Here is a 115,343-nt window from a genome sequence, read left to right as displayed (position 1 = left end):
CGTCGCGGCATCGGTGGCGTCGTCGTCTGCGGCATTGTCTTCATCCAGCAGCCCGTCGGTCATGTCGGACGGACTGCTCTTGAGCAGCTGCACCTCACCCACATAAGCGAAGGTGAAGCTGCGGTCGGCCTTGATATCGAGCGTCGCCGCGAATCGCGTCGGCACGAGCAGGCAGCTCGAAAGCAGCAGGGGCGCGATCAGCACCAGCAGCCAGCGCGTCATCATCGCCCGGTTCGTCAATCGCTCATCCCCCGCGAGGCACGGCGCCAGGCTTGCGCCTAGCGCGTCATGCAGGCGTATAGCGCGATTGCCGCGGCGTTGGAAACGTTGAGGCTCTCCATGCGCGGGCTGATAGGCAGGCGAGCGACCATGTCGCAGTGATTGACGCTGTTCAGGCGCAGACCTTCACCTTCGGCGCCCAGCACAAGCGCGACGCGGGTGGTATTGTCCAGCGCACCCGCGATCGTATCGCGTGCGTCGCCATCGAGCGCGATGCGCCAATAGCCGGCCTCGGCGATTTCATCGAGCGCGCGGGCGAGGTTCACCACCCGCACCCAGGGAACGATTTCCAGCGCGCCGGCTGCCGCGCGCGCGATCACACCCGATTCGGGCGGTGCATGACGGTCTTGCGTGACGATGCCCAGCGCATTGAAGGCCGCGGCCGAGCGCAAAATCGCGCCGACATTGTGTGGGTCGGTCACTTGATCGAGCACCAGGATCGGCCGGCGCGCCTGTTCATCCGGCACGCCCTGTTCCAGCAGATCGCCGAGCCAGATATCCTCCAGCGCTTCCACCTCGGCCACAAGGCCTTGATGTGGCGCGTCGCCCGGCACCATGCGGCCCAGATCCGCCACGTCCGAATAGACGATCGGCAACACCGGCGGCAGATCGAGCGCGGCCAATGCCTCGCGCGTGCCCCAGATCTTGCGAATCACCCGGTCCGGATTGGCGAGCGCAGCCGTGATGGCGTGGCGCCCATAGAGCCTCGGATACCCGCCTTTCGGCTTTCCTGTTCTGTGTCCCCGTTTCATGCGTGCGCTTTTCCACAGCATGGCATTGACAGGCAAGGCCCCATTCGCCATTGAGCCGCCTCCAATCCGTTTGACGGCCCTGCCGTCCGGGTCAGGCGCCTCTGGAAGGGTGGCCGAGTGGTTAAAGGCAGCAGACTGTAAATCTGCCCGCGTGAGCGTACGCTGGTTCGAATCCAGCCCCTTCCACCATCTCCCATGATGAGCAGTTGAAACCGCGTCCCCCGGGACGGAAGCCTGAATCAGCGCAATCGATCGATTGCATTGTCCGTAGGCCCGCTTATCCGGCGCGGACCATCCGAGCCCATAAATCGTCAGCGGGTGGCCGGTGGCAGTCCGTTATTTGCGAATCCCGGCAGCTTCCCGATCTGGTCGGCGGGCAGATCGAGCCCGGATTCGATGCGTTGGAGCAACATCGAGAAGAAGTCATAGCCTTCCCGCACCTTCTCCTCGGAGACGTCCTCAAGCAAATGCGCGCGCAGGCTGGCGGCGATTTCGAGCATATGGGCCAGCGTCTGATAGCCCTCTGCCGTCAGGCGCATCAGCTTGTTGCGCCGGTCGCTGGGATCGGGCAGCCGCTCCACCAGTCCCTCGGCTTCCAGCAGGTCCAGCGTGCGAGTGAGGGTAGGGCCTTCGATCCCGACGCGCTTGGCGATCTGGATCTGGGTCGTGCCGGGCGGTGCATAGGCGATGGAGGACATCGCCTCCATGCGCGATGCGCTTTGGCCGATATCCCGCAGCTTCTCATCGACCAGCGCGCGCCAGCGGCGGGCCAGCATCACGATGGTGATGGTCAGCGCCATGTCCGGGGAGGGATAGCCGGATTTCGGTGGCAGGACCTTGCCGAAGATTTCAGCTTCGCTGCCTGCCGTCTTGGGAGCGCTTTTCATGCGATGCTGTTCCTTCGTTACCTTGTCAGCAGGGCGCGATCGCCCAAAAGATCGCAAAAACCGCTGCGATCGGCAAAATTAGTTTGCGCGTGAGCAATGTGCAACCGCCCGCGCGACCTGTCTTGTCTGCAACCGTTCAGGGGCGCGTTGGGAGGCAAGTGGCGGACGCCCAATGCGCCCGCCACACCCTTGTCAAAAGCGCAACCGCGCGCCGAGGAAGAAGCGCCGGCCAAGCACATCGTAGGTACTCGGGTCCGTGACACCGGACTGCGAAGAGCCTCCCTGCGCGAGCGTGCCCGCCCGCACGCCGAGGCGCGGGGGCTGCTTGTCGAACAGATTGTCCACGCCGAACCGCAACTCCACAGTGGATGTCGCTGCGATCCGCCCTGAGAGATCGAAGATGTCATAGGCGGGGATTGGGAGTTCGGTCGCGGTCGTGCTGGTCGCGTAGGTGAAGTAGCGAACCTTGGGCAGATGACGCCATGTCAGGCTGATCGCCCCCGGCCCGAAATTATAGGCGACATTGGTCGACAGCTTCCATTTGAACTGCGCACTATACTGGTTGCTGCCGATGGTATCGCGGTAATCGGCCGTCGGCCCGCCCGGCAAGCTCTGAACGTCGAACTTGTCGAGATAGTTGAACGCGATATTGGTGGTGAACGATCCCTCATCCCCGAACAGCCCAGGCGCCGGGACGGTCCAGTTGAGATTGGCATCGATGCCTGCGGTGTGGATTTTACCCAGATTCTCGAAGAAGGCGCGGGTCGCCGACCAGAAGCCACTTTGCGGCTCACGGATGATCCGGGTGCAGAACTCGTTGCCGGGATCGTAAGTGGGATTGCTCGTCCCATCGAAGTTGAAGCACTGGCGGTAGACATAATCGGTCGACAGGGTCGAGACGGCGCCTGCGATCTTGATATTATAATAGTCGACCGAGAGGGTCAGCCGGCTGAGCCATGGGGAATCCCGCCATGGCGAGCGGATGACCATGCCGGCCGTGAAGGTGCGGGCTTCCTCGGATTTGAGATCTGGGTTGCCCAATGTGACATCCCGCCCGAGCGGGAACAGCTGCGGCTGATTGCCGACGAAATCCGGACCGATCGGAAAGCCGCCTGAGATCGCGGAGCAGAGTGCCAGAACCTGTGCGCGATCCGGGTTGTCGGCGCGATTGCCATAACCGGGATAGGCGGAATTGTTGGCGTGGGTCGCGCACGGATCGCCGCCGGGCCAGTTGACCACGGTGTAGATGCCCGGCTGGAAGATTTCCGCGATGTTCGGTGCGCGGTTGGCCACCTGATAGCCGCCGCGGAACTTCAGCCAGTCATTCACGTCCCAGTCGCCAGTGACTTTCCATGTGCCGACCGAGCCTGCCGTGTTGTAGCTCGAGTGACGATAGCCCGCATTAAGGTTCAGTGCCTGAATGAAGGGCAGATCGGACAGAAGCGGGATCAGGACCTCGCCGTAGAAATCCTTGACGAAGATCTTGCCTTCCGTTCGCGAGACGCCGGGCAGGCTGATGACGCCGCTGTTGATCGTCTGCGCGTTGAGCGGGCCGCTGGGCTCATAGAAGAAGTTGTTTTCGCGATAGGACGCGCCGGCCGCAAAGCGCACTTCTCCGGCCGGCAGGTCGAACAGTCCGCCCTGGAAGTTCACTTCAGCCTGCGTCTGCCCGACGACCGTCTCAGCCTTGATGTTCGCTTGGATCAGGTCTTGGCAGTCCTGCGAGACCGGGGCGGTGGTGAACGGGTTGAGGCCGCTCGTGCAGCTTGCGGACATGCCGAGGCTGGGGTGCAGAAAGGTTGTTCCGGCGCCGTAATTGGGTAGGCCGATGAGCGTCTGGTAGGCATCCAGATCGATGAAATTCTCATAGCGCGTAACTTGCGAACTCTTGCCGTGACCGCCGAAGACATCGAACGTCCAGTCGCGAATGCCGACATTGCCGCGGAAGCCGCCAATCACCTCATAATTATAGGTGTTCGTTTCGGTGCGCGAGGGGCCCATGAACGTCATCGATTGATTGAGCGACCATGGCGCATTTGGGCGGGAGCGGCTGCGCAGGATGTCGCAGAGGTCCTGCGGCACAGGATGCCCCACCGCCGCGCCACATGTCGCGGCGTCGAAAGTGATACCCGCGTTCAGTTGACTAAACGCCGTGGCATAGGTGGATTGGGTCTGGACGTTGTTCTGGTCGAACTTGGCCTGAACATAGGCCGTAATGTCATCCGTGATGTCGTAATGCGCGCTGCCGAAGAAGGAGATTCGCCGCAGCGGCAACTGGAGATAGCCTTCCTTGCTGACGAAGGAGGCATTGCCGTTCTCCAGGATTTTCACATTGGGGTCGGTGCCGTTGTAATTGGGTGCGGGCGCACCAGTCACGCGGCCGACGACGCCCGAGAAGATCGTGGCATCGAGCGGATTGGCGGTCTTGTTGAAGAAGAAGCTGGTCGACAGGCCCGGCCCGGCAATCGTGACTTCGCCCGGCGCGAAGCCGTAGCGCGCGAACACCTGATTGACGGCCGCCTGGGACGGGTTGCCGGCTGGTGTGCCAAAGTCGAAGCCGGCCACCACGCCCGGTACGCCGGTCGTATTGGTGCGCGGCGTAACGCCGAAGCTGCTGCCGAAGAAGACCGCGCCGCCGCTGCTGGCGGGATCGGTATAACCGGCCTGATAGAAGGGGCGATCCGCCTGATAGATGATGTCGCGGTCCTGATAGGTCACGCCCAGCATGGCGTTGCCGCGTCCATCGGCGAAGTTGCCACCAACAAGCGCGGATATCTCGAACTGCCGGCCATCGCCACGTTCGCTGATTCCCATGCTGGTATCGATCGTGACGCCGGAATAGTCGCGCTTGAGCTTGAAATTGACGACGCCGGCAACGGCATCCGCGCCATAGGTTGCGCCCGCGCCGCCGGTGATGACCTCGACGCTGTCGAGCGCTGCCTTCGGAATGGTGTTGATGTCGACCACCAGTGTCGCATTGGCCGGCTGGGTGCGCCGTCCATCCAGGAGGACCAGCGTTCGATTGGCGCCGATGCCGCGCAGGTCGAGCGTCGCGATACCGGGGCTGTTGGTCGGTGTGGCCTGCACGTCAGATCCGGCCAGACCGGTCAGGCCGGCGCCGCCGCGACCGGTTGCGCCGACGCCGCCTGTGAACTGCGGCATTTCCTTCAGGCCCTGATCGATGCTGAGATCCGAGGAAGACTGCAAGGTGTCGCTGGTCACGGTGGTCAGCGGCGTCGCTGAGGTATAATCGCGGCGCACGATCCGCGATCCGGTGATGACGATCGCCTGCGTCTCCTGCGCGTCCGCCTCGGTGGACTGGGCCTTTGCCGGGCTTGGCGCATTGAAGGCAAAGGCGAGCGCCGTGCAACTCATCAGGGCACGCGCCGTCCATCTGTCAGTTCGTGGGTTCATCAGTCTTCCTCCCCTGCGTCGCGCGAGCCATTCGCGCAGCGTGGTCGTCTCTCGAGGAAGAGTGAGCGGCGTGGATACGCGTCATCGTGCGCAGGAACATCGAATGAGCGAACGCCATCTGCCTGCGCGGACCTGTGCCGCGCAGCCATATCCTCCCCGTCTGCGTCGCCGACTCGAAAGGTCAGCTTCAAATGAATGCTATTCAAATAAATGCAGACGGCAACTACTAAGATTCAATCGAAATTTGGGCTCTTCACTGATCCGGAGGGTTGGGGAAAAGCATTGAAAGCAAGGCTGGCGCATGCGTGCGTCTGTGTTATCGATGGGTGATTCCGCGACGCGGCATGAATCGAAAAGGGGCAGGGGTAATGGCGAGTAGAGACAGCAGGTCGGACAAGGCGCTTCAGATGCGGATTGTTGACGCGCTGGTCCACCGGATTGGCAAGGATAGCCAAGCTGCGCTGCCACACGACTGGCTTGCCGCGACGATCTATACCCTGCGCGACGAGATCATCGAGCGGTGGATGGAATCGTCCAAGGCGGCTCATGCTGCAGGTGCGAAGAGAGTCTATTATCTCAGCCTGGAATTCCTGATCGGACGGTTACTGCGCGATGCGTTGAGCAATCTGGGCGTGGTGGAGGAAGTTCGCGCCGCGCTGGCCGAACATGGCGTGGACCTGGACGAGATCGTGGAGATCGAACCGGATGCTGCGCTGGGCAATGGCGGCCTCGGCCGTCTCGCTGCCTGCTTCATGGAGAGCCTCGCGACGCTCGACATCCCCGCTTATGGCTATGGCATCCGCTATGTGAACGGCATGTTCCGCCAGCGCATCGATGATGGCTGGCAGGTCGAGCTACCGGAAAACTGGCTGGCCCATGGCAATCCCTGGGAGTTCGAGCGGCGGGAGAGCGCCTATCGCGTCGGTTTTGGCGGCGAAGTGGTCGGCGATGTCGATGGGCGCGTCGAATGGCATCCGGCCGAGAAGGTCATCGCCATGGCGGTCGACACCCCCGTGGTTGGCTGGCGCGGACGTCGCGTGAACACGCTGCGCTTGTGGAATGCCTTCCCGGTCGATCCGCTGCGGCTCGATGCCTTCAATGCTGGCGATCATGCCGGCGCGCTGGCCGAACAGGTGCGCGCCGAAAGCCTGGTGCGCGTGCTCTATCCCGCCGATTCGACCCAGGCGGGGCAGGAACTGCGGCTGCGCCAGGAATATTTCTTCTCGTCGGCCTCCATTCAGGACATCGTGCGGCGGCATATGCAATATCATGGCGATATCCGCACCTTGCCGGACAAGGTCGCCATCCAGCTCAACGATACCCATCCGGCGGTGTCCGTCGCGGAACTGATGCGCCTGTTGATGGACGATCACGGGCTGGAACTGGCGGATGCGTGGACCATCACGCGCGCCACCTTCGGCTATACCAACCACACTCTGCTGCCCGAGGCGCTGGAGAGCTGGCCGCTGCCGCTGTTCGAGCGGATGCTGCCCCGGCATATGCAGATCGTCTACGCCATCAATGCGCTGGTGCTGCGTGAGGCGCGGGCCAGTAAGCAGCTCGACAATGCAGCTATCTCCGCCATTTCCGTGATCGACGAAAATGGCGAGCGTCGCGTGCGCATGGCCAATCTCGCCTTTGCTGGCGCGCACAGCGTCAATGGCGTCGCGGCACTGCATACCGAGCTGATGAAGCAGACCGTTTTTGCCGATCTTCACCGGCTCTACCCGGACCGGATCAATAACAAGACCAATGGCGTGACGCCGCGGCGCTGGCTGCTGGAGTGCAACCCCGGCCTCACCGCGCTCATTCGCGAGACGATCGGCGATGGGTTCATGGACGATGCCGAGAAGCTCCACGAGCTGAACCGGTTCGCTGATGATGCGGCTCTCGGCGAGCGGCTGGGCGCCATCAAGCGCGCCAACAAGGAGGCGCTGACGCAGCATCTGCGCGAGCATATGGGTATCCGCCTCGATCCCTCCGCGCTGTTCGACGTGCAGATCAAGCGCATCCACGAATATAAGCGCCAGCTCCTCAATCTCATCGAGACGGTGGCGCTCTACGACCAGATCCGCAGCCATCCGGAGATCGACTGGGTGCCGCGCGTCAAGATTTTCGGCGGCAAGGCGGCGCCGAGCTACCATAATGCCAAGCTCATCATCAAACTGGCCAATGACATCGCCCGGCGGATCAACAGCGACCCCTCGGTGGGCGGGTTGCTCAAGGTCGTCTTCGTGCCGAACTACAATGTGAGCCTCGCCGAGAAGATCATCCCGGCGGCCGACCTCTCCGAGCAGATTTCCACCGCCGGCATGGAGGCATCCGGCACCGGCAACATGAAGTTCGCGCTCAACGGCGCGCTGACCATCGGCACGCTCGATGGCGCCAATATCGAGATCAAGGACCGGGTGGGCGATGACAATATCGTCATTTTCGGTCTGACGGCGGATGAAGTCGCGCACCAGCGGGCCAATGGCTATAATCCGCGCCAGATCATCGAGGAGTCGCGCGAGTTGCAGCAGGCGGTGTCAGCGATTGCCTCGGGCGTTTTCTCGCCGGACGACCCCAACCGTTATGTCGAGCTGATCGGCGGCCTGTATGACCATGACTGGTTCATGGTCGCAGCCGATTTCGAGAGCTACAGCCAGGCCCAGCGCGCTGTCGATGCGCGCTGGTCAAACCCCGCGGGTTGGCAAAGTGCAGCACTGCGGAACATTGCGAACGTTGGTTGGTTCTCCTCAGACCGCACCATCGCGGAATATGCCAAAGACATCTGGGGAGTTATGTGAAGCCGCCCAAAGCGGCCCTTGAAGCCTTGCTGGCTGGCACCCATGCCGACCCCTTTTCGTTGCTCGGGCCGCACGAAGGGCCGACTGGCATGTTCGTGCGCGCTGTCGTGCCGGGTGCCGAGCAGGTGGACGCCTATAATCTGGCGGGCACGCGGCTGGGCACGCTGGAGCGCGTCGATGCGCGCGGTCTGTTCGAAGGCGCCGTGTCGGGACCGCGTCAGCCCTTGCGCTATCGTGTGAAGGGGCAGGGGGCAGAATGGACAATCACGGACCCGTACAGCTTTGGGCCGGTTTTGGGCCCGCTTGACGATCTGCTGATCGGGGAAGGCACACACTTCCGATTGTTCGACAAGCTTGGCGCGCATCTCATTGAACATGAAGGCGCCAGTGGCGTTCACTTTGCCGTCTGGGCGCCCAATGCACAGCGCGTGGCGCTGGTCGGCGACTTTAATGATTGGAACGGCCAACGCCATGTGATGCGCCGCCGCAGCGACAATGGCGTGTGGGAAATCTTCATGCCCGGCCTGGGGGTGTGGGAGGCGTATAAATATTTGATCGTCGGGCCGGACGGCACGGTCCAGCCGCTCAAGGCCGATCCGTTCGCCTTCGCCTCCGAACTTCGGCCGAAAACCGCGTCGATGACCTTCTCTCCTGCCAAGCCGGACTGGGGGGATGCCGCCCACCGCGCGCATTGGGCCTCGGTCGATCCGCGCCGCGTACCGGTGAGCATCTACGAGGTTCACCCCGGGTCTTGGCGGCGGGACGAGGACGGCTGGTTCCTGTCATGGGACCGGATGGCCGAGGAACTGATCCCCTATGTGGCGGACATGGGCTTCACGCACATCGAGTTCCTGCCGGTCTCCGAGCATCCCTATGACCCGAGCTGGGGCTACCAGACCACCGGTCTTTATGCGCCTTCGGCCCGCTTCGGTGATCCGGCCGGCTTTGCCCGCTTTGTCGATGGCGCCCACCGCGCCGGCCTTGGCGTGCTGCTCGATTGGGTGCCCGCGCATTTCCCGACGGATGCGCACGGGCTGGCCCGCTTCGACGGCACGGCGCTCTATGAGCATGAAGACCCGCGCCAGGGCTTCCATCCGGACTGGAACACCGCGATCTACAATTTCGGCCGGCGCGAGGTGGCGAGCTTCCTCGTCAACAATGCGCTGTTCTGGGCCGAGCGCTATCATGTCGACGGATTAAGGGTCGATGCCGTCGCCTCCATGCTCCACCGCGACTATAGCCGCGAGCCGGGTGCATGGGTGCCCAACGCGGAGGGCGGGCGCGAGAACTGGGAGGCCGCGGCCTTCCTCCAGACCATGAACAAGGCGATCTACGGCGCCCATCCCGGCATCATGACCATTGCCGAGGAATCCACCACATGGCCGGGCGTCACGCATCCCGTGCATGACAATGGCCTGGGTTTCGGGTTCAAGTGGAACATGGGCTTCATGAACGATACGCTCAGTTACATGGCGCGTGATCCGATCCACCGGCGGTACCATCACGAAGAAATCACCTTCGGGCTGACCTACGCCTATACCGAGAATTTCGTGCTGCCGCTCAGCCATGACGAGGTGGTCCACGGCAAGGGCTCGCTGCTCAACAAGATGGCTGGCGATGATTGGCAGAAATTCGCCAATCTGCGCGCTTATTATGCCTTCATGTGGGGCTATCCCGGCAAGAAGCTGCTGTTCATGGGGCAGGAGTTCGCCCAGCGTCGCGAGTGGAGCGAAGCGCGGGCGCTTGACTGGGAGCTGCTGGACGCGCCTGCCCATGCCGGCATCCGGACGCTCATTCGTGATCTCAATGGCTTGTATCGCTCTCTTCCCGCGCTTTATCAGCGCGATTGCGAGGGCGAGGGCTTTGAATGGCTGATCGTGGACGATCGCGAGAATTCGGTGTTCGCCTGGGTCCGCAAGGCACCCGGCGAGGCGCCTGTCGCGGTGATCGCGAACATGACGCCGGTGGTGCATTATGATTATCGCGTGCCGCTGCCGCATGATGGCGTCTGGCAGGAGGTGATGAACACCGATGCCGCGATCTATGGGGGCAGCGGTGTCGGTAATTTGGGTGCGGTGCAGGCCGAGAAAGGCGTGGCGAGGATGACCTTGCCGCCCCTCGCCACGATCATGCTGCACGGAGAGGATTGAGGCGTCTGCCGTCATAATGGCGCGCCAGAGGAAGGAGTGGGAACAGGTGACACAAAGAGAAGGCCGCAAACAACCTCTGGCACGCGATGCGATGGCTTATGTCTTGGCCGGCGGGCGCGGCAGCCGCCTGATGGAACTGACCGACAATCGCGCGAAGCCTGCGGTCTATTTCGGCGGCATGTCCCGCATCATCGATTTCGCGCTCTCCAATGCGATCAACAGCGGCATCCGGCGCATCGGGGTGGCGACGCAGTACAAGGCCCACTCGCTCATCCGCCACATGCAGCGCGCCTGGAATTTCCTGCGCCCCGAGCGCAACGAGAGCTTCGACATCCTGCCCGCCTCGCAGCGCATCGACGAGTTTCACTGGTATGAGGGCACAGCGGACGCGGTGTTCCAGAACATCGACATCATCGCCAGCCACGCGCCCAAATATATCGTCATCCTGGCGGGCGATCACATCTACAAGATGGATTATGAGCTCATGCTGCAGCAGCATGTGCAGGAAAATGCCGATGTGACCGTCGGCTGCCTTGAAGTGCCGCGCATGCAGGCGACGGCCTTTGGGGTCATGCATGTCGATGACAAGGGCCAGATCACCAGCTTCCTTGAGAAGCCGGCGGACCCGCCGGCCATGCCCGGCAAGCCCGATGTCGCGCTCGCCTCGATGGGCATCTATGTCTTCACAACCGAATTTCTCTTCGAGCAACTCCGCCGCGATGCCGACGATCCGGAGAGCAAGCGCGATTTCGGCGGGGACATCATCCCCTATATCGTCAAGCACGGCAAAGCTGTCGCTCATCTGTTTTCATCGAGCGCGATCCGCGCCGCCGAGCAGATCGAAGAATATTGGCGCGATGTCGGCACGCTGGATGCCTATTGGGAAGCCAATATCGACCTGACCGACGTCGTGCCCAAGCTCAACATGTACGATCGGGACTGGCCGATCTGGACCGACCAGATCATCGCTGCGCCCGCCAAGTTCGTGCATGATGAGGAAGGCCGCCGGGGCATGGCGGTGAGTTCGCTCATCTCGCAGGATTGCATCGTCTCGGGCGCCGAGGCGCATCGCAGCCTGCTCTTCACCGGGGTGAAGATGGGCAGCTTCGCCAGCGTGAAGGAGGCGGTGATCCTGCCTTATTGCAACATCGGTCGCGGTGCGCGGCTCAAGCGGTGCATCATCGACAGCGGCGTGCGCATTCCGGAAGGTCTGGTCGTCGGCGAAGATCCGGGCCTGGACGGGCAGCGGTTTCGCCGCACGGAAAGCGGCATCTGTCTGATCACCAAGGCGATGATCGACCGGCTGGACTAGCGTCTTGCGGCGCGCGCAGCACTTGCGCGTGTCGAACCGGATTTTTCATCCTTTGCCTTAAGGCGTGTCGCCGTCCATCGGGTTGTTACGAACATGACAGAGCTTTCCGTCCTCTCCGCCGCGTCCGAATGCTGGCCGCTCATCAAGACCGGTGGCCTTGCCGATGTGGCCGGGGCCTTGCCGGCGGCGGTGGCGCCGCATGGCGTGGCGATGACGCGCTTTCTGCCGGGCTACCCCTCCGTCTTGAAGGCCCTGCCGCGCAAGCGCACCGTCTTCCGCTATGACTCGCTGCTCGGCACGCCGGCGCGCATTCTCGCTGCCAAGCATGAGGGGCGCCCGCTGCTGGTGCTCGATGCGCCCGGCTTTTTCGAGCGCGACGGCGGACCTTATGCCGATGCCATGGGGCGGGACTGGCTGGACAACGGCCTGCGTTTCGCCGCCTTCGCCAAGGCCGCAGCCGATCTCGCCGCCGGGCGCACAGGGCTCAAGCCGTTCGATGTGCTCCACGCGCATGATTGGCAGGCCGGGCTCGCGCCGGCCTATCTGGTCTATTCCGGAGATCAGGCAACAAGACCCGCCAGCGTGATGACCATCCACAACATGGCATTCCAGGGCTGGTTCGACGCAGCTTTCTTTGCCCGGCTGGACCTGCCGCCTGTCGCATGGTCGATCGAGGGCGTGGAATATCATGGAGGCGTGGGGATGCTGAAGGCGGGGCTGGTCCTCGCCGATGCGATCACCACCGTGAGCCCCGGCTATGCCGAGGAAATCCGCCGGCCGGAATTCGGCATGGGGTTGGAGGGGCTGGTCGTCGGCCGGCAGGACCGCATGCATGGCATCGTCAACGGCATCGATGCCGCCGAGTGGAATCCGGCCAAGGATGCAGCGCTGGCCGCGCCATTCACGGCGGACGACCTCTCCGGTCGCGTGGCCAACAAGCGGGCGATCGAGGCCGCCTTCGGGCTGGAGAGCGGCGATGGGCCGCTGTTCGTCGTCATCACGCGGCTCACCTGGCAGAAGGGCATGGACGTGCTGCTGGAGGTGATCGATCACCTCGTTGGCCTCGGTGGCAGGCTCGCGGTGCTCGGCAGCGGTGATGCTGCAATCGAGGCCGGACTTCATGCCGCCGCCGGCCGCCACCCCAGTCGCGTCGGCATTCGCATCGGCTATGACGAGCCGCTCGCTCATCTGATGCAGGGCGGGGGCGATGCCATTCTCATTCCCTCCCGGTTCGAGCCCTGCGGTCTCACGCAGCTTTACGGTCTGGCTTATGGCTGCGTGCCGGTCGTCGCGCGCACCGGCGGGCTGGGCGATACGGTGATCGACGCCAATGAGGCCGCGATGAACGCGGGGGCAGCCACCGGCGTGCTGTTCTCGCCGGTCGATTATCAGGGCCTTGCAGCGGCGATCAGCCGCACGATCCGCCTTTATGGGGCGGGAGCGCCCTGGCGGCCGATCCAGCAGGCGGGCATGAAGACGGACAATAGCTGGGGACGGAGCGGCGCTGCCTATGCTGCGCTCTATCGGCAAATCAAGGAGCAGAGATGACGATCACGCGCGTTCCCACTACGCCGTTCGAAGGCCAGAAGCCCGGCACATCCGGCCTGCGCAAGAAGGTGCGGGTGTTCCAGCAGGCCAATTACGCCGAGAATTTCGTCCAGTCGGTCTTCGATGCGATTGACGGCAAGGATGGCGCCCTGCTCGTGATTGGTGGCGATGGGCGCTATCATAACCGGACGGTCATCCAGCAGGCGATCCGCATGGCCGCCGCCAATGGCTTTGCGAAGGTGATGGTGGGGCAGGGCGGCATCCTCTCGACGCCTGCCGCCAGCCACCTCATTCGCAAATATGGCGCGCTGGGCGGCCTCATCCTCTCTGCCAGCCACAATCCCGGGGGGCCGGACGAGGATTTCGGGATCAAGTATAATGTCTCCAATGGCGGGCCGGCGCCGGTGAAAGTGACCGAGGCAATCTACACGCGTACGCAGACCATCACCCAGTGGCAGATGGTGGAAGCCGGCGACATCGATCTCGATGCGTTGGGCACCGTCACGGTCGGCGGCATGGCGGTCGAGGTGGTCGATCCTGTGGCCGATTATGCCGATCTCATGGAGGAGCTGTTCGACTTCGCCGCCATTCGCGCCATGGCCGCGGGCGGTTTCACGCTCGCCTTCGATGCGATGAGCGCGGTCACCGGCCCTTATGCGACCGAGATTTTCGAGCGACGCCTGGGCTTTGCGCCCGGCACCGTCCGCAATGGGACACCGCTGGAGGACTTTGGCCATCATCACCCAGACCCCAATCTCGTCCACGCCAAGGTGCTGTACGATCTGATGATGAGCGCGGACGCCCCCGATTTCGGCGCGGCGTCGGATGGCGATGGTGACCGCAACCTGATTATCGGAAAGGGGCGCTTCGTCACGCCGTCGGATTCGCTGGCGATGCTGGCGGCTAACGCCCATCTCGCCAAGGGCTATCGCGGCGGCCTCAAGGGCATTGCCCGCTCCATGCCGACCAGCGCAGCGGCGGATCGCGTGGCGGAAGCGCTCGGCATCCCGAGCTTCGAGACGCCGACCGGCTGGAAATTCTTCGGCAATCTGTTGGATGCCGGCATGGCGACCATCTGCGGCGAGGAAAGCGCCGGCACGGGCAGCGACCATGTCCGCGAGAAGGACGGGGTGTGGGCCGTGCTGCTCTGGCTCAACATCCTTGCCGAGCGCAAGATCAGCGTCGATGCTCTGGCTCGCGATCACTGGGCGCGCTTCGGCCGCAATTATTATGCGCGGCACGATTATGAGGGCATCGAGACGGAGAAGGCCAATGCGCTCATCGAGGCGCTGACGGCGGCGCTCCCCGCGCTGCCCGGTGCGCGCTTCGGCGCGCTCACCGTCGCGGCGGCGGACAGCTTCTCTTACGCCGATCCGGTCGATGGCTCGGTCAGTGCCAATCAGGGCCTGCGCGTGCTGTTCGAGGGCGGTTCGCGCGTGGTGTTTCGTCTCTCCGGCACGGGCACGGAAGGCGCGACGCTGCGCGTCTATCTGGAGCGTTACGAGCCGGTTGGCGGCACGCTGGATGAAGAGACGCCTGCGATGCTGGCGGAGCTGATCGCAGCGGCAGAGGCGATTGCTGGTATCGCGCGCTTTACGGGCCGCACTGCCCCGGATGTCGTGACATGAGGCGGCGCACCTTTGCTTCGCAGGCGTTTAGGGCCTGAATGTACGGCGTTCACCTCACCCGCGAGGGCGCGACATTCTCCGTCTGGGCACCCGATGCCACTGCCGTCACCCTGTGCCTGTTCGACGAGGATGGGCACGAGCATTGCCATGCCATGGCCCAACAAGCCGATGTCTGGCAGGCGCAGATTGCCGGGGCTGCTGCCGGCCAGCGTTATGGTTTTCGCGCTGACGGCCCATGGGCACCGGAGCAGGGGCTGTGCTTCGATCCCGCCAAGCTGCTGGTCGATCCCTGGGCGAGCGCCATTGATCGGCCTTTTGTCTACGATCCCCAGCTTGCCGAGCGCGGCGTAGAGACGGCGCCGCTGGTGCCGCGCAGCGTCGTCACCGCGCCGCTGGCCGATGTCCCGCCAGCGCCGCCGCACTTCCGCCAGGGCGCCCTGATCTACGAGTTGAACGTACGCGGTTTCACCATGCTGCATCCGGACGTACCACCGGCGCTGCGTGGCACGGTGGCGGCGCTCGCACACCCGGCGGTCATCGCACACCTCCAGAAGCTGCATGTCGGCGCGGTCGAACTGATGCCGATCGTCGCCTGGATCGATGAGCGGCATCTGGTCGCGCGTGGGTTGGCCAATGCCTGGGGCTACAACCCGATCGCGCCCATGGCCCTCGATCCCCGGCTTTGTCCCGGCGGCATGGCGGAATTGCGCGAAACGGTGGCGTGCCTGCACGAGGCTGGCATCGGCGTCATTCTCGACCTGGTGTTCAACCACACTGGTGAGAGCGACCGGATCGGGCCGACCCTGTCCATGCGCGGGCTGGGCGAGCGGAGCTATTATGCGCTGGAGGCCGATGGCGACCTCGTCAATGTCGCCGGCACCGGTAACACGCTTGATTTTACCCAGCCTGCCGTGCGGGCGCTCACGCTGGAGACGCTCCGACGCTTCGTGCGTGAGGCGGGCGTGGATGGCTTCCGCTTCGATCTCGCGCCGATTCTGGCGCGCGGCCCGGCGTTCGATCCGCAGGCGCCAATCTTCGATGAGATCGCGCGCGATCCCTGGCTGGCGGATCGTATCCTGATCGCCGAGCCATGGGATATCGGCGCGGACGGTTATCAGCTTGGCCGCTTTCCTGAGAGTTGGCTGGAGTGGAACGACCGCTATCGCGACGATGTGCGCCGCTTCTGGCGTGGCGACGGCGGGATCGGCGCCTTCGTCACGCGTCTCGCCGGATCGGCGGACATCTTCGGCAAGCCGAGCCGGAGCGTCAATTTTTTGGCGTCTCATGACGGCTTCACGCTCGCCGATACCGTGGCCTATGTCCATCGTCACAATCTCGCCAATGGTGAGCATAATCGCGACGGACATGGCGAGAATTTCAGCTGGAACCACGGTGTCGAGGGACCGAGCGACGACCCGGACGTGATCGCGGCGCGCGGGGACGATCTGCGGGCCTTGCTCGCGACGCTCTTTGCCTCGTCCGGGACGATCATGCTCACCGCCGGCGATGAATTTGGCCGCACTCAGCAGGGCAACAACAACGCTTATGCGCAGGATAATCCGCTCTCCTGGATTGCCTGGCATGATCGCGATGCCGCACTGGAAGCCTTTGCCTGCGCGCTCTCCGCCGCGCGCGCGGCGGATCTCGATGCGTTCGCGACATTTCCTGAGGGCGGCCGCTGGTCCCGGGCGGACGGGGCGGGTATGAGCGTTTCCGAATGGGAATCGGCCGAGACCGGCTTTGTCCGCTACGAGGCGGACTTGCCGAATGGTCGCCGCTTCACGCTCCTCGTCGACCGCGCGCAGCGCCGACTCATTGTTGACATTGTCCGGCTTTGAGTGAAAACCGGGCGGGGAATGGGGAATCATTCCGCGCAAAGCGAAGGGCCAGCGGCCTGGCGCAGCAGCACGGAACACCCTGATGGGCATAACAGGTCAGTCTCCCGTCGGATGACCGGAGCGAGGAGTGGATTGCATGAAGGATTTAAAGGGCCAACTGGCTTTCATCACCGGTGGCGCTTCGGGTGCCGGCTTCGGCCAGGCAACCGTGTTCGGACGCGCCGGCGCTGAGATTGTTATTGCCGATGTGCGCGCGGAAGCTATCGACGCCGCCCTTGAGAAGCTGCGGGCAGAGGGCATCCGCGCCCACGGCATCAAGCTCGATATCATGGACCGCGACGCCTATGCGAAGGCAGCGGACGAGGTCGAATCCGTTTTCGGGCGCGCACCGACGATCCTGTCCAACACCGCTGGCGTCAACAGCTTCGGGCCGATCGAGAAGACGACCTATGATGACTTTGACTGGATTGTCGGCGTCAACCTCGGCGGCGTCATCAATGGCATGGTCACCTTCGTCCCGCGCATGATCGCGGCGGGTGTGCCGGGGCATATCGTGACAGTGTCCTCGCTCGGCGGATTCATGGGCAGCGCGCTGGCCGGCCCATATTCGGCGGCAAAGGCGGCAAGCATCAACCTGATGGAAGGCTACCGGCAGGGTCTGGCGCAATATGATATTGGCGTCTCGGTCTGCACGCCGGCCAATATCCGCTCCAACATCGCCGAGGCGAGCCGCCTGCGTCCTGAGAAGTTCGGGTCGAGCGGCTATGTCGAGAATGACGATTCCATCGCCTCCCTGCACTCGATCCACCAGCACGGGCTCGATCCCGAGAAGCTGGGCGAGGCGATCATGAAGGGCATTCAGGAAAACGCGCTCTACATCATTCCCTATCCGGAAGTGCGCGAGGGGCTGGAGAAGCATTTCCAGGCGATCATCGAGTCCGTCGCGCCGATCGAGAGCGACCCCGAGGGCGCGCGTCTGCGCACCGAGGCGCTGATCAATTGGGGCCGCGACCGCACCCGCGTCTTCGCTGACGGCAAGAAGGGCGAATAATATCGCATTGCGCGATCGAATTGCGCTGGGGCGCCATGCGAAGCCATGGTCGCGCTAAGAACTATCGGAGAGAAACATGACCCTCAAATTGTACAGCTTTGGCCCCGGCGCCAATTCGCTCAAGCCGCTCGCGACGCTCTATGAGAAGGGCCTCGAATTCGAGCCCGTGTTCGTCGACCCCGCCAAATTCGAGCAGCATTCGGACTGGTTCAAGAAGATCAATCCGCGCGGCCAGGTGCCGGCGCTCTGGCATGATGGCCAGGTCGTCACCGAATCCACCGTAATCTGCGAATATCTTGAAGACGTGTTTCCGGATGCCGGCACATCGCTGCGCCCCGCCGATCCGTTCAAGCGCGCGGAAATGCGCGTGTGGACCAAATGGGTGGACGAGTATTTCTGCTGGTGCGTCTCCACCATCGGCTGGGCATTCGGCATCAAGGCAATCGCCCAGAAGATGACCGACGAGGAGTTCGAGGATCATGTCACCAATAAGGTGACGATCCCCGAGCAGCAGGTGAAGTGGCGCCGCGCCCGCAACGGTTTCCCGCAGGAAATGCTGGACGAGGAGTTCCGCAAGGTCGACGTGTCGGTCCAGCGGCTGGAGGAGACGCTCTCCAAGCAGGACTATCTGGTCGACAGCGGCTTTAGCCTCGCAGACATCTGCAACTTCGCTATTGCCAATGGTCTCCAGCGTCCCGGCGGCTTCTTCGGCGACTATGTGAACGAGCAGAAGACGCCCGGCCTGTGCGCCTGGCTGGCGCGCATCAACGAGCGTCCGGCGATCAAGGCCATGTTCGAGAAGGCCAAGAGCGAGGATCTGCTCAAGGCCAAGCCGCAGCCCGCGGCCTGAACCGCGGCGGCAATCAGACACAGACGACGAGGCGCACCGGGCATGACGCAGGATCTCACCATCTACCACATTCCCGGCTGCCCCTTCTCGGAGCGCATCGAGATCATGATGGCGCTCAAGGGCGTGGCGCTGAAGGATGTCGAGATCGACATCTCCAAGCCGCGCCCGGACTGGCTGCTGGCCAAGAGCGGCGGCACCACGGCGCTGCCGCTGCTCGATGTAGAGAATGGCGAGAGCCTTAAGGAGAGCATGGTCATCCTGCGCTATCTTGAGCAGCGATACCCGCAGCCTGCCGTCGCGCATCCCGACCCGTTCCACCACGCCGTCGAGGGAATGCTGGCGGAGCTGTCCGGCCCGTTCTCGGGCGCGGGTTACCGCATGATCCTCAACCGCGATGCCGACAAGCGCGAGGAAATGCGCGCGGCTGTGGACGCGGAGTTTGGCAAGGTGGATGCGTTCCTGCGCCGCTACGCCACGGGCGTCGACTTTCTGTTCGAGGATCGCTTCGGCTGGGCGGAGGTCGCCTTCACGCCGATGTTCAAACGGCTGTGGTTCCTCGAATATTACGAAGATTATGAGGTGCCCGCCCAGTTCGACCGGGTGTTGCGCTGGCGCGCGGCCTGCGTCGCGCATCCGGCCGCCCAGCACCGCAGTCATGAAGAGCTGATCAAGCTCTATTATGATTATAGCCAGGGCGGCGGCAACGGTCGCATACCCGAAGGGCGCGCCATTTCCAGCTTCTCCCCGGATTTCGACTGGCGCAACCGCCCCATGCCTCCCCGAGACAAATGGGGCCGCCCCGCGACCGATAAAGAACTGGGCCTTGCCGCTTAACCCGCAAATTGCTTAGCATGCTATGATCTGATTGCCACATCCTTCATGCTTTCTTGGCAAGATGCATCTTCGGGCCATGACATGAGGAATTGTTAACCATAATGAGGGACTTGGCCTGTGGGAGCGAGCAGGCCGGTCGGCTTCCCGAGAGCCGGTGTGGGTATCGCCTTGGGGGATCTGGTTTGTCACGCCGCAAGTGGCTGATCTTTGGATATGCGTGTCTGGCCGGTGCAGCCTTGCCAGCGCCGGCACAGGGGCAGCCTGCAGACCAATCGCGCGGCTCCGTTTACGAGGCCGCTTTTTTTAGCCCCTCCGCACCCAGCAATGCGCTGGAGATGATCTCCCTGGTGCCCGGCTTCACACTGGACGAAGGCGATGCCGAGATTCGCGGTTTTCGGCAGGCGGCAGGTAATGTCGTGATCAATGGCCGACGGCCCAATGCCAAGAGCGAGACGCTCGGCACGCTGCTCTCGCGCATACCCGCCGCCCGCGTCGTCCGCATCGAACTCGCCTCGGGCGATCGGTTCGGGACGGATTATGCCGGTCGCGCGCTGGTCGCCAATGTCGTGCTGTCGCAGGAGGGCGGGCTCGCCGCGACGGTTGAGACGACCTTGCGCCGGGAATATCGCGGCGCGATCCTCCCGGAAGCAAGCATCTCAGCGCTGTGGAATCGGGGCGCTTCGACTTTCAACGTCGCACTCGCCGTTAAAAATGCTGCGACATCGGAGGAGGGGTTCGACCAGCTGGTCGCGCTGCCCGGCGGGGCCGAGCAGGAATATCGCGAGAAGTTCAGCCGCTTCCGCAATCCCCAGCCGTCCGGCTCCGTGCGGTGGACGTTGAACGAGGGGGAGCATCGCACGGTCAATCTTAGCGCCAGTCTCAACCTCAATTATGATGACCTGACGCAAAGCAGCTTTGTACAATCCGCTAATGGATCCGAGCGCAACGACGCCCTTGTGCAGCGTTGGTTTACCCGCACCATGGAAGTCAGCGGGGATATCACGCGCCCGCTCGGTTCGGGCGGCATCAAGCTGCTCGGTCTGGCCTCCCGGCGATATCGCAGCCTGCGCGATCAAGCGACCGAGGCCAGTCTGGCAGGAGACGATCTGGGCGGCCTTTTTCAGAACCAGCATGACTGGCGGGACGAGACGCTGGCGCGCCTGAGCTGGAATGGCACGGCATTCTCGGGCTGGACCGTCGAGACAGGCGTGGAGGGCGTCCGCACCCGGCTGGATGGCCAAGTGGATCTGTTTTCCGTCGATCCCGATGGGGCCGTCACGGTTTATGATCTGCCCGTCAGCCACGCGGTGGTGACGGAGGATCGCGGCGAGGCCTTCGCCAATGCGGGCCGGCCGCTGTCATCCCGGCTGCGGATCGATTTGGGCCTTGCCTATGAACGCTCGCGCCTCAGCGTAAGGGGCGATGTCAGCGCCCGTCGGACCCTCGACTTCGTCAAGCCCAAGGTCGCGCTGGATTGGCGTGACGGCGCCTGGCACAGCCAGATCAGCGCCGAACGGACCGTGGCGCAGCTCGATTTCGAGGATTTCGTCAGCGCCGCGGAGCTTTCGGCGGACCGGGTGAACGGTGGCAATCCCGATCTCCTCCCGCAACGGGCCTGGGAGTTCAAGCTGAGCGTTGATCGCGCCTTGCCGGGTGACGGGCGCATCACGCTCGATCTGGGCTATGATTTCATCGCAAAGGTTCAGGACCGCGTGCCGACGCCGGAGGGGTTCGATGCGCCGGGCAATCTGGGGGACGGCACCCAGTTCAGCGCGGCGGCCAATATCGATCTGCCGCTCTCCCGGCTGGGCGTCAAAGGCGGGCGGCTCACCCTTTATGGCTCCTACATCGATACCTCCGTGCGGGATCCGTACACGCTGCGCTATCGCCCCTTTTCCGGCTATGCGCCCTTCTACTACGAGGCGCGCTTCCGGCAGGATCTGGGCCGCTTCGCCTGGGGCACGAGCATGACCGGCAATAGCGGGTCGGACAGCTATCGGATCGACGAGGTGGACTTCAACCGGGGGATCGCGCCCAATGTCGCCGCCTTTGTCGAATATCGCCCGAATTCCCGTTGGACGGTGACGCTCGGCAGCGAGAACCTGCTGGATGGCGGCAAGCGGCGCGTGCGCGACTTCTACGATCCGGATCGGCGCTCGCTGATGCCCTATGAGCGCGAACTGCGTCATCGCGAGAGTCACCTGGTCGCATATCTGACCATCAAGCGCAGCATCCGGTAGCCGCTCCCCAAGGGGCGAACAAGGGCCGATCCATCCTGTGTTCAGGCGCGCCATGCCATGGATCTTTCAGGTCGGCGCGGCATTGTAACGGTTCACGGACGCGCTGACGCTGTAACTGTCCGTGCCAGTCAGGCATTGCCGAGCCGGATGATGTCATGCAGATAGGCTTTCAGCTTGTCGCAACGGGCCTCTGCGCCCTTGTCGGTACCGGCTTTGAGCCGGGCCTTTGGTAGTTTGAGCCAGTGCGGATCGCGTGCCATGCGGTGCGGGGTCTGCCCGGTGCAGGAGAATGAGTGCTGATGACACTGAGTGTGTTGCTTGCCGCGGCGGCGGCCGCAGGATCGCCGCAATATATCCCGTCCAGCCCCACGCTGGGGATGGCCGAAGGGCGCTGCCGCGCGAATGAAAGCGGCCCGGCCTATATGATCAACATCAACGGGTTGAAGGACCGTCAGGGTCTGGTTCGCGTTGAGCTTTATCCCAATAGCGACGAGGATTTCCTCGCCGACGACAATGTCCTGCTCATGGCGGGCAAGCCCTTCCGTCGCGCCGAGATGAAGGTGCCGGCCAGCGGCCCGGTCGTGCTGTGCATCCGCGCGCCGAGCGCGGGCACCTACACGCTGAGCCTGCTGCATGACCGCGATTCCAACCGAAAGCTCGGCCTGTCGGTGGATGGCGTCGCTTTTCCGGGTGATCCCAAGCTGTGCTGGGGCCAGCCCAAGGGCCGCGATGCGCGGGCGACCGTCGGCAATGGCCCGACCACGATCAACGTCACCATGCAATATCGTCGCAGTCTGGTCTGCTTTGGCCCGCTGAAGAAGTAGCGGAAAGGGGAGGGCTGGCCTAGCCGCCCTCGCGATTCAGGCTGCCAGCGTGCCCGTCCGTCGCACGACGGGATTGTCGACGAGCTGCTGATAATAAGCGAACAGATCGGCGAAATGCTCGTCGATGGTGCGCACATGTTGCGCATAATGGAGGGCTTTGGCGCGCACCTCTTCCTTGGGCGTGGCAATGAAGTCCAGGATCGCCTTGGCTGCGGCTGTGGGATCGGCTGATTTGTACAGCCACCCTTCGCACAAGCGGGCGTGATCCGCAGCGCCGCCACGATCCGGCATGATGAGGGGCAGGCCGGCCGCACGCGCCTCACCGCCGACGGTGCAGAACACCTCCGCCTCGCAGCCATGGATCAGAGCATCGCAGCTGGCGAAAAGACGCGCGACTGCCTGCCTGTCCGAGATTGGTGAGAGCAGATGGACGTGCGGGATTTGCGCGGCGGCGCGGGCCACACGCGCGCGATCGCGCCCATCGCCGGCAATCACGAGGCCGACCGGCGCCTTGTTCCCCGCCATGGTCACGGCCTGGATCACCATAGGCCAGCGCTTCTCCGGGCCGTGCCGCCCAGCCCCCAGCAGCAGCGTTGCTTCGGGCGGCAGGTCGCAGCGCGCAAGGAGGCGCGCGCGCAACTCTTCATCTCGAAAGTCCGGAGAGAAAATGCCTGGCTGGACGCCCATGGGATTGGTCACGACCCGTTTCATCCCACCCGCCAGCAGGCGATTGGTCTGGTCCTCGCCAGTCGTGATCGAGCCGTCGAACAGCTGGTCCATTCGCTTAAGGTGGCGCCAGAACATGCCGAAAGCGCGGTCAATGGCCGGACGGGGCAGGAAAGGATCGAACCAGCGATAGGCATAAGCCGACATGGGATCGGCATGCATCACCAGCGCCCGCGGTGCTTTGCCTGGCCACTCACCTACAAAGCGGGCGCTGCGCCAGGGCGAGGAGCATTCGACGACGTCGGGTTCGAGTTGGCTCAGCGTATCGTGCAACGTGTCGACGTCGCGGAAATAATGGTAACGCCGGTCCAATGGAAATTGAGGGTTCTCCAGGTAGATGATCCGCGCATTGGGGCCATGATCCTCAACGCGGAACCCCGGCCCTGGTGCGATCACCACCACCTCATGCCCCGCCGCAGGTCCGGCGAGAAGCTTGCGGTCGATGTAGGTTTTTACGCCGCCTCCATAGGGCGTGTAGAAGGCGGCGACATCCACAATGCGCATGGATGTCACCCGGCGCGGGCGCACATGGCGTCCACCTTGTCGCGCGATCCTGCCATCAGGCCCGCTTTTCTTTTCTGCCAACCCTGATCGTGGCGAGATCACCGATGGCCAGCACCGCACCGATGACGAGATGGGTCAGCAGGATGAGGGTGGTGATGAGCGCGATGAGAATGTGGATCTCGCTGTCTTGCCCGACCGCGAACACGGCGACCGCTGCGAAGATGATATCCTTGTTGCTGATCAGTGGCAGGCGCGAGAGCAGCATTCGCACCGTGGCCAGCACCAGCCACCACCCCAGCGCCACGTCCGGCAGGGCCAGGCTCCACACCACCGCGAGCAGGACGTTGCCGACCAGCAGTCGCGCGAAATGCAGGCCGGAAATGGCCCAGAGTTGCGTGCGCGTGAGGCTGAAGATGCGCTTGCTGAACACGAAAACCAGCAGGGAGACGACCATGATGACGCCGACCGATGCGGCCAGGGCGGAACTGGTGATGCCGAGGTTCAGGCTCTTCGCATAAGGATAGACCAAGGCCATCATCGCGAGCGTGAAGATGTTGGACACCACGGCGGAGAGGATCGCGACGTCCTTGACGGCGCCGAAGGGCGAACCCTCCATTTTGATCTTCTTGCGTGCCCAACTGTAGAAATAGGCCTCGCCGAGATAATCGACGATCAGCTCGTTGGTGACGTTCTTGCGCGCAAGGGCGACGAGGCCTTCGCCCGGAATATGCCAAAGCCAGCGGAAGATGATGAAATCAAAGGCCAGGCCCGTGAAATAATAGCCGAAAAAGGCGACCCAGAACAAAGGATTGGCCGGGATGGTCTGCAACAGATCGTCAAGGCGGAACGAGCGGAACTGCCAGATGACAACCGCAAGAATGGCAATGGACAGCGCCGGGGTGATCCACACCCACCACGAGGTCTGGCGGACAGGAAGCGGGATCGGGTCTTTGGAAGGATCGTCGCTCGACGGAGCAGGGGCTGGTGTCTGCATGTGTGTTTGCTTACTTGATAAGGCCCGATCGCGTCCGCGCTGCGGATAGCAACAATCTGGCCGGGGTCAAAGTCTATTTCCCCACAACACGGCGGAAGAGGGCGATCCACTTCTCTAGCGTCGCCTCCATCGTGAACAGGGATGCACGCGCGCGCATGGCGGATATCTGCGGCTTCTGGTCGCACACGCGATCCATGGCGGCGGCGAGAGCCGAGACATCCTTGATTGGAACCAGCGTGCCCACATCCTCCATCATCATCGGCATGGCGATGGTGCAATCCGTCGCGACGATGGGAATGGCGGCTGCCAGCGCCTCCGCGATGACCGCCGGCACGCCTTCGAAGTCCGAGGACAGGATGAAGGCGTCGGCCTGCGCAAACCAGGGGTCGACAGGGTTGTGATGGCCGGGAAGGCTAAGCTGCGCGGCGACGCCGAGCGCCTGCGCCTTCGCTTCCAGTGTGGCGCGGAGGGGGCCTTCACCCACGATCGTCAGCCGGTCGTCCGGCCGCGCGATCCGTGCAAAGGCATCCAGCAGCAGCTCGAAGTTCTTTTGCGGGAAGAGGCGCCCCACGCCGAGGAAATGCCGGCCCGGGTGATTGCGGGGCGTGGCGTCGCGCAGAGTGGCCAGACGCTGCGCCACCGCCGCCGTCATCGAGGCATTGTGAATGATGGCGATCCGCTCAGGTGGGACGCCCATCTCGGTTTCGATCTCGTCACGAACCGGCGGCGCCATCGCGACAACAGCCGCATAGATATGGCTGTGGCCATGCATGATGAACCGGCTCAGCCGCCGTCGCAGCGGGCTGCTGTGGCGCTCGTCGAGGCTGTTGCTCGGGCGCAGCACGATGGGCGGGCAGCTCTTGCCCAGAACAAGGCGCGTGACCGCAGCCACCGCCATCAGCCCGTTGCTGGGGAAGAACAGCACATCGGGCTTCAACCGCCGCACAATGCCCGGCAGCTTGATCATCATCCAGAGGCTCTCGGTCTCGATCCGCGCGAGCCGGCCCGGGGGCGGGATGATATAGGGGACGTCCGGCGCCTCTTCCTGCAGCCGGCCTTCCCACCGGCCAAGCGCGATGCGGGCATCGAGCCCAGCCTCTCGCCAGGCCTTGGTAAAGCGCAGCAGATCGCGCTCGACCCCGCCCGGTTCGAGGCTGTGGAGCACGCTCAGGACGAACAACGGCCTCTCGTCACCCATCAGGCGGCAAGATCCGCGTAGCGCGCGGGCGTGTGAGTGCGCATGAACTTGCTGTAGGTCGCGTCGATGCTGTCGAGCAAAGCGGGTACGGTGGTGTCAGGCGGATGCACCGCGATGCGAGCATTGGGCAGCGCCCAGGGCGCGGCGCGGGCGGCGGCGGCGACGATCAGCGAACTGGCGATCCTGCCCTTCGTGCGGCTGGCCCAGGTGATGACCGGCCCCTTGGCGACGACAAGGCCCGTTTCCGGCTGCCAGACCTTGAGATGATCCTCGGCGAGCGGGAAGCCGCAATCGGCGAGCGCCTGCAGGCTATCCTGCGAGTAGAGCCAGGCCGGGGCGATGAACCCGGTCACGGGCCGGCCGATAGCGTCCTCCACGATCGGGCGACCACGCTCCAGCCGGCGACGCGCTTCCTCCCGCGAGAGCTGCGCGAACTCACCGGCGCCGGCCGTCATGTGCTTCTGCATGAAGCCCTTTTCGCGGGCATCGTCGCGGTGGCACCAGCCGTGCAGAAACATTTCCACCCCGGCATCGGCCCAACGGCGCAATTTGCCGGCAAAGGCGGCATTGCCGGCGAGCGGCGCCTTGTCTTCGAAATCGGGCACCACCAGCATGGCGATGCGCGGACCACCGAGCAGGCCGCTCAGGCGGTCGAACAGCGCATCGACTTCGCTTTCAAAATGCGGCGTCACATCATGGATCGAGGCGAGCAAACGAGGCATGGGCGAGCCGTTACACCCTTTCCCGCGCGCCGTCACGCCCCACCGCATGGGGCAGAGTCAGAAGGCGCGGGTGATGCCCAGATCCACGGTCGTGCGCCGATAATCGTAGATGCCGACCGTCGAGATATTACGCTCATAGGCCAGCCGCACGACCGGCGAGAAGCCTGCCACCTCGATCTGGCGGAAGGTCGCGCCGACCGATCCGCGCAGAAACCACTCCTTGCGGCGCTCCGGGAACAGAGCCAGCCGGGCATCGGCTTCTAGCCGCCGCACCGTGGCATTGGCGAACAGGGTCGTTCGGCCCATGTCCCGCCAGCCGAGCAAGGTCGCCCCGCCCGAGGCGGTCGCATAGCCGGGATCGCGCGCGGTCTGCCGCGTGCCGCTCAGCTGAATGCCGACGCCGCTGCGGGCAGACAGCGCGCGCTCGATGCCGGCGCTCAGATTGTAGAGCGCGCCATCCTGCAGGGCGTTGCGATTGTAATGGGACCGGCCGTAGGAAAAGCCGACATCGCTTTGCGCCCGCCGCCCGATGCGCTGCGTCCAGCGGAGATCGGCCGTCTCCGTGCGAGCATAAGCCTTGCCGCCATAAGTGCGCCAGGTGACGCCGGCAGAAGGCATGAGGCGGCTGCGCCCCCGTTGCCACTCCAGCCCCAGCAGGGCACTGCCGGAAAGGTCGTTGAACTGACTGGCGCGATAGAAGGTGCCATCGCCCGAGAGCCGCGGCACCAGCGTCAGTCCCTGGCCCAGCCCGACACGGGCATAGACCTGCCCTGAGAGGCGCAGGCCAATGCCCGATTGCTCCCGCGCATCCTCATCCAGCGTGAGCGGGGCGATGACCGTATCCAGCTCCTTGGCATCGGTGGCGCGGTTGATGTTGCTGTCCGGCGCCATGGCCAGTTCGAAATTGCCGCCGAAGCGCCGGTTGGAGCGCAGTGCGGCGGCGAACCGATCCACCACCTGCTGCACGTCCGGCGGCAAGCCATTGGCTTGCGCCTGCCGCAATTGCTGGCGGGCGCGGCTTTCATCGCCCATTGCCGCCAGCACGCGCGCGAGTTCCAGCCGCACGCGGGTCGCGCCCGGCTCCTCATCCAAGATAGCGCGGAAGGCGAGGGCGGCATCGGTCTGCCGGCCCTGCTCATCGAGCATCATGCCCAGGCGAAAGCGCGCTTCGGAGCGGACCTTGAGATCAGGATCGCGGGCAAGCGCACGATAGATGGTCTCGGCATCCTCCAGCCGCCCCGCGACGCGCGCCTGATCGGCGAGGTCGAACAGTTGCGCAGCATTGAGGCCGGAGATGGACCTGGCGTCTTCGGAAACGGTCGGCGTGCTGCCAGCGGGCGGTTGGGCCTGCGCCTGCGCTTCCAGCGGGGCATGCAGGCACAGGCCTGGGATCAGCCCCAGCCAACTCAGTCGTCGCAATGTCATGGCAGGCCCTTGCCGGTGCGCTATGGACAAATCAATTGGTGCGTTTGCCCACCGTCGCGCCGCTTAGATAATATGTGCTGCTGGTATCGCCCGGCGCGGTCTGGAAGCCGAAGGTGCCGCCGATCTCCGTCGCCGTCGGGCCGTAGAGAGCGCCCTCGAAGAAGCCGAGATAGGCATTGCTGCCGTTCACGACGTCCGCCGTCAGTCCGGCGTCGATGTCCATGACCCCGCGGTCGAAGGTAAACGTGCCGAAATTGCGGGTGCTGCCGTCGAAATTGCTCTTGCCGATCGGGTTGAGCGAGCCAGTGAATGTGCCGGCGCCGAAATTGACGGCGAAGTTGCTCGTTCCGCTCAGCGCATAGGTCGCGCCGCCGCCGAACTGCGCCGCCGTGCCGCGAATGATGCCCGTGAAGCTGCCCGATCCGGTCGGGATCTGGAAGCCGTTGGTGCGGATTCCCCAGGCGAACCAGCGGTCGAGCCGGTCGCTGCCCGGTGCTTGCGCGCGCTCCCAGCGCCCGAAGCTCGCATAGCTGAGCGCAATGGCGGTGTTGCCCGCGCCGGCCTTGTTGAGCGAGAGCGTGTAGGACAGGCCATCCCCGCCGGTGATCTTGTAGACCGCGAGTGCATTCGAGGAGGCCGCCGAGTCCAGGCTGGCGGAACCGAATGTCGTGTCGATGCCCCGGTCGCTATCCTGATAGCGGTAGCTGCCCTGCGCGGCGTTGTAGGTGAACAGCCCGTTGGAGCGGAGCAGTGCTGCATTGTTCGCGCTGTTTCCGCTGCCCATATCGGTCAGGCTGAGCTGGCTGAACCGGTGCTCGAAGCTGTCGTCGAACTGCAGGGCGGTGAGCGACATGTTAAGCCCGGCCACTGTGCTGTCCTGCCGGCCCAGCATATAGCCGGCGGTCACCTCGCCGTCGGCGCTATAGAGATACCAGGTCGCGCCGACTTCCTCGCCATTGGGCCCGTAGAAGCGACCGTCCCAACCGCCGTTGAAGCGCTTGCCGTCATCCATGAAGAAGTTGCCGGAAAAGGCGGTGGTGCCACTGGTCAGCGCTGCCTCACCGAAATAGGCGCCGATGCCCTTGATGAGGCCGGTGTCCACGTCGATCGTGGTCAGCACGCCGCTGCTGGTCAGGGCGCCGCTCTGGAAGTCGATCTGCAGGGCGCCGCTCCCCGCGACCGCAAAGGGAGAATCGATCGCCCGCGCACCGACGAGGCTCACGGCATAACGCCCGGTGCCGGATGGCTGGAGCTGGCCGGCAGGCGTCTGGATGCCATAAGTGAACGGATCATAGGTGAAGTCGAGGGTGTTACCGGAGACCGTGGCGCGCTCCCATGCGCCGCCGCCGACATAGCGATAGGTCAGTTCTCCCGATGTGCCGGGCCGTGTCAGCGTCAGTGCCTCGCTGGTCGTGCCGAGCTTCTGGAAGCTGATAAACGCCGGGGATCCGGACGCGACCAGATCGGCTGGGGCGAAGGTGGCGCTGCGGTTGGCCGTGGCGATGGAATAGCTCTGCGTGGCGGCGTTATAGGAGATCGAGAGCGTGCCCCGGGCCGACTGGCCATTCTCGACCGGCCGCTCATCGGCATAGAAGCGGCCGGAAAGATTGCCGCCATTGCTGGTGAACGTCTGGCTCTGCAGCGGCCCCATCAGGCTCGTATTCGGCCCGACAATCGGGTTCGGGCTGGGGGCGGGCGCCGGCGTCGGGGTGGGGGTCGGCGTCGGCGTGGGAGTGGGAGTCGGTGTCGGGGTAGGTGTGGGAGTCGGCGTAGGGGTAGGCGTCGGGGCCGGCGTCGGTGTCGGGGTAGCTGTGGGAGTCGGCGTCGGTGTCGGGGTCGGCGTGGAATTGACGCCGCCCGCTCCACCGCCTCCGCAGGCGGTGGTCAGAAGAGTGATGAGGAGGGGCATAGCCCACTTGCTCTGCTTGACCATGACGGGGCGAAACTCCGGATTAATGAGCGCGAGACGGTTCGAGGGTTTGTGTCCGGACGTTGGCCAAATATAATTGACGAAAAGTTTATCATCTTGGAACTGGGTCCGTTTTTGAGATGGTTGGAGGCGAAGTCGGTAAAATTTCACCGCAAATTTGCGCCTCGGGGTGCCGCACGGCGCGTTAACCATCTTCCGGGCTTCCCTGCCGGGTTAGAATGGTTAACAGTTCTTAACTATGAGACGCGCCCCCGTTCTGACTCACGAAGAGGCGAGACATCCGTTTCGCCAGTCGCTTCCCCGCCATGTGTTCCGGCCTGCGCCGGACGCGACGTCGCAAGCCCGCCCTGCGCCGGACGAAGACAAGGACTGGAAGTTGTTTGTGCTGAGCTTCGCGGCGTTCTTTACGGTCGCCTACACGTTCATCGTGTGAGGACTCAGCGGCCGCCGGCTTCCCGCGCGGCTGCCAGGTCCGCTTCGCACGCCCGGTGAAGCTTCAGCGCCAGCAGGGCGCAGATGCCGCACATGCCACACATGATGAGCAGTGCTTCCCGGTTGCTCAGGCCCGCGCTGGTCGCGGCCATGATGACGAGCGCGCCGAAGACCATCGCGCCTGAGTTGACGACATTGTTGGCGGCGACTGTCCGCGCGGTCTGGTCCTTGCTCACCGTGGTGGTGAGGAAGGCGTAGAGCGGCACAACGAACATGCCGCCGAACGTCGCGATGCCGAACAAAGCGATCACGATGCGCCAGCTATGTGGTGCGGCGAGAAAATCGCGGACCGTATAGAGCGTATCGGCGGGCGCGCGGACCCAGTCGCCGGAGGCATAGGAGAAGAACCAGATGAAGCCGGCCATCATCAGCACCGAGATGGGGGAGTAACGGGCGGAGACGACGCCACCGAGCAGGCGGTTGACCGCCACCGATCCTACCGCCACGCCGATCGAGAAGATCGCGAGGAACATGCTCGCGACTTCCTTGGTCGCGGTGAACTCATTTTTCACCAGCGGCGGGAAGATGATGACCAGCACCGTGGCGATCATCCAGAAGAAGCTGATCGACATGATCGCCAGGAACAGGCGGCGGATGTGCATGGTTGCCGAGATCAGGCGCCAGGAGGCCCGGAAGATATTGTAATCCATGTCGATCGGCGGCCCGACGCGCGGGGCGGGCGGCACCATGCGGCCCGAGAGGTAGCCGATCATCGCGATGATGAGGACGCCGCACGCCGCGGCGGTCGGGCTGATCCAGCCCGCGACGATCGTCCCGGTCAGAATGGCGATATAGGTGCCGGCTTCGACGAGCCCCGTCCCGCCGAGCACCTGATCCTGCTCCAGATGCTGAGGGAGAATCGCATATTTGATCGGCCCGAAGAAGGTCGAGTGAACGCCCATCGCCAGCAATGCGGTCAGCATGAGGCCAACGCCGGTCATTGGGTGCCGCGCGCTCACCAGCAGGCCGGCCGCACCGACCGTCATGATCAGGATTTCCGCGAGCTTGACCGTGCGGATGATCCTGGACTTGTCGATATTGTCCGCAAGCTGGCCGGAGAGCGCCGAGAGCAGGAAGAAGGGCAGCACGAACAGCCCGGTCGCGACCGCATTGAACGCCGATTCCTGCTGCGGGTCCTGAAACACGCCATAGGTCGCGAACAGGATCATCGCAGTCTTGAAGAGATTATCGTTGAAGGCCCCGAGGAACTGAGTGACGAACAGGGGCAGAAACTTCCGGTGGCCGAGCAGCCGCAGGGATGCCTGCATAAGTGCGTGAACTCTTGTGATCCGGCCGGACTCGCGCCGTCGCCGGGCTTCTAGCGGCGAAATGGGCAGCTGAAAAGACATTGGATGCCGCATCGCGCAGCCCCTTGTCTGCGCTCGGCGGCTGTGGCACCCGCATTGTCGTGAAGTTCTTGCCAAACATTCTCACCCTCTCGCGGATTCTCGCCGTGCCCCTGCTTGTGGCCCTGCTGTGGCCGGCGGATTCGGTCCATGCCTGGCGCATCGGCTATCTCGCGGCGTTTGCGCTTTACTGCCTGATGGGCATTACCGATTATTTCGATGGCTATCTCGCTCGCGCGCAGGGCACGGTCTCCAAGCTCGGCGTGTTCCTCGATCCGATCGCGGACAAGATCATGATCGGCGCGGTGATTCTCATCCTGTGTGCCAACCAGAACATCAACGGCGTCCATATCATCGCCGCGCTCGTGATCCTGCTGCGGGAGATTGCGGTCTCCGGCCTGCGGGAGTTTCTCGCGGGCCTGCGGATTTCCGTCCCGGTTTCGCGCCTCGCGAAATGGAAGACGGCGTTTCAGCTTGTGTCGCTGGGCGCGCTCATTCTGGCGGGCGGATTGCCGCACATCGCGTTCATCCAGCTTGCCGGCCTCGTCACCCTGTGGGCGGCAGCGTTGCTGACCCTGCTTACCGGCTGGGATTATCTGCGCGCCGGCCTCAAGCACATGACGGTCTGAACATGGCCGACATCACGATTCTCTATTTCGCCTGGGTGCGCGAGCGGATCGGCGTGGATGAGGAGAAGCAGCCCGTGCCATCGCCGGAGACGACCGTTGCGCAACTTCTCGATGCCTTGGCAGCCGGTAGCGCTGGTCATGCGGCGGCCTTTGCTGACCGAGCGCGTCTGCGCGCGGCGCTGGACCAGAAGTTCGTGCCCTTGGACACTGCCATCGGCCAGGCGCGCGAGCTGGCGATCTTTCCGCCCGTGACCGGTGGCTGACGCCACCCCCTCGATCTCGCTGCGCGTCACGGCGGAGGATTTCGATCCCGGCCGCGAGCTGGCCCGGCTGGAAGGCCTGGAGGGCGGCGGGATCGCGAGCTTTACGGGGCTGGTGCGCGATGATGGCGGGCTGCGCGCGCTCCGGCTGGAGCATTATCCCGCGATGACGCAAGCACAGATCGGAGCGGTGGTCGAAGAGGCCTGCGCCCGCTGGCCGCTGCTCGGCGTGACGGTGATCCACCGGTTCGGTGAACTGCCGGTCGGCGCGCGGATCGTCTTCGTTGGCACCGCCTCGGCCCACCGCGTCGCTGCGCTCGAATCCTGTGCGTTTCTCATCGACTGGCTGAAAGTCTCAGCGCCCTTCTGGAAGCAGGAAATCCGGCATGACGGCTCGGCCGGCTGGGTCGAAGCGAAAGGCGCCGACGACGCGCGCGCCGCGATCTGGCGGCAGGGGCGGCTGGACCCGATCTGACGGCCGCCGCGCTCAGGCGGCCTCGGCTGTCTCCTGCTGGCTGGTCGCGGCGTTGCGCAGAATGTCAGCCATCAATCGGAAGTCGGCTTCTCGCGGCGAGTTGCGCCGCCAGACCAGGGCGATCTCGCGATGGGCGCTCGGCGACTGGATCGGCCGCGCGGTGATCTTGGTGTTGGCAAGAATGCCGCCCCTTATCGCCATGTCCGGCAGCAAGGTCAGCCCCAGGCCATTATCCACCATTTGCACCAGCGTATGCAGCGACGTGCCGGTGATGGTCGCCTCGGTGCGCAACTCCGCGCGGTTGCAAGCAGCCAGCGCATGTTCCTTCAGGCAGTGGCCATCCTCCAGCAGCAGCAGGCGGTTGCCGTCGATCATCTCGGGCGTGATCAGGGCCGGCGGATCGCGTGGATCGTCCTTGGGGAAGGCCACGAACAGCGCATCATCGAACAGCACCTCGATTTCCGCATCGCCGCAGGGAAAGGGCAGGGCGAGCAGCACGCAATCTGCATGGCCGTGGCGCAACGAGTCGAGCGCCGCGTGGCTGGTTTCCTCGCGGAGATAAAGCTGCAGCGCCGGGCGCTCTTCGCGCAATTTGGGCAACAGCCGGGGGAGGAGAAACGGTGCAATAGTCGGGATGACGCTCATCCGCAATTCGCCGACCAGCGGCGTGCCGGAGGCCTGCGCAATGGCGGCAAGTTCTTCGGCCTCGCGCAGCACGCGGTGGGCCTTGGTGACGATGCGGTCGCCCAGCGCCGTGAAGCGCACGATACGGCGGGTTCGCTCGACCAAGGTGACGCCGATAAGCGATTCCAGTTCGCGGATGCCTGCCGAGAGGGTGGACTGGGTGACGAAGCACGCATCCGCCGCACGCCCGAAATGGCCATGTTCCTTCAGCGCAACCAGATATTGGAGCTGCTTGAGGGTCGGCATGTAGATCGACATTGATCGCCCTTTCCGCTGGAAAGGGACAATTTAATCGATCTAGCCGATCAGTTCAAGCGAGCGCAGGATGCCGTACCCGGTCGTCAGAGTCAGTACGCAACCGACCATGATGAGCAGAGGCCGGGCTGGAACATGCTTGGCGATCCAGGCGCCGAGCGGCGCCGCCAGCACGCCGCCAATCAACAGGCCGGTCGTGGCGGTCGTGAACGTCTCCCAGCCGAGATGGACGAGGAAGGTGATGCTGATCGACAGCGTCAGGAAGAACTCGACCGTGTTGACCGTGCCGATGGTGTGGCGCGGGCTGGTGCCCTGGATCAGCAAGTTCGAGGTCACGACCGGACCCCATCCGCCGCCACCGGAGGCATCAAGAAAGCCGCCGAGGAGGCCGAGCGGGGACACGAACCGGGGGTCGCGCACATGCGCCTCGGTATGACGCAGCCCGCGCCACAGCAGCCAGAGTCCGATAAAGGCAAGGTAGGAGAGGATATAGGGCCGGATCAGCTCGCCATCGATATTCGAGAGGAAATAGGCGCCCGCAACGCCGCCGATCATCCCGGGAACCACCAGCTTCCAGAACAGCTTCCAGTCGACATTGCCATGCAGAACATGGCTGATCGCGGAGACGGCGGTGGTGCAGGTCTCCGCGGCATGAACGCTGGCGGAGGCTGCCTTGGGCGGAACACCGAGCGCGAGCAGGAGGCTGCTGGAAATGACGCCATAGGCCATGCCGAGCGCGCCATCGATTATCTGCGCACCGAAGCCGACGGCCACGAAGGGCAACAGCATCAGCGCAAAATCCATCCAGGCGTCGGGCAAGGGCAAGCCTTTCTCAATTAACTCACTGGACAATAGGCCCGCCGTTTCCGGCTTGGCAAGGAAATTGTCCTTGGGCCTAATCCTGGCAACGCTCTAGAAATTTCAACGCATCGCGACTAGATAGCTGCTCTTGTCGGCCAGCAAGGGACGCTTTGCCATGGGGCTTTTGTCCTATCTCGATTCCGTGAAAGAGCGCGATCCCGCGCCGCGCTCGCGGCTGGAAATCCTTATTTATCCAGGAGTCTGGGCGCTCGGCCTGCATCGGGTCGCGCATCAGCTGTTTCGCTGGCGGCTCTTCTTCCTTGCGCGTCTGGTCAATCATTTTTCCCGCTTCCTGACCGCGATCGACATTCACCCGGGTGCGACGATCGGAAAGAATTTCTTTATCGATCACGGCTTCACGGTCATCGGCGAAACGGCGCTGATTGGCGACAATGTCACCATCTACCAGTGCGTGACGCTGGGCGGCACCGATCCGGCGAATGGAATCGCCGGCAAGCGCCACCCGACGATCTGCGACGGCGCGATCATCGGATCGGGCTCGCAGGTGCTCGGCCCGATCACCGTGGGTGAGCGCGCGCGGGTGGGGGCCAATGCCGTGGTGACCAAGGACGTGCCGGCGGGCGCGGTAATGATCGGCATTCCAGCCCGCGCGACGCTGGTCGATGCCAAGGAATATCAAAAGCCGTTCACGCCTTATGGTACGCCCTGCAGCGAGACCTACGATCCGGCGACGCAGAAGCTGGAAATCCTCCAGTGCGAGGTCGAAGTGCTGCGCAAGCGGTTGGCGGATCTGGTCGCCGAGCAGGAAGCCCGGCGCGCGGACGGCGCTGACGGCCAGTCCCGCACCTCGGCTTGATGAGCAACGTCACACCATTTCCTCCCCGGCCCACACCGGCCAATAGCCCGCCCACGCAGACGAGTTTCGACCGACTGGAACTCTCGCGCATCATGGATCTGTACGGACGCATGGTCGCGGCCGGGCAGTGGCGCGATTATGCCATCGATCTCAATCGGGACGTCGCGATCTTTTCCGCCTTCCGCCGCACGGCGGAACGCCCGGAGGTGCGCATCGAGAAGCGCCCGTCTCTGCGCAACCGTCAGGGCATGTGGGCGCTGATCGGCGAGAATGGCGTGATCCTGCGCCGGGGGCAGGAACTGGCCGGAATTCTGGCGCCTGTCGAACGCCGGCTGATGAAGCTGATCGAGGATTAGGGGCAGGCGCGTCGCCGCCAGGTCTCTCACCCGACTGTCGCAAAACTGTCATCAAACTGTCATACCGGCGTCCGACATTTGAACGGAGCATGGACCTTGCGATTTCCCCTGATGGCGGCGCTTCTCGCTGCGAGCGCGCTGACGATACCCGCGCCCGTGCTGGCCCAGGCCTCCTCGCAAGCCTCTGCCCCGGATGACGTCGCCGCGCTGCGGGCAGAAATTACGCGGCTAAGAGCGCAGCTTGAGAGCATGGAGGCCCGGCTCGGCAAGGTCGAGGGCACACAGGACGCGTCCTCCACGCCGTCCGCGACCCCCGAGGCGGCGGTCGCCTCTGCCCAGACTGCCACTCCCGCGCCCGCAGCGAGCGCCAAGCCGGATGCGCAGCTCAGCTGGCGTGGTGCGCCCCAATTTAGCGGCGAGGGCGGGCTTTCTTTCAAGCCCCGCGGTCGGCTGCAACTCGATACCAACGTCGTTTCCCGCCCGGATGGCATCAATGCGCCCACTTTGGGCTGGTCGGCCGACGTGCGCCGCGCCTATCTGGGTGCGGACGGCACGCTGGGTGGCGGCTTTGGCTATCGGCTGGAGCTGGATTTCGCGTCCGGCAGCGCGCAGTTCACCGACGCCTGGCTCACTTATGAGCGAGGGCCGCTTACGCTGACGGTCGGGCATCACCGCATCACCACGCTGGAAGATCTGACCAGCGATCTGGAAACCAGTTTCCTCGAGCGCGCGGCCTATACGCAGGCCTTCGGTCTGGAGCGGCGGCTGGGGCTTTCGGCCACCTATCGAAACGGCGACGTGATGCTCTCGGCCGGCGCCTTTGCAGATGATCTCGCGGCGCTCGGCACGTCGGGCGTCACCAGCAACAGTTATGCGCTGGATGGCCGGCTGGTGTTCATGCCCAAGCTCGGCGACACGCAACTTCATATTGGCGGCTCGCTGCATCACCGGGAGCTGAACGATCTGACCGACGTCCTCCAATATCGCGCCCGGCCCGGCGCGCGGACGACCGATGTCCGCTTTGTCGACACCGGCCTGTTCAGCGCCAGCGCGGAGACAGGCTATGGCCTGGAATTCGCGGCCTTGCGGGGACGGTGGCATGTGGCGGCGGAAGGCTTCTGGCAGCAGGTGGCGCGGCCCGGCCTTGCCGATCCGACCTTCTTTGGTGGTTATGGGGAAGTCGGCTACATCCTCGCTGGCGCCTCCGGCCGGGGCTATCGCAACGGCGCCTTCGGCTCGATCAAGCCCACACGCGGGCTGGACAAGGGCGGCTCGGGCGCCTGGCAGCTCAACCTGCGCTATGACTGGCTCGATCTCGACGATGGCCTGATCAATGGCGGCCGCGAGCAGACCTACGGCGTGTCACTCATCTGGGTGCCGATCGAGCGGGTGAAGTTCCTGGCCAATTATCTGCGCGTCGAAGTGCGCGATACGCCCGTCGTCGCCGGCACGCGGGACGATTATGGTAGCGACGTGTTCGGTCTGCGCGCGCAGTATGAGTTCTGACGGCCGGCGGGACCGCGCGTTTCTAAAGGCGCGCGGTCAGGCGGCGTCGGCATCCAGCGAATAGCCGGCTGAGCGGACGGTGCGGATGATGTCCGGCAGGCCGCCGGCATTCACCGCCTTGCGCAGCCGGCGAATATGGACATCGACGGTGCGCAGTTCGATCTCGCTGTCCTGCCCCCAAACGCTGTCGAGCAGGCGCTCGCGGGAGAACACCCAGCCGGGATGTTCGAGCAGATGGCGCAGCAGGCGGAATTCGGTGGGGCCGAGGGCCACGAGTTGCCCCGCGCGCCGCACCTTGTGGGCCACCGTATCCATTTCCAGATCGGCAAAGGTCAGAACCTCGCCGGCGAGGGCAGGGCGGACGCGGCGCAGCACCGCATTCACGCGGGCGATCAACTCGCGGGGGCTGAACGGCTTGGTCACATAATCGTCAGCGCCCGTTTCCAGGCCGCGCACGCGATCTTCCTCTTCACCGCGGGCGGTGAGCATGATGATCGGCACATTGGCCGTCTCTGGCATCCGCCGCAGTCGCCGGCAGACCTCGATGCCGGAGAGATTCTCCACCATCCAGTCGAGCAGCACGATATCCGGCGTGCTCTCCTGCGCCAGAATAAGCGCTTCCTCGCCGTCGGGCGTCTGCGTGACGTCGAAGTCTTCGCGCTGGAAGTGCCAGATGAGCAATTCCGCCAGCGCTGCATCGTCCTCGACGAGCAACATCTTTGCGCGGACCACCACTCAGTCCTCCGCCAGCAGGTCGACTGACGTTCCCTTCTCCCGCTCCGGCGGCTTGGCTCCGGTCGCGACATAATGGACCATCTCGGCGATGTTGGTGGCGTGGTCGCCGATGCGCTCCAGATTCTTGGCGATGAAGAGCACATGCGCGCTCTCGGAGATCATCTTCTGGTTCTCCATCATGAACGTCACCATGGTGCGGAAGATGGAATTGTAGAAATCGTCCACCGCCCGGTCCCGCTCGATCACGGCCAGCGCCTGCTGCGCATCGCGCGCGGCAAAGGCATCGAGCGCGGACTTGACCATCTCGCGGGCGATCTGCGCCATGGAGGGGAGCAGCGAGAGCGGCTCCATGCGGCTGGAGGCCGTCACCGTCTCCACGCGCTTGGCGATGTTCTTGGCATAGTCGGCCATGCGCTCGACGATGCCGGCGATCTTGAGCACCGCGATGATCTCGCGCAGATCGTCCGCCATTGGCGCGCGCAGCGCGATGGTCTGCACGACCAGCCGCTCGATATGCGCGTCCAGCTCGTCGATCCGCGCGTCGCCGGCAACGACGCTCTTGGCGAGCGCCACATCGCGTGTCGTCAGCGCCTTGATGGCATTGTCGATGGCATCCTCGGTGAGGCCGCCCATCTCGGCGATCAGCGCCCGCAGGGCGTTGATGTCGTCGTCGAAGGCCTTGAGCGTGTGTTCCGTCATAGCTCGTTCCTGTCCATCCAATCGGCCGATGTCAGCCGTAGCGTCCGGTGATGTAATCCTTGGTGCGCTCTTCTCGCGGGTTGGTGAAGATTTCGGTCGTCGGTCCCTGTTCCACAAGCTTGCCCAAGTGGAAGAAGGCCGTCCGCTGGGAGACGCGCGCCGCCTGCTGCATGTTATGCGTTACGATCACGATGGCGTAGTTGCCGCGCAGCTCCAGGATCAGCTCCTCAATCTTGGCGGTGGCGATCGGGTCGAGCGCCGAGCAGGGCTCGTCCATCAGGATCACTTCCGGGTCCACGGCAATCGCGCGGGCGATGCACAGGCGCTGCTGCTGGCCGCCGGAAAGGGCGGTGCCGCTCTCGTTGAGGCGGTCCTTCACTTCCTCCCACAGGCCGGCGCGGCGCAGCGACTTCTCCACGACCTGATCGAGATCACTCTTGCTGGCGGCAAGGCCGTGGATGTGCGGGCCATAGGCGATGTTCTCATAGATCGACTTGGGGAAGGGATTGGGTTTCTGGAACACCATGCCCACCCGCGCGCGCAGCTGCACGACGTCCATGCCAGAGGCGTAGATATCCTCGCCGTCGAGTGTGATCTCGCCTTCCACCCGTGCGCTCGCCACCGTGTCGTTCATGCGGTTGAGCGTGCGAAGAAAGGTGGACTTGCCGCAACCCGAGGGGCCGATGAAGGCGGTCACATGATCCAGGTCCACGTCGATCGAGACATTGTCGATCGCCTGCTTCTCGCCATAGAAGACCTTGACGCCGCGAGCGGACATCTTGGGTGCGCTGGTCTGAATATCGGCCATTACCATTTCTTCTCGAATTTGTTGCGCAGGAAGATCGCGATGCTGTTCATCGTGAGCAGGAACGCCAGCAGCACGATGATCGCGGCGGAGGTCTTTTCAATGAAGCCCCGGCCCACTTCATCCGACCACAGGAAGATCTGGACCGGCAGCACGGTGGCGGGATCGGTGAAGCCGCCCGGCGGCTGCGAGACGAAGGCACGCATGCCGATCATCAGCAGCGGTGCGGTCTCGCCCAAGGCACGGGCCATGCCGATGATGGTGCCGGTGAGAATGCCGGGCAGGGCCAGCGGCAGCACATGGTGGAACACGACCTGCACCGGGGAGGCGCCGATGCCGAGCGCCGCATCGCGGATCGAGGGTGGCACGGCCTTGATCGCATTGCGCCCGGCGATGACGATGACCGGCATGGTCATCAGCGCCAGCGTCATGCCGCCGACCAGCGGCGCGGAGCGGGGCAGGTGCATCACGTTAAGGAAGATAGCGAGGCCGAGCAGGCCGAAGATGATCGAGGGCACCGCCGCCAGATTGTTGATCGACACCTCGATGAGGTCGGTCCAGCGATTGCGCGGCGCATATTCCTCCAGATAGAGCGCGGCGAACACGCCGATGGGGAAGCTCAGCGCAAGCGTGATCACCATCGTGATCAGCGAGCCCTTGAGCGCCCCCCAGATGCCGACCATGGTCGGGTCCGTGCCATCGCTGCCGGTGAGGAAGCCGATGTTGAAGGCGGTGGAGAGCGCGCCGGCATCGCCGAGCTTCGCGACCAATGCCTCGTCGGCAGGTGTGCCGTCGCTCTTCATCGCGACGTCCAAGCCGGTCGAGGCGGGCAGGCTCACCGTGGCCTTGCGCTGGAGAATGGTCGGATCGTTGATGATCGCCTTGCGCAGGGTGAGCACGGCGTTGGGCGAGAGGATCTGGGTCTCGGGGAGGCCGAACGCCTCCCTTGTGGCCTGCTCCAGCACCGCCGGCAGATTGGCACTGGCCAGCGCCTGCTCGGGGTTAGTCGCAAGCACCGCCGGATCGATCAGCGCGGGCGAGCGCGGGAAATCGATGGGCACGGCGACTTCCGTCTGCGTGAAGCCGCGCAGGCCATTGCCCATCATCGAGATGAGCAGGAAGGCGAGGAAGCCGGCCGAAACTAGCACGGCGGCCATGCCCCACAGGCGGAACCGGCGCTCGGCGGCGTAGCGGCGCGCAATGCGACGCTTCATCGCGTCGCCGCGCCAGTCGGTCGGCGCCCGTTCGGCGCGGTCGCTGGCTGCGGCCCGGTCGAGAACAGTCTCGCCGCTCATTCGTAAGCCTCCCGATATTTCTTCACGACCCGCAGGGCGACGATGTTGAGCAGCAATGTGACGACGAACAGCACCAGCCCGAGGGCGAAGGCGGCGAGCGTCTTGGCACTGTCGAACTCCTGGTCGCCGGTGAGCAACTGGACCATCTGGGTGGTCACGGTCGTCACGCTGGAGAAAGGATTGAGGGTGAGGTTGGCGGCAAGGCCGGCCGCCATCACCACGATCATCGTCTCGCCGATGGCGCGGCTCACGGCGAGCAGCACGCCGCCGACAACACCGGGCAGCGCGGCGGGGATCAGCACCTTGCGGATCGTCTCGCTGGTCGTTGCACCCATGGCCAGACTGCCATCGCGCATCGATTGCGGCACGGCGGCAATGCTGTCGTCCGCCATGGAGGAGACGAAGGGGATGATCATGATGCCCATGACGAGACCCGCGGCCAACGCGCTCTCGGAGGAGGCGTTGGAAATGCCGAGCGAAACCGCGAGGCTGCGCAGTGCCGGCGCGACGGTCAGCGCGGCGAAATAGCCGTAGACCACCGTCGGCACGCCTGCGAGCACCTCAAGGATCGGCTTCATCCACTTGCGGGTCGTCGGGCGGGCATATTGGGTGAGGTAGATGGCGCTCATCAGCCCCAGCGGAATGGCGACGATCATGGCGATGATCGCGCCGATGAAGATCGTGCCCCAGAACAGCGGCACCGCGCCGAAGGCGTCCTCATTGCCATAACCCATCGCGGCCGATTGCGGGCTCCAGTTGAGGCCGAGCAGGAAGTTGAGCGGGTTGACCATCGAGAAGAAGCGCATCGATTCAAACACCAGCGAGGCGACGATGCCGGCGGTGGTGACGATGGCGATCAACGAGGCGCCGAGCAGCGACCACATCACCACCTTCTCGACGCGGTGGCGGGCGGTGAAGGCGGGGCGGACGCGGGAGAGGGCATAGGCGCCGCAGGCAAAGGCCAGGATCGCGGCGAGGATCGCGCCCGTGGTCGAATAGCGCATCGTCGCGACGCGATAGGGCTCGACCAGCTCCGTGGCTTGGGGATTGAAGGCGGCCGCCTGCGACCCGGTGGCAATGGACTGTGCTTCGGCGAGGATCGCGTTGCGGGAGAAATCGTCGGTGGGCAGGCTCTGGGCCGCGGGCGTGGCCAGCACGGAGTCCGCGATCAGCGCCGGCATTACATTCGCCCAGACTGCGAGGAAGGCGAAAGCCGGCAGCATGGTCCACAGAGCCACATACCAACCGTGCTGGGTGGGGCGGCTGTTGGTTGCGAGACGACCGACCTCCGCCTGCAGCCGGGTGGCGCGTGCCCGGGCGATGATCCAGCCGATCACCCCAAGCGCGCCTATGATCAGGACGATCATTACGCCGCTCATTCGCTCATACCCCCTTGGCCATTCAACCTGGCAGGAACCGGTGGCGGCAGCGCGCCGTCACCGGTTGGATTGTCCGATCAGTGCAGTTCGTCGCCGTTCAGCACGGTGAGGTTTGCGATGCGCTCGGCATTGGCCGTGCGCACATCCTCGGGCGCGGCGACCATGCCACGGCGGGCCAGCGCACCATCGGGTGCCCAGTTCTTGGCGAAGGCTTCCATATAGGCCTTGAGGCCCGGAATGGCCGCGAGATGGGCCTTCTTCACATAGATATAGAGCGGACGGGCACCGGGATAGGAGCCGCCGGCAACGGTTTCGTAAGTGGCTTCCTGACCGTTGATGGCGATGTCGCGCACCGTGTCGCGATTGGCCTCGAGGAAGGAGAAGCCGAAGATGCCGACTGCATCGGGGTTGGCATTCAGCTTCTGCACGATCAGATTGTCATTCTCGCCGGCATCGACATAGGCGCCGTCCTCGCGGATCTGCGTGCAGAGCTGCTTGTGCTTGTCTTCATCCTTGGCCTTGAGCTCCTTCATGGCCGGGTCGGTGTCGCAGCCCGGGGTCAGGATCAGCTCGGCCAGCGAATCGCGCGTGCCGGAGGTCGAGGGCGGGCCGAAGACGGAGATGGCAATGGCGGGCAGCGCGGGGTCGATGTCCTTCCAGGTCTTGGCCTTGTTCGGGCCCTTGCCATAGGGATTGGCGGCCAGCGCTTCATAGACCTGCTTGGTGGTCAGCGCGATCTTGGGGCCTTTCACGGACTCCGCCAGCGCCAGGCCATCGAGGCCGATCTGGATTTCGATGATCTCGTTGACGCCGTTTGCCTTGCACGCCTCGAACTCGGATTTCTTCATCCGGCGGGAGGCGTTGGCAATATCCGGGTTCTGGGCGCCGACACCCTTACAGAACAGGCTGATGCCGGCACCGGTGCCGGTGGATTCGATGATCGGCGCCTTCATGCCGGGATTGTCATTCTGGAAGAGGCGCACGGCTTCCTGCGCGAACGGATAGACTGTGGACGAGCCGACCGCGCGAATCTGATCGCGCGCGCCGCCACCGGGCTGGTTCTGGCAGGCCGCGAGCATGAGCAGGGACGCGGCGAAAAATGCGTGACGCATGGACTGGTCTCCGGGAGGCGCTTGTGTTGCCCGGCGTCGCCTTAGAACCGGGTTCCTCGCGCCTCTGTGACGTTTCTGTTTCACTTTTGTGACTCGGTCACCCGGCAGAAGCGGCCCGCGCGGTGCCGGCAGCGGCCTCTTCCCCCGCAAGAGCGCGGAAGACCGGCAGTTCCACCCGCACGGTGGTGCCCACGCCGACCTTGCTGTCGAACTGAAGAATTCCGCCATGGCGCTGCACGATGTGCTTCACGATGGCGAGGCCAAGGCCCGTTCCGCCCATCGCGCGGCTGCGGCTTGAGTCGATTCGGTAGAAGCGCTCGGTGAGGCGGGGGAGGTGTTCGGGTGGAATGCCCTCGCCCTGATCGCTCACCGCCAGGAGCACCATGTTGCGCTCATGCGGCTCGGCCCGAACCGTCACCGCCGTGCCGGCCGCGCCATATTTGAGCGCATTGCTGATGAGGTTGTGAAGCAGCTGGCTCAACTGCGCACGGTCGCCGCGCACCGGCGGCAAGTCCGGGTCGACCTGCGTCACGATATCCTGCCCGCGCTTGTTCTGCCCCTGGCGGAAGACCTGCACCACTTCCTCCACCAGCGGGGCGAAGGCCACCGGCTGGTCGGGCGAGCGATATTTGTCCGCCTCGATGCGGGAGAGGGACATGAGATCATCCACCAGCCGCTGCATCCGCCGGGCCTCGCCATCCATGATGGTGAGGAAGCGCTCGCGGGTGGCCGCATCGGCGCCCGCGACGGGGTCGCGCAGGGTTTCGATGAAGCCGAGGATGCCGGCCAGCGGCGTGCGCAGCTCGTGGCTGGCATTGGCGACGAAATCCACGCGCATCCGCTCGGCGGCCTGCTTGTCGCTCTGGTCGAAAAGCAAGGCGAGCAGGCGGCCATTGGCAATCGGTTGAATGTCGAGCGCCCAGCTTTGGCCGGCGGCGCCCAGGCCGATGATGTCAACGCGGGCGGGGGCCTGCGCCTGATTGGGGCCGGTGAGCAGATCGATTGCGGCCGGGTGGCGCAGCGCCAGCCGGACGTCCTGCCCAATGATGTGGCGGCCGAGCAGTGCCAGCGCGGCGTCATTGCAGCGCTCGATCCGCCCGCGCTCCACGATCAGGCTCGGATGCGGCAAGGCCTGGAGCAGCGTGTCGATCTGGCTGAGACTCGCGCCATTTGCGTCAGGGGCAGGTGCCGAGATCAGGGACGGCGTTGCGCGGCGCTCCAGCGCATCGAAGAGCAGTGCGACGCCGAACAGGCAGGCCACCGCCGACGTCAACGTGGCTTCCGCGCTGCCGGTCAAGGCATAGACGATGACGGTCGCGAGCGCCCCCGTCAGCAGCAAAATCCAGATCGAGCGATCGACGCGGGCCATGGCCACCCCGTAGATGATTCGCACTGCCAGCGCGATTCCAAAGATCGCGGCGCTGGGGCGGGGAGCGGCTTAGATCGCCCAGCGCTCCAGCAGCGGCACCAGCTCGTCATAATGGTCGATGCCGGCATCCGCGCCGATCTCTTCCGCCGTGCAGGGCACGAAGCCGAAGCTGACCGCAATCGAGGGAATGGCAGCAGCACGGGCGGCCAGCGTGTCATTGTCGGTATCGCCCAGGAAGATGGTGCGCCCGCCGCCCGCCTTCTCAACCATGTCGAGCAGCAGATCGGGCAGCGGCTTCATCCGGTCGGGGCCGAGCGTGTCGCCGCCGACGATAGCCGCAAAACGGGGCGTAAGGCCGAGCTGATCGAGCAGGCTGCGCGCCAGCGCCTCGCGCTTGTTGGTGCAGACGGCCAGTCGCACGCCGCGCGCGGAAAGCGCATCCATCGCGTCGATCAGGCCCGGATATGGCTGGGTATGTACCGCGATGTTGGCGGCATAATGGTCCAGCAGGATCGGCAGCAGCGCATCGACCAGCGCTTCGTCCTGCTCGCCCGATTCCTGCAGTGCCCGCGCCAGCATGCGCCGCGCGCCCTTGCCGATGAACGGGCGGATGGTCTCGACCGGAAAGGGGCCGTAACCGCGCGTGGCGAGCGCGTGATTGACGGCGGCGGTCAGGTCCGCGCCGGTATCGAGCAGCGTGCCGTCAAGATCGAAGCCGACGAGGTCGAAAGCAAAGGTGGTCATCGCTGCCCCATGCCTTCTGGGCAGTGGCGCGATCAAGTCAAACATGGCAAGGCTTGCCTGCCCTGTCCTGATCGCCCCTCGATCTCGCCAACAAGAGAGTGCCCGTGCCCGATCCGATCAACCGCCCGCTTGCCGTTGTCATTCTTGCTGCCGGCCAGGGGACGCGCATGAAGTCGGCCAGGCACAAGGTGCTGCATCCGCTCGCTGGCCGCCCGATGCTGCTGCATCTGCTGGCAAGCGCCGGCGCGCTCGATCCGGCACGGCAGATCGTCGTGGTCGGCGCCGGGCGCGAGCAGGTGGAGGCTGCCGTGGCCGGTCGCGGGATCGACATTGCGGTGCAGGCCGAACAGCTCGGTACGGGCCATGCCGTGGCGCAGAGCGCGGCGGCGTTGCAGGGCTTTGTGGGCGATGTGCTCATTCTCTATGGCGATGTGCCCTTGGTGCGCGCCGAGACCATGCGCGCGATGATCGCGCGCCTGCATGAGGAGGATGCGCCGGCCTGCGTGGTGCTCGGCTTCCGCCCGCGCGACCCCGCCGCTTATGGCCGCATCATCGCCACTGCCGATGGACGCATTGGCAAAATGGTCGAATATAAGGACGCGACCGAGGCCGAGCGCGCCGAGGATCTGTGCAATTCCGGCCTGATGGCCGTGCGCACCGAGGATCTGTTCGCGCTGCTCGACCGGGTCAGCAATGATAATGCAGCGGGTGAATATTATCTGCCGGATATCGTGATGCTCGCTGCCGTAGACGGGCGGGCGAGCGCGGTCATCGAAACGAGCGCGGACGAGGTTGCCGGGGTGAACAGCCGGGCAGAACTGGCGGCGGTCGAGGCGAGCTGGCAGCAGACACGGCGCGCGGAAGCGATGCGCGACGGTGTGACGCTGGTTGCGCCGGAGACCGTGTTTTTCGCCTACGACACCGTTCTTGGCCGCGACGTGACCGTCGAGCCGAATGTGATCTTCGCCCCCGGCGTGGTGGTGGAGGAGGGCGCGACGATCCATGCCTTCAGTCATCTTGAGGGAGCGCATGTCGGGCGCGATGCCTCGGTCGGGCCATTCGCGCGGCTGCGGCCCGGCGCGCGGCTGGGCGAAAAGACCAAGGTCGGCAATTTCGTCGAAATCAAGAAGGCCGTGCTGGGCGCGGGGAGCAAGGTCAACCATCTCTCCTATGTCGGCGACGCGCAGGTGGGCGAGGCCGTGAACATCGGCGCCGGCACGATCACCTGCAACTACGACGGCTATTTCAAGCATGAAACGGTGATCGGCGACCGCGCCTTTATCGGCTCGAACAGCGCGCTGATCGCGCCGGTGCGGATCGGCCGCGATGCCATCGTCGCGGCAGGCAGCGCCGTCTCGCGCGATGTCGGGGACGGAGAGCTACGCTTGGTCCGCGCGGAACAGTTTGTGAAGCCGGGCTGGGCCGATCGCTTCCATGACGCGATGCGCAAAAAGAAAAGTGCGGCGCACAAGAAAGACAGCTGAGGTCCCTGCCATCCGGTGGCATTTTATCGACGAACCGAGGAAAATTTCTGTGCGATTGTCGAAAATGTCCAATCGCCCGGGCAGCATTTTTGAGACGGTCGAGCCCAGCAGATGAGCAGCGATCCTTCGTGGGACGCAATCGGCTTTGCCCGGTTGTGGGGAGTGCAGCGCTGATCATCGATCCTTATCGGTGCGAGCCGAACCTGTCCGTGGGGAATGCGCCTCCGGGTGCATTTGGGCAGTTGGGATAGGAAAGAGGGCGGCCAGCTATGTGGTTCGCCCTCTTTTCTTGCGTGGCCGAGGCGCACATTGACATGATATCACGATATGATATCAATATATCATGCGCTTCCTGGCTGACCTTTCCGACGACGATGTGAAGTGGCTTGAGGAGCAGGCCGCGCAGCAGGGGACATCCCGCGCGGCAATCCTCCGCGAGGCCGTCAGCAGCTATCGTGCCGCCCAGTCCATGCAGGGAGTGGAGCGTTTTTTCGGCCTCTGGGCACAGCATGGCTCATCGGTGGATGGGCTGGCCTATGAACGTCGCGCCCGTGGCGAGTGGGATCGGGATTGGGAGAGCGCCGAGGGCGCACCTCAACCGTGAGCGAGTTCTACTTCGACACCAATATTCTCATCGACGCGCTTCATGAACGCCCGCAGGCGTGGGCGGAGCTGCAGCGCGCCCGTCGGCCGTGGATCAGCCGGATCAGCTGGATCGAGATCATGGCCGGCGCCCCGGATGGGCTCCATGCCGAGACGGAGCGCTTTTTGGATCTTTTCGCGATCGCGGAAGTGAGCGAGGAAGTGGGGCGGCGGGCCGCTTCGCTTCGGCAGCAGCGCCGCTCGCTTAAATTGCCCGATGCCATCATTCTCGCTTCGGCCCAGTTGAGCGGGCGCATATTGGTGACGCGCAACAGCAGGGATTTCCCGGCCAATATGCCGGGCATCCGCATCCCCTACACGATCTGAATTCAAGGAAGGCTCACCCCATGTGCGGAATCATCGGCATCGTCGGCACGCAGGATGTTGCGGAGCGCCTGCTCGACGGGCTGCGGCGGCTCGAATATCGCGGCTATGATTCCGCCGGCGTCGCCACGATCGTGGATGGCCGGATCGAGCGGCGGCGGGCCGAGGGCAAGCTCGTCAATCTTGCCCGTGTGCTGGCCGCCGAGCCGCTGGCGGGCGCGACCGGCATTGCCCATACCCGCTGGGCCACCCATGGCGCGCCGACCACGAGCAACGCGCACCCCCATGCGACGGACGAAGTCGCGGTGGTCCACAATGGCATTATCGAGAATTTCAAGGCGTTGCGCGATGAGCTGATCGGGCGCGGGCGGGTGTTCGCCAGCGAGACCGATACCGAGGTGGTCGCGCATCTGGTGAGCGAGCTGGTCGAGCAGGGCGCTTCACCACAGGACGCCGTGAAGCAGGTGCTGCCCCGTCTGCACGGTGCCTTCGCGCTCGCCATCCTGTTCCGTCGCCATCCCGATCTGTTGATCGGTGCGCGCCTTGGCTCGCCGCTGGTGGTCGGCCATGGCGATGGCGAGACCTATCTCGGGTCGGACGCGCTGGCGCTGGCCCCGCTCACCCAGCGCATCGCCTATCTGGACGAGGGCGACTGGGTGGTGGTGACGCGCGAGGGCGCGCAGGTGTTCGACCGGGCCAACAATCCCGTCGAGCGCGCGGTCACCATCTCCGGCGTGTCCGGTGCGATGATCGACAAGGGCAATCATCGCCACTTCATGCTCAAGGAGATTTACGAGCAGCCCGTGGTGGTGGCGCAGACGCTGCGCAGCTACCTCCGGCGGATCGACGACACGCTCTCCCTGCCGATCCCGGACTTCGACCTTTCGGCCATCGGCCGTGTCACGATTGTCGCGTGCGGCACCAGTTTCTATGCCGGTATGGTCGCCAAATACTGGTTCGAGCAGTTCGCGCGCGTGCCCGTCGATCTCGATTTCGCATCGGAATTTCGCTATCGCGAGCCGGTGATGGAGGCGGGCGGCCTTGCGCTGTTCATCTCCCAGTCTGGCGAGACGGCCGATACGCTCGCGGCGTTGCGCCATGCCAAGGCGGAAGGGCAGAAGATCGCCGTCGTCGTCAACGTGCCGACCAGCTCGATGGCCCGTGAGGCGGACCTGCTGCTGCCGACCCATGCCGGGCCGGAGATCGGGGTCGCCTCGACCAAGGCCTTCACCTGCCAGCTTGCCGTGCTCGCCGCGCTCGCGGCCAATCTCGCCCGCGCCAAGGGACGGCTAACGCGCGCGGAAGAGCAGCGGATCGTCGGCCATCTGGCCGAGGCCCCTGCCGCGATCAATCAGGCGCTGATGCAGGACGAGGCGATCCAGGCCCTCGCGCCGCACATCGCGCCCGCGCGGGACGTGCTCTATCTGGGGCGCGGCACCGATTATCCGCTGGCCCTCGAAGGTGCGCTGAAGCTCAAGGAAATCAGCTACATCCATGCCGAAGGTTATGCGGCGGGTGAAATGAAGCATGGCCCCATCGCGCTGATCGACGAGGCGGTGCCGGTCATCGTCATCGCGCCCTCAGGCCCGCTGTTCGAGAAGACCGTCTCCAACATGCAGGAAGTGCAGGCCCGCGGCGGCAAGGTCGTGCTGATCTCGGACGAGGAGGGCATCGCCGCCGCCGGCGAAGGCTGCCTCGCGACGCTCGCACTCCCCAAGGTCCACCCCCTCATCGCGCCGATGGTCTATGCCGTACCCGTGCAACTGCTCGCCTACCACGTCGCGGTGCTCAAGGGCACGGATGTCGACCAGCCCCGGAATTTGGCGAAGAGCGTGACGGTGGAGTAGGTTCGACCTCTGAGTGTGGCCCCTTGCGGCGCGTATAGTTTTTTAAATGGCGATTAAAATTCGCCGATTTCGAATTTGCGACAATTAAAATTGTCAGATTATTCCGAAATAATATAAGTATTTAGGCATTGGTATCTTCAAAAGTGCATCTTGTCGAAAGGGCATGCCAGTGGCCGGGTGGTTAGCATCTGAGCAAGAATGATAGTACAGATCGGCCATGCACCGGACCTCCGGTCTTAACGCCGATCCGCTAGTTGCGCAGGGTGGCTGCTGCTCATGCGTGCCCACGCAACCACGGCACCTTACTGGCGGCCGAAGTAGGGTGTGCGTGTTTCCGTCGACCGTCGTGCCAACGGCAGCGTCGCACGGCTGGACGATCGATTGGGAAAAACAGTTTCATATCCTGCGCATCGGTGGCCACAAGAGCCTGTTTCCGCTTGTAGAGGTCTCATCCTATGCTCATGATAACAATGCTGGTCGCTGCCGCGGCCCCACCGCAAGATGTGGTGAGGGCAGATCCTGTCGCCGGTATGCTGCCCGCCGGTATCGGCGAAGATGAGGTCGTGATTGCCGGGATCACGGATAGCGCCGTTCAGAAGTGCGTTCGGTTTTTCGAAGAAGAGCTGGCGCCGGAGGCGGGCATGCGTATCGACCGCAGTGCGATGACGTCCAGCCCGGAGCAAGGGCAAATCTGGCGGGCAGATGCGGTGAGCGTGCAACCGCCCCTGCGCGCGTCGCGGTTTACCTGTACCAAGGACGGCAAATCCATTGAGCCGCTAGGCGCGCCAGAGGCGGAATCGCCCGGCAAATGACCATGAGGAAAGGACAGCTGTTGAACGGCAAAATCGGTACGTTGCTATGCGGCCTGCTCGCGCTGGCGCCGATGGCCGCCCAGGCGCGCTCCTCGCAATGGTGGTTCGTGGCACAGGGTGCGGACCGGGTTCTGTTCGTGGATGTGGGCTCCATCGAGCGTGAGGGCGATATCGTCCGGTATCAGGCCAGCCAGGTGATCCGCGATCCCAATGATCCAGCGGCCCTCATCCGCGCCTATATGGTGACCGACTGCAAGAAGCGCACCGAAAGCTGGGATATGGCGATGCGCTATGACGCGGAGGATCAACGGCTCGACGAGACCGCGGTGCGCTTTCCGACCGAAGCCGTCCTGCCCGACACGATCGGCGATGCGCAATTGCAGTTCGTCTGCGCCGCGGATCGCGCGCAGAGTGACGGCTTCCCCCTGCAGATCGACGAAGTCGCTTTTGCCGAAGCCCTGATCGCTGACACCCAGGCGTCGGAAAGCCCGGCGGCAATCCACGAACGCATGCGCCTTGATCCCAAGGTGCCGGTCATTCGCTCGAAGGCGCCCGGCGTTGAAACCTTCGGCACGCCGCAGACCACGCGGGCGGGACATGCCGTCGTTCCACCACGGGATTATGCCAAGGGTGTGCAGATCCCCATCGCCAGTGATTATGACACGGATGTGGTCGGGCAGATTTACGACATTGCCTATCTGGGCGTGCAGAATGGCGATTTGGTGTTCGAGAAGCGCGGCTACAGCATTGACGACCTCGCGCATGCCGGTTCCGGCCAACCCATGCGCTTTCCGCGAGCGCAAAAGACGGTTCATATCGGCGATTTCATGATCGACGTGCTTGAGGCTACGCCGCAATCGCTCCGCTTTCGCGCACAGCTCGTCCGGGACGGCGCCGAGGGACAAGGCGGATGACCTCGGCCTTGCGGCCCATGGTCGTCCTCGCGCTGGCAATCGCCTCCGTGGTGCCTCCTGCGCAGGCGCAGGAAGTCGCGACAGCAACGCAAGCGCCACCAGAAATGGAGGCGTCACAAGAGGACGCGCTGACCTCCGTGCCGGACCTTGTCACGCGCTGTGACGGAGAGGATGCGGACAGTTGCGCCGAACTGGGCGAGCGCTACCGTGAAGGCCGGGGTGTCGCCCGCGATCTGGTGCGGGCGACCTATTTTGCCGGCAAGGCGTGCAATCTTGGTGATATGGCAAGCTGCACCATGGCCGGCTTCGCTTATGGGCAGGGGCAGGGCGTTGCCCTGTCGGTGGACCGAGCCACCGCTTATTATGCCTATGCCTGCCGGAGCGGCGATGCCACCGGATGCTCGAACCTCGGCCTCGCTTATATTCGCGGGGATGGCGTTACGAAGGATGACGTCCGCGCCGCTGCTCTCTTCAGGCAAGCCTGCGACAAGGGATCGTCCGACGGATGCATGAACCTCGGCGCTGCTTATTCGCTGGGCAAGGGATTGCGCCGGAATCATGCAGAAGCCGCGCGCCTGTTCCGGCAAGGCTGCGACGCGGGCGATGACAAATCATGCTATAATCTCGGCGTTCTCTATCGGGACGGCCTCGGCGGGCCGCGTGACTATGCTCGGGCGACAGAATTGTTCGAGAAGACGTGTCAAGCTGGCGACGCGAGCGCTTGCGGCAATCTCGCGATGATGATCCACCGGGGCCAGGGAGTCCGTAAAGACCATAGCGGCGCGCTCGACATGTTCGACAAGGCGTGCGGGCTCGGGGAGGCGGAAAGCTGCTTCATGCTTGGGAAAGCCAATCTGGAGAGCAAGCACGGTCGGGATCGCAATCATGCGCGAGCGATTGCCTTGCTGGAACGATCCCTGACGCTGGACCCGAAGGCCTCCTTTGCCGGCAAGGCGAGGAAGGCGCTCGCCGATGCACGCGCTGCCGCAAGCGCCTCAAGCGCGATCGAGGATGGCGCAGAGGAACAGCGCTGAGGTTCGCGCCCTGGATTTATCGCGGGTTAGGCCGATTCTGTCAGTGGCCCGTTGCTGACAATCGATGAGCACCGCACTCACGACCCTCACCGATAAAATTCACTCTCGATTTTTGACAGTGTTTTGAACCCGTCACCGATGTGGCTGCGCATGGCCGTTTCGGCCGCATCGGCCTCTCCGGCCAAAATGAGGCGCAGCATGTTCTGGTGGTCCGCGTTTGCGGTACGCAGGCGCTCCTCATCGTAGAAACTCTCGAACAACATTCGGTGAATGGGAACATTCAGGCGTTTGAGCAACTCGGCAATAACCGTGTTGCCAGAGCCTTCCACAATGAGTCGATGCCACTCGATATTCAGCCGCCCAAACTTATCCGGCGCCCGATCGTTCACGCATTTGTCGAGTTGCTCCTGGACGATGCACAACTGGTGCTTCTGCTCATCCGAAGCATTTCGTGTGAAGTCGGCGGCGCAGATACCTTCTAATGCAAGACGCGCCCGATAAATTTGCGCAGCTTCCTCAAGGCTGGTGCTTCGGACGGATGCCCCGCGGAATTCTTCGATCAGCACCAGGCCTTCGCCTTCCAGCCGCTGCAACGCTTCGCGCACCTTCGACCGACTAGCGCCGGTTTGCCGGATTATGTCCACTTCGACCAACCGCTGGCCGGGCACAAAACGGCCTGTGCGAATGCGGTCACGCACCCAGTCGGCGACCTCGACGGCCGAGGGTGCCCGCTTGTCCAACTGCTCGTTCATGTTAGGAGCGTCTAATCTCCTGACAATATTGTCAACAATATTGTCATCTGTTTTTTGATTGCATCCGGTGGGTTGATCGCTGATGAAATTGTCAACAATAGGAGAGCGGGGATGCGGGCGGTTAGATGGATCGGGGTGCTGGCTGCTATTACGGCAGCCGTGCCGGGTCCGGCTAAAGACTATGCAGATGTGCAACGCAGCTCGCTCTACGTGCCTGTGCGGGACGGGACGAAGCTGGCCGTCAATATCTATCGACCGGCCAGTGACGGCAAGGTGGAAGAGAAGCGCCTTCCTGTTATCTTCGTCTTCACGCCCTATCGCGCCCGTTTCAAGGACAAGGACGGCGCGGTCAAGGAAGTCGCGCTGGAGGATGGCCTGGCGCTGCGCTCTCTGATTTCCGCCGGTTATGTGGTCGCCGTCGCCGATATTCGCGGCAAGGGCGCGTCCTTCGGCGCGCGGCGGGGTTTTCAGGACCGCACCGAGGCGAAAGATGGCCATGAACTGGTCGAGTGGCTGGCGCGCCAGCCCTTTGCCAGCGGCAAAGTCGGCATGATCGGATGCTCCTATCTGGGGGGCACAACATTTCACACCGCAACCACTGCGCCCCCGGCGCTCAAGGCGGTTTTCATCGGCGCGTCGGACCTCGACAAATATGCTTTCGTGCGGCGCGGCGGTATCACCGCACAGTTCAACACCCGGCCGGACGAGCCGTTGCGCGACGATCTGGCGAGCGTCCCGGTCGATGGCGATGCGGACGGGCAGCAGCTTAAATCAGCCGTTGCCCAGCATGCCCAGAACACGCCGATGGCCGCGCTCTGGTATGGTATGCCCTATCGCGACAGCGTTTCCTCTTTCACTGGAAATCGCTTCTGGGAGGAAGTGGGCGTCTATAATTATCTCGACGCGATCCAGCGGGCGGGCATCGCCACTTATTTCTGGAGCAACTGGCATGACGAGCCAACGGCCCAGTCCCTCTTAAGCGCGGCGAACCTCAAGGGATCGAAATTTCTCGCGGGGCCTGGCAGCCACTGCGTGCCGCCGCCTGGATTCGACTTCACTGGCGAAGTCGTGCGCTATTTCGATCATTATCTCAAAGGCGCGGACAACGGCATCGAGAAGGAGCCGCGTGCGACTTATTGGGTCGAGGGATTGGACGGGAAAGGTGGCTATGCCCGCTCCGACGCGTTGCCGGGTGCCAACGTCACGCCAATGCAGTGGTTCCTGAACGGCGGTCGCAGTGGCACCGCGCGATCGGTGAATGACGGAACGCTCGGTGCAAAGCCGGATCGCGCGGGCGCGGACAAGTTCACGGTGCGCTACGATTTGCCGGGCGCAGACTATTTTGCCTTCTGGGCCAAGCCCATGGACGACAAGGGGCTGAGCTATACCAGCGCCCCGCTGGACAAGCCGCTCAAGCTGATCGGCTATCCGGTCGTGAACCTGCGCGTCTCGGCGGACAAGCCCGATGCCGATGTTTTCGTCTATCTGGATCAGGTGGCGGCCGACGGACAGGCGGAGGTCGTGGCCTTCGGCCGGCTGGCACTAGCGCATCGCAAGAATGGCAAGGCACCCTATGACGTCAAGGGTCTGCCCTGGCACTCAGGGCGCAAGGCAGATGTAGCACCTCTCCCGGTCGGCCAGCAGGCCAATCTGGTGATCGATCTGACGCCGGTGTCGCGGATCGTGCCGGCTGGCGCGCGTTTGCGCGTCACCATCGCCGGTGCGGACCCCCGCCAGCGCAATCTCAAGGAAATACAACAGACTCCCGCCCCGGTTTTCACGGTCGAGCGGGGCAGCGCGGGCGGCTCCTGGGTCAAATTGCCGGTCGCGAACTGAGACGTCGATTAAACATAAAAGCCGCAGGGGCGGCGAGGGAGGTTGGGATGAGCAAGGATTATAAAGGCGGGATCACTCTAGGAACGGCACTGAAGCTGGGCAGCAGCCTGATGGCACTGGCTCTGCCCGCGATGGCGGTGGCGCAGAACGAGGAGGGGGCAGCGCCGGACATCGTCATCACCGGCAGCCGCGTGCGCGGCGAAGCGCCGGTCGGGTCGACGGTCACCACACTTGGCCGGGCTGAGATGGAGGCCTCGAGCGCGGTCACCGTCGATCGCATGATTAAGGAAATCCCGCAGGTCTTCGACCTCGGCGTCTCGGAAAATTCGCGTGGCCAGTCGGGCGGAAGCGGCAACATCACCTATGGCAACTCGGTGAACCTGCGCGGCATCGGGCCTTATGCGACGCTGGTGATGATCGACGGGCACCGCGTGACCAACAACAGCCGTTCGATCGATCCGTCGGTCCTGCCGTCGCTGGGTGTCGAGCGGGTCGAGGTGGTCGCCGACGGCGCATCCGCCATCTACGGTTCGGATGCGGTCGCGGGCGTGGTGAATCTTATTCCCCGTCGGTCACTCGACGGCGGCGAGGTGTTCGCGCGCTCGGGCATATCGTCGCGGGGCGACTTCCATGAGACGACGCTGGGCGCCGCGCTTGGCAAGGTGTTTGAACGCGGGCAGATCATGGTCGCCTACGAGCATGTCGAGCGCTCGAACCTGAGTGGCGATGATCGCGGCTTCTTTACCAGTAACCAGACTGGCTTCGGCGGCGGGGATTACCGGATCGTGCGGTGCGCGCCGGGTAACATCAATGCGAACGGTACGACCTACGCCATCCCGGCGGGGGGCGTGACCCAAGCGACGGCAGGATCGCTGGCGGCAGGCACGCTCAACAGGTGCGACGAGCTGGACAATCAGGATCTCATTCCGGAGCAGCGCTACGACTCATTCAATAGCACGGGTCGCTTCGACCTGACCGACTGGCTGAGCGTCTTCTATGACGGCTTCTATTCAAAGCGTAATTTTTACCGGAATTCCGCCTATTCCAACGCGCGCCTGACGGTGCCGCAGACGAACGCCTTCTTCGTGCGGCCCGCTGGCTTTAGCGGGACCAGCTATACACTCGACTATAACTTCGGCAGCAGCGTGCCGATCAATGACTCGTTCGGTTCTGCGGAAAGCTGGCAAATCACGCCCGGCCTTCGTGCCAAGCTGCCCCATGACTGGGAAGCCGAAGTGCTGTTCGGCTATGGCAAGACCAATGATTTCTCAGGCTCTTATCACGGCATCAATAACGCCGCGCTGAACGCTGCGCTCGCCAGTAGCAACCCCGCGACGGCGTTTGACCCGTACAGCCGTGGTCGCACAAGCGCCGCAGTGCTGGCCGGGATTTCCGACCAGATCTTCCTGGCTCCAACCAATGGCCACCTGAAGACCTATGAAGGTCGCCTCAACGGCTCGCTCTTCGCGCTGCCCGGCGGCGACGTGAAGCTGGCGGCGGGTTATGAGCGGCAGGATTTCAACGTCGCGCTTGGCTCCGCTCGCGGCGGGCCGACGACGCCGATTACCTACCGCCATTTCGGCCGCGAGGTGGACTCCTTCTATGGCGAACTCTACATCCCTATCTTTGGAGCGAACAACGCGGTTCCCGGTTTCGAGCGGCTGGAACTCAACGCCGCCGTGCGCCACGACAAGTATAGTGACGTGGGCAGCACCACCAACCCCAAGTTCGGCCTGAACTGGCAGCCGGTGCGCGGCGTCAAGCTGCGCGGCAGCTACGGCACGTCGTTCCGTGCGCCGACTATCCCGGAGATTTACGGCAACTCGAACAACATATTCGGCCAGAGCTACCAGAACCCGGCGGGCGGTGCGCCGCTGCAGGGCTATGCGCTTTCCGGTCCCAATCTGGACCTGAAGCCGGAGACGGCGACCACCTGGTCGGTCGGCTTGGACTTCGAGCCGACATCCAATCTGAGTTTGGGCGTCACCTATTGGGACGTCAAATATGAAAACCAGGTGCTAGCCAACCTCTCCAACCTCACCATCCTGGGTAACGAGGCGCAGTATGCCGGCACGGGCATCATCCTGCGCGGATCGGCGGCGGCGGCGCGGGTGCAGCAGTTGCTGAGCCAGGGCGTCGCGCTCGCCGGAGGTTCTTTCCCCGGTGGTGATCCGGCCAATGTGACGCTGTTCGTGGACGGACGCAGCCAGAATCTGGGCGTGTCGATCACGCGCGGGATCGACTTCAGCGGAACCTGGAAAGCCGACATCGGTGCGGCCGACCATCTGCTCTTTAACGTGTCGGGTACCTACCTCACAAAGTATAACATCGCCGTGACGCCCGCCGCGCCGCTGGTCGACCGGCGCAACGTCATCTTCAATCCGCTCAAGTTCAAGGCGCGAGCCAGCATTACCTGGGATCACGGGCCACTGAGCGCGCGTGTTCTGGCCACGCATGTTGGTGGATACACCAACAACCTTTCCAACCCGGTGCAGTCCGTGAAGAGCTACACCCCTGTCGACTTGACGCTGACGTGGCGCATCGGGGACCCGCAGGCGACCGGCTTCTTCGAGAAGGGGCTGACGCTCGCGATGGAAGTGCGCAACGTCCTCGATATTGCGCCCCCCTATGTCAATCTGGCGCCCAACGGCAATGGCGGCGGTGGCTATGACGCGACGGCGAGCGATCCCATTGGGAGACTCTTCGCCGTCAGCGTGCGCAAGTCCTTCTAAGGGAGCGGAGCGAACGTGGGGAAGGAGGCGATCTCGATTGTGCTGGCAGGCGATCTGGTTCTGGATGAGCCAGATGGCGCCTACTGGCTGGCCGGGATCGCCCCCGCCCTGCGCGCTGCCGACCTCGCGGTGGGGCATCTGGAAGTGCCCCACACGGCGAGTGTCGCCGAACTCAAGGGAGATGTGCCGGCCCCCGGTGCGCCGCCCGAAAATCTTGCCGCCATCGCGCAGGCAGGGTTCGGGATGCTCAGTCTTGCCGGCAATCACATCGCCGATTGCGGTCCCCAGGGCATTGCCGACACGCTGGCCAGTCTCGATGCGCAAGGCGTGCATCACACCGGCGCGGCGCTGACGCTTGCAGCTGCTCGCGCGCCGGCGATCGTGACGCGCGGTGGCCATCGGATCGCGCTGCTGAGCTATAATTGCGTTGGCCCGGAAAACAGTTGGGCCGGTAAGGATACTGCCGGCTGCGCCTTTCTGCGGGTCGATACGGCAGACGGCGCGCCGATTGCGCCGGCGGCTGCGCTCACCACGCTGACCGCAGAGGCCGTCGCGACCTTGCGGGAGGATATCGTGGCCGCGCGCCAGCAAGCGGACATCGTGCTCGTGGCCCTCCACAAGGGTATCGTTCACACACCGGCGCAACTCGCGCCTTACGAACGCGCGGTTTCTCATGCTGCGATCGATGCGGGGGCGGACGTCGTAATCGGTCACCATGCGCATATCGTGCGCGGTATCGAATTTTATCGTGGGAAGCCGATTTTCCATGGACTTGGCAATGGCTGCGTCGTCACCAGTGCGCTCAGTCCGGCGCAGGATCATCCGGCCCGCGCGGAATGGGCGGAGCGGCGGCGCAAGCTCTTCGGTTTCGAGCCGGACCCGGCTTACACGCTCGCGCCCTTTCATCCTGAAGCGGTGAACGCCTTTCTCGGCACCATCCGTCTCCATGGTGGCGGCGCGATGGACGTGGGCATCATCCCCGTCGATGTCGAAGCACCGGGGCGGCCCGTGCTCGCCTCGCCAGCCCGCGCGGCGGACATCCGGTCCTATGTCGAGCGTATCACGCGAAAGGCGGGACTGCCTGCCATCACAATAGCGGCCGACGGTCGCGTCGAAGAGGTTGGCGCATGAATTCTGCCAGGGTTGCCATGGTCTGGATCGGGGGGGGCGCCCTGATCGCGGCCGCGCTGTTGAACCTGCTCGCCGTGATCGGGCGGCACACCGGCCTGCCGCTCAAGGGCGCGATCGAGCTGGTTCAGGTCGCGGTTCTGGTCGCCGGAGCGCTGGCGCTCGTGGCGGCGACGATCGCCCGGAACCATGCCCGCGTGCATCTGATCCTCGATCGGCTGACGGGCGTTCGGCGCGACATTGCCGAGCGCACCTGCACGGCGCTCTCGATCGTCTTCTATGCAGGGTTGCTCGCCGGCTCCTGCTGGCTCGCGTCCGATCTCTGGAATAGCCAGGAAGTGAGCGAACTGGTCGGCGTGCCATGGCGGTGGATGCGCGCCTTCCTCAATGCCTCGCTTGTTGTCGTCATTGTCCTGCTGGTCCGCCAGCTCGCCGAGCGGCCCCGCTCATGATGTTCGCCACACCCGAGACAGGCTTTATCGGCCTGCTGATCCTGTTGACCATTCTCATGGCCGGCTTGCCGATCGGCGTGTCGCTCGGCCTTGTCGGCTTAGGCGGCTTGATGATCGTGCTGGGGCCGGAAGCGGCGCTCATCAAGGCGGGCGTCGTCGTGGTCGAGACGCTGACCCGCTACGAGCTGGGTACGCTGCCGCTCTTCATGCTGATGGCGCATCTCTTCTTTTCCGCCAATGCCAGCGGCGACCTGTTCGATGCCGCGGCCAAGATGATCGGTCACCGGCGCGGCGGCCTCGCTTATGCGTCGGTGGGCGGGTGCGCCGGCTTCGGATCGATCAACGGATCGAGCCTGGCGACGGCGGCGACCATCGGCCTCGTCGCCCTGCCGGAAATGCGCCAGCGCGGCTATTCCGACGCCCTGGCGACCGGCACGGTCGCGGCGGGCGGCACGCTCGGCCAGATGCTGCCGCCATCCGGCGCGTTGATCGTTTATGGCATCATTGCCGAGCAATCGATCGGCAAGCTGTTCACCGCGACGCTGATCCCGGGCATCTCGCAAATGCTCTTCTACTGCCTGGTCATCTGGCTGCTCTGCCGCTGGAAGCCCTCGATCGCCCCGGCCAGCGCGCGTGCGAGCTGGCCCGAGCGTGGCCGGGCGATGCTTAAGATCGCAGACATGCTGCTGCTGGTCGCCGTGGTACTGGGCGGCATCGTGCTGGGCTGGTTCAGTCCCTCGGAGGCCTCATCCATCGGCACGGCTGGCGCGCTGGTCATCACCGCCTGGCGTGGCCGCCTGAACCGTGACGTGCTGTTCCGCGCCTTCTCGGAAACGTTGCGCACGGCGGGGCTTATCTTCCTCGTCATCATCGGTGCGATCACCTTCTCGGTCTTCATCAGCGTCACCGGTCTGACCGAGGCGGTAGGCAGCAGCGTGACGCAAATGGGCCTCGGCACCATCCCCACGCTCCTCGTCGTGGCGGTTCTGCTGCTGCTGCTCGGATCGGTGCTGGATGGCCTTGCGCTGATGCTGCTCACCACGCCGATCCTGCTCCCGATCGTCGAGAGCGTGGGCATGTCGCCCATCTGGTTCGGCATCTTCATCACCCGCGCGATGGAGATCGGCTTCGTCCACCCACCGCTCGGCATGAACCTCTACGTGATTCAAGGCGTGGCGAAGGATGTGCCGCTCGGCCGCATCTTCCGGGGCGTGATGCCCTTCCTTGCCAGCGATCTCATCCACCTGCTGCTCATCATTCTCTTGCCGGCCATGGTGCTGTGGCTGCCCACCGTATTTGGACAATGACCATGATCGCTTATGTCGGCCCCGATCTGCCGCAAGACTTGCTCGCCGCGACGGGCGCCTGTTCCGGCCCGGTGGCCTGGAACGTCGATCGCGCCATGCCCACTGCCGACCGCTGGCTGGAAAGCAAATTCCCGTTCTGGGCGCGATCTATCGTGCAGGACTGGGCGGATGGGGCCCTGGACAGTTTCGATGCCGTCATCTTCTCCCGAGCGGACGACGCTGCGCAACGGCTCTATTACTATATCTGCGAGCTACGCAGACAGGGAGAGGTCAAGGGCCCCGAGCCGCTGATCTTCGACGTCGCGCGGATCGCCCGCTCGAGCAGCGCGGCGCATATGGTGGCCGCTGTCCGCCAGCTTGCCGATCGGCTGGGGCTGAATGCCCCCGCACTGGAGCGTGGCATCGCCGAAACGAACCGGCGTCGCGCATCGGCCAGCGGGATGGCGGGCATGGCTGCGCGTTGTTGCCTGCTGGCTGGCACGCCGCCGCCTGATCGCCGTCTCCATGCCGTCATCGAGGCGGCGCGCTGGTCCGCATGCGGACCGACGCTGGTGGATGCCTGGCAAGATCCGGGCGCGGCCGTTGAGGAGGCGAGCGGCGATCCGATAACCGCCATCGCGCGCCAGCTCCATGCCGGCTCGCAGAGCGGCCGCGCCTTTTTCGATCGCGCATCGGATCTGGTCGACAGGGCGCGGACATTCGGCGCCTCGGCGGTCGTGCTCTGGTTTGCGGAGGAGGATGAGGCGCGCATCTGGCATCTGCCCGCGCAGCGTGAGGCCTTGTCACAGGCCGGTATTTCCAACCTCATCATGACGCGGCGCGACTGGCGCGGAACTGACGGCGCGGCCGGCGAGATTACGCAATTTCTGAAGGAGCTGTCTGCATGATGCCGTTATCCGGTCATCGCGTCGCCATTCTGGGCGGCATGGCGGATCGGCCACTGGCCCGTTTCCTGGCTTCGATCGGGGCGGAGCTGGGCGGTCCGGTGGAGGGCGCATCGTTCGTCATCGACGATATCGGGCTGGAGGGGTTGGGGGGCATTGCCATCCCGGAGACTGCCGTGCACGTGTCAGTCACCAGCTTCGGCTCGGGTGGTCCACGGTCGCAATGGAAAGGCGGCGAGCTGGTGGCCTCTGCCATGGGAGGTGCCCTCCGCGTGACCGGCGAGCCGGATCTGGCACCGGTGAAGGAAGCGGGGGATGCCTGCACCTTCCACGCGGATATGGTGGCTGCGGCCGGGGCAATGGCCGCCCATTATTCGCGCGGCACGCACGGAAAGGGGCAACATGTCGATGTCTCGATCCAGCAGGTGGCCTTCAGTCGCAATTTCAACGGCGTGCTGTGCTGGCAGTTCGACCGGCGCAAGCTCACGCGTGTGGGCGGTGCGCTCGCTTATGGCAAAGCGACCGTGCGGGCCATCTGGCGGCTGGCGGACGGCTGGTGCTTCCACTCGCTGATGACCGGGCGGCTCGGCGCGCCCGCCAATCAGGCCCTCTCGGACTGGATGGATGAAGTCGGTGTCCCCAATCCGCTGCACGGCACGGACTGGCTGAGCTACAATCGCTCTACGCTGCCGGCCGACACGCGGGCGCTGTGGGAGGCAGCGATCGCCGCCTTCTTCCTCTCGCGCACCAAGCATGAGATCGCGACCGAAGGGCTGAGGCGCGGCATCAATGCCTGCGTGGCGAACGAGCCGGGCGATGTGCTGGCCGATCCGCATCTGGCGGCGCGCCACTTCTTCGATACGCCTTCGGGCCTGCCGGAGCGCTTCGCGACGATCCGCAAGGGCGCTGCCATTGCCGCGCCCGCCATCCACACCGGCGAGCGGCCGGGGCCGCTGGCGGGCGTTCGGGTGCTGGATTTCGCCTGGGCTCTGGTCGGATCGATCACGACCAAGACGCTCGGTGATCTTGGCGCGGAGATCGTGAAGATCGAGAGCCGCACGCGGCCTGATCTTGCCCGTCTCGACGTGCAGGTTTCCGCGTCCAGCCCAGGCAATTGGGACGACAAGCCCTGGTTCGCGCATCTCAACAGCTCCAAACGCAGCCTCTCGCTGAACATGAAGAAACCGGAGGCGCGTGAACTCATCGATCCGCTGATCGACTGGGCCGATGTGGTGGTCGAGAATTTCTCCCCCGGCACGATGAAGAAGCTTGGCCTCGATTATGATGCACTGGCGGCGCGCAACCCGGGCATCGTCATGGTGTCGGGCAGCGTGTTCGGCCAGACCGGTCCGCTGGCGCAGGAATGGGGTGTCGACGGGACCGGTGGCGCACTCTCGGGACGGACCTTCCTCACCGGCTATCCGGACCGCGATCCCGTCATCCCCGGCGCGGTGCCCTATGGCGACGTCATCGTGCCGTTCGTCATGGCAGGATCAGTGGCGGCGGCGCTGCAGCATCGCCGCGAAACCGGGCTTGGTTGTCATATCGATGCCTCGATGTACGAGATCTGCGTGCAACAGATGCGGGACTATCTGGCGGCGGCGCGGCGCGGCGAGTGCCCGCAGCGCTCGGGCAATGCGGATCCCGCTGTTTTCTTTCAGGATGTCTTCCAGGCGCAGGGCGAGGATCGATGGGTGGCGATCAGCCTGAGGGACGAAGCAGAGCTTGCCAGACTCCACGCCATTGCCGGCGGCGACGTCGCGGCGTGGGTCGCGCAACGCGCCGACCATGCCATTATGGCCGAGCTTCAGGCCGCCGGCATCGCCTGCGGTGTGGTGCAGGATTGTGAAGACATGATCGATCACGATCCGCAACTTGCCGGGCGCGGCGCGTTGGTGACGCTTGACCACCCGCTGCTTGGGGCATTCGGCCACATCGCAACCCCCATCAAATTTTCGCATGATCGCTTGGAGCCGTTCCGCGCGCCGCGCATGGGCGAGCATGCTCACGCCATCGCCCGCGACATTTGCGGCCTCTCAGAGGCCCGCATCGCACAGCTCGACGCTGCAGGAGTTTTTGAATGAGCCAGGATGTCTCGACGCGGGCAACAGGGCAGCGCAGCCGCAAGGATCTGGCCTGCACGGCAGCAGCCAGCGCCTATCAGAAGCAGTTCGGTGCGGATCTGCGGCGCCGGGTCGTGGATGAGGGCGAGCCTTTCGCCATCGTGCAGGCCGACACGCCGCACGAAATCTTCCACGTGATGGATATTCCGATCATCACCAACCAGTGGTGGTCGGCCTATATTTCGGCAAAGCAGCTCTCGAACCAGTATTTTGAGGTAATGGCCCGGCATGGCTATCCGGAGAATAGCTGCAAATATTGCTCGCTGGGCCTTGCCTGCACGCTCGCGAACGATCCTAAGACCGCCCCTTGGGGAGGCCTGCCCACGCCGACTGTGCTGGTGGCGCGGCTGACCTGCGACTGCATTCAGCATGTCTTCGGCCAATGGGCGCAGGCGCTAGGCAGCGAATTTTTTGCGATGGAGGCGCCGGCATGGGAGCACAAGGACCCGCGCTGGTTCGAGCATAGCCGGGGCGACTGGCGCCAGGTCTACGATGCCGATCGTATCGCGCTGATGGTCGCGGAGATGCGTGATCTGATCGCCCTGCTGGAGAACCGCACCGGGCGAAAGTTCGACGAGGCGAAGCTCCACTATCTGATGGAGCGGATCAACGAGCAGGAGGGCTATATCTGGGAGGCGGCGCAGGCCATCGGCCGGGCGCGGCCTTGCCCCGTGTCGATCGCCGAGCAGATGCCCAACACGATGATCCCGCAATGGCATCGCGGATCGGATTGGGCGGTCGCCCATGCCAAACGTTTCCGCGATGAGGTGATGGAGCGCATCGCAAATGGCACCGGCTCTGCCAGCAACGAGAAGGTCCGCCTCATGTGGATCGGCGCGGGTGTGTGGCACGACCCCGGCTTCTATCAGGCCCTGGAGGAACGGCTCGGCGCGGTCTTCGTCTGGTCGATGTATATGCCGTTCGCCGGGCCGCAATATATCCGTGAGCTGCAGGGCGAGCCGATGGATGCGCTGGCCAGCCGTATCTGCTCCATGAACGAAGTGCTGCACCTGCCGCCGTGGATGAACGGCTGGATGACCAGCGAGGCGGAGCGCTGCGGCATCGACGCCTGCGTTGTGTTGCTCCCGCCGGACAACCGCCTCTCGCAATCGGGCACAAAGCTGACCGCGCTGTCGCTGGAGGCAGCAGGCGTGCCGGTGCTGACCATTGATGCCGACATGGTGGATGCCAAGAACTGGGACCATGACAGGATGGTGGCGACGGTGGCCAGCTTCCTCGCCGAGCGGGGGCTTGCATGAGGCTGCGGGCGTTCCTGCCTTCGCTACTACTGCTGCTGGCGTCCTGCGCCCGGCCTGTGCCGCAGGACGTAACGGAACTCACTTATGCAACGCCCTACAGCCCCAATCATCCGTTCAGCAAAGCGGATCAGGCGTGGATGGCGTTTGTCGAGCAGCGCTCGCACGGCCGCATCCGCATCCGGCCGAGCTGGTCCGGGGCGCTGCTTTCGTCCGACATGTCGATGGAGGAACTGCGCCACGGTGTCGCGGATGTGGGGCTCATCACGCCCATCTACGCGCGCGGCGGCGCCCATCTCATCCGCATCCAGACGGGTTTCTACGGCGGTGCGGACAGCATTGAATCCCAACTTGCGCTCTATCGTTGCATCGCGGCGGCGAACCCCGAGATCGGCCACGAGCTGGAAGGGCTCAAGGTGCTGGCGGTGCAGGGCGGATCGCTCGCCGGCGTCGTCACCACCAGCAGGCAGGTGAACTCCTTGGCCGATCTGCGCGGCCTGCGTCTGCGCGCGCCGACGGAGCTGCTGAGCGTGCTCGAATCCCTCGGCGCCGATCCGGTGAACATGCCGATGGCTGACGTCTATTCGGCCATGGCGAAGGGTGTGATCGATGGCGTCATCGCACCTGGCGACACGTTCAAGTCGCTACATTTCGCCGAGGTCGCCCGCCACTATAACAACCTCGCTATTCCACGCGGCGCCTATCCTGCTCGGGCGATGGGGATGGAGCGCTGGAATCGGCTGAGTGCGCAGGATCGGGCTATCCTCGAGGAGTCGCAAGCGGTCTGGGAAGCAGCGCTCGCGCGCGAGATCTATGCTGCGCTTGAAAAGGGACTGGAAGAAGCGCGCGCCCAGCATGTGACGATCAATGGCGTGTCGCGTCAGGAGCAGGCGCGGTTTGATGCGCTCTATCTGCGCGATTCGGAGGGCAATGCCCGCGAGCTGTCCCGCTTCGGCATTGATGGTCTCAGGGCGTTCCGCACCGCACGCGCTTCCGTGCAGGGTCGCGACAAAATTCAGTGTGGAGGAAATCAATGAAGCACGTCGCGCCGCTGCTCTGTGCTTTGGCTGCCATCCTGCAGGCCCCTTCCGCATCGGCCCAGATACCTTCTGGCATCATCGGAGCTCCCGGCGGAACAGGCGATCTGCCCGCGATTGCGGAAGGGCGAGCGGATGCGCCCGGCTACACCATCTATCGCCCGGCGAAGCTGCCACAAAGACGCCTGCCGTTGGTGCTGTGGGGTAATGGTGGCTGCCGCAATGACGGGCTGTCGGCCAGTGGCTTCCTGCGCGAGATCGCCAGCCATGGCTATATCGTCATCGCCAATGGCGCGCCCAAAGGGGAGAAGCCATCGACGCAACCGACCGCTGGGACCGAGCGGGGACCCGAGCCGCCCATGCCGCCACCCGCAACCGCGGACGAAACCTCAGTGGACCAGCTCCTCGCTGCAATCGACTGGGTGAAGGGTAGCCCCTACGGACGCGACATCGATACCATGCAGATCGCGGTGATGGGACATAGTTGCGGTGGCCTGCAGGCGCTTGCCGCCGCTGCCGATCCGCGCATTCGCACGGCCGTTATCTTCAACAGCGGTGTGTACAACCGGCCAGGCAATGGCCTTAGCCGCGTCTCGATCGCCAAGGACGATCTGCGCAAGCTGCATACACCGGTCGCCTACATCTTGGGCGGACCGACCGACATCGCCTATCCCAACGGCAATGACGATGTGGGCCGCATTGATCATGTGCCCGTCTTCTACGCCAACAAGAACACGGGCCATGGCGGAACGTTCGGCGCGGTGAACGGCGGGGACTACGGCCGGATCGCGGTGGCGTGGCTCGACTGGCAACTCAAGCGTGACGCGAAGGCGGGTCAACTCTTCACGGGGGCGTCCTGCGGCCTTTGCAAAGACCCCGCATGGACGATCGTTCGCAAACAATTTCCGGAAAAACCATGACCCAACCGCTTGCGGGCATCCGCATCGCCGATTTCAGCCATGTGATGGCCGGGCCTTATGCGTCGCACCTGTTGCGGCTGATGGGGGCCGACGTCATTAAGATCGAGTCGCCCAAGGGCGACAATTTCCGCAGTTACGGATCGGATCCGCGCTTTGAAGGTCTCTCACCTGCATTCATTGCGGCCAATGCAGGGAAGAAGTCGATCATGCTGGATCTCAAGGATCCCGCCGACCTCGACATCGCCCACGCGATCGTGGCGCGGTGTGATGTGATGCTGGAGAACTTCCGGCCCGGCGTCATCACACGTCTCGGCCTTGGCTACGAGGCAGTTCGAGAACTGCGGCCGGATATCATCTTTTGCTCGGTGTCCGGCTATGGGCAGGACAGTCCTCAACGCGACTGGCCGGCCATCGACAATATCGTGCAGGCGACCAGCGGGATGATGATGCTGAGCGGCGAAGAGGGTGACCCGCCGGTGCGCGTCGGTTTTCCCATTGTCGATACGCTGACCGGCCAGACCGCGGCACTTGCCATCCTGTCCGCACTGGTACGGCGACTGCAGGGCGGCGGCGGCAGTTATATCGATGTGTCGATGTTCGATGCCAGCCTGGCCTTCATGACGTCGGCCGTGACGCCCTATCTGCTGACCGGGCAAGCGATGTCCCGCATGGGCAATACCGGCTATAGCGGCCTGCCCACCGCTTCGTTGTTCACAGCCAGGGACGGGCGGCAGATTTCGCTCGGCGTCGTGCAGCCCAACCAGTTTGCCGCGCTTGCCCGGTTCACCGGACGAGAGGACTGGCTGACTGATCCGCTGTTCGCCACGCCAGAAGCACGGCGGGCCAACTTCGACGCCATGAAGGCGGAACTGGAGAGGGTGTTCGCCACAAGGGATGCGGCCGCCTGGGAAGCAGGATTGAGCGAAGCTGGCATCCCTTGCGGGATGGTGCGCCGGGTCGATGAAGCGGCCGAACTGGCGCGTCCGGATGCGCTTGTATCCTTCGATATCCCCGAGGGACCTCTTACGGGACCAGTGCGCTACCCCGGTGCCGGCTTCCGCCTTACACCCGGTCTTCAAGTCGGCGAAGTCCCGCCTCGCCTCGATGAAAATCGGGCCGAGATTCTTGCTTGGCTCCACCGGGCGGAGCCAGGCCACTAGGCTGCCATGGACACACGCTTGTCACGAAGGCTGTCAGCAACCGCGACAAGAACTACGCGGCCGCAAAGATCGCTTGGCGGACGGAGCAACTGCAGAATAATATCGCTCCGTGTCTCAACGCGCTCGACTGTCCGATCGCAAGAAGAGCGCCATTGCAGACCGAAGACGAAGCGATTGACAGAGAAGATGTCCGGTTGCGTGTGCAGATGCGCGACCGTGCGGCACGTGAGGATGAAGTTCGCAATGCGCCGGGCCAAAGGCAAGAAAAGTGTCGCTTAAATTGCTTTAGACACATCATTTCTGATCGGGCTCGCTGCGCTGGTTTCCAGCCGTGCATATCTCGTTCTGGCGCTGCGGGGATCGGCGCACGAGATGGATATCGGACGGCAAAGTCGTGTCGCACCTCGCGGATGGGTAGCAGGCAGCGGTTGATCGCATCGCGGTTGCGGTGCAGGGGAGAGGTTGGGACGTTCGCCAGAGGCGCTATGCCGGGACCGTCTTCGACGGAGCAACCTGAGCTCTATCCCTCGCCTCGCCCATAATTCTCGATCGCCTGGCTAACCCGCTGGAGGACGGAGAGACAGGTCTCCAGCTCAGAGCGGGAGACGTCGCTGAGCAGTGCGTCCCTTATGTCGCTCACCTCCTGCGAGATCGTCTCGATGATCGGATGCGCCGCTGGCGTAAGGTGCAGGTTCTTGACGCGGCGATCCGTGCTGCTCTCACGCCGCTCAAGCAGCCCCTGACGGACGAGCTCGTCCACGATGGCCACCAAAGTGGCGCTGGTGACGGACATATGTTCCGCCAGTTCGGTCTGGGTAATCCCCGGCTGCAGTCGCGCCCAGGCGAGTACCCGCCAGCGGGGCTGTGTCTGGCCCGCGAAGCGCAGATGTTCATCCAGCAGATTGCGCCACGCACGGCCCGTGCCGACCAGCCACCAAGACATCTGCACCCGCAAATCAGCATCCGAACCGGGTTCCTGACCACGGGCCGGCGGCGGTCCTGGCACGAACCGCGCCTTCGCATCCTTTGCGGAAAACGGCGCGATTTTCGGCAAATCCTTTGCGTCTTTCGACCTTCCCATCATCGCCCTCCTGCCTTGTTGGTCTTGATGCTTCAACACCCATTGCCTTCACTTTAAAAGATAGGATATGAATTACTAGTCGCCCTAAACATTAGGGCGGTAAATTCATGTCCATGCGTGCTCTACGCCGTGCCACACAGGCGCGGTCGAGCGAACGATATGGGCAGAGATTGGGGAGAGGATTGCAATGCTGGCGCTTCGTCAACGAGTTCGGGTTTTGAGAAATTCTGCGGCCATTCTGGCGATGGCTGCGATCGGCGTGGCCTCTGCTGCGCACGCGCAGGATCAGGGCGGTCCAGCACCGCAGGCCGAGGATCAGGCCGCATCCGGTTCGCAGGAGATCGTCGTGACGGGCTCGCGCATCACGCGCGGCGGCTTCACCGCGCCGACCCCCGTCACCGCGATTGGCCGCGACCGACTCGAGACAACTGCCGCGACGAATATTGGCGACGTGCTGAGCCAGTTGCCGAGCTTTCGGGCCACCTCCAGTCCTTCCGCGACGCAGACGACTCCCGGCAATGCCGTCGGCTCGCGCGTGCTGGAACTGCGCAGCCTTGGCAGCGAGCGCACCCTGGTGCTGGTCAATGGCCGTCGGTTCGTGCCGACGACAGCGCGCGGGACGGTCGACACCAACTATATTCCCGGCATCCTCATCGATCGCGTTGACGTCGTGACCGGCGGTGCATCGGCGGCCTATGGTTCGGACGCGGTTGCGGGCGTCGTGAACTTCATCCTCAACAACAAGCTCGATGGCCTTCGCGCCGAGGCCCAGTCGGGCATTTCGCAGCGCGGCGATGACCGCACGATCTTCCTCTCAGCGGCCGGCGGCACATCCTTCGCCGGTGGCCGGGGCCACGTCGTGTTCGGCGGGGAGTATGAAGATAATGATGGCCTGGCGGACTGCTATCAGGCCCGCTCGCTGTGCGCGCAGGAGTGGACGCTCGTCGGCCGCCCGGCTGGCGCGGCCGGTGCGGGCGCCCCGGCGCTGAGCATTCTCAACAATGTCCACACCGCCACCATAGCCCCCGGCGGCCTCATCCTCAGCAATGGCCCGCTCAAGGGCCTGCAGTTTCTGCCGGATGGGACGACGGCGCCCTATGAGGTCGGCAGGCTCGCGGGTTCACTCTTTCAGCAGGGCGGCAGTGGGAAGGGCCAGAACGCCTTCCTCGCCGGCCTGCTTCTCAAGGTGCCGGTTGAGCGCTTCAGCACCTATGGCCATGCCGAGTATGAATTCAGCGACGCGCTCAAGGCCACGCTGGAAGCATCCTATGGCGAAGTCCGCGCGTTCTCGGTGAGCGCGCAGCTGCGCGACAGCACAGGCTCGCTGATCGGTCCGGTCCGCCGCGACAATCCGTATCTCCCGCGGTCGGTCACGGACGTCATGGATGCCAACGGCATCACCCAGTTCAACATGGGCCGCGCCGGGCTAGACCTCGGCAATGCCCGCGGCGCGACCAAGAGCACTGCCTTCCGTATCGTCGGCGGCCTTTCCGGCGCCATCACCGATGGCTGGACGTGGAACGCCTACTATCAATATGGCCGCAGCACCTATCATCAGGAAGCGACCAACAACCTCATCCGCTCGCGCCTGCTGCTCGCGGCCGATGTCACCACCGGTCCCGGCGGCACGCCCATCTGCCGCTCGACGCTCACCAACCCGAGCAATGGCTGCCAGCCGCTCAACCTGATCGGCGCCGGCCGCTTCAGTCAGGAGGCGCTGGCCTATGTCACCGGCACATCGATGCTCGACCTGAAGATCACCCAACAGGTTGCCGCGCTGGACGTGCAGGGCGATCTCGTCGACTTGTGGGCCGGCCCGCTGTCGCTGGCGGCTGGCGCCGAATATCGCCGCGACGAGGTGAAGGGCTCGACGGACCCGCTCTCGCCGACCGGCGCCTTCTACGTCTCCAACTTCGCTGCTTCCAACGGCAAGGTCGAGGTGAAGGAAGCGTTCGTCGAGGCGGTCCTGCCGCTCCTCAAGGATAGTGCGCTGGGCAAGAGCCTGGAACTGAACGGCGCCGCGCGCCGCACCGACTACAGCACGAGCGGCGCGGTCACCACCTGGAAGCTCGGCGGCGTCTATGAGCCGGTCGATTTCCTGCGCCTGCGTGGCACGCTCTCTCGCGATATCCGGGCGCCCAATGTGAACGAGCTGTTCGGCTCGGTCACGCGCAGCTTCTCGTCCTTCACCGATCCGGTGACGAGCAAGCAGGGCCTGATCGAAATCGTCTCGGGTTCCAACAACACGCTGCGCCCGGAGAAGGCCGATACCTTCACGGCCGGGGTGGTGCTGAGCAACCTGTCGTTTCTGCGCGGCTTCAACCTCTCGGTCGATTATTACAATATCCGCGTAAACGACGCGATCGCGCAGATCGGCTCATCGACCATCGCGACGCGCTGTCTGGTGAACAACGCGACCGAGTTCTGCCCGCTGATCACGCGGAACGGGGCAGGCGAAGTCACGCTGATAAACGACCGTCTGCAGAATGTGAATGGCTTCAAGACCCGGGGCCTGGACATCGAGGCGAGCTATCGCACCCGCATCGGGGCCGCCGCATCGCTCGACCTGCGGCTGCTGGCGACCAAGACATTCGACCTCATGATCATCGACAGCGCCGGTTCGGTCGACCGCGCCGGCCAGACCGGCTTCCGCGCCAGCAACACCCCCGGCGTGCCGGACTATGTGCTGGACGGCATGGCGACCCTCAAGGCCGGGCCTTTCAGCGTGAGTGCGCATGGCCGCTACATTCCCGAGGGCAAGTTCCTCGTCGAGTTCGTCGGCCCCGAGGATGCGGGCTACAGTGTCGGCCTCGCGAACAGCATCAGCACCAATCGCGTCGCCGCCCGCTTCTATGCGGACCTCACGCTGGGCTGGAACGTGAAGGCCGGCCGCAGCGATTTCGAATATTTCATCGCGATTCGAAACCTGTTCGACAAGGACCCGCCGATTGCGCCCAGCGCGGTGGGTATCACCAATCAGGTGCTATTCGATCAGGTCGGGCGCGCGTTCCGCGTCGGGGTGCGTCTCAAGCGATGAGCGAGCCGGTCGGCACGCAAGCCACGGGTGAGACGCAGCCGGCAATGGCCGGCGCGTCTGGAGCCGGCGACGATTGGCCGTCGCCGGCCCGCGCCTGGTACACGATCTGGCTGATCGCGTTCGTGACCATGCTCTCCAATGTCGACCGGAACATCATCAACCTGCTGGTCCAGCCGATCAAGCGCGACCTGGCGCTCAGCGACACCCAGATCAGCCTCATCATCGGCTTCGCCTTTTCGTCGGCCTATATGGTCGTGGGCTTGCCGATGGCTCGCGTCGCGGATCAGCGCAGCCGCAAGATGATCCTGACGGCCGGCCTGACGGTGTGGAGCCTGGCCACTGCGCTCTGCGGCATGGCGAGAAGCTTCGGCGGGCTGTTTTTCGCGCGCGGCGTCGTCGGGGGCGCGGAGTCCGTCGCCGGCCCCTCGTCCATGTCGATGATCTCGGACATGGTGCCAAGGTCAAAGCTGCCGCGTGCCTTCGCGGTCTATCAGCTCGGCATCAGCGCCGGTCAGGCCACGGCGTTGTTGGCCGGTGGCCTGCTGGTGGCGTTCTTTGCCGCGATGGGACCGGTCCACATCCCGGTTCTGGGCGAGATGCGCGAGTGGCAGCTCGTCTTCCTCGTCTGCGCCCTGCCGGGGCTGGCAACCGCCTTGCTCTTTCTCTTCACCGTGCGGGAGCCGGTGCGCCGCAATCGCCGCGGCAAGGGCAGCGTACCACTGCGCGAGGTGGGGGCGTATCTCCTGTCAAACCGCATATTGTTCCTTCCACTGTTCCTCAGCATCGGCATCGGCGCGATCGAGACGACGGGCCTCATGACGTGGCGCGCGGCCTTTTATGAGCGCACCTATGGCTGGGGTCCGGCGCAGATCGGGCCGCTGCTGGCGCTGTCGCTCCTCATCTCTACGCCGATTGCGTTGACGCTGGGCACCTGGTTTGCGGAATATATGGGCAAGCGCGGCAATCCCGATGCGATGGCGCGGGTCTGCTTCTATTCGCAAGCACTGTCCGCTCCCTTCGCGATCGCCACCTCGCTCATGCCCAGCCCCTGGCTCGCCTTCTTCTGCGGCATGATCTCCTCGATCATCGGCCTCGCCAGCGCGCCTGCGCAGAATGCGGCGATCCAGATGGTGACGCCCAGCGAGATGCGCGCCCAGATCAGCGCTGTGTATCTCTTCACCATCAGTGTCATCGGCAATGGTCTCGGGCCCCTGCTCATTGCGCTGGTGACCGATTTCCTGCTGAAGGACGAGAGCATGCTGCGCTATTCGATGGCGTTCTTCGCCGCCGTAATGGCCCCCGGCGGCGCAGCGCTCATGTATCTGGCGATCAAACCTTATGCTCAGGCTGTAAGGAGTTCTGGCTTCGGGGAGCCGTCCCGCTGAAGGGGGTCGGAGGCCCTGCTTCCGTGATGCAGGTTTCTGCGAGCTGCCATTTGACAGACTGCCTGAAAATGCGCGTCACGCGCAGGCCGACAATACGACCTGCCGTTTTCTTTCTGCCGAAAGCATTCTTCGAAGCGCCCGACGACGCTGGCGCAATTTTTTGATTTCACGGCAGATGCGCCGCGAGGATGAACGACGGCCGGGGTGGGGTTGCATCGTTGGCATCTGCGCGCCCGCCCGCTATCGGCGCTGTATCGAGCGATGGATGATCTGATGGAAGTCGAGCCGTTTCAGGCCATAGAATTGAGCAAGTTGGCCTATCACCTGGGTGCGGAGGGGCGCTCGGTTCTCCATATGGAGTTTGGCCAGCCCTCGACGGGGGCGCCGCAGGCTGCGCTGGACGCCGCGCGCGACGCGCTCGGCATCGATCCGATGGGCTATTGGGAGAGTCCTGCGCTGCAGGCGCGGCTCGTCCAGCTCTATCGGGAGCGGTACGGCATGGCAGCCGAGCCGGATCAGTTCCTGCTCACCTGCGGCGCCTCGCCGGCATTGGTCCTTGCGCTGAGCACCCGGTTTAAGGCGGGTGATCGGATCGCCATGGCCCGGCCGGGCTATGTCGCCTATCGCAACACGGTGCGCGCGCTCAACATGACGCCGGTCGAGATCGAATACGGCGAGCAGGCGCGCTTTCAGCTGACGGCGCGCGCGCTCGCGGCGCTGGATCCGGCACCGCAGGGTGTGATCGTCGCCAGCCCGGCCAACCCCACCGGAACGATCATCGCGCCGGCTGAACTGGAGGCGATTGCCAGGCTCTGCGCAGAGCGCGGCATCGCGATCATCTCGGACGAAATCTACCATGGCCTGAGCTATGGCGCGCCTTGCCGCTCGATGGGAGAATTCGCAGCCGACGCGATGATCGTCAGCAGTTTTTCGAAATATTACTGCATGCCCGGCTGGCGGCTCGGCTGGCTCTATGTGCCGCGCGCCATGGTCGAGCGTGCCCGCGCCTATATGGGCAGCCTGTTCCTGACCGCGCCGTCGATCAGTCAGCATGCCGCTTTGGCGGCGCTGGACTGCACGTCAGAACTGGAAGCGCATCGCGCCACTTACGCCCGTAACCGGGACATTCTGCTGGAGGCCCTGCCAGCGCTTGGTCTGCGACGGATCGCGCCGCCGGATGGCGCCTTCTACATCTATGCGGATGTCAGCGACTTTACCGATGATAGCCCGGCGTTCTGCAAGAAGCTGCTCGTTGAGACTGGGCTCGCCACGGGGCCGGGGGTCGACCATGATCCGGTCAATGGCCATCGGTTCATCCGGCTGAGCTTTGCGATCACGGAAGCCGAAGTGCGAGAGGCAGTTCGGCGCCTTTCGGCGTGGTTGCCCGACCAGCGACGGCTGTAACGATCACGTCGCGGGCGGGTGGTCCCCAACCATATTTTAGAGGAGCGGTTTGCAGTGCAATCGATGTGCTTGCGCATCTGTTAATCATGGTTATCGGCTTAACAGGGCCGGTTGTGGCCTCGCTCCAGACCGACGACGGCGATTTTCACACGACAAATCAGCTGCATGGCCCCGCTCTGCATGCGCATCATCTCGACGAGGCCGGGCTTTTTTGTTGCGCTGCCGCTCAGCTAACGTTAACATTCCTCCTGAAGATGACGGCTCCGCCCATGGGCGTTCCCAAGGGTGTTCGTCGCCTTCGACAAGGGCAAACTGTCGGTAACGGCGGGACGCAAAGCCTCCGGCCCCAATGGGGTAGCGGGGCTACCGGGGGATGAAACAGAGCATTTTCGGATATCGTGTGTAACCTGCTGTGAGAAGGTCATGGGGTTCGTTTGAACCTCAGGCTGCGCTCCCTGTCGTCGCGCTTCGATCCCTGTCTCAAATCCCGTTGAACCGCACCTGCATGGCGGTTTGCCCTTCACATCATCTGGGCGGTGGGCCCACACGAGGGGATTTCGTAATGCAGGGCAAGGCAATCAAAACGCGCAGCACCGTTGGGCAGGCTCTCAAGGCCGGTCTGTTCAGCAGCGTCGGCATTGCGGGGATGTTGGCAGGCGCATCGGCCGCCCACGCCGAGCCTGGCATTTGCCAGACTGAGGGTAATGTGACCCTGTTTTTCTGCGAACCCTCGTCGGTTAAGGCTCGTATTGAAGGAGGCGATACCAGCCTCATTGTGAACGGCGCACAGGATGAGTGGAGTATCACGGGCGATGGCGTCAGCTATTATACGTGGGACAATACAGCCTCTGGCGACATTACGTCGACGCTGCTCATCACCAATTCCACGATCAGCACCACCGATAATGGCGGCGTAAACGTCAGTTCCAATATCCAGGGTCGGAACGACATTTCGGTGACCTTGGGCCCGGACGTAACGGTTGACAGCGTGGGTGGCAACGGTGGCATCTGGGTTCGCAACCAGATCGCGGGCGACATCGTGATCGAGAATGGCGCCGCGCTGACGGTCTCAGGCGTGGAAACCAATGGCATCTCTGCCACCACCAACGCAGGATCGGTGAACATCACCAATAGCGGGGCCATCACGGTCCAGCAAACCATCGGGGCCGCAGACTTCACCCAGCGGGGAATTTACGCCGACGGCGGTTTCAACGATGCCGACCCGGTCGAGGTGACCGTGACGAACACTGGCCAGGTGGAGGCTCAGGCGGCGGGTATCCGCGTCGTCAATTACAACGGTTTGGCGAAAATCACGAACAACGCCTACGTTTCTTCGGTGAACAATCAGGCGCTGGTCGGCTGGACGCCGAACGGCGAAGTGGTGGTCGACAATCAGGAGCAGGGTGAGGCTATCTCGGCCAACGGCCCGGCGATTCAGGGCGCCTCGCAGATCGGCAATATCACCATCACCAATGCAGGCATTGCGGAGGGCACCACCGGCATTCTCGCCGTCGCCGGCTTCGACGAGGATGCGCCCGGCTCTGGTAAAATCACCATCACCAACAGCGGCATTGTCACTGGCAGAACCGGAAGCGCAGTTCAGGCGCGCACGCCGCTTGGCGATGTGGTCATCAGCAACACCGGCACGCTGCAATCGCTGAGCGGGATCGCGGCTGTCGATGCAGACACACTTAGCGGCATGGTCCAGATCACCAATTCCGGGTCGATCCTGGGTGAAACCGGTATCGTCACCAACAGCGCGGCGACCACGATCATCAACGCCGGTACCATCGAAGCCTCGCCTTCCTTCGGCCACGCCATTCTGATGGGCGCCGGGGACGTGACGCTGGAGTTGCATGCCGGCTCCAACATCATCGGCCTCGTCGCGGATGCGGATATCGCGAGCGGCACCAATACCCTGGCGCTGGGCGGCGCCATCAATGCGTCATTCGACGCCGGATTGGTCGGCACGCAATATTATGATTTCGATGAGTTCGTGAAGGTAGGGACCGGCACCTGGACGCTCACGGGGACAGGGACGACCGGCTGGACGGTCCGCGAAGGGACGCTGAACGCTGCCAGCAGCGACGCATTCGGTGTGGGTCAGGCCTATGTCGTTGAAGGGGGCGTGCTGGGCGTGGGGGGCTCCACCTATCAGGCGACCCTGGGCTCGCTCACTGTCGGAGAAGCTGGCCTTGTCTCCACCGATGGCGGCGTGCTCGTGCTCGACCAGAGCAGCGACACCGTCTTCGCCGGCACGTTGGTCGGCCAGGGCAGGTTCGTCAAGGCGGGCGAAGGTGCGCTCGCCTTCACCGGCAATGGCGCTCTCTTCAACGGTGCGCTGGATGTCACCGGCGGTGCCTTTGACCTCACGGGCGACTTCAGCGCCAGCACGGTGACCGTGGGCGGCGCGGAGCTGGCTTCGCTCAATATCAAGGCGGCGGGGCAGCTCAACTCTGTCTCGGCGGCCATTGGCATGAATGGCACCGCGGGGAGCGTTACCGTTGACGGCGGCGCGAGTTGGATCAACTCAAGCCTCATCGAGATCAGTCGCAATCCCAATTCCTCCGGGTCGCTGACCATCACAAATGGCGGCTCGGTCGAAACTGTGAATGGCAGCATTTACATGGGCGCGGGCGGCTCGGTCAGCATCAGTGGTCAGGGTTCGGCGCTCCGTGTCGGTACGCTGCATTCCGAACTGCCGGCCGACTGGGTTTCGGCCGATGGCTGGTTCAGTGCGGATGAGGGCAGCATCTCGGTGACCGACGGTGGTTTGCTGGAGGCTGACGGCAGCTATATCGGCGGAAACGGGTCCGGCACGGCGACGATGATCGTCGACGGTGCCGGCACGGTGTGGCGCAACGGCCTCAGCCTGTACATCGGCGGAACGGGCAACGACACCGTTGGCCAGGGCAATGTGACGGTGTCCGGCGGCGCTGAAGTCACGTCCTACACCAGCGCGCTTGGTGTCGACACCGGCTCGAGCGGAACGCTGACGCTGACCGGCGAAGGCACGACCTACAGTGTTCTCGCCCGTAACGGCTACGCCGGCAACATGCGGGTCGGCTACAGCGGCACGGGCACCGCCACGGTTTCCAACGGCGCCCTGCTGTCGGCAGCCGCCCTGATCGATGTGGCGAGCCAGGAGGGCAGCGGCGGTACGCTGACCATCGAGGCGGACGGCCGGGTCACCGGCGAATCCCTGCGAATCGGTGGGGCTCAGTCCGCTGTCGGCAGCGTCAGCCTCGATGGGGCAGGCTCCACGCTCGAGATCGGCAGCGGTCGCATCGGTGTCGGCATCTCTGGCCAGGGCATGCTGACGGTCAGCAATGGCGGCTCGGCGAGTTCGCAGGGCGCCATCCTTGGCTGGGAGTCGACCGGTCAGGGCACGGCTACCGTGAGCGGCGCGGGCAGCACCTGGACCAATGACGGCATTCTTTACGTCGGCAACGTCGGCGAAGGAACGCTCAACATCGCACAGGGCGGCCGGGTCACCAGCACGGATGGCTATGTGGGCACGGTCGGCGGCTCGAGAGGCGCTGTGAACATCAGCGGTGCCAACTCGGTCTGGGACATGAGCGGGCTATTCATTGCCGGCAACGAGGCGGGCGCACAGTCGACGATTTCGATCTCCAATGGCGGCACATTGCGCGCGGTGCAGGGCACGCTCGGCAATCTCACGGGATCGCAGGCCAGCATGATCGTGACCGGCGCCGGCTCGACTTGGAGTGCCTATAACGACGGCCTGACGAACTGGGCGGGTTACATCAATGTCGGCCTGTTCGGCAGCGGCACGCTGGAGGTTTCGGACGGCGGCAAGGTAGAGGCGGTGCGCGTCTACATCGGCAATGATGTCGCCTCGAGCGGCAGCGTGACGGTGACTGGCGCATCTTCGGCGATCCGGACGGAGGAAGGCCTCTATATCGGTGCCGAGGGAGCCGGCGTCCTGACGCTGGCCGATGGCGCAGAACTCGGTGCCCAGGTGATCAAGATCGGCAATCGCGCCGGCTCCACGGGCACGCTGAACATCGGCGCGGCGGCAGGCAGTGCGGCCCAGGCGGCTGGTGTGATCAACGCCGTGCAGGGCATTCAGTTCGGTGCCGGGGCCGGCAAGCTGGTCCTGAACCACAGCGGGACAGATTATGCACTTGCCGCCAGTCTGTCGGGTAATGGCGTGGTCGATGTTCTTGCGGGCACGACGGTGCTGACCGGCGATGGCAGCGCCTATACCGGCGCGTTTAATGTGAACGGCGGCAAGCTGGTGCTGGCCAACGCGATGAATGCCAGTTCGACCGCGATCGCGGTGGATGGCACCCTGCAGATCGGTAACGGCGGAACGGCCGGCACGCTGGCTGGCGACGTCCACGCCAACGGCACGCTGATGTTCAACCGCAGCGATGTTTCCAGCTATGGCGGCAGCATCACTGGGCACGGCACGATCGTGAACGCCGGGTCGGGCCGGTTGGTGCTGGCCGGCGATAGCAGCACGTTCGCTGGCCAGACCAAGGTTGATGCCGGGACGCTGCTGCTCACGGGCAAGCTCAATGGTGCCGTGACCGTCAACGCCAATGGCACGTTGCAGGTTGGCGATGGCGTCCGCAATGGCGAGCTGACCGCCAGCACGACCAACGACGGCACGCTGATCTTCAATCAGGTCGCAGACTATGATTACACGGGCGCTCTCTCTGGCAACGGCAGCCTGATCAAGCAGGGCGAGGGCACGCTGCTGCTCTCGGGCGACTATGGTTATACCGGGTCGACCGTGGTGCAGGCGGGCCGGGTGCGGCTGTTGGCGCAGCTCGACAGCGCGACCGATCTGGTCGTGGATGATGGCGAGTTCGACCTGAGCGGCACCGACCAGACCGTTGCGGGCCTCAGCGGCGCGGGCGGGACGGTGAGCCTGGGCACGAGCACGCTGACCGTCAACCAGAGCAGCAACACGCTGTTCGGCGGCAGCTTCAGCGGCAGCGGTACGATTGCGCTGAACGGTCCGTCCAGCGCGCCCGTCAGCATCAACCTGACCGGCGAGAGCTTTGGCTCGTTCACCGGTGCGCTCAACCTCGAGGGCATCGTGACGCGGGTGAACGGCTCGATGGGCGGCACGATCACGGTCGGCAGCGATGCGGCCCTGGGCGGTCGCGGGCAGGTGAACAATATCGTGGTCGGCAATGGCGGCACGCTACTGCCGGGCAACTCGATCGGCACGCTCACCGCAGCGGGCAATGTCGTGTTCCAGGCAGGCTCAACCTATGAGGTGGAGGTCAATGCCGATGGCGAGAGCGACAAGCTGATCGTCGGCGGGACGGCGACCATTCAGGGTGGCACGGTTTCGGTGCTGGCGGCTGCAGGCAATTATCGCTTCAGCAATGAGTACACGATCATCACGGCCGCGGGCGGGGTGACCGGGCAGTTTGCGGCCACCGATGTCGATCTGCCGTTCCTGACGCCGGAGCTGAGCTATGACGCCAATAATGTCAGGCTGGTGCTGACGCGCAACAATCGCAGCTTCGAGAGCGTGGCGGTGACGCCCAACCAGTTGGCCGTGGCGCTTGCGCTGGATGCGAGCGATGACAATGCCAGCCTGTCGCGCGCGGTAGCCGGGCAGCTTGAGGAAGCCGGCGCCGTCCGGGCGTTCGATGCGCTCTCGGGCGAGCTGTGGGCGACCACGGGCACGCTGATGGTGGACGGCACCCGCCGGCTTGGCGACATGGTGATCGGCCGCATGGAGCAGGCCGATGTCGTCAGCCGCACATTGGCCGGTGCCGGCTCCTCGGCCCGCACGCTGCGTGATGGCAGCACGGCGGTCTGGGGCCAGGGCATCGGTGCGTGGAGCACGCTCAAGAGCAATGGCAATGCGATCAAGGCGACGCAGAGCACCTTCGGCTTCATCACCGGTGTCGATACGGGCCTTGGTGGCTGGCGTCTGGGCGTGGCCTTCGCGCATGAGCAGAACAAGGTGCGGGTCGATGGGCGCAGCAGCGAGGCGACCGTCAACGGCAACAGCGCGCTGGTCTATGCCGGCGGTGGCTGGGGCGCCCTGCGCGCCCGGATCGGCGCTTCCTATAGCTGGCTGGACGTCAGTGGGACACGCAAGGTGGCGTTCCTGGGCGTCAATGATGCGCTGGCGGGCGATTATGATGCCAAGAGCGCCTCGGCGTTCGGTGAGGTGAGCTATGCTCTCCCGCTGGGCGCGGTAACCGCCGAGCCCTTTGCCGGCGTGACCCATGTCCATCTCAAGAGCGATGCCTTCACCGAGACGGGCAGCGCTCTGACCGCGCTGGGCGTCACCGACAGCACCCGCGATGTGACCTACACCACTTTGGGTCTGCGTCTGGGCGGGGCAGTGCCGGTCAGCGCCACCACGGTGCTCAGCCCGCGCGTCTCGGCGGCCTGGCTGCGCAGCTTTGGCGATGTCGATGCGACCAGCCGCAACATCCTCTCGACCGGCGAGGCCTTCTCGGTCGCGGGACTGCCCACGACGCGCGATACCCTGCGCCTTGAGGGCGGCGTGCAGGCCAATATCATGCCCGGCGGCTCCATCGGCGCCACCTACGTGGGCAACATCGGCGACCAGTGGAAGGACCACGGCGTCAAGATCGGCTTTAGCTACAGCTTCTGATCTCAGGCGGATGCTCCGGGAGGCGCGGCTGCGGCCGCGCCTCTCTTGACCGAATTCCACACAGCAGTCTCGCGATGACCGAGGCAGCCCCCCTCAAACGACACGAACAGAGGCCAATAAATGGCCGTAAGGATATTGAGAATGCAGGGTTTTTATAACAAGTTTGACCGCGTTGAAGCTCAGCCGCTTGCTGACATTCGTCTTATGTCCTTCAAATCTGTTTTGCGCTGTTCGGTGGCCGCGACGTTCCTTGCCGCGGTGGGAGCTATGCCCGCCTACGCCGCGGATGGCACCGGTGGTGCGGGGGGCGATAACAGCTTCACGAGCGTTGGCGGGAGCGCCAGCACCACCTTCACGGGCGGTGACGGGACGGATGGCGTTGGCACAGATCCCAGCTATCTCTCCGGCGGCGCTGGCGGCGGCAGTGGCATCACAGGGGGCAATGGCGGTGCCGGTGCTGGTCCCAACCCCGGCTTCGCCGGGACGGGAGGGGCTGCGCCCGGTGAGGCGGGATCGGATGGCTCCGATGGCGGGGCCAACAGTTCAGGCGGCGGCGGTGGCGGCGGCGCGCATGGCTTTGTCGGACTCATCACAGATTTGCCGACATCGGGAACGCTCACCGGCGGCAATGGCGGTAATGGTGGCCTTGCTGGAATTGCCGGATATGGCGGCGGCGGTGGCGGCGGCGGCTTCGGCGCGGTCGTCACCGGTCTTAACGACTCCTACGACGCAATCACCGTCAGTGCCACCGGCGGCGCGGGCGGCGCCTATGGCTGGGCTGGCGTCGGCGGCAATGGTGGCAGCGGTCTGGTCATCGACCAGCCGGCCGGCAATACGGCCATCAGCATTACGGACAGCATACTGACCGGCGGCGCGGGCGGCGGGAGCCGCGAAGGCCAGTCCTTTGGCGGCAATGGCGGGTCTGCCCTTGTGCTCACCGGCGGCACCGGCAGCAGCACTGTTTCGATCTCCGGCGGTAGCATCATGGGCGGTGATGCCCAAGGCGGCAACTTCGGCGGGGCCGGGGGCTTTGGCATCCTGATCGAGAACATGAGCGGCCTCACCACCCTCACGATCGACACAGCGGTGACAGGCGGCGCCGGCGGGGCCGGGATGTTCACCAACGGTGCGGGCGGCGCAGGCATTCAAGGCGAGAACCTTGCTCTTTCCATCGGGACTGGCGGTTCCGTATCCGGCGGCCTTGGTGGCAATGGCGAGCGGGCCGCGGCCCTGAATTTCACGGGCGGTACCAACAGGCTGACACTCGCCAGCGGCGCCACGCTGAACGGCGGTATCGTCGTTGCGACCAATACCACGAAACTCGAATTCGCCCAGGCGGAGGATTATACGCTCTCCAGTGCGATTTCAGGCTCGGGCTCTGTTATCAAGACCGGCAGCGGAGCGTTGACCCTCACCGGCGACAACAGCGCTTTTGCTGGCAACATGATGCTCACCGGCGGCGAGACAATCATTGATGGCAGTACGACGAGCGGGAACATCGTCTTCCTGGGCGGGCTCGATGGGGCGTCGCTGACCGTGGTGAATGGCGGCACCTTCAACGCCCCCAACATCATCGTCAGCAACAGCACCAATTCGGCGATGCCGGGCATGGAAGATGAGAGCGGCTCGCTGCTCGTCACGGGTACGGGATCGACGGTCACGACCGAATTCCTGACGGTCGGCTATTATGGCGACGGCAGCGTGGCGATCGAGAATGGCGGTACCGTCGTGGTCAACACCTCCACGTCCGTCGGTGCGGTCGAGGGCAGTGTCGGCTCCATCACCGTTTCGGGTGAAAATAGCCATCTGCAGAGCGGCTCCCTGCAGTTCGGCGGGAGCGGCCAGGGCACGCTCATCCTGTCCGGCGGCGCGACGATGCAATCCACCAGCGGGAGTTTCGGCGTAAATGCCGGATCGCTCGGCACCGGCACCCTCAGCGGCGTGGGAACGCGCTGGGACATCGGTGCAAGCGGCTTGGGGATCGGCACCAGCGGCGAAGGCATCCTCACCGTGACGGATGGCGCGACGATTGCCGCCTCCGGCAGCGATGCAGATGTGAGACTTGGCGCAAGCGCCAACGGCAACGGTCAGATGACAGTCTCAGGCAGCGGGTCCAGCGTAACGACCGACCGGAACATGACCATCGGCAGCTATGGATCAGGCACGGCCACCGTGACGGACGAGGCGCTGCTGGGCGGTGACAAGCTGATTGTCGGCTTCGTGGATGGCAGCCAGGGTACTTTGAACATCAGCGGTGAAGGCACGCTCGCCCGAGGCACGTCTTATGTCATGGTGGGCACATATGCCGGGAGCAGCGGCGTCGTCACCGTCTCCGATGGCGCGACCCTCAAGTCTGACGGCAATCGCGGCATCACGCTGGCTTATGAGGCCGGCTCGACGGGCACGCTGAACATCGGCGCGGCGGCAGGCAGTGCGGCCCAGGCGGCCGGCGTGATCGATGCCGTGAACGGCATTCAGTTCGGTGCCGGGGCCGGCAAGCTGGTCCTGAACCACAGCGAGACCAATTACACGCTGGCCGCCGGCCTGTCCGGCACCGGCGTGGTCGACGTGCTGGCCGGGACCACAATCCTGACCGGGGACAGCAGAAACTATAGCGGCGCGCTGAACGTGAGCGCCGGCACGCTGGTGCTGGCCAACACGACGAGTGCCGCAAGCACGATCATCGGGCAGGACGGCACGCTGCAGATCGGCAATGGCGGCACCAGTGGCTCCTTCGACGGCGACCTTGTGAACAACGGTCTGCTGGTGTTCGATCGCTCCGATGCGCTTCATCATAACCGGGTCATTTCCGGCACGGGCGATCTGACCGTGGCGGGCGGGGCGATCACCTTGAGCGGGATGAATACCTTTACGGGCGCCACGACGATTAATGCCGACGCCACATTGGCCCTCTCCAATCAGGGCCGGGTGAACCAATCGAGTTCCGTAACGGTCAATGGTACCTTCGACCTGACCAGTGCAGCCAGCGCACAGATCAAGGATCTTGGCGGCAGCGGAACGGTGATCGTCGGTGATGCGGGGTTGATGCTGGTCAATGCCTCGCAGGTCTTTTCCGGACGGATCACCGGAACGGGCGGTCTGAACGTGTCTGCCGGCACGCTCACCCTGACCAACGCCAGCGATTTCGAAGGCGGTCTGGGGATCAGCAACGGCGCCACGGTCAACCTCGGCAATGGCGGCACGACCGGCTCGATCACTGCCAATGTCACCAATTACGGCACGCTGCTGTTCGATCGTGCGGACGATGTGAGCTATCTCGGCCAGATTTCCGGTCAGGGCACGGTGATCAAGACCGGCGATAATATAGTGACCTTCGGCGGCTCGATGAGCGGCGTCCAGCTTGACGTGCAGCAGGGTACGGCCCTGTTTGTTGGGACGATCAGCAACAATGTCAATGTTGCCGAACAGGGCGAGCTGGTGTTCGCCAACCCCGCGACCACGAGCTACAAGGGCAGGCTGAGCGGCACGGGCACCGTGCTGAAAACGGGCACGGGCACCATCACCTTCTCGGGCGACAGCAGTGGTTTTGCAGGCGATGCGACCATCGATGGCGGCACGGTGCTGCTGACGGGCAAGCTGGGCGGCACTTTGCTGATCGACACTGCAGGTACGCTGCAGGTGGGCAATGGCTTGAAGAATGGCGATCTGCTGGCCGATGCCACCAACAATGGCACGCTGATCTTCAACCAGATTGGCGACTATGACTATACCGGCGCGCTGTCCGGCAATGGTGGCCTAATCAAGCAGGGCGAGGGCACGCTGCTGCTCTCGGGCGATTATGGTTATACCGGGTCGACCGTGGTGCAGGCGGGCCGGGTGCGGCTGCTGGCGCAGCTCGACAGCGCGACCGATCTGGTCGTCGATGATGGCGAGTTTGACCTAAGCGGCACCGACCAGACCGTTGCGGGCTTGAGTGGCGCGGGCGGGACGGTGAGCCTGGGCACGAGCACGCTGACCGTCAACCAGAGCAGCAACACGCTGTTCGGCGGCAGCTTCAGCGGCAGCGGTACGATTGCGCTGAACGGTCCGTTCAGCGCGCCCGTCAGCATCAACCTGACCGGCGAGAGCTTTGGCTCGTTCACCGGTGTGCTCAACCTCGAGGGCATCGTGACGCGGGTGAACGGCTCGATGGGCGGCACGATCACGGTCGGCAGCGATGCGGCCCTGGGCGGTCGCGGGCAGGTGAACAATATCGTGGTCGGCAATGGCGGCACGCTGCTGCCGGGCAACTCGATCGGCACGCTCACCGCAGCGGGCAATGTCGTGTTCCAGGCAGGCTCAACCTATGAGGTGGAGGTCAATGCCGATGGCGAGAGCGACAAGCTGATCGTCGGCGGGACGGCGACCATCCAGGGCGGCACGGTCTCGGTGCTGGCAGCTGCAGGCAATTATCGCTTCAGCAATGAGTACACGATCATCACGGCCGCAGGCGGGGTGACCGGGCAGTTTGCGGCCACCGATGTCGATCTGCCGTTCCTGACGCCGGAGCTGAGCTATGACGCCAATAATGTCAGGCTGGTGCTGACGCGCAACAATCGCAGCTTCGAGAGCGTGGCGGTGACGCCCAACCAGGTGGCCGTGGCGCTGGCGCTGGATGCCAGCGATGACAATGCCAGCCTGTCCCGTGCGGTAGCCGGGCAGCTTGAGGAAGCCGGCGCCGTCCGGGCGTTCGATGCGCTCTCGGGCGAGCTGTGGGCGACCACGGGCACGCTGATGGTGGATGGCACCCGCCGGCTTGGCGACATGGTGATCGGCCGCATGGAGCAGGCCGATGTGGTCAGCCGCACACTGGCCGGTGCCAGTTCCTCGGCCCGCACGCTGCGCGATGGCAGCACGGCGGTCTGGGGCCAGGGCATTGGTGCGTGGAGCACGCTCAAGAGCAATGGCAATGCGATCAAGGCGACGCAGAGCACGTTCGGCTTCATCACCGGTGTCGATACGGGCCTGGGTGGCTGGCGTCTGGGCGTGGCCTTCGCGCATGAGCAGAACAAGGTGCGGGTCGATGGGCGCAGCAGTGAGGCGACGGTCAACGGCAACAGCGCGCTGGTCTATGCCGGCGGTGGCTGGGGCGCCCTGCGCGCCCGGATCGGCGCCTCTTATAGCTGGCTGGATGTCAACGGGACACGCAAGGTGGCGTTCCTGGGCGTCAACGATGCGCTGGCGGGCGATTATGATGCCAGGAGCGCCTCTGCCTTCGGTGAGGTGAGCTATGCTCTCCCGCTGGGCGCGGTGACCGCCGAGCCCTTTGCCGGCGTGACCCATGTCCATCTCAAGAGCGATGCCTTCACCGAGACGGGCAGCGCCCTGACCGCGCTGGGCGTCACGGACAGCACCCGCGATGTGACCTACACCACCCTGGGTCTGCGTCTGGGCGGGGCAGTGCCGGTCAGCGCCACCACGGTGCTCAGCCCGCGCGTCTCGGCGGCGTGGCTGCGCAGCTTTGGCGATGTCGATGCGACCAGCCGCAACATCCTCTCGACCGGTGAGGCCTTCTCGGTCGCGGGCCTGCCCACGACGCGCGATACCCTGCGTCTCGAGGGCGGCGTTCAGGCCAACATCATGCCGGGCGGCTCCATCGGCGCCACCTACGTGGGCAACATCGGCGACCAGTGGAAGGACCACGGCGTCAAGATCGGCTTTAGCTACAGCTTCTGATCTCAGGCGCTGCGAGCGAAAACGGAAAGGGGCGCGGAATGACCGCGCCCCTTTTTCATGTGCCTCTCAACTGGACGGGTGCTGGCCGACTCTCGGCTGCAACCCCGTTCAGAATGCCATATTGGGCTGTTCGTCCTGACCGACGCCGCGCGGGGCGCGTGTGTCTGCCTGTTCAGGGGAAAGCTCGGCGAGGGTGCTTTTGGCGCGCGCGATATAGGGATCGAGCTTGCCTTCATCGTAGAGCTTCTTGCCGAAATAACCAATCGCCGCGCCGGCGAGCAAAGTTTTCATCATGTGCGGTCTCCTTGATCGCTAGCACAATGACCAAGAGCGCGGAGCGTTCCGTCCCGCGCCACTGAGATGCGCCGGAGTGAAGAGGGCAGGCGTCGGCCGGTACTGTCAGTTGGCGGCGCGTCCGGCCTGCAGCGTGCGGCGGAGATGATCGATGGCCAGACGCCCGCGGGCATCGTCGAACCCCTTGCGCGAGAGCATCAGGCGATAGCCCGGCTCGAAATCGACCGGGACGCGTTGGAGTTGTCCGCGCGTGGTGGCAGGTGCGGCTTCCTCGTCGAAGAGCATGGCAAGGCCCGTGCCATTGAGCGCCAGCCCCATCGCGACATCGGTGAACTGCGGTCGCGCGACGACATTGGACGGGTAGATGCACGCATCGGCCAGCGCATTGATCAGCCAGTCATTATGCGGTGTGTTGTCCGGCATCATGATCATCGGGGCGGCGCTGATCCTGGCAGGATCGCTCCCCACCGCCTCGACCAGCGCGGACGTGCCGAAGAGACTGCTGGTCACGCGCCGGAGCGTCTCGATGGTAAGATCCGGGGCGACCGGTGGGCGCCCGGTGAAGAAGGCGACGTCCACCTTGCCGCTGCGGAGCATGGAGAGCATTTCTTCGCCCGGCGCGGAGAGGATCAGCTCCACATTCGGCACCTGGCCGCGCGCATAATAATCCGGCAGGCACGGCCTGATCCATTGATCGATAAGATAAGGGCCGGCGGCGACCCGCAGCACATAGCTCTGCGCACTGCCGGCCGTGGCGCCCAACTGAACCTTGTTCGCCTCGCGCAGCAGCAACCGCGCCTGATCCAGCAAATCGCGGCCCAGAGGGGAGAGGCGCGCTGTCGATCCCCGCTGACGATCGAACAGGCGAGCGCCGGCTTTCTGCTCCAGCGCCTTGATATGATTGCTGATCGAGGGCTGGCTGATCCCGAGACGATCCGCCGTGATACGGAAATTCTCGTCCTTCGCCGCTTCGACGAAAATCTCCAATTGCCGGATCGTGAATGCCATAAGCGATAGCCCCTCCCTTATAACTGATAGCGGACCGGGCCGTTGCTTTGCAATCGGGAGCAACCGATGCCTTGGGAATGAGGCGTCTCGGCGATGATCCGGGCGGCCCGCACAGAGCAAAAGAGCAATCAGGAGCAGGATTATGAGCGAGATCGAAGCGCTGCGCAGCGATGTGAAGGCCCTGACCGAGCGGATCGGGATGCTGGAGGATCTCAATGCAATCCGCCGGCTCCACAATGCCTATGGCTATTATACCGATTATAACCGTTCGGACGAACTGGCCGAGCTGTTCTCCGACGATGCCGAGATCATCTTTCTCTCCGGCATCTATCGCGGCAAGGTGGGTGCGCGGCGGCTCTATGGCGACTGGTTTCGCCAGTTCTTCACGCAAGGGCGCCCCGGCCCAGTCTATGGCTTCCTGCTCGATCATTTCCAGATGCAGGACATCATCACCGTCGCGCCGGATCGCCGCACCGCCAAGGGCCGGTTTCGCGCGCTGCTGCTCGGCGGCAATCATGAGAGCCGCGACTATCGCCCGGAGGGCCTGCCCGACCAGTTCTACGAAGCCGGCATGTACGAGAATGATTATGTGCGCGAGGACGGCGTCTGGAAGATCAAGCGGCTCGATTATGTCGTGCAATGGCAGGCGGATTATGATGCCGGCTGGTACAAGACCATCGCGCATCTCCAGCCGCTGACGAAGACCTTCCCGGAAGACCCGCTCGGCCCGGATGAACTGGTCGACAATCAGCGGCAGACATGGCCTTATCGGCAGGAACTGGCGATGCACTTCGCGCATCCCGTGCTCGGCCGGGCGCTGGCGGATGCGGAACGGACCGCATAGCGGCCGACGGGTGGCAGTGGGTCGAGGGAGAGGGAATATTAATCGTGGGTTTGATGTTCAGGCGCATGATGGCGCTGACCGCGCTGCTGCTTGTCCTCCCTTCCGCCTGCCGCGATGCCGCAGACGGTGGTCAGGCCGGCGGCGATGTCGAGTGGCCGCTGCATGGTCGCACCGAGACGGCGCAGCGCTTTGCCGAACTGGATCAGATCGATCGCGAGACCGTGTCACGGCTGGGCCTGGCTTGGTCCTTCGATCTGGAGACGGATCGCGGGCAGGAAGCGACGCCGATCATGGTCGATGGCGTGCTCTATGTGGTCAGCGCTTATGATGTCGTCTCCGCCATTGATGCGCGCACCGGCAAGGGCTTGTGGACCTACGATCCACAAGTCCGCGCGGCGTCTGCGCGCTCCTGTTGCGGGCCGGTCTCGCGCGGTGTCGCGGTGGCGGAGGGCCGGGTGTATGTCGGCGCGCTTGACGGGCGCCTGATCGCCCTGGATGCCAAAAGCGGCAAGCCGGTCTGGGAAAAGCAGACGATCGACCAGTCCGGCCCCTTTGCGGTGAATTACACGATCACCGGGGCGCCGCGCGTCATCAAGGGCAATGTCGTCATCGGCAATGGCGGCGCCGAGTTCGGCGTGCGCGGCTATGTGAGTGCCTATGATGCCGCGACTGGCAAGCTGACCTGGCGCTTCTACACTGTCCCCGGGAAGCCGGGCACGAAGGACAATGCCGCGTCCGACACGGTGCTGGCCAAGGCGCAGGGAAGCTGGGCAGGCCAGTGGTGGCGCTATGGCGGTGGCGGCACGGTGTGGGATGCCATCGAATATGATCCCGCGCTGGACCTCATCTACATCGGCACCGGTAACGGCTCGCCATGGAATCATCAGATGCGCTCGGACGGGAAGGGGGATAATCTCTTCTTGTCTTCTATCGTCGCGCTGCGGGCCTCGACCGGCGAATATGTCTGGCATTTCCAGCAAGTTCCGGGCGATGCCTGGGATTATACCGCGACCCAGAATATCGTGCTGGCGGACATGGAGATCGACGGCAAGCCGCGCAAGGTGCTGATGCAGGCGCCCAAAAACGGCTTCTTCTACATTCTTGACCGCGCGACCGGCGAGTTCCTGAATGCCACCGCTTATGTGCCGCAGAATTGGGCGAAGAGCATCGATCCCAAGACCGGCCGTCCGGACATTGTGCCGGAAGCACGCTATTACCGCACCGGCAAGCCGCATTTCCAGTTCCCCAGCTCGGGCGGCGGGCATAATTGGCCGCCCATGGCCTTCAGTCCCCGCACGGGGCTGGTCTACATTCCGGCGCAGGACGTCGGCATGCCTTTCGGCCCCAACCCTCAGGAGGCGCAGGTGATCGGCGCCTATACGTCCGGCGTTGCGATGAGCGGCGGTGGCGCGATGAGCGCGGCGGACCGCAAGGCGCTGTACGACAGCATGAAGGCGCGGCTGATCGCCTGGGACCCGATCGCCCGCAAACCGCGCTGGACGAGCGAGGAAGCGGCGCCCTTCAACGGTGGCCTGCTGGCGACGGCGGGCGGCCTTGTTTTTGCCGGCAATGCGCAGGGGCGGCTGGTCGCCTATGATGACGAGAGCGGCAAGCAGCTCTGGTCGTTCGATGCGCAGACCGGCATCGTCGCGCCGCCGATCAGCTATCGGCTGGACGGGGTGCAATATATCGCAGTCATGGCTGGCTGGGGCGGCGGATGGCCACTGACGGGCGGGGTGATGGCGCTCAAGGCCGGCAAGACCATCGGCCCCAACCGGCTGCTGGTGTTCAAATTGGATGGGGCGGCGAAGCTGCCTGCCTTCACGCCGGCCGAGCCACTGCCGTTCCCCGATGTAGTGGACAAGGGCACACCGGCCCAAATCGCGCAGGGCGACGGACTGTTCGGCCGCTTCTGCCTGCGCTGTCATGGCAGCGGGGCGGTGAGCGCCGGTGCCTATCCGGACTTGCGCCGGACGGGATTGCTCGGCACGAAGGGTTTTTCGCAGGTCGTTCTGGGCGGCGCGCTGGCGGAGATGGGCATGCCCAGCTTCGCAGGCCAGCTGACGCCGGCGCAGGTCGACGCCATTGACGCTTATCTCGTCCGCCGCAGTCTCGAGGACCGGCGGATCGAGACTCAGGAAGGACGCAAGCAGACGCGATGACCGATCAGGCGCAGGGTGGCATGATGAGTGCGCCAGAGATGAAGGACGGCATGATCCGTGTGGCGGGCGGGCAGTTCTGGATGGGGTCGGACGACCATTATCCCGATGAGGGCCCCGCGCATCCGGCCTCGGTCGATGCTTTCTGGATCGATGAAACGCCAGTCACCAATGCGCAGTTCGCGCAGTTCGTGGAAGCGACCGGCCATGTGACGGTGGCCGAAACGGTGCCCGATGCGGCCGATTATCCCGGTGCCGATCCCGCGATGCTGAAGGCCGGCTCATCCCTGTTTACGCCGCCGCCGACCCCCGTGCCGCTGCACGATCCAATGGGGTGGTGGACATTCTCGTTCGGGACAGACTGGCGCCACCCTTGGGGGCCGGAGAGTTCCATCGACGGGCTCGCGGATCATCCCGTTGTCCACATCGCCTGTGCCGATGCGGAGGCCTATGCGGCCTGGGCGGGCAAGCGGCTGCCGACGGAAGCGGAATGGGAATTCGCCGCGCGGGGCGGGCTGGATCGCAAGGCCTTCGCCTGGGGCGATGAACTGCACCCCGGCGGGGCCATGCTGGCCAACACCTGGCAGGGCGATTTCCCGCACCAGAATGATCTCTCGGACGGCTATCTGCGTACCTCGCCGGTGCGGGCCTATGCGGCAAATGGTTTTGGCTTGTGGGATATGATTGGCAATGTGTGGGAGTGGACGAGCGACTGGTATGTCGATCGGCACGACGCGCCCACCAAGCCCTGTTGCGCGCCGCATAATCCGCGGGGCGCCAGCGAAGATGCCAGCCGTGATCCCTATAGCGGCTTTCCCCGCCGCGTGCTCAAGGGCGGATCGCATCTGTGCGCGCCCAATTATTGCCAGCGCTATCGCCCCGCCGCGCGCTATCCGCAGACGGTGGATACCTCCACATCGCATATCGGGTTTCGCTGCGCCCGCGACGCGTGAGGATCGCCCGCTAGAGCTGAGCGTGGCAGGTGGCCGGCTTTAGAGGCCGCGTGCTTCCAGCGTTTCCAGCAGCATTCGCTCGAAGGATTCGCGGCGGGTGCGGCGGGCGGCCAGCAGCTTCTTGCTGTCCTGCTGACGGATGGCGTTCAGCAGCTCGCGCTTGTCCACCACCTTGCGCTCTTCGCTGTTCCGGCGCGGCAGCGGCAGGAGGGCGCGGTAGCGATCAGTCAATGCCCAAAGACGGATGGCCTCGCGCACGATGGTCTTCTTGGGGGAGAGGTTGAAGATCATCGTGTGGAATTCACGATGCTCGTTCCACCAGCTCGTGCGGTCGCCTTCGTCGAGCAGCTCTTCGAGGCGCTGTTCGCGACGTTCGAGTTCGGCAAGCTCTTCGGCGTCCGGCCAGTCGACGGATTTGAGCAATTCGTCCTCGACCAGATGGCGCAGGGCAAACAGTTGCTCGGCCTCATCGCGGGAAAGCCGGGTGACGAAGAAGCCCCGGTTGGGGTCGTGCTCGATGATGCCTTCCGAGCTCAGCAGCTTGAGCGCCTCGCGCACCGGTACGCGGCTGGCGTTGAATTGCTCGGCCAGTTCGGTCTGCCCCAGCCGCATCCCGGGTGCCAGCGTGCCACGGGCGATGAGCAGACGCAGCTCATTGGCGATCTTGGCGGGAACTCCGCGTTCGGATTTCACTGTTTCCTGCATCATGGGCATTCCTGGTTGGCCGAAGAGCCAGCGGCCTTGAAATTATGGTCGTTCCGGGCATCCCTAGCGTGGTGTCTCACAAAAATGTAGACATTTTCACGCGCTAGGAATCCCGACCCGGTCGCGCGAGGCTTTTGGCCGACAAACACCCTCCACCGGCTTGACCGGAAATTCAGGATAGGTATACAAAAATGTATACCTATGATCTGATAACCAGCTGCGGGTGGGGATTTTGCGATGATTGTCGATTGTCATGGCCATGTGAGTGCGCCAGCGGAACTGTGGATCTATAAGTCGATGCTGCTCTCGCATCGCGGCGAGCACGGCAAGAAGTTCCCGGACCTCACGGATGAGGAAATTCTCGCCTACACCAATAAAAAGGAGATGGCGCCCTGCGGCCATCTCGACATGCTCGACCGGGTCGGCACCAATTTTCAGCTGCTCAGCCCCCGCCCGTTCCAGATGATGCATTCGGAAAAGCCGGGTTTTCTGGTCCACTGGTTTACCGAAGCCACCAACAACATCATCGCCCGCCAGTGCCAGCTTCTGCCGGACCGCTTCGCGCCCATCTGCGGTCTGCCGCAAGTCGCCGGCGAGCCGATCGAGAATGTTCTGCCCGAGCTTGAGCGCTGTGTGAAAACGCTGGGCTTCAAGGGCTGCCTGCTCAACCCCGATCCCTATGAGAACAGCGGCACCGAGCCGCCGGCGATGGGTGACCGTTATTGGTACCCGCTATACGAGAAGCTGTGCGAGCTGGACGTGCCGGCGCACATCCACTCCGCCGGATCGCGCAGCCGCCGCGCGCCGTACACGCTCAACTTCCTGCTGGAAGAGACGATGGCCGTCTATGGCCTGCTGGAAAGCGATGTGTTCAAGGACTTCCCCAGCCTTAAAATCGTCTGCAGCCATGGCGGCGGCGCGATCCCCTATCATGTCGGCCGCTTCCGCGCCTCCGGCCTGCGCAAGGGCGAGGAGTTTCTCGATAAGATGCGGCACATCTATTATGATACCGTGCTCTATTCCGAGGAAGCGCTGCGGCTGCTGATCAAGACCGTCGGCGTCGACAATTGCCTGTTCGGCGCGGAATGCCCCGGCGTGGGCTCTGCCGTCGACCCCGCGACCGGCAAGACGCTGGACGACATTGCCCCGTTCATCACCGGCTTCGACTGGCTGAGCCAGGCGGAGAAGAACCAGATCATGTTCGGCAACGCCGCGCGCCTCTTCAAGCTGGACCTGCCGCAGGCATGAGCTCGGGCGATCCTTATGTCGCGCGGCTGCGCCAGCTGGATGCCTGCGCCGTGTCGGACACGCTGGACAAGCTGGGCCTGGCCGGCTGTGTGACCGGGCTGCGCTCGGCCTCGCCGGGCAAGCGGATCGCCGGGCGCGTCCACACCGTGAAGCTCAAGGCCGGCAACGCGCCCGCCGACCGCCCGCCGGTGCATCTGGGCGCTGCCGCCATCGACGCCAGCGGCCCGGACGATGTGATCGTGGTCGAGCAGCGCACCGGCATCGATGCCGGCTGCTGGGGCGGCATCCTGTCGCGCGGCGCGCAGCACAAGGGCGTGGCGGGCGTGATCTGCGAGGGGCTGGCCCGCGATGTCGATGAAGCCCGCGAGATCGGCTTTCCGGTCTTCTGTCGCGGTTATACCGCCCGCACCGCGCGCAACCGCGTCTATGAGGATGCCACCGACGTGCCCGTCACCGTAGGCGATTTCACCGTCGAACCCGGTTTCTATGTCATCTGCGATTCCAGTGCGGCGGTGTTCATCGCGCCAGCCGACATCGCCCGCGTGCTCGATGCCGCCGAGGATATCGTCCGCCGCGAGGGCGAGATGACCCGCCGCCTCGCCACCGGCGAGAGTGCCAGCTTTGTGCTCGGCGCCAATTACGAATATATGCTCAAGGGCGACCAACAATGACCGACGACCGCAACGTCACCCGCGCCGCCGCGCTCGATACCGCCACGCTGAGCGACGCGCTCGACCGGCTCGGCATCGTCGGCCAGTGCTACCAGATCGCCGGGCGCGATCCTGATTTCCGCATGGCCGGCCGCGCCTACACCATGCTCTGCGGTCCCGCCTCGACCCCGCCCGGCACGGTGGGCGATTATATCGATGATGTCCCCCCCGGCCATGTCGTCGTCATCGACAATGGCGGCCGCGAGGATGCCACCATCTGGGGCGATATCCTCACCGAGATCGCGCATCGCCGCGGCCTCGCCGGCACCGTGATCGACGGGATCAGCCGCGACGTCTCGCTCTGCCGCGCGCTCGGCTATCCGGTCTTCAGCAAGGGCCACTGGATGCGCACCGGCAAGGATCGGGTGCAGGTGGAAGTCACCAACTGCCCCGTCAACATCGGCGGCGCCCGCGTGGCGCCGGGCGATATCCTGCGCGGCGATCCCGATGGCGTGATCGTCATCCCGCAAGCGCATGAGGAGGCCGTCCTCGCCGCCGCCGAGGAGATCCACGCCGCCGAGGAGAGCATCCGCGCCGCCTGCCGCACCGGCATGCGCCTCGATGAGGCCCGCGCGCAGTTCAAATATCACAGCCTTCAGAAACGCGTGCAGGGCTGAGTGTCGATTGGCCCTAGCGGCCGTGCTGGAAGACCTGCTCCAGCGCACCTTCGATCTTGGCGCGGGCCTGCATATAATCGGCGAGCAGCGCGTCACGGTCCCGCGCGGCAAGGGCGTCGATCAGCTTGCGCTCGGGGCTCTCGCCCATCGTGCGCGGCATGAGCGAGCGATAGCGGTCGGTCAGCCGCCAGAGCCGGGTCGCTTCGCGCAGCAGGATGCGCTCGGGTGATAAAGCGAAGAGGGCGAGACGCAGATTTTCCAGCGCCAGCGCCCAATTGGTGAAATCGCTCACCTGATCCATGGCATCCAGCGCATCGAACTGGCGGCGGAATTCGGCGATCTGTGCGTCCGTGGGCCAGACCGCCGTGGCGAGCAACTCGGCTTCAAGCCAGCGGCGCAGCTTGTAGAGCTGGCGGGCTTCCTCCAGCTCCAGCGGGGCCACGAAATAGCCCCTGTTATGGTCGTGGCGCAGGAAGCCTTCTGCCGCCAGCAGCTTGAGCGCCTCGCGAATGGGCACCTTGCTGCGCCCGAACCGGTCGGCAAGCTGGGTCTGCCCGAGATGTTCGCCCGGCAGCAACGTGCCCCGCACGATCAGCGCCCGCAGTTCATCCGCCACCACATTGGGCAGGGAGTCCCCCATGTCGATCTGCGTGGCCAAATATGTGCTCCTTGCGGCTGGTGGCAGTGCGCCATGGAAGAGGATTTTGGCGAGCGAGGCAATAGGCAGGGGCGGGAGGCAGCGGGGGCTGCGATCAACTCTTGTGCGGGGAGACGGTGACGTGAATTGCGCCCTCGATCCCGCGCCCGGCGGTGGCGAGGATCGCCTCATGCACCTGCTCCAGCGGGAAATCGTGGCTGCACAGCTTTTCGGCCGGCCACTTGCCGCTGGCGAGAATGTCGAGCGCCATCTGCACCGCGCGATAGCTGTGGCCTCGCGGTGCGCGCACGGTGAGGTAGCGCTTCTTGATCTCGCCCAGCGGCACCGAAGCGCTAAGGCCATTGAGGCTGAGCCAGGCGCCCTTGGCGGACAGAGCCACCGCCTGCTCGGCGATCTTGCCATCGGGATCGCCGGTGGTATCCACCACCACATCCACGCCCATGCCGCCGGTCGCCCGCATGACCACCGCTGCAAGATCCTCCTGCTGCACGTCCACGGCGATGTCGGCGCCGAGGCTGAGCGAGAGGTCCAGCCGGGCCCGGTCGCGCGTCATGCCGGCGATGATGACGGTGAGCGCACCCCCCTGCTTGGCGGCGAGCGCGCAACTCAGGCCCTGTTGCCCGGGGCCGAAGACCAGCACGGTCTTGCCCAGTCCCGCACCGCCATCCAGCACCGCCCATTGCACGCCATTGCCGAGCGGCACGGCCAGTGTCGCCAGCCGGGCATCCATGTCCGCCGGGATCTTGTGGATGACAGCATTGGGCGCGAGGTACATATATTCCGAGAAACCACCCCACAGATGCGGCGGAATGTCCGCATTGCAGGTGCCGTAGCGCAGGGTGTTGAACCGATCCTTCACGTTGAAGAAGTCGGCCTCCATGCACAGGCGGAAATCGCCCTGGCGACACCAGTGGCAATGCCAGCAGGGGAGATACTCGTGCAGGGCGATGCGGTCGCCGGCGCGCAGGCCCCAGCGCTGCGCCGCAGCGTCGCCGATGCGGGCCACGGTGCCGACATTCTCATGGCCCATGATGCAGGGCGCCGTGTTCTCACGCCGGTACATTTCGGGGTCACTGCCGCCGACGCCCGAGGCCTCGACTTTCAGCAGCCCGTCATTGTCGCCGAGGGGCGGGAACGGAAATTCTCTGATTTCAGATCGTTCGATATCGACCTTCACGGCAGCACGAGACACGGACTCCATCATTCCCCTCCAATTCTCGTCGCGAAGGCCCGTTGCGCTCAGGCCTTGCCCCAGCTCTTGCCGTAAACGCGCATCGCCGTTCCGCCCAGGATCATCTCCTGCTGCGCGGCCGTGAGATTGCGTACCGCTGCGCGACCAAGTGCGGCCATATAATCATAGCTGCCGGGCGATTGGGTGATGTCCGATCCCCAGATCATCCGCTCCGCGCCGAACAGATCGCATACGCGCTCGATGACGGGGCAGGGGTCGATCCCCGCCTTGTCCAGCCGTCCCAGCGGAATGGTCGTGAACTTGACGACGACATTGTCGAACTGCGCGATCGACCGCAGCCGATCATCAATGCCATGGTCCGGGCCGCCGGCATCGCTCTGAATGGAACTGAGATGGTCGATGACGACCGTCAGGCCGGGCACCTCGCGCAATATCCGCTCCAGATGCGCCAGCCCTATTTCTCGGTTCCACGGGAAGAAATGGACGCAGACCGGCACGTCGAGCGTGGCGGCGGCTTGCCAGGCGTCGCGCGCCACCGGGCTATCCAGCCAGCCGATGTCCGAGCCCTTGATGAGTTCCATCAGCCGAATGCCGACGGCGCCATGCTCGCCGACCCAATATCGCACGGCCTCCCCACAATCGGCCTGCGTGGCGTCGATAGAGCAGACGGCGGCGAAGCGTTGCGGATAGCGCGCGGCGCTGTCGCAGACATAGCGACTGTCGAACCCGTAGATGGACCCACGCTGCACGAGCACGGCCCGCTCGACGCCGGACTTGTCCATCTCCTCCAGCAGCGTCTCGGCCGTCATGAGGTTGTCGAACGCCATTGGGGGCAGCAGACCGCCCGGCGGTGCCGGCGGGTAGGTGGTCTTGTCATCGGAGACAAGATGGGCGTGGCAGTCGATCATGAGCGAAATTGCACCCGTCAGTGAGACGAGGGACCGGCGCCGTGCGCCGCCGCATCCTGATCAGGCCGCCGCATCCGAGCGCGTTCGACAATGCGCAAAGCCGACGATTGAAGCCTGTCCAAGACCATTCCCCCCCTTGAAAGCCGCCAGCGGGTCTGTCGCCCGCTGACGATCGACCGTTCTTGCTCAGGCGAACGCGTTGAGCGCGCGCAGCTTTTCTTCATAAGCCGCGCGTTCGTCAGGCGGCAGGAAGTGGCGGAAGTGCGGCCCCTTGGACATCGCCGGAAGCCCGTCGGCCATGCGCTGCCAGCTCTGGGCCTCGTCGCGGCTTGCGTAGAGCTCCCCGCAGGCAGAGCCGGCGAAGAGCTCCACCCCGCCCTCGGCAGAATCGTGCATCGCCGCGACTTCCAGATTGCCGGCGATCGGATCGGCCATGCCGACCATGCTGGTCTGCCACGTCTTGCCATGGTCCGTGCTGACCATGAACTTGGGATAGGCCGTGCCTTCCGCGCCCCAATTGGGATTGGGGTTCATGCCGGCGCCGACCATGAACATCAATTCCTTGCGCGGATGCACGAAGAGCGGGTCCGGATAGGCGCAGGGGTGGCTGGTGTCGGTGAGGCGCTCCCAGGTCTCGCCGCGGTCGGCCGTATGATACAGGCCGATGCCGGTGGTGAGGAAGATTTCGGCGGCGTTGTCGCGGTAGAAGGTCACGCGGTGCTGGTCACGGCGGAACTTGTCGTCCGGGCGCTCCATGGAGTTGAGCGACGTCCAGCTTTCCCCGCCATCTTCAGTGCGCAGCAGGTCGCCCTGTTCCACGCAGATATAGATCGTGTCCGGTTCGGACGGATGCGCGGCGATATGCTTCACATGGGGCTGGGAGCGAGGGAAAAACCAGTGCTCGGTGCCCTCGACCTGCGTGCAGCCGGGATAAGCGGTCCAGCTCTGCCCCAGATCGAAGCTGCGGTAGAACATCACCGGCTCGGTACCGACATTGAGGATCGTCCGGTCGCCATCATGCTGCACGAGCAGGCTGTAGACATGGCCGGATTGCAGGCCGTTGTTGCGCGCTTCCCAGCTCTTGCCGTGGTCAGAACTGACCATCAGGCCGCCCTCATAATGCAGGCCGGCGAACAGCATGTCCGTCACCTCGTCATGGACGAGCGCGCTGACATGATGGCCGGGGAGCAGCATATCGGGCTGCCGGGTCCATGGCGCATTGAGATTGTCTCGGCGAAAATCCACCACGCCGTCCGCGGTGGCGATCAGCATCCGGTTTGCGGCGCTTTGACTGGCGGAGCTCGTCTTTCCGTTCGCGGAAATGCAGATGATCGTGGATTTGGCAGCCTCTGCCATGGGATGTGCTCCAGCAATAGAATATATCGTTTTGTATAACAATCTATTCCAGTCTTCAAGCCTTGCGCTGGAAGAATATTCTGCCGGCATTGCCGCCGAAGATTGCCGCGACGCTGGCGGGGCGGTGCTGCTCGAACACATCGCGCGTCCAGCCGAGCGCATTGGCATAGCCCTCGCGCGAGGAGACGACGGGGAAGTCGCTGCCCCACATCAGCCGGTCTGGCCCGAAGGCATCGAGCAGCTCGATCAGCGGTGCGCCGCCCGCCGGGTCGAGCACAGGCCCGGATGCAGGCAGAGGCTGACCGACGGGTCGGGCAATCAACTGCCCCAGCGCGGGGATCTTGACCGTGATATTGGGGAAGCGCGCGAGCGCGAGCAGTGCCGTCCAGGTCTCGGGCTTACGGTCGCAGTCGGGTCTGACCCATCCCGCCAGATGCTCCAGCACGATGGGCAAGGTCGGGACGCTGCCGACGAGATCGGCGAACGCGGCGGATGCAAACTGGGCGCTCGGCCCGCCGCAACTGATGACAAGGCCGTGCCGCTCCGCAGCCCGCCAGATGGCGAGCGGGTCGTCACCGGCGCTGCGGGCATCGGGCCGCAGGCGTAGGCCGGCCGCACCGTCATCCGCCAGCATCCCAAGTTGGTGCACCGCGTCAGGCGCAGCCGGATCGATGGCGCCGACGCTGACGAAGCGATCCGGATAGCGCGCAATGCAATCGCGCTGATAGCGATTGTCGAATTGTCCCAGGATCTGCGTCAGCACCGCCTGCGCGACATTGTGGCGGTCCATCTGGAAGAGCAGGGTTTCGACCGGCTCGAACCACAGGGGCGAGACGTGGCAATGGGCGTCAATCAGGAGCACGGCATATCCTCACAGGCTGTCATCGCCGGGGGTTGGCCGATATCGTTAGCGTAAAATGTTAGGCGATTCTAGCCGTCGGCTTAGTCCTCATCCCGCACGGCGAGCTGGCTCAAATGGCGCGGGATGCGCCGGCGCATGAGCAGGGTCGCGACGAGCCCGATCAGCGCCACGGCCAGCATGGCGCCCCGATACTCCATCAGCCCCGGCTCTGGATGGCCGGCAAATTGCGTCAGGAGGCCGAGCAGCAGCGCCGTGAGCGAGACCGCCAGCGCCGCGAACAATTGCATGGAAATGCTGGCCAGAACATTGCCCTGCGTCATCGTATCGGCATCGAGGCTGACATAGGTCAGCGAGGTCATGCCGGTGAACAGCACGGAGCGGGCCAGCCCGGCGACGAGCAGCGCCACGAAGATCAGGGCAGCCAGCCAGGGGCCTTGATCGGCCAGGGCAACCACGGCGATCGCGGCCAGCCCTGCAAAGCTTGAGAGCATTACCGGCCCCGAGAAGCCGAAGCGGTCGAACAGGGGGCGAATGAACAGCTTGGCCAGCAGGTCGCCGCCATTGAGCGCCATGAGCATGACGCCGGCCAGAATGGGCGTGAAGCCATAGGCCATCTGGAACATGAGCGGCAGGCCGAAGAGCATCGCGCGCGCCGGGATGCGGACGATGGCGCCCGCGCCGATCACCGTCGTCCGGAAGCTCGAGTCCTTGAGGGCATCAAGCTTCAGCACCGGGTCCGGATGGGTGCGAATATGCTTCAGTCCGGCAAGGCACAGGACCGTGCCGACCGCGAGCAATATCCAGGGCAAGGGACGGCCGACGCCGCTGGCCAGCCGGTCGAACCCGGTGAGCAGGCAGACGAGCGATCCGCCGAGCAGCGCGGCGCCGACCATGTCCAGTCGTCTAGAGGCATCGGGCGCGCTGGCCGGGATGGTGCGCCATGCCGCGAGCAGCAGAGCAACGGTGACGGGGATGTTCAGCAGGAAAATGAACTCCCAGCGGGCATATTGCACGATGAATCCGCCAATCGAGGGACCGAGCGTCGGCGCGATGAGCATGGGCATCGCCACGATCGCCATGGCATCCACCAGCTCTTCCTTGCTCGTTTGCCGCAACAGCAGCAGCCGGGCGACGGGGGTCATCAGCGAGGCCGTCGCCCCCTGCAGGGCGCGCGCGGCAATGAACGGCCAGAAGGAGGGGGCGGCGGCACAGCAGATCGAGAAGAAGGCAAAGCCGGCCGTTGCGATCATGAACACGGTCTTCGGGCCGAAGCGCTCGGCCGCCCACCCGCTGATCGGCAGCAGCGCGATCTGCATGGTGAGGTAGATGGTGATCGCGAGGCTTAGCTCGATGGCAGGCAAGCCGAAGTCTGCGGAAATCTGCGGGATCGCGACAGCCAGCACGGACGCATCGAGCTGGACCATGAACATGGCGGTCGACGCGATGAGGATCGCGCCGCGACTCTTCAGGGACAGAAACCGCTTCAAGCCAGGTCTGTCCGCTCGCGCAGTGGCCGGCTAGCCGACGGCGTCTTCGTCTGTTTCTTGCGGAATGAACTCATGGGGGCGTTGCCGTGCGGCGGCCTTTCGGCTGAGGAACAGGGTGATCAATATGCCCATAATGCCGAAGAGCGCGCCGACCATCTCAAAATTCGTCATTTCGAGCGGATTGAGACTCATCATGTCGACTTGGCCGTCGAGTTTGAAGCTGAAGTTCGCCATTGGCCTGTCGATCCTTGCTTAAAGTGCCCGCATCAGCCGGGACGGCCGCTTCCAAATCGGCTGCGGCGCAGTCTTCGCCTTGAGCAGCGGCAGAAAGTAGTTGGCGTAAGCCGCGAGCAAGATGAGGTGCATGACCAGATTGCGCGTCACCGAGAGTTGGATGTGGGGCAGGGGCACCCACGGCACATTGGTCAGGAAGATCATCAGCGTCACCGGCATCAGAAGCGTCAGCGCAAGCGGCACGAAGCGATTGAGCAGCAGGCAGGCGCCGGCGGTCAGCTCGATGATCTTGGCATAGGTGAACAGATTGAGATCGGTGGCGGCGAGCACGAATTCATTGCCGGCCGCCGCACCCATCTTGGGCTGGGGCCAGAAGAGAATGAAATAGTTGAGGCCGGAAACGAGGTTGAAGCCGCCGAGATAATAGCGGCAGAAGACGACACCGTATTTTTCGATCACGCTCCTCATGCGCGTCCTCCCCTGACTTCCGTCCGCCCCTCGTGTCTCACTTCCCCTTGGGAATGGCGAAGGCCCCCGCCTTGAGTCCGGCGGCGGCGCGGCCATAGCCGGTCATGGCCCGGTCCCAAGTGAAGGCGAAGTGCTGCGCGCCGGAGTTCATGTCGCGGAACAGCCGTTGCATGGCGCTGCCATCATAGATGGCGCTGCCGCCCGATGCCTCGAAGATCCGGTTCGCGGCATGGCGCGCGCGCTGCACGCCCCACGCCCAGTTGCGCGAGATTTGCGCGCCCAGAAGCGGCGTGATTTCCGCGGGGTCGCGGGCCTCATCCACCATGCGGGCATCCTCCAGGATCAGCGCCAGGGCAGCGTCGACCTCGGCGCCAATCTCCGCGATGCGGGCGAAGGTGGCGGATTGCTCGGCGACTTCCAGCGGATCGGCACCGTCCAGGCGCTTGCCGATATCTGCCGCAAAGCGCTGCACCATGCCCCGCGCCATGCCGAGCGGCGCGCCCACGATGGAGAAGGGCGCGATGTTGGAGAAGGGCATGCGGTAGACCGCACCCTCATGCACGCGCGCACCTGGGGTGGAACCGGCCAGCATGTCGGCCAGGCTGCAACTGCGATGGGCGGGGATGAAGGCGCTGTCGATCTTGATCGAGCGGCTGCCCGTCGCGCGCATACCCATGGTGAACCAGTCGTCGACGATTTCGATCTCGGACTTGGGCAGGACGAAGAAGCGCGGCTCCATGCGGCCATCCGCCTTCTTCACGGCATTGCCGATGATCACCCAGCTCGCATAATCGATGCCGGAGCAGAAGCGCCCGGCGCCGCCTGTCAGCCGGTAGCCGCCATTTTCCTCCACGACCTCGCCACCGAGGCGGAAGACGGTGCCGATGAGTGTGGTGGGATCGTCCATCACCTCGCGCTGCGCCTGCTCGGGGAAGAGGTTGATGAGCCAGCTATGCCCGGCCAGTACGCCGAAAATCCAGGCCGCCGAGCCAGACATAGTGCCGATCTCTGCCGTGACACGCACGAGATCGGCAAAGCCCAGCTCCGATCCGCCAAGGTTGCGCGGCATGACGATGCCGAACAGGCCCGTCTGGCGGATGGCATCGACCACATGCGGGGAGAGGCGTCGGGCGCTCTCCGACTCGGCATCCGCCGCCGCGATCTGCGGGAGCAGCGCCCGAATGCGCGCAATCGCATCCGCACTGGATTCGACGACCGGGTAACGGCCCGCAATATCCAACGTCGCAACGTCCGCGCTTGCTTGGCTCGCCATGTTCGTCATCCTTCCTCCATTGCGTTCATCTTCGGGGCGTCCGTCGGCTCATTGAGCGCCGCAGCCCCTTCTGCCCGCGATTGACCCGCGATGCAGGATTGTTATACAAATAGGTATCCGATAATGGAGCGGACATCAACACCCCACGGTGCCCGTCCGTGCAACGACCGCAAAAGAACATCGGCAGGAGAGCAGAGCATGGCAGAAATCGTCCTTGGTATCGGCACGAGCCATGGCCCGATGCTGGTCACCGAAACCGAGAGCTGGGGCCTGCGCGTGCCCGCCGACAAGGCCAACAAGCATGCGTGGAAGGGCGGCACCTGGACCTTCGATGAGCTGGTGGAAGCAAGGGCCGGGGAGCGGCTCGGCGAGCAGACCGTAAAACGCGTGTGGGACGAGCGGCAGGCGCGCTGCCAGCAGAATATCGAGGCGTTAGCCGACCTGTTCGAGGAGGCGCGGGTGGACGTGGCCGTGATCGTCGGCAACGATCAGGACGAGATCTTTCGCAAGACGCTCAACCCTGCCTTCGCGGTGCATTATGGCGACACGATCACCAATTACGAGTTTACGCCGGAGCGGCTGAGCGAACTGCCGCCGGGCATCGCCCCATCGCTCAAGGGTTATATTCCCGCTGGCGGCGCGGATTATCCGGGCTGCCCGGATTTGGCGCTCAAGATCATCGAGCAGGCAATGGCGGATGAGTTCGACGTCGCCGCGATGTCTGCCATGCCCCGCCCGGAGGCGCCCCACGCCTGGGGGTTTGTCTATCGCCGCATCATGCGCGACCGGCCCTGCCCGAGCGTGATGGTGACGGTGAACACCTTCTTCCCACCCAACCAGCCGAGCGTGCGGCGCTGCTACAAGTTCGGCCAGTCCCTGCTGGAAGCGATCCGCGGTTGGGACAGCGACAAGCGCGTCGCGCTCATCGCCAGTGGCGGTCTGACCCATTTCGTCATTGACGAAACGGTGGACAAGACGTTTCTCAACGCACTGGAAAGCAAGAATTTCGATCCGGTCTTCAACATGGGGGAAGAGACGTTCCGCGACGGCACGTCCGAGATGAAGAACTGGGTGCCGGTAGCCGGCGCGATGGCGCAGCTTGGGCTGGAGGGCCATGTGCTCGATTATGTGCCCTGCTATCGCAGCGAGGCCGGGACGGGCAATGCGATGGGGTTCGTTTACTGGAAGTAATCCCGGGCGAGGGCGGCAGGCGCCGCCCGCCTAGCCTCAGTGCGTCCAGTCGAGCGTCAGGCTCTGGAAATGCCAGCGCAATTGCGCTGGCGTCGCGCCCTCCACATCATTGACCCGCCGCAGCACGGCTTCGCCTTCCATGCGCACCGGTCGCCCATCGCGATCCTTGCCGGTGATCGCGACGGGGGCCGTGTAGTAGCTGGAGCCCGCCGCGCCCTCCATCGTGCCGTCCGGCATTGCGACCATGATATCGGAGAGGTCGGCAAAGAGCGCCGCGAACGCGCTCTTACTCCACTTTTCCTTGTCCGCCGGCGCGAGCAACGCCCAGGCCTGATCGAACGCGCGCTGCTCGATCGCGCGCGCGAAGGAGATCAGCACGTTGCGCGCGCCTTTCACGGTGCGTTCCGCTTCCGGTGTCAGCATCGGCGGGGTGAAGTCGGGCGCGGCGGCGCGGTTGCTGGCCGCACCTGCTTCGTCGGCGGCCGGAGGCTCGGTTGGACCTTCCGCGTTGATCGCTGCCGGACTGGCCGCGTTGGACGGATCGATGGTCTGATTTTCGCCCGTCGGCGCACCGCCGCAGGCAGCGAGCGAGAAGGCGGGAATCAGCAGAATGAGTTTAGCGCTGTTCATGGCCAAAGAACCCGCAAGGCCAGCTGGCCGTTCCCGGCCTGGCGGTGCGGCGTCCTACCGCAGCAACGCCTCGCGCAGCACTTCCGCCGCCTCGCGCGGGCGATCTTCCATGCCGACCAGATCATGGGCGCGGTGGACCAGATCGCGCAGATGATGAAGCTGCTCGGAATCATAATGCGTGTCGCCGCCGGCCTTGAGGGCGATGTCGATCAGCCGCCAGAGTTCGTCCAGCTCGCTCTCGCGATAGATGCATTGTTCGGCGCCACTGCTGCGCTGTAGCCGGTCGGCCAGCGTCTGGATCGTCAGGTCCGAGAAGTTCTCCACCGGCAGAATATCGTCCAGGTCCACGCAGTATCTCCAGCTCAGTGCGGCGGCTGCTCCGCCTTATCGGGCCGGCGCGCATGCCGGCAACTTTTGGGTAGTGACTTTTCGGGCGAGCCACGATATTTATATCTTATTGTCTAACAATGTCAGGTGCGTCAAATGCTCTCTCACGAAGATAACGAGCTGCTTTGCAGGATCGGTCCCGGCACGCCGATGGGCGAGTTGATGCGCCGCTTCTGGATGCCGGCCCTGCTGACTCAGGAGTTGCAGGCAGACGGCAAGCCGGTGCGCATCAAGCTGCTCGGCGAAGAGCTGGTCGCCTTCATGGATAGCGAGGGGCGGATCGGCCTGCTGGATGAGCATTGCCCGCATCGCGGCAGCTCGCTGGCGCTGGGCGTGAACGGTGAGTGCGGCCTGCGCTGCCTGTTCCATGGCTGGAAGTTCGATGTGACCGGTCAGTGCGTGGACACGCCGGCCGAGCCGGAAAATTCCAAGCTGGCCAAGGCAATGCGGGTCAAGGCCTATCCCACGCGCGTCGCGGGCGGCATGGTGTGGACCTATATGGGGCCGAAGGAGAAGGAGCCGGTCTTCCCGCACTTCCCCTGGTTCGATATGCCGCCGGGCAGCTGCGAGGCCTTCAAGGTCATCTACGAGTGCAACTACGCGCAAGCGCTGGAAGGCGCGGTCGACAGCTCGCATGCGGGCATCCTGCACCGCGACAGCGCCTGGGATCAGCCGGCGAAATGGCCGCACGAGAAGGATCTGCGGCCCAAGCTCGAGATCGAATATACCCGCTACGGCATGCGCTATTGCGCCGTCCGCAACGATGGCGAGCAGAAGCAGGGCCGCATGACGCAGGTGCCGCTGCCCTTCTACACCTTCATTCCGCCCGATGGCCCCAAGGCGCCGGAATTCCGCCGCAATCGCCGGCTGGTCAATGCCTTCGTGCCGCGTGACGACTACACGACCTGGCACATCCAGTTCTTCTACGATCCCGGCCAGACCATTGACCGCGAGCACCGCATGGGCGAAGCGAACACGCCGTATGACGAACAGTTCTTCAAGACCAACGGCATGTCGGTCTGGTACAATCAGGACCGTGAGATGATGCGGACGCAGAACATGTCCGGCATCATCGGCGTGGCGCTGCAGGATCATGCCGTGAGCGAGACGATGGGCAAGATCGCCGACCGCTCGAAAGAGCATCTCGGGCGCTCGGACATGGCTGTCGTGGCGTTCCGGCGCATGATGCTGAAGGCGGCGCGGCGGCTGGCGGAGACCGGAGAGATGCCCGAGGCTGATCAGGGGCAGTTCGACTGGGGCCAGATTACGGCCGAGACGTTTAACTTCGAGCCGACGCAGAAGTGGCAGGACATCCAGCCGCTCGGCGATGATCTCCAGCCGGTGGGCGCAGCAGCCTGATGGCGCATTTTCTGGTCGAGTATCGCGAGCTTGGCGCCGCCGAGCTTCGCGAGGCCAAGCGGCCTGAGCATATCGCCTATCGCAAGGGGTTCGGGTCAGCCATGCCGCTGACCGGCCCCCTGCTGGACGAGGATGAACGCCCCATCGGTAGCGTCGTCATCATCGAGGCTGCCGATCTCGACGCGGCGCAGGCGGCGGCGCAGGCTGATCCCTATGTCGCAGCAGGCGTGCTGGAGCTGGTCTCGGTCCGGCGGTTCCGGATTGCCGCGATGAAGCCGCCTACGGCCTAGCCGGCGACAGGCCGATCAGCCGACGAAATCGTAGCGATAGGCGTCGCCATCACTGCGAACATGACCGACGGAATTGCCCCTGAAATGCGCGGGGCAGCATAATGTATCGGTATCCGCCAACCGTGCGAGCAGCGACTGGCGCACCTGCGCGGCGGCGTCGCCATCGTCATCGAACATCAGCTGCAGGTCGGGCCGCAGGAGCTGGACGGGGTGGTGGATCACATCGCCCCAGAATGTCGCCGCAGCGCCGCCGCCCTGCGCGTGGACGAGGCAACTGCCCGGCGAGTGGCCATAGGCGGGCTCCAGCCATACGCCATCGCCAATCTCCTTGAACGCCGCGCGCGGATCGTCGGTATCGACGATGTCGGCCAGCCCGGCTTCCACCACCGGCAGGACCGAATCGTCGTAGGCCTCGCGATGGGGTGGAATATCCTGCTGGGTGGACCAATGATCATAATCGCGCTTGCCGAAGATGTAGCGCGCATTGGGGAAGGTCGGCACCCAACGGCCATTCTCCAGCCGCGTGTTCCAGCCGACATGGTCCATGTGGAGATGGGTGCAGAGCACCATGTGAATATCCTGCGGGCGCAGGCCGAGCTTCGCCAGATTCTCGAGATAGGGCGTGTCGAGCATGTGGATGTCGGGCACGCTGCGCGTCTTGCAATTGCCGTTGCAGCTGTCGATCAGGATGTTCTGGCCATCGAGCTGGACGACGAAGCTGTGCATGCTGAGCGTGACGAGGGAGGTCGCCGGGTCGCCGGTCAGGCTGTCATCGCGATACCATCGGGAAAGGTTGGCGAGATCGTCCGCCGTCACCTGCGGGAAGATCATCGCCAGCGGCATGGCCGCCTCCATTTCCATGACGCGACTGATCGTCATCCGGCCCAGAGTCTGCGGCGTCATGAGAAATCCTAATACATGATTGCCTAGCAATTCATGCGCGTTACAAGGGCGCTGTCAACTCGAATCGACGCAATTCGGGCGGCGATCGCAGCGCGGAGAAGACGGTATGTTCAAGCCCATGGTGGTCTCTGCCCGGATGCTGCTCGGCATCTTCAGCTTGCTGAGCGGGCTCAACTGGTTCTTCGGCTTCATGCCGCTGCCCAGCATCTACATGCCGCTGGATGCGCCGATGAAGCATGTGGTCATCACCGAGATGATCCGCACCGGCTGGATGTTCCAGATGGCCAAGGTGGTCGAAATCCTGCTGGGCCTGTCGCTGGTCTTCAACCGCGGCATCCCGCTGATGCTGGTGGTCGCCTTCCCGGTGATTTTCGGCACCTTCATGCTCGATGCTTTGATCCTCGATGACATCTGGGGCTGGATACAGGGCACCGTCACCAATGCGGCGGTCCTGGCTGCCATTGGGGACATGGTCATCGGCGGCCTGTGCGTGCTGCTGATCCACCTGTGGCTGATCTGGTGTTACCTTGACTATTATCGCCCCATGCTTGCCTGGAAGGCGACACCGAAGGAGGCCGGGCTATGACCATGCAGACCCCATCGCCCCGCAAAAGCCGCCGCTGGCTACGGATCGCCTTCTATGCGTTCGGCTGGTTCGCCATCGCGCTGCAGGCCTATAATTTCTATCTGTTCGTCGGCCTGATCGGGAAGTAGCCCGGCGGTCAGGGACGGGCAGGCTCGCTCGCCAGATCCGCCGATAGCTCCTCCAGCGAGCGGCCGCGCGTCTCGACCATCATGAACAGCGTGAAGAGCAGCTGCAGCACCATCATGAATGCGAAGAAGCCAAAGATCCAAACCGGCGCGACGCTGGCGAGCACGGCGGGCATGATCAGGGTGAGGGCGGCGGCGAGCACCCAATGCGTGCCGGTGCCGAGCGCCTGACCCGTCGCACGGGCATTGTTCGGGAAGATCTCCGAGATGTAGACCCAGATGATCGCGCCCTGGCCGATGGCATGGGCGGCGATGAAGAGGAAGATGAAGACCGGCACCAGCGTATAATGCGCGCTGGCAAAGCCATAAGCGACCATGGCCAGCGAGACGATGTAGCCGACCGAGCCGATCAGCATCAGCTTTCGGCGCCCGGCACTGTCGATCAGCGCCATGCCGACCAGCGTGAAGACCAGATTGACCACGCCGACGCCTACTGTCGCGTACAGGGTGGCGCTCGCCTCCGCCCCGGTCAGGCCGAAGATGCGCGGGGCGTAATAGATGATCGCGTTGATGCCGGAGAGCTGGTTGAAGAAGGCGACGAGGAAGGCGAGCATGATCGGCCGGCGCAGATGTCCGTCGAAGAAGCGGCGCAGCGTCATCCGGCTTTCGCCAGCGGGGTCGGCCGTGGCGCGGATCGCCTCGATATCGCCGCCGGCCATGGCCAGCACGCGCCGCGCCTCGGCTTCATTGCCCTTGTGCAGCAGCAGCCAGCGCGGGCTCTCCGGCAGCACAACGGTGGCGAGGAGGAAGAGCGCAGCGGGAATGGCCGGGATGGCGAGCATGATCCGCCAGTCCGCCGGGTGTGCGCCGCTGATCAGCGCGTTGGAAACATAGGCGATGAGAATGCCCAGCACGATCATGGTCTGGAACAGGATACCGAGCCGGCCGCGCCAGGCTGGCGGGGCAATCTCCGAGATATAGGCGGGCGCGGCGATCGACGACGCGCCGATGGCGAGGCCGCCGATGATGCGGAAGGCCATGAACGACCACGGGTCCCACGCCAGCGCCGATCCGATGGCTGAGACCAGATAGAGGATGCCGATCCAGATCAGTGTCGGTTTGCGGCCATAACGATCGCTGGGGATCGCGCCGAACAGGGCGCCGACCACCGTGCCCCACAGGGCAGAGGATATGGCGAGCCCGTGCATCGCGCTGCCCATCGACCATGTGCGCTGAATGGCCATTTCCGCGCCTGAAATCACTGCGGTGTCGAAACCGAACAGCAGGCCGGCCAGCGCCGCCGTGAAGGCCCAGAGCGAAATCGAGCGATTGGGCATAGGGCGTCTCCTGTCCGGTCAGCGGTCGGTCAATTTATCCAGAAGAACGCTGGTGCCGATCTCGCTTTGTTATACGATCATGAATAAAGATGATTCGCAATGGATTGCAAGATGAGGATTGAGGAGAGCGATGATGCCCCCATTTCAAAGGCCTGACGCCAAGCTAGCTGCGCGGTTTTCCGGGGGCAAGGCGCTTTTCGCGCTCGGGGCCCTGGGCCTGCTGTTGGCCGGGTGCAACGGGGCCGCGCCGGATGCGCAGAACAATTCGGCCGCAGCGAATGCGAGCACGGTACAGACCGGCGATCTCAAGCTCACCTACGCCATGCCGCAGGCCAAGGGCGAGGAGATCGCGTACCGGGTCTTTCTGCCATCAAACTGGCGGGCGGACCGGCACTGGCCGATGGTGGTCATCCTGCATGGCTATGGCAGCACGGCAGACGGCCCCTTTGACGATGCCGGGGGTGCGCTTCAGCGGGAAGCGGAAAAGCATGGCTTCGTGGTGGTCTCGCCCAATGGCTATAATGGCATGGCCGATTATGGCGCCAATCTCCCGCTCCCCTCGGCGCTGCCCGACATGGGGAAGAAAGCGACGATGACGCCAGAGCAGCAATCCGCGCTGGCTGAGGCGGATGTGCGCAACGTGCTGGCCAAGACCATGGCGGATTATAATATTAATCCGCGCCGCGTGTATCTGATGGGCAATTCCATGGGCATGACCGGCGTCCTGCATTTCGCGCAGACCGATCCGCAGCGTTGGTGCGCCATCTCGGCGAGCGGCGGGCCGCCCTGGCCGGATTATCCGGTCGAGCAGCTGAAGCCCATCTCCAGCATGCTGCTGGTGCATGGGGGCAAGGATGATCGCGCGAACGCATCCGACACGCAGACGCTGACGGAGCGCCTGAAAGCTGCCGGCATCGACGCGCGTATGGAACTGATCCCCGAGGGCACGCATGGCGATGCCTGGGTGCGCTATCTGCCGCAGACGCTCGACTTCTTTGCGACCCATGATTGCGCGAGCGGGGGACGTGCCAATGGTTGATCGCGTGAGGAAGACCGCCGGGAGAGGCCGCTTGCTGGCAGCCCTGACGATGGCAGCTACGCTCGTGGCAGCGCCCACTTCAGCTCAGGCGCAGGGGGCCTCGGCAGAAGCGCCGCACGCCGCGACGACCTATGGTCCCGTCGTCGGTACGCGCGATGATGACGTGCTGGTGTTCAAGGGCGTGCCCTATGCAGCTGCGCCGACCGGCGAGCTGCGTTGGCGGCCGCCTGCAGAGCCGGCGGGCTGGACCCGACCCCGGCAGGCGACGACCTTTGCGCCAGCCTGCCCCGGTGGGCTGCCGGCGCGCAAGGATACGTCCGAGGATTGCCTTTATCTCAATGTCTGGACGCCGCAGATGGGCGCGCAGGCCAAGCGCCCCGTGATGGTGTGGATCTATGGCGGCGGCTTTCGCGGTGGATCGACTGCGCTGCCGATCTTCAATGGACGCGCGCTGGCGCAGCAGGGTGTGGTGCTGGTGAGCTTTGGCTATCGGGTCGGCGCGCTCGGCTTCCTCGCGACGTCGGAGTTGAGCGCTGAATCGCCCCATGGGGCCTCGGGCAATTACGGGGTTCTCGATGCCGTTGCCGCGCTGCGCTGGGTGCAGGAGAATATCGCCGCCTTCGGGGGCGATCCGCAGAATGTGACGGTGTTAGGCCAGTCCTCCGGCTCCGAAACAGTGAACATCCTCACCGCCTCGCCGCTCGCCAGGGGGCTGTTCGCCAAGGCCATCGGCGAATCCGGCTCGTCCTTCGGCGTGCGCGCGGCCTTGCCGCTGCGGGAGGCCGAGGCCCTGGGCAAAGCGTTCATGGCAGAACGCAGCGTGACCAGCCTCGCCGCCTTGCGCAAGCTGCCCACGGACAAGCTGCTGATCCGCGACGACCAGAAATATGAGCCCAATGTCGATGGCTGGCTGCTGCCCCGCAGCGTGCGCGAGATTTATCTGGCCGGGGCGCAGAATGATGTGCCGATGATTATTGGTGGCACCACGCAGGAATTCGGGCGCCCGCCCGAGATCAGCCGGGAGGCGCTGAATGCGGGCCTGCAGGCCGAATATGGTCCGCTGGCACCGGCCATCGCTACCGCCATCGGTGCAGATGGGGAAGCCGATCCCACCGATGCCCGCTGGCGTCTGACCAATGTCGAGTGGGGGAATTTCACCGCCGCGATGTGGTCTGGCCTGCAGACGAAGACCGGCCGGGCGCCAGTCTATCGCTATGTCTTTGATTATGCGCCTCCCCAACCGGCCGGCCGCCCGCGCACGGCCCATCATGGCGCGGAGCTGGCCTATATCTTCGGCAATTATCGGCCCGCAGGGCGGACGCTCGATGCCGAGGAGCAGATGATCCATCGGCTGCTGAGCGGATACTGGCTGAACTTCGCGCGCACCGGCAATCCCAACGGAGCCGGTCTGCCGCAATGGCCGGCTCATGGCGTGCCGGCCCATGTCGCGCTGCGCTTCGGTGCGGAAGGCGCGGCGCCGATCGGCGAGCGCGAACCCGTGTTGCTCGACCTCATCGACCGACATTATCACGGCGAGGCCGACGAAGCGGATCAGACCATAAAACCGCGTTGAACGCGAAGGTAGCGGAGAGGGGGAAGGCTTATGCGGACAAGTTGGATCAAGAGGCTGGCACGACTCGCGGTGGGCGTCATGCTCGCTTGTGTCAGCAGCGCGTCGCTTCAGTCTCAGCCCGCGAAATCCCCGATGCCGCCGGTCCATTTCACACCGCTGCCCGAGCGGCCGGTCGTGATGCCGGTCATGGCCTGCGACGCCTTGCCCACCGAGGATCTGCTGGCCATTAAGGACGCGCCGGCGCGGATCAGCAGCGCAACGCTGGAGACGCGTGACAATGGCGTGGCATTCTGCCGGATCACGGGCATGATCGCGCCGCAGATCCAGTTTGAGCTGCATCTACCGACGGAAACCTACACCGGTCGCTACCTGCAGGGTGGCTGTGGCGGGGCCTGTGGCGTGATCTACCAGACGGTGTCGCCGTCCTGCGATAATCAGACGGCCTTCAGCGGCGCATTTGCCGTGAGCTTCAACAATAGCGGCCATGTCGGGCCGGACGCGCGCGATACGCTCTGGGCGGCTCATGCCCCGCAATTGCGGGCCGATTTTGCTTATCGCGCGGCGCATGTGACGGCGCGTGTCGCCAAGGAGATCATCGCCCGCTTCTATGGACGCAAGCCGGCTTACTCCTACTTCATGGGCTGCTCCAATGGCGGGCGCGAAGCCATGATGGAAGCGCAGCGCTATCCTGATGATTTCGACGGCATCATCGCAGGCGCGCCCGCTCTGTGGATCACGCCGGGCGTCGTCCGCATCATCCATGAGTCTCAGGTGGCCAGGAGCGCGGATGGCCAACCCATTCTCACGCCGCAATCCACCCAATTGCTTCATCGGGCAGTGATGGCGGCGTGCGATGGCCTTGATGGCCTCAAGGATGGCCAGATCGACAATCCCCGTCGCTGCCGGTTCGATCCGCGCACGCTCGTCTGCAAGCCGGGGCAGCGGGCCGATTGCGTGACGGCGCAGCAGGCCGAGACGATGCGTCGGCTTTACGAAGGGCCGAGGGATGCACAGGGCCGGCCCTTGTTCTTTGGCGGCGAGCCTTACGGGTCCGAACTGCTGTGGACCGGGCCGGGCAGCTTCGTGGCTGACGGCTATCAACTGGCGGCGAACCAGATCAAGTTCATGATCTACAATGGCGAAACCCATCAGGATTTCGACTGGCGCACATGGAAGCCCGATGCGGCGGCCCTGGCCGACCTGATCGACAAGGGCGGCTATTATAATGCCAGCAATCCCGATCTCGCCGCATTCAAGGCGCGCGGTGGCAAGCTGATCATGTGGCAGGGCGAGGCGGACAATGCCGGGGGATCATGGCTGCTGCCGGACTACTATCAGCGCGTCCGGAACGCGATGGGCGGCTTTGCCAGGACCGATCTGTTCATGC

General features: G+C 64.4%; 95 protein-coding genes, 1 tRNA gene and 1 riboswitch (2 of these 97 only partly in view). Of the genes, 56 read left to right on the top strand and 40 right to left on the bottom strand.

Features of this window, described 5'->3' with window-relative positions; translation table 11 throughout:
- Nucleotides 1-240 carry the beginning of a hypothetical protein gene (locus M2336_RS16010; RefSeq protein ID WP_319801645.1) on the bottom strand. Its footprint begins 534 nt before the window's first position, so 240 of the gene's 774 nt are visible here — the first part of the coding sequence; the start codon lies at nucleotides 238-240; the stop codon falls past the left edge of the window.
- A gap of 38 nt (nucleotides 241-278) precedes the next feature.
- Nucleotides 279-1,031 carry a TrmH family RNA methyltransferase gene (locus M2336_RS16005; protein ID WP_264573247.1) on the bottom strand — a complete coding sequence of 251 codons (753 nt, stop codon included), beginning with the start codon at nucleotides 1,029-1,031 and terminating at the stop codon, nucleotides 279-281.
- 103 nt (nucleotides 1,032-1,134) lie between these two features.
- Between M2336_RS16005 and M2336_RS16000 the strand changes: the two genes are divergently transcribed.
- Nucleotides 1,135-1,220 (top strand) — tRNA-Tyr (locus M2336_RS16000).
- Between the two features lie 122 nt (nucleotides 1,221-1,342).
- On the opposite strand, the gene M2336_RS15995 is transcribed toward M2336_RS16000, so the two are convergent.
- Both M2336_RS15995 and M2336_RS15990 read right to left on the bottom strand, forming a co-directional pair.
- The gene (locus M2336_RS15995) at nucleotides 1,343-1,918 is read right to left on the bottom strand and encodes a MarR family winged helix-turn-helix transcriptional regulator (protein ID WP_264573246.1); all 576 of its coding nucleotides are present in this window, start codon (nucleotides 1,916-1,918) and stop codon (nucleotides 1,343-1,345) included.
- A 192-nt stretch (nucleotides 1,919-2,110) separates the two neighbouring features.
- On the bottom strand, nucleotides 2,111-5,332 hold the full coding sequence (locus M2336_RS15990; protein ID WP_264593200.1) for a TonB-dependent receptor plug domain-containing protein: 3,222 nt from the start codon (nucleotides 5,330-5,332) through the stop codon (nucleotides 2,111-2,113).
- Nucleotides 5,333-5,700: 368 nt separating this feature from the next.
- Here M2336_RS15990 and M2336_RS15985 point away from each other — a divergent pair, with 368 nt between their 5' ends.
- The 10 genes from M2336_RS15985 to M2336_RS15940 all read left to right on the top strand — a co-directional run bounded on the left by M2336_RS15985 (nucleotide 5,701) and on the right by M2336_RS15940 (nucleotide 21,572).
- Nucleotides 5,701-8,121 (top strand): glycogen/starch/alpha-glucan phosphorylase, encoded by a 2,421-nt coding sequence (locus M2336_RS15985; protein WP_264570845.1) that lies wholly within the window; start codon nucleotides 5,701-5,703, stop codon nucleotides 8,119-8,121.
- Nucleotides 8,118-10,271 carry a 1,4-alpha-glucan branching protein GlgB gene (glgB, locus tag M2336_RS15980; RefSeq protein ID WP_264593199.1) on the top strand — a complete coding sequence of 718 codons (2,154 nt, stop codon included), beginning with the start codon at nucleotides 8,118-8,120 and terminating at the stop codon, nucleotides 10,269-10,271. The genes M2336_RS15985 and glgB overlap by 4 nt, the downstream gene beginning before the upstream one ends.
- Before the next feature lie 46 nt (nucleotides 10,272-10,317).
- Complete coding sequence (glgC, locus tag M2336_RS15975; RefSeq protein WP_264570843.1) at nucleotides 10,318-11,583, top strand: glucose-1-phosphate adenylyltransferase; 1,266 nt, start codon at nucleotides 10,318-10,320, stop codon at nucleotides 11,581-11,583.
- Between the two features lie 93 nt (nucleotides 11,584-11,676).
- Nucleotides 11,677-13,131, top strand: a complete 1,455-nt coding sequence (gene glgA / locus M2336_RS15970) for a glycogen synthase GlgA (protein ID WP_264593198.1) — start codon at nucleotides 11,677-11,679, stop codon at nucleotides 13,129-13,131.
- Nucleotides 13,128-14,759, top strand: coding sequence for an alpha-D-glucose phosphate-specific phosphoglucomutase (locus tag M2336_RS15965; protein ID WP_264593197.1), 1,632 nt, complete (start codon nucleotides 13,128-13,130; stop codon nucleotides 14,757-14,759). Before glgA ends, M2336_RS15965 begins: the two co-directional genes overlap by 4 nt.
- A gap of 38 nt (nucleotides 14,760-14,797) precedes the next feature.
- Nucleotides 14,798-16,597, top strand: a complete 1,800-nt coding sequence (glgX, locus tag M2336_RS15960; protein WP_264593196.1) for a glycogen debranching protein GlgX — start codon at nucleotides 14,798-14,800, stop codon at nucleotides 16,595-16,597.
- Between the two features lie 136 nt (nucleotides 16,598-16,733).
- Complete coding sequence (locus tag M2336_RS15955) at nucleotides 16,734-17,648, top strand: SDR family NAD(P)-dependent oxidoreductase (RefSeq protein ID WP_181560166.1); 915 nt, start codon at nucleotides 16,734-16,736, stop codon at nucleotides 17,646-17,648.
- Nucleotides 17,649-17,724: 76 nt separating this feature from the next.
- Nucleotides 17,725-18,498, top strand: a complete 774-nt coding sequence (locus tag M2336_RS15950; protein WP_264593195.1) for a glutathione S-transferase family protein — start codon at nucleotides 17,725-17,727, stop codon at nucleotides 18,496-18,498.
- Nucleotides 18,499-18,540: 42 nt separating this feature from the next.
- Nucleotides 18,541-19,332, top strand: coding sequence for a glutathione S-transferase family protein (locus M2336_RS15945; protein WP_264593194.1), 792 nt, complete (start codon nucleotides 18,541-18,543; stop codon nucleotides 19,330-19,332).
- Between the two features lie 335 nt (nucleotides 19,333-19,667).
- Nucleotides 19,668-21,572: a TonB-dependent receptor gene (locus tag M2336_RS15940; RefSeq protein WP_264593193.1), complete on the top strand. Its 1,905-nt coding sequence runs from the start codon at nucleotides 19,668-19,670 to the stop codon at nucleotides 21,570-21,572.
- Between the two features lie 128 nt (nucleotides 21,573-21,700).
- Here the strand turns inward: M2336_RS15940 and M2336_RS15935 are convergent, their stop codons facing one another.
- Nucleotides 21,701-21,832 (bottom strand): hypothetical protein, encoded by a 132-nt coding sequence (locus tag M2336_RS15935; protein ID WP_264573236.1) that lies wholly within the window; start codon nucleotides 21,830-21,832, stop codon nucleotides 21,701-21,703.
- Between the two features lie 39 nt (nucleotides 21,833-21,871).
- Between M2336_RS15935 and M2336_RS15930 the strand changes: the two genes are divergently transcribed.
- Nucleotides 21,872-22,396 carry a DUF2141 domain-containing protein gene (locus M2336_RS15930; protein WP_181560162.1) on the top strand — a complete coding sequence of 175 codons (525 nt, stop codon included), beginning with the start codon at nucleotides 21,872-21,874 and terminating at the stop codon, nucleotides 22,394-22,396.
- A 36-nt stretch (nucleotides 22,397-22,432) separates the two neighbouring features.
- On the opposite strand, the gene M2336_RS15925 is transcribed toward M2336_RS15930, so the two are convergent.
- From M2336_RS15925 to M2336_RS15900, 6 genes are all read right to left on the bottom strand, one after another.
- Nucleotides 22,433-23,626: a glycosyltransferase gene (locus M2336_RS15925; protein WP_264570836.1), complete on the bottom strand. Its 1,194-nt coding sequence runs from the start codon at nucleotides 23,624-23,626 to the stop codon at nucleotides 22,433-22,435.
- Nucleotides 23,627-23,681: 55 nt separating this feature from the next.
- Nucleotides 23,682-24,620, bottom strand: a complete 939-nt coding sequence (locus tag M2336_RS15920; RefSeq protein WP_264573235.1) for a hypothetical protein — start codon at nucleotides 24,618-24,620, stop codon at nucleotides 23,682-23,684.
- Nucleotides 24,621-24,693: 73 nt separating this feature from the next.
- Nucleotides 24,694-25,818, bottom strand: a complete 1,125-nt coding sequence (locus tag M2336_RS15915; protein ID WP_264573234.1) for a glycosyltransferase — start codon at nucleotides 25,816-25,818, stop codon at nucleotides 24,694-24,696.
- A complete protein-coding gene (locus M2336_RS15910; RefSeq protein ID WP_264573233.1) occupies nucleotides 25,818-26,540 on the bottom strand; it encodes a DUF2334 domain-containing protein in 723 nt (240 codons plus the stop codon). Before M2336_RS15910 ends, M2336_RS15915 begins: the two co-directional genes overlap by 1 nt.
- 57 nt (nucleotides 26,541-26,597) lie before the next feature.
- Entirely contained in the window at nucleotides 26,598-27,965 is a 1,368-nt protein-coding gene (locus M2336_RS15905; RefSeq protein WP_264573232.1) for a surface lipoprotein assembly modifier, read from the bottom strand.
- Nucleotides 27,966-27,996: 31 nt separating this feature from the next.
- Nucleotides 27,997-29,616 (bottom strand): transferrin-binding protein-like solute binding protein, encoded by a 1,620-nt coding sequence (locus M2336_RS15900; RefSeq protein WP_264573231.1) that lies wholly within the window; start codon nucleotides 29,614-29,616, stop codon nucleotides 27,997-27,999.
- A gap of 517 nt (nucleotides 29,617-30,133) precedes the next feature.
- Here M2336_RS15900 and M2336_RS15895 point away from each other — a divergent pair.
- The gene (locus M2336_RS15895) at nucleotides 30,134-30,328 is read left to right on the top strand and encodes a hypothetical protein (protein WP_181560155.1); all 195 of its coding nucleotides are present in this window, start codon (nucleotides 30,134-30,136) and stop codon (nucleotides 30,326-30,328) included.
- Nucleotides 30,329-30,332: 4 nt separating this feature from the next.
- On the opposite strand, the gene M2336_RS15890 is transcribed toward M2336_RS15895, so the two are convergent.
- Complete coding sequence (locus M2336_RS15890; RefSeq protein WP_264570830.1) at nucleotides 30,333-31,655, bottom strand: MFS transporter; 1,323 nt, start codon at nucleotides 31,653-31,655, stop codon at nucleotides 30,333-30,335.
- A gap of 140 nt (nucleotides 31,656-31,795) precedes the next feature.
- On the opposite strand from M2336_RS15890, the gene pgsA reads away from it, so the two are divergent.
- Genes pgsA through M2336_RS15875 form a run of 3 tightly spaced genes read left to right on the top strand, consistent with a single transcriptional unit; the run spans nucleotide 31,796 to nucleotide 33,097 of the window.
- Complete coding sequence (gene pgsA / locus M2336_RS15885; RefSeq protein ID WP_264574898.1) at nucleotides 31,796-32,362, top strand: CDP-diacylglycerol--glycerol-3-phosphate 3-phosphatidyltransferase; 567 nt, start codon at nucleotides 31,796-31,798, stop codon at nucleotides 32,360-32,362.
- Between the two features lie 2 nt (nucleotides 32,363-32,364).
- Nucleotides 32,365-32,625 carry a molybdopterin converting factor subunit 1 gene (gene moaD, locus M2336_RS15880; RefSeq protein ID WP_264573230.1) on the top strand — a complete coding sequence of 87 codons (261 nt, stop codon included), beginning with the start codon at nucleotides 32,365-32,367 and terminating at the stop codon, nucleotides 32,623-32,625.
- The gene (locus M2336_RS15875; protein ID WP_264573229.1) at nucleotides 32,618-33,097 is read left to right on the top strand and encodes a molybdenum cofactor biosynthesis protein MoaE; all 480 of its coding nucleotides are present in this window, start codon (nucleotides 32,618-32,620) and stop codon (nucleotides 33,095-33,097) included. The genes moaD and M2336_RS15875 overlap by 8 nt, the downstream gene beginning before the upstream one ends.
- Before the next feature lie 12 nt (nucleotides 33,098-33,109).
- On the opposite strand, the gene M2336_RS15870 is transcribed toward M2336_RS15875, so the two are convergent.
- Both M2336_RS15870 and M2336_RS15865 read right to left on the bottom strand, forming a co-directional pair.
- Complete coding sequence (locus M2336_RS15870; protein WP_264573228.1) at nucleotides 33,110-34,039, bottom strand: hydrogen peroxide-inducible genes activator; 930 nt, start codon at nucleotides 34,037-34,039, stop codon at nucleotides 33,110-33,112.
- A gap of 39 nt (nucleotides 34,040-34,078) precedes the next feature.
- Nucleotides 34,079-34,840: a sulfite exporter TauE/SafE family protein gene (locus tag M2336_RS15865; RefSeq protein ID WP_181561460.1), complete on the bottom strand. Its 762-nt coding sequence runs from the start codon at nucleotides 34,838-34,840 to the stop codon at nucleotides 34,079-34,081.
- A gap of 172 nt (nucleotides 34,841-35,012) precedes the next feature.
- Here M2336_RS15865 and epsC point away from each other — a divergent pair, with 172 nt between their 5' ends.
- The 3 genes from epsC to M2336_RS15850 all read left to right on the top strand — a co-directional run bounded on the left by epsC (nucleotide 35,013) and on the right by M2336_RS15850 (nucleotide 37,576).
- Nucleotides 35,013-35,714 carry a serine O-acetyltransferase EpsC gene (gene epsC, locus M2336_RS15860; RefSeq protein WP_181560150.1) on the top strand — a complete coding sequence of 234 codons (702 nt, stop codon included), beginning with the start codon at nucleotides 35,013-35,015 and terminating at the stop codon, nucleotides 35,712-35,714.
- Nucleotides 35,714-36,070 (top strand): DUF2794 domain-containing protein, encoded by a 357-nt coding sequence (locus M2336_RS15855; RefSeq protein ID WP_181560149.1) that lies wholly within the window; start codon nucleotides 35,714-35,716, stop codon nucleotides 36,068-36,070. The genes epsC and M2336_RS15855 overlap by 1 nt, the downstream gene beginning before the upstream one ends.
- A 96-nt stretch (nucleotides 36,071-36,166) precedes the next feature.
- The gene (locus M2336_RS15850; RefSeq protein WP_264593192.1) at nucleotides 36,167-37,576 is read left to right on the top strand and encodes an OprO/OprP family phosphate-selective porin; all 1,410 of its coding nucleotides are present in this window, start codon (nucleotides 36,167-36,169) and stop codon (nucleotides 37,574-37,576) included.
- 36 nt (nucleotides 37,577-37,612) lie between these two features.
- On the opposite strand, the gene phoB is transcribed toward M2336_RS15850, so the two are convergent.
- The 8 genes from phoB to M2336_RS15810 form a co-directional block, all read right to left on the bottom strand.
- Nucleotides 37,613-38,308 carry a phosphate regulon transcriptional regulator PhoB gene (phoB, locus tag M2336_RS15845; RefSeq protein WP_181560147.1) on the bottom strand — a complete coding sequence of 232 codons (696 nt, stop codon included), beginning with the start codon at nucleotides 38,306-38,308 and terminating at the stop codon, nucleotides 37,613-37,615.
- A gap of 3 nt (nucleotides 38,309-38,311) precedes the next feature.
- On the bottom strand, nucleotides 38,312-39,010 hold the full coding sequence (gene phoU, locus M2336_RS15840) for a phosphate signaling complex protein PhoU (RefSeq protein WP_181560146.1): 699 nt from the start codon (nucleotides 39,008-39,010) through the stop codon (nucleotides 38,312-38,314).
- 31 nt (nucleotides 39,011-39,041) lie between these two features.
- A complete protein-coding gene (gene pstB / locus M2336_RS15835) occupies nucleotides 39,042-39,824 on the bottom strand; it encodes a phosphate ABC transporter ATP-binding protein PstB (protein ID WP_264593191.1) in 783 nt (260 codons plus the stop codon).
- The gene (gene pstA / locus M2336_RS15830; protein WP_264573225.1) at nucleotides 39,818-41,110 is read right to left on the bottom strand and encodes a phosphate ABC transporter permease PstA; all 1,293 of its coding nucleotides are present in this window, start codon (nucleotides 41,108-41,110) and stop codon (nucleotides 39,818-39,820) included. The genes pstB and pstA overlap by 7 nt, the downstream gene beginning before the upstream one ends.
- Nucleotides 41,107-42,489, bottom strand: a complete 1,383-nt coding sequence (gene pstC, locus M2336_RS15825) for a phosphate ABC transporter permease subunit PstC (RefSeq protein ID WP_264573224.1) — start codon at nucleotides 42,487-42,489, stop codon at nucleotides 41,107-41,109. The genes pstA and pstC overlap by 4 nt, the downstream gene beginning before the upstream one ends.
- A gap of 77 nt (nucleotides 42,490-42,566) precedes the next feature.
- On the bottom strand, nucleotides 42,567-43,601 hold the full coding sequence (locus M2336_RS15820; RefSeq protein ID WP_264573223.1) for a substrate-binding domain-containing protein: 1,035 nt from the start codon (nucleotides 43,599-43,601) through the stop codon (nucleotides 42,567-42,569).
- A gap of 97 nt (nucleotides 43,602-43,698) precedes the next feature.
- Complete coding sequence (locus M2336_RS15815; RefSeq protein WP_264573222.1) at nucleotides 43,699-44,970, bottom strand: sensor histidine kinase; 1,272 nt, start codon at nucleotides 44,968-44,970, stop codon at nucleotides 43,699-43,701.
- Between the two features lie 69 nt (nucleotides 44,971-45,039).
- Nucleotides 45,040-45,714: an HAD-IA family hydrolase gene (locus M2336_RS15810; protein WP_264573221.1), complete on the bottom strand. Its 675-nt coding sequence runs from the start codon at nucleotides 45,712-45,714 to the stop codon at nucleotides 45,040-45,042.
- A 167-nt stretch (nucleotides 45,715-45,881) separates the two neighbouring features.
- Between M2336_RS15810 and glmU the strand changes: the two genes are divergently transcribed.
- From glmU to M2336_RS15775, 7 genes are all read left to right on the top strand, one after another.
- Nucleotides 45,882-47,198, top strand: coding sequence for a bifunctional UDP-N-acetylglucosamine diphosphorylase/glucosamine-1-phosphate N-acetyltransferase GlmU (gene glmU, locus M2336_RS15805; RefSeq protein WP_264573220.1), 1,317 nt, complete (start codon nucleotides 45,882-45,884; stop codon nucleotides 47,196-47,198).
- 343 nt (nucleotides 47,199-47,541) lie between these two features.
- Nucleotides 47,542-47,802, top strand: coding sequence for a ribbon-helix-helix protein, CopG family (locus M2336_RS15800; RefSeq protein WP_264573219.1), 261 nt, complete (start codon nucleotides 47,542-47,544; stop codon nucleotides 47,800-47,802).
- Complete coding sequence (locus tag M2336_RS15795) at nucleotides 47,799-48,167, top strand: type II toxin-antitoxin system VapC family toxin (protein WP_264570817.1); 369 nt, start codon at nucleotides 47,799-47,801, stop codon at nucleotides 48,165-48,167. Before M2336_RS15800 ends, M2336_RS15795 begins: the two co-directional genes overlap by 4 nt.
- Before the next feature lie 20 nt (nucleotides 48,168-48,187).
- Complete coding sequence (gene glmS / locus M2336_RS15790; protein WP_264570816.1) at nucleotides 48,188-50,011, top strand: glutamine--fructose-6-phosphate transaminase (isomerizing); 1,824 nt, start codon at nucleotides 48,188-48,190, stop codon at nucleotides 50,009-50,011.
- Nucleotides 50,012-50,481: 470 nt separating this feature from the next.
- Entirely contained in the window at nucleotides 50,482-50,823 is a 342-nt protein-coding gene (locus tag M2336_RS15785) for a hypothetical protein (protein WP_264573218.1), read from the top strand.
- 20 nt (nucleotides 50,824-50,843) lie between these two features.
- On the top strand, nucleotides 50,844-51,737 hold the full coding sequence (locus M2336_RS15780) for a hypothetical protein (protein ID WP_264573217.1): 894 nt from the start codon (nucleotides 50,844-50,846) through the stop codon (nucleotides 51,735-51,737).
- Complete coding sequence (locus M2336_RS15775) at nucleotides 51,734-52,771, top strand: tetratricopeptide repeat protein (RefSeq protein WP_264573216.1); 1,038 nt, start codon at nucleotides 51,734-51,736, stop codon at nucleotides 52,769-52,771. The genes M2336_RS15780 and M2336_RS15775 overlap by 4 nt, the downstream gene beginning before the upstream one ends.
- An 86-nt stretch (nucleotides 52,772-52,857) precedes the next feature.
- Here the strand turns inward: M2336_RS15775 and M2336_RS15770 are convergent, their stop codons facing one another.
- Nucleotides 52,858-53,523 carry a GntR family transcriptional regulator gene (locus tag M2336_RS15770; protein WP_264571406.1) on the bottom strand — a complete coding sequence of 222 codons (666 nt, stop codon included), beginning with the start codon at nucleotides 53,521-53,523 and terminating at the stop codon, nucleotides 52,858-52,860.
- Nucleotides 53,524-53,634: 111 nt separating this feature from the next.
- Here M2336_RS15770 and M2336_RS15765 point away from each other — a divergent pair, with 111 nt between their 5' ends.
- From M2336_RS15765 to M2336_RS15715, 11 genes are read left to right on the top strand one after another with little or no spacing between them, the layout of a single operon-like run.
- Nucleotides 53,635-55,359, top strand: a complete 1,725-nt coding sequence (locus tag M2336_RS15765) for a CocE/NonD family hydrolase (protein WP_264573215.1) — start codon at nucleotides 53,635-53,637, stop codon at nucleotides 55,357-55,359.
- Nucleotides 55,360-55,406: 47 nt separating this feature from the next.
- The gene (locus M2336_RS15760; RefSeq protein ID WP_264593190.1) at nucleotides 55,407-58,091 is read left to right on the top strand and encodes a TonB-dependent receptor plug domain-containing protein; all 2,685 of its coding nucleotides are present in this window, start codon (nucleotides 55,407-55,409) and stop codon (nucleotides 58,089-58,091) included.
- A 15-nt stretch (nucleotides 58,092-58,106) separates the two neighbouring features.
- Complete coding sequence (locus tag M2336_RS15755) at nucleotides 58,107-59,222, top strand: CapA family protein (RefSeq protein ID WP_264573213.1); 1,116 nt, start codon at nucleotides 58,107-58,109, stop codon at nucleotides 59,220-59,222.
- Complete coding sequence (locus tag M2336_RS15750) at nucleotides 59,219-59,671, top strand: TRAP transporter small permease subunit (RefSeq protein WP_181560754.1); 453 nt, start codon at nucleotides 59,219-59,221, stop codon at nucleotides 59,669-59,671. Before M2336_RS15755 ends, M2336_RS15750 begins: the two co-directional genes overlap by 4 nt.
- Entirely contained in the window at nucleotides 59,668-60,978 is a 1,311-nt protein-coding gene (locus M2336_RS15745) for a TRAP transporter large permease (protein WP_264573212.1), read from the top strand. Before M2336_RS15750 ends, M2336_RS15745 begins: the two co-directional genes overlap by 4 nt.
- Nucleotides 60,979-60,980: 2 nt before the next feature.
- On the top strand, nucleotides 60,981-61,865 hold the full coding sequence (locus M2336_RS15740) for a hypothetical protein (RefSeq protein WP_264593189.1): 885 nt from the start codon (nucleotides 60,981-60,983) through the stop codon (nucleotides 61,863-61,865).
- Nucleotides 61,862-63,946 (top strand): CaiB/BaiF CoA-transferase family protein, encoded by a 2,085-nt coding sequence (locus M2336_RS15735; RefSeq protein WP_264573210.1) that lies wholly within the window; start codon nucleotides 61,862-61,864, stop codon nucleotides 63,944-63,946. Before M2336_RS15740 ends, M2336_RS15735 begins: the two co-directional genes overlap by 4 nt.
- Complete coding sequence (locus M2336_RS15730) at nucleotides 63,943-65,244, top strand: 2-hydroxyacyl-CoA dehydratase subunit D (protein ID WP_264571399.1); 1,302 nt, start codon at nucleotides 63,943-63,945, stop codon at nucleotides 65,242-65,244. Before M2336_RS15735 ends, M2336_RS15730 begins: the two co-directional genes overlap by 4 nt.
- Complete coding sequence (gene dctP / locus M2336_RS15725; protein ID WP_264571398.1) at nucleotides 65,241-66,278, top strand: TRAP transporter substrate-binding protein DctP; 1,038 nt, start codon at nucleotides 65,241-65,243, stop codon at nucleotides 66,276-66,278. Before M2336_RS15730 ends, dctP begins: the two co-directional genes overlap by 4 nt.
- On the top strand, nucleotides 66,275-67,198 hold the full coding sequence (locus tag M2336_RS15720) for a hypothetical protein (protein ID WP_264573209.1): 924 nt from the start codon (nucleotides 66,275-66,277) through the stop codon (nucleotides 67,196-67,198). The genes dctP and M2336_RS15720 overlap by 4 nt, the downstream gene beginning before the upstream one ends.
- Nucleotides 67,195-68,358: a CaiB/BaiF CoA transferase family protein gene (locus M2336_RS15715; RefSeq protein WP_264573208.1), complete on the top strand. Its 1,164-nt coding sequence runs from the start codon at nucleotides 67,195-67,197 to the stop codon at nucleotides 68,356-68,358. Before M2336_RS15720 ends, M2336_RS15715 begins: the two co-directional genes overlap by 4 nt.
- Before the next feature lie 520 nt (nucleotides 68,359-68,878).
- Here M2336_RS15715 and M2336_RS15710 read toward each other — a convergent pair.
- Nucleotides 68,879-69,364, bottom strand: coding sequence for a MarR family winged helix-turn-helix transcriptional regulator (locus M2336_RS15710; protein ID WP_264593188.1), 486 nt, complete (start codon nucleotides 69,362-69,364; stop codon nucleotides 68,879-68,881).
- 292 nt (nucleotides 69,365-69,656) lie between these two features.
- On the opposite strand from M2336_RS15710, the gene M2336_RS15705 reads away from it, so the two are divergent.
- The 5 genes from M2336_RS15705 to M2336_RS15685 all read left to right on the top strand — a co-directional run bounded on the left by M2336_RS15705 (nucleotide 69,657) and on the right by M2336_RS15685 (nucleotide 87,560).
- The gene (locus M2336_RS15705; protein WP_264573206.1) at nucleotides 69,657-72,476 is read left to right on the top strand and encodes a TonB-dependent receptor plug domain-containing protein; all 2,820 of its coding nucleotides are present in this window, start codon (nucleotides 69,657-69,659) and stop codon (nucleotides 72,474-72,476) included.
- Nucleotides 72,473-73,861 carry an MFS transporter gene (locus M2336_RS15700; RefSeq protein ID WP_264573205.1) on the top strand — a complete coding sequence of 463 codons (1,389 nt, stop codon included), beginning with the start codon at nucleotides 72,473-72,475 and terminating at the stop codon, nucleotides 73,859-73,861. Before M2336_RS15705 ends, M2336_RS15700 begins: the two co-directional genes overlap by 4 nt.
- Before the next feature lie 261 nt (nucleotides 73,862-74,122).
- Entirely contained in the window at nucleotides 74,123-75,265 is a 1,143-nt protein-coding gene (locus M2336_RS15695; RefSeq protein ID WP_264574897.1) for a pyridoxal phosphate-dependent aminotransferase, read from the top strand.
- Nucleotides 75,266-75,561: 296 nt separating this feature from the next.
- A riboswitch (cyclic di-GMP riboswitch) is annotated at nucleotides 75,562-75,636 on the top strand.
- 191 nt (nucleotides 75,637-75,827) lie between these two features.
- Nucleotides 75,828-81,884, top strand: a complete 6,057-nt coding sequence (locus tag M2336_RS15690; RefSeq protein WP_264573204.1) for an autotransporter domain-containing protein — start codon at nucleotides 75,828-75,830, stop codon at nucleotides 81,882-81,884.
- A gap of 267 nt (nucleotides 81,885-82,151) precedes the next feature.
- A complete protein-coding gene (locus tag M2336_RS15685) occupies nucleotides 82,152-87,560 on the top strand; it encodes an autotransporter domain-containing protein (RefSeq protein WP_264573203.1) in 5,409 nt (1,802 codons plus the stop codon).
- 108 nt (nucleotides 87,561-87,668) lie between these two features.
- Here M2336_RS15685 and M2336_RS15680 read toward each other — a convergent pair whose 3' ends face one another.
- Together M2336_RS15680 and M2336_RS15675 are read right to left on the bottom strand one after the other, a co-directional pair.
- Nucleotides 87,669-87,854, bottom strand: coding sequence for a hypothetical protein (locus M2336_RS15680; protein ID WP_181560134.1), 186 nt, complete (start codon nucleotides 87,852-87,854; stop codon nucleotides 87,669-87,671).
- A gap of 105 nt (nucleotides 87,855-87,959) precedes the next feature.
- Complete coding sequence (locus M2336_RS15675; RefSeq protein WP_264573202.1) at nucleotides 87,960-88,862, bottom strand: LysR family transcriptional regulator; 903 nt, start codon at nucleotides 88,860-88,862, stop codon at nucleotides 87,960-87,962.
- 142 nt (nucleotides 88,863-89,004) lie between these two features.
- On the opposite strand from M2336_RS15675, the gene M2336_RS15670 reads away from it, so the two are divergent.
- Genes M2336_RS15670 through M2336_RS15660 form a run of 3 tightly spaced genes read left to right on the top strand, consistent with a single transcriptional unit; the run spans nucleotide 89,005 to nucleotide 92,818 of the window.
- Nucleotides 89,005-89,706, top strand: a complete 702-nt coding sequence (locus M2336_RS15670; RefSeq protein WP_181560132.1) for a nuclear transport factor 2 family protein — start codon at nucleotides 89,005-89,007, stop codon at nucleotides 89,704-89,706.
- Between the two features lie 53 nt (nucleotides 89,707-89,759).
- Complete coding sequence (locus M2336_RS15665; RefSeq protein ID WP_264574896.1) at nucleotides 89,760-91,868, top strand: PQQ-dependent dehydrogenase, methanol/ethanol family; 2,109 nt, start codon at nucleotides 89,760-89,762, stop codon at nucleotides 91,866-91,868.
- A 50-nt stretch (nucleotides 91,869-91,918) separates the two neighbouring features.
- Nucleotides 91,919-92,818, top strand: coding sequence for a formylglycine-generating enzyme family protein (locus M2336_RS15660; RefSeq protein ID WP_264574895.1), 900 nt, complete (start codon nucleotides 91,919-91,921; stop codon nucleotides 92,816-92,818).
- Nucleotides 92,819-92,857: 39 nt separating this feature from the next.
- On the opposite strand, the gene M2336_RS15655 is transcribed toward M2336_RS15660, so the two are convergent.
- Nucleotides 92,858-93,526, bottom strand: a complete 669-nt coding sequence (locus M2336_RS15655; RefSeq protein WP_181560131.1) for a GntR family transcriptional regulator — start codon at nucleotides 93,524-93,526, stop codon at nucleotides 92,858-92,860.
- 234 nt (nucleotides 93,527-93,760) lie between these two features.
- On the opposite strand from M2336_RS15655, the gene M2336_RS15650 reads away from it, so the two are divergent.
- From M2336_RS15650 to M2336_RS15640, 3 genes are read left to right on the top strand one after another with little or no spacing between them, the layout of a single operon-like run.
- Nucleotides 93,761-94,771, top strand: a complete 1,011-nt coding sequence (locus M2336_RS15650; RefSeq protein ID WP_264573201.1) for an amidohydrolase family protein — start codon at nucleotides 93,761-93,763, stop codon at nucleotides 94,769-94,771.
- Nucleotides 94,768-95,442, top strand: a complete 675-nt coding sequence (locus tag M2336_RS15645; RefSeq protein WP_264573200.1) for an RraA family protein — start codon at nucleotides 94,768-94,770, stop codon at nucleotides 95,440-95,442. Before M2336_RS15650 ends, M2336_RS15645 begins: the two co-directional genes overlap by 4 nt.
- Nucleotides 95,439-96,098: an RraA family protein gene (locus tag M2336_RS15640; protein ID WP_264593187.1), complete on the top strand. Its 660-nt coding sequence runs from the start codon at nucleotides 95,439-95,441 to the stop codon at nucleotides 96,096-96,098. Before M2336_RS15645 ends, M2336_RS15640 begins: the two co-directional genes overlap by 4 nt.
- 13 nt (nucleotides 96,099-96,111) lie before the next feature.
- Here the strand turns inward: M2336_RS15640 and M2336_RS15635 are convergent, their stop codons facing one another.
- The 9 genes from M2336_RS15635 to M2336_RS15595 all read right to left on the bottom strand — a co-directional run bounded on the left by M2336_RS15635 (nucleotide 96,112) and on the right by M2336_RS15595 (nucleotide 104,536).
- Nucleotides 96,112-96,756 carry a GntR family transcriptional regulator gene (locus M2336_RS15635; protein ID WP_220128545.1) on the bottom strand — a complete coding sequence of 215 codons (645 nt, stop codon included), beginning with the start codon at nucleotides 96,754-96,756 and terminating at the stop codon, nucleotides 96,112-96,114.
- Nucleotides 96,757-96,850: 94 nt separating this feature from the next.
- Nucleotides 96,851-97,957 carry a zinc-dependent alcohol dehydrogenase gene (locus M2336_RS15630; RefSeq protein ID WP_264573198.1) on the bottom strand — a complete coding sequence of 369 codons (1,107 nt, stop codon included), beginning with the start codon at nucleotides 97,955-97,957 and terminating at the stop codon, nucleotides 96,851-96,853.
- Between the two features lie 38 nt (nucleotides 97,958-97,995).
- The gene (locus M2336_RS15625; protein WP_264573197.1) at nucleotides 97,996-98,856 is read right to left on the bottom strand and encodes an amidohydrolase family protein; all 861 of its coding nucleotides are present in this window, start codon (nucleotides 98,854-98,856) and stop codon (nucleotides 97,996-97,998) included.
- Nucleotides 98,857-99,042: 186 nt separating this feature from the next.
- Complete coding sequence (locus tag M2336_RS15620; RefSeq protein ID WP_264573196.1) at nucleotides 99,043-100,212, bottom strand: WD40/YVTN/BNR-like repeat-containing protein; 1,170 nt, start codon at nucleotides 100,210-100,212, stop codon at nucleotides 99,043-99,045.
- 55 nt (nucleotides 100,213-100,267) lie between these two features.
- Entirely contained in the window at nucleotides 100,268-101,074 is an 807-nt protein-coding gene (locus M2336_RS15615) for an amidohydrolase family protein (RefSeq protein WP_264573195.1), read from the bottom strand.
- A gap of 80 nt (nucleotides 101,075-101,154) precedes the next feature.
- Nucleotides 101,155-102,561 carry an MFS transporter gene (locus M2336_RS15610; RefSeq protein WP_264573194.1) on the bottom strand — a complete coding sequence of 469 codons (1,407 nt, stop codon included), beginning with the start codon at nucleotides 102,559-102,561 and terminating at the stop codon, nucleotides 101,155-101,157.
- A gap of 30 nt (nucleotides 102,562-102,591) precedes the next feature.
- Complete coding sequence (locus M2336_RS15605) at nucleotides 102,592-102,795, bottom strand: hypothetical protein (RefSeq protein ID WP_264573193.1); 204 nt, start codon at nucleotides 102,793-102,795, stop codon at nucleotides 102,592-102,594.
- 18 nt (nucleotides 102,796-102,813) lie between these two features.
- On the bottom strand, nucleotides 102,814-103,263 hold the full coding sequence (locus M2336_RS15600; RefSeq protein ID WP_264573192.1) for a hypothetical protein: 450 nt from the start codon (nucleotides 103,261-103,263) through the stop codon (nucleotides 102,814-102,816).
- Nucleotides 103,264-103,300: 37 nt separating this feature from the next.
- On the bottom strand, nucleotides 103,301-104,536 hold the full coding sequence (locus M2336_RS15595) for an acyl-CoA dehydrogenase family protein (RefSeq protein WP_264573191.1): 1,236 nt from the start codon (nucleotides 104,534-104,536) through the stop codon (nucleotides 103,301-103,303).
- 198 nt (nucleotides 104,537-104,734) lie between these two features.
- Here M2336_RS15595 and M2336_RS15590 point away from each other — a divergent pair, with 198 nt between their 5' ends.
- Nucleotides 104,735-105,727 (top strand): protocatechuate 3,4-dioxygenase, encoded by a 993-nt coding sequence (locus tag M2336_RS15590; RefSeq protein WP_264573190.1) that lies wholly within the window; start codon nucleotides 104,735-104,737, stop codon nucleotides 105,725-105,727.
- 36 nt (nucleotides 105,728-105,763) lie between these two features.
- Here the strand turns inward: M2336_RS15590 and M2336_RS15585 are convergent, their stop codons facing one another.
- Together M2336_RS15585 and M2336_RS15580 are read right to left on the bottom strand one after the other, a co-directional pair.
- A complete protein-coding gene (locus tag M2336_RS15585) occupies nucleotides 105,764-106,357 on the bottom strand; it encodes a hypothetical protein (protein ID WP_264573189.1) in 594 nt (197 codons plus the stop codon).
- A 54-nt stretch (nucleotides 106,358-106,411) separates the two neighbouring features.
- Nucleotides 106,412-106,705 (bottom strand): hypothetical protein, encoded by a 294-nt coding sequence (locus M2336_RS15580; protein WP_181560119.1) that lies wholly within the window; start codon nucleotides 106,703-106,705, stop codon nucleotides 106,412-106,414.
- Nucleotides 106,706-106,840: 135 nt separating this feature from the next.
- Between M2336_RS15580 and M2336_RS15575 the strand changes: the two genes are divergently transcribed.
- Nucleotides 106,841-108,103 carry an aromatic ring-hydroxylating dioxygenase subunit alpha gene (locus M2336_RS15575; RefSeq protein WP_264573188.1) on the top strand — a complete coding sequence of 421 codons (1,263 nt, stop codon included), beginning with the start codon at nucleotides 106,841-106,843 and terminating at the stop codon, nucleotides 108,101-108,103.
- Nucleotides 108,103-108,393, top strand: a complete 291-nt coding sequence (locus M2336_RS15570; RefSeq protein ID WP_264573187.1) for a YciI family protein — start codon at nucleotides 108,103-108,105, stop codon at nucleotides 108,391-108,393. The genes M2336_RS15575 and M2336_RS15570 overlap by 1 nt, the downstream gene beginning before the upstream one ends.
- Nucleotides 108,394-108,408: 15 nt before the next feature.
- Here the strand turns inward: M2336_RS15570 and M2336_RS15565 are convergent, their stop codons facing one another.
- Nucleotides 108,409-109,296: an MBL fold metallo-hydrolase gene (locus M2336_RS15565; RefSeq protein ID WP_264573186.1), complete on the bottom strand. Its 888-nt coding sequence runs from the start codon at nucleotides 109,294-109,296 to the stop codon at nucleotides 108,409-108,411.
- A 106-nt stretch (nucleotides 109,297-109,402) separates the two neighbouring features.
- Between M2336_RS15565 and M2336_RS15560 the strand changes: the two genes are divergently transcribed.
- Together M2336_RS15560 and M2336_RS15555 are read left to right on the top strand one after the other, a co-directional pair.
- The gene (locus M2336_RS15560) at nucleotides 109,403-109,882 is read left to right on the top strand and encodes a hypothetical protein (protein WP_264573185.1); all 480 of its coding nucleotides are present in this window, start codon (nucleotides 109,403-109,405) and stop codon (nucleotides 109,880-109,882) included.
- Nucleotides 109,879-110,010 carry a hypothetical protein gene (locus M2336_RS15555; RefSeq protein ID WP_264573184.1) on the top strand — a complete coding sequence of 44 codons (132 nt, stop codon included), beginning with the start codon at nucleotides 109,879-109,881 and terminating at the stop codon, nucleotides 110,008-110,010. The genes M2336_RS15560 and M2336_RS15555 overlap by 4 nt, the downstream gene beginning before the upstream one ends.
- Nucleotides 110,011-110,018: 8 nt before the next feature.
- Here the strand turns inward: M2336_RS15555 and M2336_RS15550 are convergent, their stop codons facing one another.
- Nucleotides 110,019-111,344, bottom strand: coding sequence for a sugar porter family MFS transporter (locus M2336_RS15550; protein WP_264573183.1), 1,326 nt, complete (start codon nucleotides 111,342-111,344; stop codon nucleotides 110,019-110,021).
- Between the two features lie 133 nt (nucleotides 111,345-111,477).
- Here M2336_RS15550 and M2336_RS15545 point away from each other — a divergent pair, with 133 nt between their 5' ends.
- The 3 genes from M2336_RS15545 to M2336_RS15535 form a co-directional block, all read left to right on the top strand.
- Complete coding sequence (locus M2336_RS15545; protein ID WP_264593186.1) at nucleotides 111,478-112,383, top strand: dienelactone hydrolase family protein; 906 nt, start codon at nucleotides 111,478-111,480, stop codon at nucleotides 112,381-112,383.
- Nucleotides 112,384-112,432: 49 nt separating this feature from the next.
- Nucleotides 112,433-113,956: a carboxylesterase/lipase family protein gene (locus M2336_RS15540; protein ID WP_264593185.1), complete on the top strand. Its 1,524-nt coding sequence runs from the start codon at nucleotides 112,433-112,435 to the stop codon at nucleotides 113,954-113,956.
- A gap of 132 nt (nucleotides 113,957-114,088) precedes the next feature.
- Nucleotides 114,089-115,343 carry the 5' portion of a tannase/feruloyl esterase family alpha/beta hydrolase gene (locus tag M2336_RS15535; RefSeq protein WP_264573180.1) on the top strand. Its footprint extends 317 nt past the window's final position, so only the first 1,255 of its 1,572 coding nucleotides appear in the window; the start codon lies at nucleotides 114,089-114,091; its stop codon lies beyond the right edge, outside the window.

The sequence above is a fragment of the Sphingobium sp. B1D7B genome (assembly GCF_025961965.1).
Lineage (GTDB): Bacteria > Pseudomonadota > Alphaproteobacteria > Sphingomonadales > Sphingomonadaceae > Sphingobium.
The sequence above is the reverse complement of the archived record's forward strand: the minus strand, read 5'-3'. Positions and strand labels throughout refer to the sequence as shown.

Coding starts and splice junctions, on each gene's coding strand:
- M2336_RS15570 (WP_264573187.1), top strand. CDS start 108,103: ATGGCGCATTTTCTGGTCGAGTATCGCGAGCTTGGCGCCGCCGAGCTT.
- pstB (WP_264593191.1), bottom strand. CDS start 39,824: ATGGTAATGGCCGATATTCAGACCAGCGCACCCAAGATGTCCGCTCGC.
- M2336_RS15565 (WP_264573186.1), bottom strand. CDS start 109,296: ATGACGCCGCAGACTCTGGGCCGGATGACGATCAGTCGCGTCATGGAA.
- M2336_RS15920 (WP_264573235.1), bottom strand. CDS start 24,620: ATGCAGACACCAGCCCCTGCTCCGTCGAGCGACGATCCTTCCAAAGAC.
- M2336_RS15810 (WP_264573221.1), bottom strand. CDS start 45,714: ATGACCACCTTTGCTTTCGACCTCGTCGGCTTCGATCTTGACGGCACG.
- epsC (WP_181560150.1), top strand. CDS start 35,013: ATGGGGCTTTTGTCCTATCTCGATTCCGTGAAAGAGCGCGATCCCGCG.
- pstA (WP_264573225.1), bottom strand. CDS start 41,110: ATGAGCGGCGAGACTGTTCTCGACCGGGCCGCAGCCAGCGACCGCGCC.
- M2336_RS15815 (WP_264573222.1), bottom strand. CDS start 44,970: ATGGCCCGCGTCGATCGCTCGATCTGGATTTTGCTGCTGACGGGGGCG.
- M2336_RS15925 (WP_264570836.1), bottom strand. CDS start 23,626: ATGCGCATTGTGGATGTCGCCGCCTTCTACACGCCCTATGGAGGCGGC.
- M2336_RS15620 (WP_264573196.1), bottom strand. CDS start 100,212: ATGGCAGAGGCTGCCAAATCCACGATCATCTGCATTTCCGCGAACGGA.
- M2336_RS15715 (WP_264573208.1), top strand. CDS start 67,195: ATGACCCAACCGCTTGCGGGCATCCGCATCGCCGATTTCAGCCATGTG.
- M2336_RS15935 (WP_264573236.1), bottom strand. CDS start 21,832: ATGGCACGCGATCCGCACTGGCTCAAACTACCAAAGGCCCGGCTCAAA.
- M2336_RS15695 (WP_264574897.1), top strand. CDS start 74,123: ATGGATGATCTGATGGAAGTCGAGCCGTTTCAGGCCATAGAATTGAGC.
- M2336_RS15945 (WP_264593194.1), top strand. CDS start 18,541: ATGACGCAGGATCTCACCATCTACCACATTCCCGGCTGCCCCTTCTCG.
- M2336_RS15950 (WP_264593195.1), top strand. CDS start 17,725: ATGACCCTCAAATTGTACAGCTTTGGCCCCGGCGCCAATTCGCTCAAG.
- M2336_RS15595 (WP_264573191.1), bottom strand. CDS start 104,536: ATGGCGAGCCAAGCAAGCGCGGACGTTGCGACGTTGGATATTGCGGGC.
- M2336_RS15660 (WP_264574895.1), top strand. CDS start 91,919: ATGATCCGTGTGGCGGGCGGGCAGTTCTGGATGGGGTCGGACGACCAT.
- M2336_RS15545 (WP_264593186.1), top strand. CDS start 111,478: ATGCCCCCATTTCAAAGGCCTGACGCCAAGCTAGCTGCGCGGTTTTCC.
- M2336_RS15985 (WP_264570845.1), top strand. CDS start 5,701: ATGGCGAGTAGAGACAGCAGGTCGGACAAGGCGCTTCAGATGCGGATT.
- M2336_RS15625 (WP_264573197.1), bottom strand. CDS start 98,856: ATGATCGACTGCCACGCCCATCTTGTCTCCGATGACAAGACCACCTAC.
- M2336_RS15990 (WP_264593200.1), bottom strand. CDS start 5,332: ATGAACCCACGAACTGACAGATGGACGGCGCGTGCCCTGATGAGTTGC.
- M2336_RS15575 (WP_264573188.1), top strand. CDS start 106,841: ATGCTCTCTCACGAAGATAACGAGCTGCTTTGCAGGATCGGTCCCGGC.
- M2336_RS15685 (WP_264573203.1), top strand. CDS start 82,152: ATGCCCGCCTACGCCGCGGATGGCACCGGTGGTGCGGGGGGCGATAAC.
- M2336_RS15870 (WP_264573228.1), bottom strand. CDS start 34,039: ATGTCGATCTACATGCCGACCCTCAAGCAGCTCCAATATCTGGTTGCG.
- phoU (WP_181560146.1), bottom strand. CDS start 39,010: ATGACGGAACACACGCTCAAGGCCTTCGACGACGACATCAACGCCCTG.
- M2336_RS15590 (WP_264573190.1), top strand. CDS start 104,735: ATGGCAGAAATCGTCCTTGGTATCGGCACGAGCCATGGCCCGATGCTG.
- M2336_RS15720 (WP_264573209.1), top strand. CDS start 66,275: ATGAAGCACGTCGCGCCGCTGCTCTGTGCTTTGGCTGCCATCCTGCAG.
- M2336_RS16005 (WP_264573247.1), bottom strand. CDS start 1,031: ATGAAACGGGGACACAGAACAGGAAAGCCGAAAGGCGGGTATCCGAGG.
- M2336_RS15855 (WP_181560149.1), top strand. CDS start 35,714: ATGAGCAACGTCACACCATTTCCTCCCCGGCCCACACCGGCCAATAGC.
- M2336_RS15675 (WP_264573202.1), bottom strand. CDS start 88,862: ATGGCATTCACGATCCGGCAATTGGAGATTTTCGTCGAAGCGGCGAAG.
- M2336_RS15605 (WP_264573193.1), bottom strand. CDS start 102,795: ATGGCGAACTTCAGCTTCAAACTCGACGGCCAAGTCGACATGATGAGT.
- glgX (WP_264593196.1), top strand. CDS start 14,798: ATGTACGGCGTTCACCTCACCCGCGAGGGCGCGACATTCTCCGTCTGG.
- M2336_RS15750 (WP_181560754.1), top strand. CDS start 59,219: ATGAATTCTGCCAGGGTTGCCATGGTCTGGATCGGGGGGGGCGCCCTG.
- M2336_RS15655 (WP_181560131.1), bottom strand. CDS start 93,526: ATGATGCAGGAAACAGTGAAATCCGAACGCGGAGTTCCCGCCAAGATC.
- M2336_RS15730 (WP_264571399.1), top strand. CDS start 63,943: ATGAGCCAGGATGTCTCGACGCGGGCAACAGGGCAGCGCAGCCGCAAG.
- M2336_RS15550 (WP_264573183.1), bottom strand. CDS start 111,344: ATGCCCAATCGCTCGATTTCGCTCTGGGCCTTCACGGCGGCGCTGGCC.
- M2336_RS15910 (WP_264573233.1), bottom strand. CDS start 26,540: ATGCCTCGTTTGCTCGCCTCGATCCATGATGTGACGCCGCATTTTGAA.
- M2336_RS15820 (WP_264573223.1), bottom strand. CDS start 43,601: ATGCGTCACGCATTTTTCGCCGCGTCCCTGCTCATGCTCGCGGCCTGC.
- M2336_RS15680 (WP_181560134.1), bottom strand. CDS start 87,854: ATGATGAAAACTTTGCTCGCCGGCGCGGCGATTGGTTATTTCGGCAAG.
- M2336_RS15890 (WP_264570830.1), bottom strand. CDS start 31,655: ATGCAGGCATCCCTGCGGCTGCTCGGCCACCGGAAGTTTCTGCCCCTG.
- M2336_RS15900 (WP_264573231.1), bottom strand. CDS start 29,616: ATGGGGCCGCTGCAGAGCCAGACGTTCACCAGCAATGGCGGCAATCTT.
- M2336_RS15665 (WP_264574896.1), top strand. CDS start 89,760: ATGTTCAGGCGCATGATGGCGCTGACCGCGCTGCTGCTTGTCCTCCCT.
- M2336_RS15640 (WP_264593187.1), top strand. CDS start 95,439: ATGACCGACGACCGCAACGTCACCCGCGCCGCCGCGCTCGATACCGCC.
- M2336_RS15930 (WP_181560162.1), top strand. CDS start 21,872: ATGACACTGAGTGTGTTGCTTGCCGCGGCGGCGGCCGCAGGATCGCCG.
- M2336_RS15540 (WP_264593185.1), top strand. CDS start 112,433: ATGGCAGCTACGCTCGTGGCAGCGCCCACTTCAGCTCAGGCGCAGGGG.
- M2336_RS15670 (WP_181560132.1), top strand. CDS start 89,005: ATGAGCGAGATCGAAGCGCTGCGCAGCGATGTGAAGGCCCTGACCGAG.
- M2336_RS15600 (WP_264573192.1), bottom strand. CDS start 103,263: ATGAGGAGCGTGATCGAAAAATACGGTGTCGTCTTCTGCCGCTATTAT.
- glgA (WP_264593198.1), top strand. CDS start 11,677: ATGACAGAGCTTTCCGTCCTCTCCGCCGCGTCCGAATGCTGGCCGCTC.
- M2336_RS15555 (WP_264573184.1), top strand. CDS start 109,879: ATGACCATGCAGACCCCATCGCCCCGCAAAAGCCGCCGCTGGCTACGG.
- M2336_RS15645 (WP_264573200.1), top strand. CDS start 94,768: ATGAGCTCGGGCGATCCTTATGTCGCGCGGCTGCGCCAGCTGGATGCC.
- moaD (WP_264573230.1), top strand. CDS start 32,365: ATGGCCGACATCACGATTCTCTATTTCGCCTGGGTGCGCGAGCGGATC.
- M2336_RS15940 (WP_264593193.1), top strand. CDS start 19,668: ATGATCTCCCTGGTGCCCGGCTTCACACTGGACGAAGGCGATGCCGAG.
- M2336_RS15560 (WP_264573185.1), top strand. CDS start 109,403: ATGTTCAAGCCCATGGTGGTCTCTGCCCGGATGCTGCTCGGCATCTTC.
- M2336_RS15650 (WP_264573201.1), top strand. CDS start 93,761: ATGATTGTCGATTGTCATGGCCATGTGAGTGCGCCAGCGGAACTGTGG.
- M2336_RS15965 (WP_264593197.1), top strand. CDS start 13,128: ATGACGATCACGCGCGTTCCCACTACGCCGTTCGAAGGCCAGAAGCCC.
- M2336_RS15770 (WP_264571406.1), bottom strand. CDS start 53,523: ATGAACGAGCAGTTGGACAAGCGGGCACCCTCGGCCGTCGAGGTCGCC.
- M2336_RS15630 (WP_264573198.1), bottom strand. CDS start 97,957: ATGGAGTCCGTGTCTCGTGCTGCCGTGAAGGTCGATATCGAACGATCT.
- M2336_RS15760 (WP_264593190.1), top strand. CDS start 55,407: ATGAGCAAGGATTATAAAGGCGGGATCACTCTAGGAACGGCACTGAAG.
- M2336_RS15905 (WP_264573232.1), bottom strand. CDS start 27,965: ATGACATTGCGACGACTGAGTTGGCTGGGGCTGATCCCAGGCCTGTGC.
- glmS (WP_264570816.1), top strand. CDS start 48,188: ATGTGCGGAATCATCGGCATCGTCGGCACGCAGGATGTTGCGGAGCGC.
- pstC (WP_264573224.1), bottom strand. CDS start 42,489: ATGAGCGGCGTAATGATCGTCCTGATCATAGGCGCGCTTGGGGTGATC.
- M2336_RS15865 (WP_181561460.1), bottom strand. CDS start 34,840: ATGGATTTTGCGCTGATGCTGTTGCCCTTCGTGGCCGTCGGCTTCGGT.
- M2336_RS15785 (WP_264573218.1), top strand. CDS start 50,482: ATGCTGGTCGCTGCCGCGGCCCCACCGCAAGATGTGGTGAGGGCAGAT.
- M2336_RS15585 (WP_264573189.1), bottom strand. CDS start 106,357: ATGAACAGCGCTAAACTCATTCTGCTGATTCCCGCCTTCTCGCTCGCT.
- M2336_RS15800 (WP_264573219.1), top strand. CDS start 47,542: ATGCGCTTCCTGGCTGACCTTTCCGACGACGATGTGAAGTGGCTTGAG.
- M2336_RS15955 (WP_181560166.1), top strand. CDS start 16,734: ATGAAGGATTTAAAGGGCCAACTGGCTTTCATCACCGGTGGCGCTTCG.
- M2336_RS15915 (WP_264573234.1), bottom strand. CDS start 25,818: ATGGGTGACGAGAGGCCGTTGTTCGTCCTGAGCGTGCTCCACAGCCTC.
- M2336_RS15700 (WP_264573205.1), top strand. CDS start 72,473: ATGAGCGAGCCGGTCGGCACGCAAGCCACGGGTGAGACGCAGCCGGCA.
- M2336_RS15775 (WP_264573216.1), top strand. CDS start 51,734: ATGACCTCGGCCTTGCGGCCCATGGTCGTCCTCGCGCTGGCAATCGCC.
- dctP (WP_264571398.1), top strand. CDS start 65,241: ATGAGGCTGCGGGCGTTCCTGCCTTCGCTACTACTGCTGCTGGCGTCC.
- M2336_RS15995 (WP_264573246.1), bottom strand. CDS start 1,918: ATGAAAAGCGCTCCCAAGACGGCAGGCAGCGAAGCTGAAATCTTCGGC.
- M2336_RS15740 (WP_264593189.1), top strand. CDS start 60,981: ATGATCGCTTATGTCGGCCCCGATCTGCCGCAAGACTTGCTCGCCGCG.
- M2336_RS15765 (WP_264573215.1), top strand. CDS start 53,635: ATGCGGGCGGTTAGATGGATCGGGGTGCTGGCTGCTATTACGGCAGCC.
- M2336_RS15745 (WP_264573212.1), top strand. CDS start 59,668: ATGATGTTCGCCACACCCGAGACAGGCTTTATCGGCCTGCTGATCCTG.
- glmU (WP_264573220.1), top strand. CDS start 45,882: ATGAAGTCGGCCAGGCACAAGGTGCTGCATCCGCTCGCTGGCCGCCCG.
- M2336_RS15735 (WP_264573210.1), top strand. CDS start 61,862: ATGATGCCGTTATCCGGTCATCGCGTCGCCATTCTGGGCGGCATGGCG.
- M2336_RS15690 (WP_264573204.1), top strand. CDS start 75,828: ATGCAGGGCAAGGCAATCAAAACGCGCAGCACCGTTGGGCAGGCTCTC.
- M2336_RS15895 (WP_181560155.1), top strand. CDS start 30,134: ATGAGACGCGCCCCCGTTCTGACTCACGAAGAGGCGAGACATCCGTTT.